The following is a 111,854-nucleotide window of genomic DNA, read 5'->3' as shown; positions in this document are numbered from 1 at the left end:
CGTGCCGGCCAGCTGTCCGACGCCCCCCAGCACCACCACCAGAAACGAGTCGATGATATAGCCCTGCCCCAGTTCCGGCCCGACGTTGCCCAGCTGCGACAGCGCCACGCCGCCCAGCCCGGCGATGCCGGAGCCTAACCCGAAGGCCAGCATATCCACCCGCCCGGTCGGCACGCCGCAGCAGGCGGCCATCGCGCGGTTTTGCGTCACCGCGCGCACGTTCATGCCCAGACGGGTTTTGTTCAGCAGCAGCCAGGTAAGCAGCAGCACCAGCGCGACAAACACGATTACCGCGATGCGGTTCCACGGCAGCACCAGATTCGGCAGCAGCTGAATACCGCCGGACAGCCAGGCCGGGTTGGCGACCTCGACGTTCTGCGCGCCGAACAGCAGCCGCACCAGCTGGATCAGCACCAGGCTGATGCCCCAGGTCGCCAGCAGCGTTTCCAGCGGCCGGCCGTACAGATGACGGATCACCGTACGTTCGAGCAGCATGCCGATGCCGGCGGTCACGGCGAACGCCGCCGGCAGCGCCGCCAGCGGATAGAACGCCAGCCACTGCGGCGCCAACTGCTGGAACGCCCCCTGCACCAGATAGGCCGCGTAGGCGCCGAGCATCAGCATTTCGCCGTGGGCCATATTGATCACCCCGAGCAGGCCGTAGGTGATCGCCAGCCCGAGCGCCGCCAGCAGCAGGATCGACCCCAGCGACAGGCCGGTAAACGCCTGGCCGAGCAGATCGCCGATCATCAGCCGGTGCGTGACGCGGGTCAGGCTCTGCTGGGCGGCGGCGCGTACGGCGGCGTCCGGTTCGCCGTCTGCGGCGCTCAGCGCCTGCAGCCGCGCCTGGGTCTGCGGATCGCCCGATTCGCCCAGCAGCTGCACCGCCTGCAGACGCACCTGCGGATCGGCGTCGCTCAGCTGCAGGTTGGCCAGCGCGATGCGCAGCGCGTCGCGCACCGCCTCATCCGGCTCCTGCGCCAGCCGTTGTTTCAGCAGCGGCCGCTGGTCGCGCTGCGCGTCACGCTGCAGCGTCTGCGCCGCCTGCAGCCGCGCCGCCTTATCGCCGCTCACCAGCTGCTGCGCCGCCAGCGCGTTGGCGACCAGGATGCGCAGCCGGTTGTTCAGCCGCACTTTTTTCGGCGTTCCCTGCGGCGCGGCGTCGCCCTCCAGCGGCGTCCAGCCGCCGTTCTGCCGGGTAAATGCGCGCCCGGCGGCGTCCAGCGCCAGGTTTTCCTGTTTCAGCGCCTGCAGCAGCGGCAGACGTGCGGCGTCGGGCGCGCTCGCCCAGCTCTGCAGTAATTTGGCCTGCTGGCTGCGGCCGGCGGCGGCGAAATCACCGGCCGATCCTGCCTGCGCCCACAGCGGCAGGCAGCACAACAGCCAGAGAAATGGCCGCAGTCGGGATAAACATAAAGATTGCATCATGCTGCCTCTCTGTCGGGGCCGGCTACGCCCGGCCCCCGTCGTGGTTACTCCGTCAGCGGGCGCGGCGGGCCGCGCGCCGCACGCTTAGTTGCCCCCTTTCACCGGCTGGTCAGGCTTTTTATCGTTGCCGGCGATATACGGGCTCCACGGCTGCGCCCGCAGCGGCTGTTCGCTCTGCCACACCACGTTGAACTGGCCGTTGTCCTCAATTTCGCCAATCATCACCGGCTTGTGCAGGTGGTGGTTGACGGCGTCCATCGTCAGCGTAAAGCCCGACGGCGCGGCGAACTGCTGGCCGGCCATCGCGGCGCGCACTTTATCGACGTCGGTCGTGCCGGCCTTCTCCACCGCCTGCGCCCACATATGGATGCCGACATAGGTCGCCTCCATCGGGTCGTTGGTCACCGCGCTGGCGCTGTTCGGCAGGTTGTGCGCCTTGGCGTAGGCGCGCCACTCGGCGACGAACTTCTGGTTGGTCGGATTATCCAGCGACTGGAAGTAGTTCCACGCCGCCAGGTTGCCGACCAGCGGTTTGGTATCGATGCCGCGCAGCTCCTCCTCCCCGACCGAGAAGGCGATCACCGGCACGTCGGTGGCCTTGATGCCCTGATTGGCCAGCTCTTTATAGAACGGCACGTTGGAGTCGCCGTTGATGGTGGAGATCACCGCCGTATTACCGCCGGCGGAGAATTTCTTGATATTGGCGACGATGGTCTGATAGTCGCTGTAGCCGAACGGCGTGTAGACTTCGGCGATATCCTTGTCCTGTACGCCTTTGCTATGTAAAAAGGCGCGCAGGATCTTGTTGGTGGTGCGCGGGTAGACGTAGTCGGTGCCCAGCAGGAAGAAGCGTTTGGCGCCGCCGCCGTCTTCGCTCATCAGGTACTCCACCGCTGGAATCGCCTGCTGGTTCGGCGCCGCGCCGGTATAGAACACGTTCGGCGACATCTCTTCCCCCTCATACTGCACCGGATAGAACAGCAGGCCGTTCAGCTCCTCAAACACCGGCAGCACCGATTTGCGCGATACCGAAGTCCAGCAGCCAAACACCACCGCCGCCTTGTCCTGCGTCAGCAGCTGGCGCGCCTTCTCGGCGAACAGCGGCCAGTTGGAGGCCGGATCGACCACCACCGGCTCCAGTTTTTTCCCCAGCACCCCGCCCTTGGCGTTGATATCGTCAATGGTCATCAGCGCCACGTCCTTCAGCGGCGTTTCCGAAATGGCCATGGTGCCGGACAGCGAATGCAGAATGCCGACCTTGATGGTGTCGGCGGCCTGGACGCTCCACGCCAGCCCGATGCCGAGCAGACCGGCGGACAGGGCGCAGGCTTTGATAAAATGACGGTGTGACATAGTTCGACTCCTGGTGAAAGTGATCAAGACGCGGGCCCCTGCTGTAAGCGCGCCTGATGCAGGCGGTGCAGGGTTATTTTTCGTACTTCGGCCTTACTGACGGCTATGTGATCGCTGAGCAGCGTTTGTGCCTCCTCGGTGTGACGTTGCAAAATCGCCCGCAGAATCGCGGCGTGTTCGTGATAGGTCGCATCGACCCGTTGCTCCTGGGTGAAGTCCAGCCGGCGGATAATGCGGATCTTCTCGGTGACGTCGCGGTGGATCCGCGCCATCTCGCCGTTGCCGGCGGCGGCCACCAGCGCCATATGAAACTGTTCGTCGTGCTGCGAAACGCTCTGGCCGTCCTCCAGCCGCGGCGCCTCAATCCAGAAATGCGTCAGCGCCGCCAGCGCCGGCGGCGTCTCGCCCGCCGGGCGGGCGCACAGGCGTTTCAGCGCCTCCCGCTCCAGCACGATGCGCAGGTCGTACAGCTGTTCGAAATAGTCGAAGTCGAACGGCCGCACCTGCCAGCCGCTGCGAAAATGCACGTCCACGTAGCCTTCGCGCTCCAGCCGGAACAGCGCCTGACGCACCGGCGTGCGGCTGGCCGCCATGCGCCCGGCGATCTCGCTTTCGCTGAAGCGGTCGCCCGGCAGCAGGCGGAAATCAAAAATATCGTCCTTCAGCTGCTGGTAGATGCGCTCCGCCAGCCCCTCCGGCCGCGCCTTATGGCGGTTGTTGGTCAGTTGCATCGTTATCTCCTCAGCCGGCGCGCTCCAGCCACAGCAAGGCGTCCCCCGGCCCGACCGGCCGCCCCGGCTGACAGCCGATGCGCTTGATCACCCCGGCGCGCGGCGCGGTGACCGCCAGCTCCATCTTCATCGCCTCCACCACGATCAGCGGCTGACCGGCGGCCACCGTCTGGCCCGGCTCCACCAGCACCTTCCACACATTGCCGTTCAGGTCGGCGCTGACCAGCTCGCCATCCACCTCTTCAGGGGCGACCGGCGGCAGCAGCTGCGCCTCCGGCTCGTTCTCCTGCGTCTGCCAGCGCGCCACCTCACCGGCGAACGCCTGCTGCTGCCGACTGCGGAAGGCGTCGATGTCGTCAGCGTTCTCCGTCAGGAAGCGGCGATACTCGGCAAAGTCGAACTCGCTGTGCTCAATGCGGATCGTCATGCGGCCGGCGCGGAACGCCTCGCGCTGCGTCTCCAGCTCCTGCTCGCTGACCGGATAGAAACGCACCTGATCGAAAAAGCGCAGCAGCCACGGTTCGCCGGCGCTGAACTGCGGATTGGTGAGGAATTTGTTCCAGATCGGCAGCGTGCGGCCGACCAGCTGATAGCCCCCTGGCGAATCCATGCCGTAGATGCACATATACATGCCGCCGATGCCGACGGTGCCTTCAGCGGTGTGGGTGCGCGCCGGGTTGTATTTCGAACTGAGCAGGCGGTGGCGCGGATCCAGCGGCACCGCACAGGGCGCGCCGAGATACACATCGCCGAGGCCGAGAATCAGGTAGCTGGCGTCAAACAGGATGTCGCGCACCTGCTCACGCCGCTCCAACCCGTTGATACGCTGAATAAAATCGACGTTGTTCGGCAGCCACGGCGCATCGGCGCGCACGGTTTGCCGGTAGCGCTCCACCGCGTCCAGCGTCGCGCCGTCTTCAAAGGCCATCGGCAGATGGACAATGCGCGTCGGCACCTTCAGATTGCTGACGTCCTCCAGCGAGCGTTCGCGCGCCAGCAGTTGCGACAGCAGATCCTGCTGCGCGATGGTGCGGCTGTCGTAACGGATCTGCAGCGAGCGCACGCCGGGCGCCAGCTCCTCAACGCCGGCAATCGGCTGCGCCCGCAGCGACTGCATCAGCAGGTGAATACGCAGGCGCGACGCCAGATCCAGCACGTTGTCGCCGTACTCCATCAGCAGGTAGCCGTCGCCCGCCTGGCGATAGGTCACCGCCGGCAGGCCGTGATCCGCCTCAAGGCGCGCCAGCACCGCGGCCGACACCGTTCCCGCCGGCGCCAGCGACGGCGGCGGCAGCGTGATGGCCTTCACCGCCGCCAGCGCCTCGATGCTGCCGAGCTGCGCCTGCTCCAGCGACTGCGCCTGTTTAAAGCTGATGGGATGAAAACGGATGCGGTCGCCCGGCTTCACCTGCCCCACTTTCCACAGCTCCGCGCGGGCGATAGTCACCGGGCAGACAAAGCCGCCGAGGCTCGGCCCGTCGCGGGTCAGGATCACCGGGAAATCGCCGGTAAAGTTAATCGCGCCGATGGCGTATTCGCAGTCGTGCACGTTGGACGGGTGCAGGCCGGCCTCGCCGCCGTCCTGACGCGCCCAGGCCGGTTTCGGCCCGGACAGGCGCACCCCCAGCCGGTTGGAGTTGTAATGCACCTGCCATTCGCTGGCGAAGAAGGTGTCGATGGACGCCTCGGTGAAGAAGTCCGGCGCCCCGTGCGGGCCGTACAGCACGCCGATATGCCAGACGTCGCCGTACTGCGGGATCAGGCTGGGGTCCAGCGCCTGCGGCGCGGCGACCGGCGCCGGGGTGGTGCTGGCGGGCAGCTGCGGCTGGGCGACGGACAGCATATCCGCCACCCGCAACGTGCGGCCGGCGTGGCCGCCGAACTGCCCGAGCGCGAAGGTGGAGCGGCTGCCCAGATAGAGAGGCACGTCGATGCCGTTGCGCACCGCCAGATAGGTGCGGCAACCCTGGGCGGCGCGGCCGAGCGTCAGCACCTGACCGGCGCGCACCGCAACCGGCCGCCAGTAGTCCAGCGGCGCATCGTCCAGCGTCGCCGGGCAGTCCGCGCCGGTCAGCGCGATGGTGGCGTCGCAGTGGAAGCGCAGCGTCGGCCCCTGCAGGGTAAACTCCAGCCCGGCGGCGCTCGGGTGGTTGCCGACGATGCGGTTCGCCAGCCGGAAGGCGAAATCATCCATCGGCCCGGACGGCGGCACGCCGATATCCCAGTAGCCGAGGCGGCCGGGATAGTCCTGCACGCTGCTGTAGGTGCCGGGCTGCAGCACCTCGATGCAGTGCGGCCGATAGGCAAAGTCGTCCAGCAGGCCGGTCCAGACCTCGCCGTCGCGGAAGGTGCGGGTCGCCACCACCTGACGCAGATAGTCCAGATTGGTGGCGATGCCGTGCAGCCGCGTGGCGTCCAGCGCCTGCTGCATCTTCGCCAGCGCCTCGGCACGGTCCTCGCCGTAGACAATCAGCTTGGCGAGCAGCGGGTCGTAAAAGGCGGAGACTTCGCTGCCGCTGCTGACCCAGCCGTCGACGCGCACCTCCGGCGGAAACGCCACTTCGGTCAGCACGCCGGGGCTGGGCTGGAAGTTCTTCAGCGGATCTTCCGCATAAATGCGCGCCTCGATCGCCGCGCCGCGCGGCGCGCGCTGCAGCGCCGTCCAGTCCAGCGCATCGCCCGCCGCCACCTGCAGCATGCACTCAATCAGATCCAGGCCGGTTACCTGCTCCGTCACCGGATGCTCCACCTGCAGGCGGGTGTTCACCTCCAGGAAATAGAACTCATCGCGGACGGCGTCGTAGATAAACTCCACCGTTCCGGCGCTGCGGTAGCCGACCGACTCCCCCAGCGCCACCGCCGCCTGATGCAGCGCCTGACGGGTGGCGGCCGGCAGGTGCGGCGCGGGCGTCTCCTCCACCACCTTCTGATTGCGGCGCTGCAGCGAACAGTCGCGTTCCCCCAGCGCCGCTACCCGGCCCTGTCCGTCGCCGAAAATCTGCACTTCAACGTGGCGCGCCCGGTCGATAAAGCGTTCCAGAAACGCGCCGGCGTCGCGGAAGAACTGCTCCCCCAGACGCTTGACGCCGTCATAGGCCGCACGCAGCGCCGCTTCGTTATCACAGCGCGTCAGGCCGATCCCGCCGCCGCCGGCGGTGCTTTTCAGCATCACCGGATAGCCGATGCGCGCCGCCGCGCTGACCGCCTCCTCCACGTCCGCCAGCAGGCCGGTGCCCGGCGTCATCGGCACCCCGGCCGCCGCCGCCAGTTCCCGCGCCCGGTGCTTGAGGCCGAACTCGCGGATTTGCTGCGCCGTCGGGCCGATAAACGCCACGCCGGCGGCGGCGCAGGCGTCGGCGAACTCGGCGCTCTCCGACAGGAAGCCGTAGCCGGGATAAATCGCCTGCGCGCCGGTTTGCGCCGCCGCCGCCAGAATTTTGTCGATGCGCAGATAGCTGTCGGCGGCCTTGTCGCCCCCCAGCGCGACCGCATGGTCCGCCTCGCTCACGTGCGGCGCATGACGGTCAGCGTCAGAATAGACCGCCACGCTGGTTACGCCCAGACGCTTCAGCGTGCGGATTGCACGGCAGGCGATTTCGCCGCGGTTGGCGATCAATACGGTGGTAAACATGATTAAGCCTCCTTCTCTACGCTGGCGCGGTAGGCGCGCCAGCCGCCAAATGCGCTGATATCCGTCGCCCCCGCCAGCGCCCAGGGTTCGCAGATAAAGCCTTTCACCCGCCGGCCGTCCGCCAGCAGCAGCGTGCCGATGCCTAGCGGCGGCGGCACTTCGGCGACAAACTCGCCAAAGCGCGCCAGCGGGATATCCCACAGCTCGACCTCGATCGCCGCGCCGCCGTCGGCTTTCACCAGCCCTGGCTTCGGCGGCTGGGTATCGGCCAGCGCGTACAGCCGGTAGCACGGCGCGGTGGTGGTGCGCTCCGCCAGTACCGCCCGCCGCTGCGTCAGCTGCGCGTTGAGCGGCATACCGCTCAGGTGCGCGCCCACCACGGCGACGCGCACGTGCTGCGACGAAGGCGTCAGCGGCGGCTGCGCAGGCAGCGCCCGCCCGGTAGCGCCGAGCGACAGCCCCAGCCGCTGCTGCCAGCGCTGACCAAATGCCGCCAGCGCGCGGTCGTGCCAGGCCGGTGCGATCAGCGTGATGCCGGCGGGCAGGCCGTCGTCGCGCAGCGCGGCCGGCAGCGCCAGCGCGCTGAGGTCGGCCAGATTGGTGAAGTTGGTGTAGGTGCCGAACTGTGAATTGAACAGCACCGGTTCCTGCGCCATTTCCGCCAGCGTGCGGATCGTCGGCGAGGTCGGCACCACCAGCGCGTCAAACGGCGCCAGCAGCCGGTTGATCTGCCGCGTCAGCTCGGCGCGCAGGTATTCCGCGCGGTAGGCGTCGCAGGCGCTGTAGTTCAGCCCGTTGCCGACGATAGCGCGCACCACCGGGTCCATCGCCTCGGGGTTATCGCTAAGCATGCCCGCCACCGCAACGGTGCGTTCCGCCACCCACGGCCCCTCATACAGCTGCTGCGCCAGCTGGCGGAACGGGGTGAAGTCGATCGTTTCCAACTGCGCGCCGCCCTCCCGCAGCTGCGCCAGCGCCGTCTGAAACGCCTGCTCCGCCTGCTGGTCGCCGCAGAACGACAGCGTATCCGGCACCGCAAAGCGCGGCGCGGCCGGCAGATCCGCCGGCGTCATCTGCGGATGGGTACGTGAATAGGCGTCGTCGGCGTCATAGCCGCCGGCCAGTTCGGCGACGCAGGCGGCATCGGCCACCGTCAGCGCAAAGATCGAGACGCTGTCATTCAGGCGGCAGGCCGGCACCACGCCGCGGCCCGACAGCCAGCCCTTGGTCGGTTTTAAACCGACGATATGGTTAAAGCCCGCCGGTACCCGGCCGGAGCCGGCGGTATCGGTGCCGAGCGCAAACGGCGTCAGCCCGCGCGCCACCACCGACGCCGAGCCGGAGCTGGAGCCGCCGCTGACGTACTGCGGGTTGAAACTGTTTGCCACCGCGCCATACGGCGAGCGGGTGCCCACCAGGCCGGTGGCGAACTGGTCGAGATTGGTTTTACCGATGACGATGGCGCCGGCGGCGCGCAGCCTGGCGACCACCGTGGCGTCCTCGTCGGCCTGATAGGCGAACGCCGGGCAGGCGGCGGTGGTGGGCCAGCCGCCGACGTCAATATTGTCCTTGACCGAAAACGGCACGCCGAACAGCGGCAGGCGGCTGAGGTCCCCCGCCACCGCCGCCAGACGCTGCGCCAGCTGCTGATACTGCGCTTCACACTGCCGCGCGTCGGGCAGATAGATCCAGGCGGTGTCGTTGCGATCGAGGGTGGCCAAAAGTTGAGAAAGCGTGGCGGCGACGCAGGCGATGCGCTCCGCCGCCGGCTGCGTCTGGTAGTAGCGCTGCCACTCGCTGAGGGTGAATCCGTGTTGCTTAACGGGCTGGGTCATCGGCTGAATTCCATCTAGTACACAAGATTGGATCCAGCACAGCAACGCCCGTGCCAGTTTTTTATTTGACTGATTTTAAATGATTAATGATCGATTACCCACCGGCAGTGCAAAAAACGCGCACCAGCGGCGCGCAGACGCTGAACAAAAAAGGTGCAGAGAACGCTTATCTTTCTGGTATTCATGCATTGGCTGAGCGTTATCCACCGATTTATGCCGTCCACTTCAGCGCGCTATTTATTAATTAAAAAAGCATTTTTAATTTAACACCCTCGATTACCAGCGCACGGATAAATAGCAACAGCATGTCTCCCGTTTAATTCATCCAATTAAAATATAAAAAATAAAAGTATCAGTTGAAATATAAATAGTTAACAGAAAAGTACGAAAATCATCATTATATTCAGCTTTGCTTACCCCCACCATTTATTCAGCACCTGCTTCACTGCTATAGTAACCAAACACTTAAATCAGCGACGGTCAGCAGGAATAATTATTCCACAGGAAAAATAATATAAAATAAGGATATCAATCATGGCGAAGCATAACATTATCATTACCCGGCTCTGGCAAACGGATAACTCAACGGTGAGCAAGTATGAGATCACCGGCAGCTCTATTAAAGGATATTTCTTGGAAAGACCCGGGCCGGATACTCAGACGCCCAACCAACGGAAAAGAATTCCCGAGGGAAACTATTCACTAAAATGGCACAACAGCCATATCCCTACGGTCAGGCCTTATAACCCGGTGCCGCTGCTGTTTAATGCGATCGTGCCGGAATCCCGCAAAATATTAATCCACAACGGCAACTATCCGCGCGATACCGACGGATGCCTGCTGATCGGCACCTCCCGCGGGGTGGACTTTGTCGGCAGCAGCGTCAGAAAACTTATCGAGCTGAAAAATTTCATCACCAGCAAGGGCATAAATAACTTCAGCGTGACGATCAAGTCTTGCTATTCTGCTGCCTGCCATAACCAGGAGGGATTATGATTAAAGCACTGATGCTCACCCTGCTGCTGTCGCTCAGCGTGCAGCCGGCGCTGGCCAACCCGCAGACCTTCAACGGCGTGCTGCAGGCCTACTGGCTGCCGATCTGGCATAACGACGTCAATCAGCCGCAGCTGACCTACCGCTTCTTCCCGGATGCCGCATCGGCCGCCAAGGGGAAGGTGATCAACCTGCGCCATCCCGCGCTTGACCTCAAACGACTGCAGCAGGACCACCCGGAGTTTGTCGCCCAGCGCCAGGGGCACGTGGAGTATTACGGTACGCTGAAGGTTGACGAGTCCACCGCGTATAACGAGTGCGGCCTGGACTTTTATGAGGCGCAGCAGGCCGTTTTCACGCCGCAAGCGCCGCAGCCTTTCGATATTGAACAGCTGGAAAAGCAAAGCGGCTGCCAGTCCTACCCTTGGCTGCTCAGCTATCAGCTGAAAGAAAACGCCGCCGCCGTCGTGCTCAGAGCGGCGCCCGATAGCAACGCCGAAGCCGTCGCCCAGCTTTCCGGCGACCGGCCGCTGGTGCAAATCCGGCAGGTCAACGCCGACTGGCTGCAGGTCGCGGTCTATGACGCCGCCAACCAGCCGCCGATGGGCAACACCCGCGGCTACATTGAACTGCGCCATCTGCAACCGCTCAACTAGTACGCCGCAAAAAAAAGCGCCTCCCGCAGGAGGCGCCTGTTAACCCGGCTATCCGCCGCGCGTTATTCGCCGCGCACCCGCTGCGCCAGTCCCTTCAGGAAGTAACGCAGCATCTGGTCGCCGCACGGGCGGTAGTTTTTGGTGCCCGGCTTGCGGAACAGCGCGCTCAGCTCCGGCTTGGAGATGCGGAAGTCCACCGCGGTGAAGATCTGGAACAGGTCGACGTCCTTCAGTTCAAACGCCACGCGCAGCTTCTTCAGCACCAGGTTATTGGTGATCGGCAGCTCCAGCGGCGGCGCAGGAAACTTATCGTCCTTGCCGCGTTTGAAGTACACCAGGCCGTTGAGGAAATGCCCCATCACCTCATCCGGGCACTTCTGGAAGCCCGGTTCGCCTTCCTTGATGATGTAAGCGCCCATCGCCGCGACGTCAACGTCGAAATCGTCCAGTTTGGCGATTTCCGCCATTTTTACGTCGTTGATTTTCAGCATGTAACGCACGCTGCGCAGGACGTCATTGTTAATCATGGCATTGCCTTTATGCGGGGGAAGCGGATGACGTGCGGCGGGTAAGCACTGCCGCACGTCAGAATCAAGTGCGGCAGTATAGGGACAGGCGCGCGGTTTCTCAATCGATTTGGCGTTTCGCCTGATACAGCGGGATATCTTCGCCGATAATATATTTATTGCGCAGCAGCGAGGAGATTTTATCCATCGTCATCACCACCGCCACCAGCACCAGGGTGATAAACATCACCACGTCCCAGTTCCACAGCCGCATATTCTCCGCGTACACCAGGCCGATGCCGCCGGCGCCGACAAAGCCGAGCACCGCCGCCGAGCGGGTGTTGGACTCAATCTGGTACAGGCTCAGCGCCAGGAAGGTGGGGAAAGACTGGGTGAAGATGCCGAAACGGTGCTTCTGCAGGCCGTTGGCCCCCACCGCCGTCAGCCCGCGCCCCGGCGACTTCTCCACCGCCTCGTGCCCTTCGGCATACAGTTTGCCCAGCAGCCCGACGTCCTGCATCACGATCGCCAGCACCCCGGCCAGCGGCCCCATGCCTACCGCGCGAACAAAGATCAGCCCCCAGATCGCCATATCGATGCCGCGCAGCACGTCCAGCAGCCGGCGCACCACGGCGGCAAGCGGCCGCAGCAGCGGCGTGGCCATCACGTTGCGCGCGGCAAAGAACGACAGCGGCAGCGCGATCAGCGACGCGGTAAGCGTGCCGGCGAACACAATGCCCAGGGTGATAAAGATCTGCTGGAAGTAGTAGCCGAACGGCCAGTTGAGAAAATCATGCCAGACGAACATGCGCATAAAGTAGCGGCCAAGCTGCTGGCAGCCGGTGAGCAGCTGCGGCCAGGCGATGCCGAAGAAGTGGAAAAACAGCAGGTAGTACAGCACAAAGGCCGCGCCGATCAGCGCCAGGGTGCGCAAATAGCGCCGCTGCTGGCTGAATATTTCCCGGTGCTGCTGGCGCAGCGTGTGCAGCCGTTCTGCACTTACCGTTTGTTCGAACATTATTTTCCGCCCTCCACCACGCGTTGACGCAGTTTGCCGGAGCTGTAATCCAGCAGCGACACCACCACGATAATCAGCAGCAGCGTCATGCTGACCTGATCGTAACGGTCCAGTTTGATATTGGTCATCAGCTCCTGACCGATGCCGCCCGCCCCCACCAGCCCAAGAATGGTCGACTGACGGAAGTTGATCTCCAGCCGCATAAAGCTGTAGGACATAAACACCGGCTTCACCTGCGGCCACAGGCCGAAGCGCATCCGCTGCAGCGGCGTGGCGCCGCAGGCGGCCAGGCCGCGCACCGGCTTCGACGACGCGGTTTCCAGCGCCTCATAGAACAGCTTGGTCAGGCTGCCGACGGTGTGCAGCGCCAGCGCCAGAAAACCGGGGATCGCCCCGATGCCGAACGCCATCACGAACATCACCGCCCAGGCCAGCTCCGGCATGGTGCGCAGAAAGGCCACCAGCGTGCGGATGGCAAAGCGCAGCCACGCCGGGCTGTGGGTATTGTTTGCCGCCAGAAACGCCAACACGCCCGCCACCAGCACCGAGCACAGGGTCGCCGCCAGCGCCAGCTGCAGGGTCTCCCACAGCAGCGGCAGCTGGATATGCAGCCGGTAGCCCCAGTACGCCAGCGACCCTTCGGTATGGCCGTCGGCAAACAGCAGCCGCCAGTGCAGCACCGGCACGGTTTCCGCCAGATAATCGAAGAAGTTGGGCAACGACACCCAGACGGTATGCAAATTGAACTCGGCCAGCGTGCCGGCGCCGAGATACAGCCCCGCCAGCAGCAGCGACCAAAGCAGCGTTTCACGCTTCTGCTTGCTGCGGATCCGCTGGTAATAATGCGTAAAATCGGTATTCAACGTGGAGGTCCATCCGTCATCAACAACACGATCGCCCGGCGCGCGATCGGCGCCGGACGGTGGGAGAAGATCAGCGCTCGCCTTTCGCCAGCGCGCGTTTGAGGTCGATCACCGGCTGATACTCCGCCAGCGTGGTGTCTTCGATATGCTGCTTGCCGCCCAGCGCCTTCACAAAGCAGGCGTGATCCTCTTTATCCAGCTTCTTGATGGCGGCGACCAGTTTGGTTTTGAACTCCGCCGGCAGCGCGCTGCGCACCAGGATCGGACCGTTCGGGATCAGCGGCGACTGCCAGATAATGCGGATCTTCTTCATCAGATCCGGCTGGTCCATGCGGATCAGGCGGGTAAAGGCGCCGCTGGTATAGCCGCTGTTGTAGTCGCCGATCATCGAGGTCCAGGTCACCGCGCCGTCAAACTGGCCGTTCACCACGCCGAGAATGTCCTGCTCGTGGCCGCCGGAGAAGGTCACGTTGGAGAAGTAACCGTTATATTTGTTGTCCGCGTTGCCGCCGAACTGCTTTTTAAAGTCGTGGTCCGGCATCAGGAAGCCGGAAGTGGAGTCCGGATCGGCAAAGCCAAAGGATTTCCCCTTCAGATCCTCCAGCTTCTTATACGGGCTGTCGGCCTTGACGATCACCACCGAGTGGTAACCGCGCGAGTTATCAGCGTCATCCACCGCGATCCCCACCAGATCCACCGCCTGCGGATCCTTGATATGCACCGAGGCGAACGACGCCGGCGACATGCTCAGCACCATATCGATCTTGCCGCCAAGCAGCCCCTGGATCACGCCGGAATAGTCGGAGGAGTTGCGCAGTTTGGTGTCCACGCCCAGCTCTTTATCAAAAAACTGCTTCACGCACTGGTTATCGCCGATCTGCTGGGTGGCGTTCTGCCCGCCGAGAATGCCCATATTCAGCTCTTTGGGCGCATCCGCCGCCGCCGCGCTGCCGGCCATCAGTACGCCGCTGATCAGCGCGCTCAGAATCGCTATTTTTTTCATCATCTCATGCCCTGTGTGTGTAAAAATCACGGTAAAAACGTACCCGCCGCTCTCCGGCGATCAATGGATCTGGCTCGCTTCCTCGCCGTACAGCTGGTGCAGAATCTGCTCATCGAGCTGCGACGGATGGCCGTCAAAAATAATTTTTCCCTGAGCGATGCCGATCACTCGCCCGCAGTACTCTTGCACCAGTTCGACCGAGTGCAGGTTGACCATTACCGCGATGCCGTCTTCGCTCACTTTGTGCAGCGCGTCCATGATGCGCCGGGTGTTTTTCGGATCCAGCGACGCCACCGGCTCATCCGCCAGCAGGATCTGCGGGTTCTGCATCAGTGCGCGACAGATCGCCACGCGCTGCATCTGGCCGCCGGACAGGTTTTCCGCCCGCTGCAGGGCGTGCGGCAGCATATTGAGCCACTGCAGCAGCTCGATAGCGCGCGCCCGGTCGGCATCGTCGAAGATCTTGAAGAACGATTTCAGCGTCGAGGTGTGGCTGAGCCGTCCCAGCAGCACGTTGGTGATCACGTCCAGCCGCGGCACCAGGCAAAAATCCTGGAAAATCATGCCGCAGCGGGCGCGCCAGCTGCGCATCTCTCGCGCCGACAGCTGGGCGATATCCTGCGCCGCACCCTGCGGGTCGATATGCAGCATCTCGCCGCAGCTGGAAGGAATGGTGCCGTTCAGGGTATGCAGCAGGGTCGATTTACCGGCGCCGGAGCGGCCGATCACCGCCACAAACTCACCGGCGTGCAGAGAAAAGTTGATATCGTCCAGCACACGCTGCTGCGCCTTATAGGCTTTGCCCAATCCTTTCACTTCCAGAACTTTGCGACGCGTACGGGTCTGCACGGGCGGGAAGTCGCTCGGTGCCAGTTTTAATAGTGCCTGAGCCATATGCCGTATCTCATTAGGTTGGCGATGGGTGATGGGCACCTATTTAGGGATAAATTTATGACACTGGGATGATGGTTTGATGGCGGGGAGGTGACGGCGGTGTGATATCTCGCCCGGCCGGCCGGGCGAAAAACGGCGCGCTCAGCGGAAGTGGATCACCCCCTTGATCAGCGCGCGGTTGTTGATAACGTCGCGCTCATAGCGCTCGGCCAGAGTATCAAAGGCAAAGTGGTGCGACAGCATCATCCCGGCGCTGATTTTGCCCGCCGCCATCAGCCGGCCGACTTTGGCGAAGTCTTCATGCGTCGCGTTGCGGCTGCCCATCAGGGTGGTCTCTTTTTTGTGAAATTCCGGGTCGTCGATGCTGAACTCCCCTTTAAACAGCCCGACGAACACGATGCTGCCGCCGTGGCGAATCAGGTTGACGCAGTGATTCATCGCCAGCCGGTTGCCGGTGGCGTCGATCACCTTGGCCGCCAGCATGCCGGAAAACTGTGCGCGCAGCGCGGCGTCGAAACCGGCGTCCGCCGGGTCCAGCGTCGCCACCTCCAGCACCTGCGCCGCATGGGCGCGGCGTTCCGCGCTGGTATCGGCCACCACCACCTGCGCGCCGTCGGCGCGGGCGATCGCCGCCACGCCCAGCCCGATCGGCCCGGCGCCGACCACCAGCAGTTGATCGCCCGGCGTCACCGCCGCGCGCCGCACCGCATGGGCGCTGATGGCGAACGGTTCAATCAGCGCGGCGCTTTCCGGCGCCAGATCGTCAACCGCCAGCAGGTTGCTGACCGGCACGCTGAGGTATTCACAAAAACCGCCGTCCTGATGCACGCCGATCACCGAAATATTTTCGCAGCAGTTGCCGCGGCCGCTCTGGCAGGCGGCGCAGCCGCCGCAGAACAGGTAAGGCATCACCGCCACCCGCTGCCCGACCCGCCAGCCGGCGACGCCGTCGCCCAGGCCGACGATATGGCCGCAGATTTCATGGCCCAGTACCCGCGGGTAGGCGAAAAATGGCTGATTGCCCGCCCAGGCGTGAATATCGGTGCCGCAGATGCCGACGGTATGTATCTGCAACAGCGCCTCGCCCGCTGCGGCGGTCGGCACCGGTCGCTGTTGATAAACCAGCTGCTTCGGCTGCTGACAAATCAGTGTGTTCATTGTGCTCATGATGATTCCTCCCGTGATCTGGCGTTTGTTATTCAATAAAAAACGCCCGCGTCGCGCTTTTCCCCTGTCGAAGTGTGATTCATCGCCAAATAAACCGTTTTAAATTGGTTTTAAATGCCAGAAAAAACCGCAGAGGGACGTGATGAGCAGAACGCAAAACCTGCGGCAGACGGTGATCAATCAGATGATTGACGGCATGATTCAGGGGCACCTGAGCTCACCGCTGCCCTCCCAGGCCGCACTGGCCGAGATGTACAATATCAGCCGCACCACGGTGCGCCACGCGCTGGCGCACTTCCAGCAGAGCGGCGTGCTGGCGCCGCAGGACGGCGGCTACGCCATCGTGCGCCTGCCGCAGCAGGAGGAGGGGTTCGACTGCCGCGAGCAGTCGCCGGTTGCGCAGAGTGAGCGCTTCGAGCAGGCGTTCTTTCAGCTGATTAACCAGCAGCAGCTGCGCGCCGGCGACAGTTTCAGCGAGCTGCAGCTGGCGCGTCAGATGAACGTCAGCCCGGTGGTGGTGCGGGAGTTTTTGCTGCGCCTGAGCCGCTACCGGCTGCTCGACAACGTCAAACGCGGGCAGTGGTGCCTGAAAACCTTCGACCGCCAGTATGCCGAACAGCTGTTCGAACTGCGCCAGATCCTGGAAACCCATGCGCTGTCGCGCTTTCTCAACCTGCCGGCCGGCGACGCGCGCTGGCTGCAGGCCAGGGAGCTGCTGCGCCGCCACCGGGAGCTGCGCGACACCATCAGCCAGCACTACCGGCAGTTTTCCGCGCTGGACAGCGACTTCCATCGCCTGATCCTCTCCGCCGCCAATAACCCGTTTTTCAACCAGTCGCTGGAGATTATCTCGGTGATTTTCCACTTCCACTATCAGTGGGACGCCCGCGATCTCAAGCAGCGCAATATCATCGCCATCGAGGAGCATATGGCGATCCTCAGCGCGCTGATCTGCCGCAACGACCAGCAGGCCACCCACGCGCTGCACCGCCATCTCGACAGCGCCAAACAGTCGATGATTCGCTCCCTCGCCCGCCCCGCCTCCTGACGCCCATCCGGTAATAAAAAACCGATAAAAAACGGGAAAAGCCTATCTGCCGCACGGAACCCGCACGCCCCGGATTCGGCGGCGAAACGCGCCATTTAGGCTGATTAACGGCCAACGCTGGCCTTCCCTGCATCCCGGGCTATCCCCCAACGATAAATATTATTAACGTGGAATTCTGGAGACAATGATGGAAAAAACGCATACCGCCCCCCGCCCGACGGCCGCCGAGCCGGACGCGGCCGACACGATCGTTCCTATGCCTCCCGACGGCGCGCTGGTGCGCTCCGCACGCCTTAAAAAAATTCAGACCACCGCGATGCTGCTGCTGTTTTTAGCCGCCATCATCAACTTTCTCGACCGCAGTTCGCTGTCGGTCGCCAACTCCACCATCCGCGATGAGATGGGGCTGAGCGGCACGGAAATCGGCCTGCTGCTGTCTGCCTTTTCGCTGGCCTACGGCCTCGCCCAGCTGCCCTGCGGCCCGCTGCTGGACCGCAAGGGGCCGCGTATTATGCTGGGCCTCGGCATGTTCGTCTGGTCGCTGTTCCAGACGCTGTCGGGCATGATCCAGAACTTTACCCAGTTTATCTGGGTGCGCATCGGGCTGGGCATCGGCGAAGCGCCGATGAACCCGTGCGGCGTCAAGGTGATCAATGACTGGTTCAATATCAAACAGCGCGGTATGCCGATGGGCATTTTCAACGCCGCCTCCACCATTGGCCTGGCGATCAGCCCGCCGATCCTGACCGCCATGATGCTGGTGTTCGGCTGGCGCGGCATGTTTATCACCATCGGCCTGCTGGGCATCGCCCTGTCCATCGGCTGGTACCTGCTGTACCGCAACCGGCAGGACGTCGATCTCAGCACCCAGGAGCAGAGCTACCTCAACGCCGGCAGCGTCAGCGCCCGCCGCGAGCCGATGAGCTTTAAGGAGTGGCGCGCGCTGTTCAGAAACCGCACCATGTGGGGCATGATGATCGGCTTTAGCGGCATCAACTACACCGCCTGGCTGTATCTCGCCTGGCTGCCCGGCTACCTGCAGACCACCTACCATCTGGATCTGAAAAGCACCGGGCTGCTGGCCGCCATTCCGTTTCTGTTCGGCGCCGCCGGCATGCTGTCCAATGGCTATGTCACCGATTTTCTGGTCAGACGCGGCATGGAGCCGGTTAAAAGCCGCAAGCTGTGCATCGTCTCCGGCATGCTGCTGTCCGCCGCCTTTACCTCGGTGGTGGCGCAGGCCACCACCACCAGCAGCGCGGTGACGCTGATCGGCATGGCGCTGTTCTGCATCCACTTCGCCGGCACCTCCTGCTGGGGGCTGATCCACGTGTCGGTCACCCCGCGCATGACCGCCTCGGTGGGCAGCATCCAGAACTTCGCCAGCTTTATCTTCGCCTCGTTTGCGCCGGTAGTGACCGGCTGGATCCTCGATACCACCCACTCGTTCAGCCTGGCGCTGACCCTGTGCTCCTGCTTTACCCTGATCGGCGCGCTCTCCTACCTGCTGGTGGTGAAACGCCCCATCACCGACGCCCGCTGATATTGCCGGCGGCGCGCCTCTGCGCCGCCCTGCTGCACAGAAGGAAAGCGTTACATTGCCGGCGTTGCGTTCCCGCCGCGCTGCGCTAGGGTTAAGCCATTACTTCACAACAGGAGCGCATCATGAAAATCGGATTTGCCGGGCTGGGCGGTATGGGCCGCGCCATGGCCCATAATCTGCTGCAGGCCGGTTACCCGCTGACGGTGTGGAACCGTTCGCCGCAGGCGGCGCAACCGCTGGTCGACGCCGGCGCACAGCTGGCGGCGCAGCCCGCCGATCTGGCCGGGGTCGATATCTTGTTCACCATGCTGGCCAACGACGCGGCGCTGGAGCAGGTGGTGGTGACCAGCGGCCTGCTGGCGCAGATGCAGCCCGGCGCGGCGCACGTCAATATGGCGACCATTTCCGTGGCGCTGGCGCAGCGGCTGGCGGCGCTGCATCAGCAGCACGGCGTCGGCTATCTGGCGGCGCCGGTGCTCGGCCGCCCTGATGTCGCCGCCGCCGGCCGGCTCAATATTCTGGCCGCCGGCGACCCGGCGCTGCTGGCGCGGGTGCAGCCGCTGCTCGACGTGCTGGGGCAGCGCACCTGGTCGTTCGGCGAGCGGCCGGAGCAGGCCAATATCGTTAAAATCGCCGCCAACTTCACGCTGGCGAGCGCCATTGAGGCGATGGCGGAAGGCAGCGCGCTGGTGCGCAACCACGGCGTGTCCGGCGCGGATTACCTGCAGATGCTGACCGGCACCCTGTTTGCGGCCCCCGCCTATCAGGGCTACGGTGCGCTGATCGCCGCGGAGAACTATCAGCCGGCGGGTTTTAAACTGACGCTGGGGATGAAAGACGTGGGGCTGGCGCTGGAGGCCGGCGGCAACAGCCATACGCCGCTGCCGTTCGCCAGCGTGCTGAAAGATAATTTTCTGGATGCGATCGCCCACGGCGAGGGCGATCTGGACTGGGCGGCGCTGGCCAACGTGGCGGCGCGTCGCGGCGGTCTGTAAGGCAAAACGGAGCGCCGGGCGGCGCTCCGTTTTAGATCAGAACTGAATCTCCGCCGCGGGTACGGCGCGGATCGGCACGCCGAAACTTTCCATACTCGACAGCGCCGCATTGTGGTGATTGCGGATCCATGCGCCGCTGGCGTGCGCTTTGTCATGGCTGGTATGCGCATCCGCCGCCAACACGACCGGATAGCCGTGGCCGGCCGCGCGGCGCGTGGTGCTGTCTACGCAGTACTCCGTGGAGTAGCCGCAAATCACCAGCTGCGTTACGCCATGCTGCTCCAGCAGCGCCTGCAGGTTGGTGCGCAGGAATGAATCCGGCGTGGTTTTTTCCACCCGCAGATCCGTGTCCGTCACCTGCAGGCGCGGCTCAATCTGCCAGCCGTCGCTGCCGTGCGCCAGTTCCTGGTCGGCGGTCTGGTGCTGGACAAAAATCACCGGCACGCCGGACTGGCGCGCCCGCGCGCTCAGCTGGTTAATACGCTCAATCACCGCGTCGGCATCCGCCGGCGGTGGTACAAACAGTCCCTTCTGCACATCAATAATCAACAACGCTGATTGCATAATGCTTCGCCCAATAGGTGGAAAAACCGATTCACGCCAGCGGCTGACGCGGCCGGAAGATGTGGTCCACGCCCTGCTCACGCAGCCGGCTGACCAGCTCATGGCCGCCGTTCGGCGTCGCCTGCGCCAGCTCGCGCTCGCCGGCGAACACCGGGCTGGCCCACAGCAGATTGACCGGGTCGCCCTGCTGCGGCGGCAGCGTCAGGTACTGCTGGTGCGGATAAAACGACGACGACAGCAAGTAGCCTTCATAGCCCTGCGGCGCCACTTCCGACGCCAGCGTATGCCCTTCACCGAACCAGGTGATCTGCGCCCAGGGCACGTGCGCCACGCCGGCCAGCGCGCTGGCCATCTGCACCGCGTTCTCTTCGTTCATGTACTGACCGTCGATGGCGATCCCCATCTCAATACGCCGGTACAGGGACGCATCGTCGTTAAACAGAATCTCCATCCACGGCATCGGCCGGATGCTGACGCCCATGGTGAGGAAATAGTAGATGCCGTCGCGCTCGTGCTGAGTGATCGCCATCGGCGGCCACTTGCCCTGATCGATGGCGTAATACTTCACCGACGGGCCGAAATGCTGTTCGTAGCGCGCCATATACTCGCTCTGCATTTTCGGCCACGGGTTGCCCTCTTCACGCTGCCAGCGCCGCCAGAACTGACGGGTGGCCTCGGCCTGCGCATATTGCGTGTTGGTGGAGGCGGAACCCAGCGGATAGGCCAGCGGGCTTTCTTTGATGCAGCTGGCCGAATAGCACACCGAATGGTCGATATACAGGCTCCAGCCGGGGATCACCGCCAGCAGTTGGCCGTAATACCACAGCGCCGCGCCGTCGTCGCTTTCGTTCCAGATAACCTGCAGGCCGTCCGGCTGCAGCGGCGCTTCGCCCTCCAGGTTACGGCAAAACTCGGCGGCCAGCATCGGCGGCTGTCCCATCTCCAGCGCGGCGCGGTCTTCCTGCAGCGGCGCGGCCGCCAGATTGCGCAGCCAGCAGGCGCGCACCTGAAAACGCTCGCTGAAGGCGTCGGCAGGATAAATATAAAAATAGGCAGCCCGGTGATCTTGCTGAACCACCGCCGTCAGCGTCTGGTTATCATTACTGACTTCAGCAAGTACATATGACTCGTTCATATCACCTCAATAGGGGTCACGGCGCAGCATAGGCTCGCTGCGCACTGTCCAAAATCGTCAAAGCTGACGCTTCAACCATAAAGGATACAAAAGGATTTTTGCTTTTCGCCAGTGTAAAACGCATTCCGGCGCACAATCACGCGTAAAAGTCTCAAAAATTCAGCGAGTACGCGAATTTTTCCGCTATTTTCGCTGCGGCGGATTTCAACGTATAGTGAGACCAGTGTAACTCAGGAGACGGAAATGATAACAATCAGGGAGCGTATTGCGGCGGATAATCCGCAGCTGGTGGCGATCTGGCAGCGTTCGGTGCGCGCCACCCATCACTTTATCGGGGAACAACAGCTGACGGAGCTGCAGCCGCTGGTCGAGCAGTATCTGCCGGCGCTCGAGGTCTGGGTGGCGGAGATCGCCGGGCAGGCCGCCGGCTTTATCGCGCTGGATGACAATAAGGTGGAGATGCTGTTTATCGACGCCGGACAGCGCGGCAAAGGCCTCGGCAGCGCGCTGCTGGACCACGTACAGGCGCGCCGCGACGGGCTGGTGCTGGATGTCAATGAGCAAAACCCGCAGGCGGTCGGTTTCTACCAGCGCTACGGCTTTGTGGTGACCGGGCGTTCGCCGCGGGACGGCCAGGGCAACCCCTACCCGCTGCTGCATATGGCGCTTTCCCCGCGCTAACGGCGCAGGGCGGGGTCAGACCGGGTTGCCCACCTGGCTCAGACGCGGCCAGAGCATCATCAGGGTGTCCACCAGGCGCAGCAGCTCTGCGCGGCTCGCCCCTTCGCGCGCCTGCACCGACATGCCTTCAATGGTGCACATCACATACTTCGCCAGCAGCGCGGTATCGGTCTTCGCCAACAGCTCCCCCTGCTGTACCTTACGGTCGAAGCAGGCCTTCAGGCTGGCTTCCTGCGCATGGTGCTTGCGCAGCAGCAGCTGCGCCACCTCGTCCGATGACGAAGAAAGCGCGGCGGAGGCGCAGACCATAAAGCAGCCGGACGGCGTTTCCGGGTCGGTAAACACTTCGGCAGAAGAACGCACATAGGCGTCGATGATTTCGGCGATCGGCAGCGGCTGTTCCAGCAGCTGATTGGTGCAGGTGGTGTACTTGCTCAGGTAACGCTCCACCGCCGCGCGGAACATCCCTTCTTTATTGCCGAATTCGGCATACAGCGTCGGCGCTTTGGCGCCGGTCACCTCAACCAGATCGGACAGCGAGGTGGCGTCATAGCCGTGACGCCAGAACAGCTCCAGTGCGCGGTCGAGTGCCAGGTCGCGATCAAACTGTTTCGGTCTGCCGCGGGTTTTCTTCGCAGCAACCTCTTCTTTGATAGTCATAATCCCTCTCATCTTGCGCGCCGCGTCAGCGCCGCCAAATTAAATTAACGCTCATTATAAAAAAATATTGCGGCGACGTCGAGAAGCGACTAACATTTAGTTATCGAACGTTATCTATATACCGCCGTTCACATCAACGTTGTTGTTAATACGCCCTTATAAAAGCACAATCAATTGAAATAACTAAAATAATTTCCTGTGATAGCGATACCCGCCCGGTTGCCAACGGCGGGATGACTGCGCTGTCGCAGTCTGTCGTTGCGATAAAAAACCGCGCCGGCGGCGATGACCGAGCGCCCCGAACGGCAATTTACCACGCCGCACGCGCTGAACCGCAGCGAGGTCAACGGCACCAGAGGTCGCCAGCGCCAGGGAAAACCTTTTTATAACAATATATTGAAGAATTTTATGCCGCACCACGCCGGCCGCCGGAAATACGGCCGCAACAATTTAATTAATGAACATTAAAAAAATGCTTGCAAAGTGACCTGGGTCACACTAACATTAAATTATCGATCGTTAATTAATTTAACGCTCAGCGAAACAACAACCATATTCAACTTATGATAGGAAAGAAGATTATGAAAAGCCTGAAAATGACCATCGCCGCCGTTGCCCTTGCCACCGTATCATTCGGCAGCTTTGCCGCTGAACTGGTAGACAGCCAGCCGGCAAATATGCAGAAAGTCGGCGTAGTTAACGCCGGTGGCGCAACCAACCTGACCAGCCTGGAAAACAAACTGGCGGCAGAAGCCGATAAAGCCGGGGCTAAATCCTTCCAGATCACCTCGACGACCGGTAACAACAAAATGCACGGCACCGCGATTATCTATAACTAATCGTCAGAGTCTGAGATGCAAAGAGGCGGCGTAAGCCGCCTTTTGCGTTGCTGCGGGAAGGTACGGCCTTACAGCGGCTTCAGCATATAGATAGGACAGCCGTGGTGGCCGGTGTCGCCGCGCCGCTCGCTGAGCAGCGTAAAGCCCAGCGACTGATACAGCCCGAGCGCTTCTTTCAGCTGTTCGGTAGTTTCCAGATAGCAGTAGCGGTACCCAGCCGCCCGCGCCGTACGCATCGCCTGCACCACCATATAGCGCGCCATCCCCAGCCCGCGGATTTCCGGTTTGAAGAACAGTTTCTGCAGCTCGCAGTAATCCGCCTCTTCGCCGGCCAGCGGCGCAATGCCTGCGCCCCCCACCACTTGCCCCTGCAGCTCCACCACCCAGTAATGGCCGCCGCTGCGGCGGTAAACCTCCGTCAGCCGATCCAGATCCGGATCGTGCAGGCTGACGCCCTCCATGGTGTCCATGCCGTATTCACGAAAACAGTCGCGGATCACCTGCGCCATCGCCGCATCGTCTGCGGCGCAGATTGGCCGCACCCGCAGCTGCGCCTGCCGCTGCTTGCGCGCGCCGGCCAGCGCGCCGCTGAACTTGCGCATCATCGCCACCGTCGCCGCCCGCTCATCATCATCCAGCTGCGCCAGCGCCTCCTGCATAAAGTTATCGGCGTCGCTGTCGATCAGCGCCAGGGTGCGTTTCCCCTGTTTGGTCAGGCGGTGCAGGCTGTGGCGTTTATCATGCGGGTGCTCCACCGTCTCAATCATCTCCGCGCTGACCAGCGAGCGCAGCGCCCGGCTGGCGCTGGCCTTATCGATACACAGTTTGGCGGCCAGCTCCATCACCCCCAGCGGCTGCGCCTTGATTTCAATCATCAGGTGAATCTGCAGCGGCGAAAAGCGCGAACCGTTGCTCTGCTTGTTCAACATCCCCAGTTCACGCACCAGACGGCGCGACAGCGCCCTGAATTCCCGGATCTCCATCGTATTTTCTTCCCCAGACACGTTTATTGCAGCGTAAATTTAGTTGATAGTGTTACCTAATTCACTTCAACATAACGCATAACCATAAATAGGTGAAGGGATTTATTTCATTCATAAACGTTATTCCAGCGATTAACGCCCCGCCGCTTCTGCTAGAATGCGCGCGTTGAAAGCCGGCAACCGCCGGATTTTCCGACATTTATTATTGGCAAAGTTGCCGTATCTTTATCATCAAGGAGAGATTTCATTTACATGAAAAAATCACTCGTACTGGGTTCTCTTGCCCTTTCCGTCACGCTGTTGACCGGCTGCGCAACGGAATCGTCCCGTTCGCTGGAAGTGCCGAAAGTCGCATCCTACCAGAGCCAATACCAAGGCCCGCGCAGCCCGATCGCCGTCGGTAAGTTTGATAACCGTTCCAGCTATATGAACGGCATCTTCTCCGATGGCGTCGATCGCCTGGGCAATCAGTCGAAAACCATTCTGATCACTCACCTGCAGCAGACCGGCCGTTTTAACGTGCTCGATCGCGCCAATATGGATGAACTGAAGACCGAAGCCGGCCTGAAAGGACAAAAACAGACGCTGAAAGGCGCCAACTACGTAATCACCGGCGACGTAACCGAATTTGGTCGCAAGGAAGTGGGCGACCACCAGCTGTGGGGCATTCTCGGCCGGGGTAAATCGCAGGTTGCGTACGCCAAGGTAAACCTGAATGTTGTTAACGTTCAGACTTCCGAAGTGGTTTACTCCACCCAGGGCGCCGGCGAATACAGCCTGTCGAACCGTGAGATCATCGGTTTTGGCGGCACCGCCAGCTACGATTCAACCCTGAACGGCAAGGTGCTGGATTTAGCGGTACGCGAAGCGGTAAATAATTTGGTGACGGCGATTGAAAACGGCGCATGGCGCCCAACCCACTAACGGATTAGTACAAAATCATGACCATAAAAAATATAAGCGGGGTGCTGCTGGCGGCAACCCTGCTGGCCGGCTGCGCTGCGCCAAAAACGCTGTACAATTGGGATAATTATCAGACTACAGTTTATCAGTACTATCAACAGGATGGCGTTAGTTCTGAGCAGCAAATTACCGCATTAAATCAGACCATTGAAACCTCGCGCGCCAAAAATAAAGCGGTGCCGCCCGGTTTGCATGCGCAGCTGGGCCTGCTGTATGCCAAAAGCGGCCGCCCGGATCAGGCTTTCGCCGAATTCAATACGGAAAAACGTCTGTTCCCGGAGTCCGCCCAGTTTATGGATTTCCTGATGGCCAAGGATAAAGGGAGTTTTAAATGAAACGGATACTCGGTTTAATTGCCGCGACGGCGGTGCTGCTGCTAAGCGGCTGCGCCAAGAAAGCGCCGTATGACTATACGGCGTTTCACGAAAGCAAACCAAAATCGATTCTGGTGCCGCCGCCGGTCAACCTGTCGCCGGACGTCAAGGCCAGCCACAGCGTGCTGTCCACCGCCACCCTGCCGCTGGCCGAAGCCGGCTATTACGTCTTCCCGGTCGCGGTCGTTGAAGAAACCTTCCAGCAAAACGGTCTGAGCAACGCCAACGATATCCGCACCGTCAGTCTGCCGAAGCTGCATCAGATCTTCGGCGCCGACGCGGTGCTGTATCTGGATATTGCGCAGTACGGCACCAGCTATAAGGTGATCGACAGCGAAACTCGCGTGACCGTGAAAGCACGCCTGCTCGACCTGCGTTCCGGCAAGCTGCTGTGGTCTGGCGGCGCAACGGCCTCCAGCAGCGAAAACAACAATAACAACGGCGGCGGTCTGCTCAGTATGGTGATCAGCGCGGCCATCTCGCAAATCGCCAATACGCTCAGCGACAAAGGCTATGATATCGGCGCTATCGCCAATACCCGCCTGCTGTCCGCCGGTCGTGACGGCGCCATCCTGTATGGGCCGCGCTCGCCGCATTACGCCAGCCAGCGTTAACCTGATACGGGCAGCCGCGTGCGGCTGCCCATTCTTTTAAGCCGGCATCAGGCCAATAAAGGTGGTTTTCTTGCGCGGGCCGGTCATCAGCGTCTCCAGCCGTTCCACACACTGCAGATAGTGCGGCGTTTGCTTATGCGCATCCACCGCCTGCTGGTCGCGGTAGGCCTCGTAAATATAGAAACGCGTCGGAATGGTTTCATCCTGCAACACGTCAAAACGCAGATTGCCCGGCTCGGCGATCGCCCCCAGATGGTTGGCGCGAAACACCTCGATAAATTCCTCCACCTTATCCGGCTTTACATTGATTTCCACCAGCGTGACGTGCATAACGGCTCCTTAAAGTGCGCGGGGTGATTCCCCAATCCTAGGCGTCCGCGCCGCAATTGCCGCCGCGCCGCGCCGATTTTGCAGCGCACCTCACAGTTCTGTCAGCGCGCCCCCGCCTGCGCCCCCGCGCCGGCCGCCAACGCCATCTATAGTTAAGATCTGGCGGGCGAAGAGTGTGAATTATGCGCAACTTGTTGATGGCATTAGACGCAGGGACCGGCAGCATCCGGGCGGTGATTTTCGATCTGGCGGGCCAACAAATCGCTTACGGACAGGCGGAGTGGCGCCATCTGGCGCTGCCGGACGTGCCCGGCTCCATGGAGTTCGATCTGACCGATAACTGGCGGCTCACCTGCCGCTGTATTCAGCAGGCGCTTGAACGCGCCGACGCCGGGCCGGGCGATATCCGCGCCGTCGCCTGCTGCTCAATGCGCGAGGGCATCGTCCTGTACGACCGCAACGGCGACGCCATCTGGGCCTGCGCCAACGTCGACGCCCGCGCCAGCCGCGAGGTGAGCGAGCTGAAAGAGCTGCATAACCATCAGTTTGAGCAGGAAGTCTACAGCTACTCCGGCCAGACGCTGGCGCTGAGCGCCATGCCGCGCCTGCTGTGGCTGGCGCACCATCGCCCGGATATCTACCGCCGGGCGGCGACGATGACCATGATCAGCGACTGGCTGGCCAACCGGCTCAGCGGCGAACTGGCGGTGGATCCCTCCAACGCCGGCACCACCGGCATGCTGGATCTGACCCGCCGCGACTGGCGGCCGGCGCTGCTGGATATGGCCGGCCTGCGCGCCGACCTGCTGTCGCCGGTCAAAGAGACCGGCAGCCTGCTGGGGCGCGTCACCGACACGGCCGCGCGGCAATGCGGCCTGGCGGCCGGCACGCCGGTGGTGATGGGCGGCGGCGACGTGCAGCTCGGCTGTCTGGGGCTGGGCGTGGTGCAGGCCGGACAGACCGCGGTGCTGGGCGGCACCTTCTGGCAGCAGATCGTCAATCTGCCGCAGCCGCAGACCGATCCGGCGATGAATATCCGCATTAACCCGCACGTGATCCCCGGTATGGCGCAGGCCGAAGCGATCAGCTTCTTCACCGGCCTGACCATGCGCTGGTTCCGCGACGCCTTCTGCGCCGAGGAAAAGCTGCTGGCCGAGCGGCTGGGGGTCGACGCCTATACGCTGCTGGAAGAGATGGCGGCGCGGGTGCCCCCCGGCGCCTACGGCGTGATGCCGATCTTTTCCGACGCCATGCATTTTAAAAGCTGGTATCACGCGGCGCCCTCCTTTATCAATATGTCGCTGGATCCGCAGCGCTGTAACAAGCAGACGCTGTTCCGTGCGCTGGAGGAGAACGCGGCGATCGTCGCCGCCTGCAATCTGGCGCAGATCGCACAGTTTTCCGGCGTTCAGCCGCCGGCGCTGGTGTTTGCCGGCGGCGGCGCGAAAGGCAAGCTATGGAGCCAGATCCTCAGCGACGTCACCGGGCTGCCGGTGCGGGTGCCGGTGGTGAAAGAGGCCACCGCGCTGGGCTGCGCCATCGCCGCCGGCGTCGGCGCCGGGCTGTTTGACGACCTGGCGGCCACCGGCGAACGTCTGGTGCGCTGGGAGTGCCAGTATCAACCCAACGAGGCGCATCATGCGCTCTATCAGCAGCAAACGGAGAACTGGCGGGAAGTATATGCCGACCAGCTGACGCTGGTGGACCACGGCCTGACAACCTCGCTGTGGAAAGCGCCGGGGCTGTAGCGCCCGGCGCTGCCGCCCGCTATTCGCGCGGCGCGGCCGCCAGGCGCAGATCGCTGCGCCGGCAGCACAGCGGATACAGCAGCCCGGTCACCACCAGGCTGATCACCCAGGAGATATCCGCGCCGGGCACCAGCTGCGAGTATGGCCCGCTGAAAAAGGCGTTTTCCATAAAGGGCAGCTGCACCACGATGCCGGCGAAGTACACCGCCAGCACCCGCCCGTTCAGCAGGCCGTAACGGCCGCCGTCGGCGCGGAAAATCGCCTCGATATCGTAGCGCTGCCGGCTGATCAGATAAAAATCGATCAGGTTAATCATGCACCACGGGATCAGCACCGCGATCAGCGCCAGGATCAGATTGATAAAGAAGCTGACGAAATTGGCCGACGCCGCCAGCGCCACCAGCACCGACCCCGCCAGCACCAGCGTGGAAAACAGCACCCGCACCCGGGCGTCGGGCTGCCAGCGCGGCATAAAGGTCTGCACCGCGGTGATCAGCGACAGCACCGCGCCGTAGAGATTCATGCCGTTATGGCAGATGATATTGACCAGGAACAGCACCATCAGCACCGGCCCCAGCCAGCCGGTAGCCTGGCGCACCGCCGCCATCGCCTCGACGTTGCCGCCCACCAGATTGACCGCCAGCATGCCGAACAGAAACGCCAGAATGGTGCCGCTGCAGGCCCCCAGCCAGGTATAGAGGAACGGCCGCCGGATCCCCACCTCGGCGGGCAGGTAGCGGGAATAGTCCGAGGTATACGGCGAGAAACTGATCTGCCAGACCGCGCCGATGCAAAACGTCGCAAACCAGCCGCTGAACGAAAAGCGTCCGCGCAGCCAGAAATCGCCGGGCAGCGGCTGCGTCAGCATCACCACCATGCCAATCAGCAGCGCCGCGCCCATAATCCAGGCGCCCAGCTTGTTGATTTTATGGATAAAGCGGTAGCCCACCACGCCGATGGCGGTCGCCAGCAGCGCCCCCAGCACCGTGGCGTACGGGATCGGCAGCGCCGGCAGCACATTGTTGATCACCTTGCCGGACAGGGTAATGTTCGAGATAAAGAAGCCGAGGTAAATCACCGTGGTAAAGGCGATCACCAGCAGCGAGCCGTAGCGGCCGAACTGGGCGCGGCTCTGCACCATCTGCGGGATGCCCACCTGCGGCCCCTGCGCCGAGGTCAGCGCCAGAAAGACGCCGCCGAACAGATGCCCGGCGATAATCGCCGTCATCGCCGACAGAATATTCAGCCCGAACGTATGGGTGGCGATGGCGCCGGTCACCACCGCCAGCGGCGCGATATTGGTGCAGAACCACAGGGTGAACAGGCTTTTTACCTCGCCGTGACGCTCCGAGGCCGGCACGTAATCGATGGATTTATCCTCGATCAGGCTGTTTGGTTGTGTTTGAGAACGCATGACATCCTCCGGTTTACACCGTTATCGTTTTTATCGGGTAGAGGGTAAGGCAGCCCCTCCCGGGAGTCGGGAGGGGAAGCGGGCGGCTAGCGCATCACGAAGGGGTCGTCGATGGGCGCATCGCTGGTGCGTAACCAGACGGTTTTGCTGGTGGTGTACTCCAGCGCCGCCTCCATGCCGCCTTCGCGGCCGAAGCCGGACTGGCCGTAACCGCCGAACGGCGCCAGCGGCGAGACCGCGCGGTAGGTATTGAGCCACACCACGCCGGCGCGCAGCTGGCGGGTCACCCGGTGGGCGCGGGTCAGGTTCTGCGTAAACACGCCGGCCGCCAGCCCGTACTCCGTGGCGTTGGCCAGGGCGATCGCCTCGGCTTCATCGCGGAAGCTCAGCACCGACAGCACCGGGCCGAACAGCTCCCGCGTGACGCTCTCCGCCTGCGGGCAGCCGCTGCAGTCCAGGATGGTCGGCGGGTAGTAAAAGCCGGGACCGTCGATGGGCGCCGACGCGGTCAGCCGCCGGGCGCCCTGCGCCAGCGAGCGTTCGACCACCTGTTCAATCAGCGCCTTCTGCCGCGCGGTGCACAGCGGGCCGAACTGAGTTTCCGGCTGCTGCGGACAGCCGATGACGATCTCGCGCACCTTCGCCACCAGCCGCTCCAGCAGCGCCTCCTTGACACTCTCCGCCACCAGCAGGCGCGAGCCGGCGACGCAGCTCTGGCCGGAGGCCGAGAAAATCGCCGCCACCTGCGCGTTGGCGGCGCTGTCGAGGTCGGCGTCGTCAAAGACGATAAACGGCGATTTGCCGCCCAGCTCCAGCGAGGTGCTGGCCAGATTTTCGGCGCTGTTGCGCACGATATGGCGTGCGGTTTCCGCGCCGCCGGTAAAGGCGATGCGGTCCACCTTCGGGTGGCGCGTCAGCGGCGCCGCGCAGCGCTCGGCAAAGCCGGTGATCACATTGCACACCCCGGGCGGAAATCCGGCCTGATCGATCAGGCGGGCAAAGGCCAGCAGCGGCGCCGGCGCGGCCTCGGAGGCCTTCACCACCAGCGTACAGCCTGCGGCGATCGCCGGGCCAATCTTCACCGCCGACAGAAACAGCTGGCTGTTCCACGGGATCACCGCGGCAACCACCCCGACCGGTTCACGACGCACCCAGGTTTCCATATCCGGCTTGTCGATCGCCAGCACGTGCCCTTCCATTTTGTCGGCCAGCCCGGCGTAATAGCGGTAATACTCCGCCACATAGGCGATCTGCGCGCGGGTTTCGCGGATGATTTTCCCGCTGTCCAGCGTCTCCAGCCGCGCCAGCTCCGGCGCGTTGGCCTCCACCAGATCCGCCAGCTTCAGCAGCAGCTTGCCGCGCGCGCCTGCGGTCATCGCACGCCATTCGGGGCGGTGAAACGCCTGCCAGGCGGCCTCCACCGCGCGATCCACCTCCGCCTCATGCGCTTGCGCCACGCTGGCCCAGGGGGCGTTGGTGGCCGGGTTCAGCGAGTCAAAGCGCGCCGCGCCCGGCTCGAACCGCCCGTTAATATAGAGATCAAACGACTCCATCACTTCCTCCCGCCTCAGTGAAACTCAGGCATAACGTGGCGGATAAAGCGCTCCAGCGAGGCTTTTTTCCGCGCGAAGGACATTCCGCTGTCGATCCACAGGGCAAATTCCGCGTAGCCCATCTGCTCATAGTTCTTCAGCCGCGCCACCACCTCATCGGCGGTGCCGATCGCCAGGTTGTTACGCATCATTTCCGCGTTGTAATAACTGTTGGCCGCCATCTCCTCGTCGCTCAGCGGCTTGATCAACCCCTGGCTGACCGGGCGCTCATTCTTGAACCAGGCGCCGAAATAGTGGTAGAAGCGGTTAAGCTCCTGCGCCGCCTGCTGGGCGTCCGCCTCGTCTTCCGCCACATAGCCGTGCTGCAGCAGCATGATTTTCAGCGGCTGCTGCGGCGCATGTTCGCGGCAGGCGTCTTTAAAGCAGGTCACCAGCCGGACGATCTCCTCCTCACCCTGATGCAGCGGCGTCACCTGCACGTTGCAGCCGTTCTTTACCGCGAATTCGTGGCTGTTCGGGTCGCGCGCCGCCACCCAGATCGGCGGATGCGGCTGCTGCTTCGGCTGCGGCGCCGAGGTGGTTGCCGGGAAAGACCAGTACTCGCCCTGATGGGCATAATCCCCCTGCCACAGTTTCTTCACCGCCGGGATCAGCTCGCGCATCCGCTGGCCGGCGTCCCAGGCGGTCAGCCCCGGCATCAGGCGCTCGTATTCATAGCTGTAGGCGCCGCGGGCAATCCCCAGCTCCAACCGCCCGTTGGTGATCAGATCGGTCATCGCCGCTTCGCCGGCCAGCCGCACCGGGTGGTGGAACGGCGCGATCACCGTGCCGGTGCCCAGACGCGCGTGCTGAGTACGGTGGGCAATATCCACCAGGTTGATAAACGGATTGGGGGCAATGGTAAAATTCATGCCGTGGTGCTCCCCGGTCCAGATGGTGTGTACGCCGCCGCGGTCGGCGATTTCGCACAGCTCCATCATCTGTTCATAGAGCTGCTCCTGCGGCTCGTCGGGGGTAGTGCGTTCCATATGGATAAATAAAGACAGTTTCATCGCTCGCTCCCACCCAGCCTTAGCTGGCAAATCGTTTGATGGCGCCGCTGTGCTCATCGCCGTAGTAAATGCTGTAGTTGCCCACCGAGTTTTCACGCTCGAAGCGGTTAAGCAGCGACTTCAGCGCCGGATCATCCATCGGCAGCGCCGCCGCCTGAGCAAGCGGCAGCCAACGGGCCGCCTCGCCCGGCAGCACGCCGTTGCCGGCATCGCTGGGCAGCGCGCACAGGAAGACGATGTGCTGGCGGTTCGACTGACGGTCGTCATAGATGGAGTAGACAAAGCCCGGGCTGGCCGGCAGCGCCAGCTCCTGCAGCAGCGCCGTCAGGCTATCGCCGACGCTGCGCCCGGCCACCGGCCGCGACGGCAGACGGAAGCGCCCGTCCTGTCGTTTGACCATCACCACGCTGCCGTCAAACTCAATCAGCGCGCTGACCACCACTTCCGGCCCGCTGACCAGCGCCTCGGCGTTCTGCGCCGGCGTGAAGTAGGCGCCGCGGTAGTAGCCCAGACCGGCGGTGCCGCTGGAGTCAAAGGCGCTGATTTTGCCGATCAGAATCACATGATCGCCGGCGTCCACCACCTGAAAGCGTTCGCATTCGAACCAGGCGGAGCTGCCGTCCAGCAGCGGCATCCCGGCGTCGCTGCGCCGCCACGCCACCTGCGCGAAGCGGTCGTCCACCTTTTGGGCGAAAATATTCGACGTCTCTTTCTGCTGCTCGGCCAGAATATTGACGGCAAAGTGCGCGCCGTTGGTAAAGTGCGCCAGATTGGCCGAGCGCTTGTCGATATTGACCAGCAGCAGCGCCGGGTCCAGCGATACCGAGGTAAAGGAGTTGGCGGTAAAGCCGATCGGCTGTCCGTCGGCATCCAGCGCGGTGACCACCGTCACCCCGGTCATAAAGGCGCCGAAGGCGTCACGTAATTGTCTGCGTTGTTCAATGTCCATCGTTCGCTCCTGCCGTATCGTGCCGATGCGCCGGGGTTAAAAAGGCCAGCATCTCCTGATTGACCCGCGCCGCATCCGTCAGATTCACCATATGTTTCGCGTTATTAACGATTACCGCCTGCCCCTGCGGGGCCGCGTGCGCCATCTGGCGCGCCATCGCCGGGCTGGAGTTGGCGTCCAGTTCGCCGGTCAGCACCAGCACCGGGCAGCGCATCTCTCCCCAGCGGCCGGCGTAGACCGCATCGCCGGCGGCAAACGCCTGATACGCCTTGGCGTAGCCGTCGCGGCTGACCTGATTCAGCCAGCCGCTGACCCGCCGCCGCAGCGCCGCCTCCTCCTGCGTATCGCTGAACCAGCGCGCCAGCGGCGAATCCAGCTGCGCATCGCCGCGCGCCAGTTCGCCGGCGCGCTGCAGCACCGCGGCGCGCGCCTGTTCGCTGCGCCGGTAAACGCCGCTCATCACCATCGCGCGGCTGACCAGCTGCGGATGATCGATCGCCAGCCCGGCGGCGATCAGCGCTCCCATCGAGTGGCCCGCCACCGCAAAGCGCGGCTGCGGCAGAGTGCGCAGAAACGCCGCCGTCCACGCCACGTAATCCTGTAGCGACGGCGTATGCGCAAAGCCGTCGCTGCCGCCGTGCCCCGGCATATCCACCGCGATAACGTGAAAATGCGCCTGCAGGGCGTCAAGCTGCGGCTGCCAGGCGTCGGCGTTCATGCCCACGCCGTGGATCAGCAGCAGCGGCTCGCCCTCGCCCGCCTCCAGGTAGCTCGCCTGCAGGTTGAATTCAGACAGCCGCTGGGTTTTGCGCATCATGACCAAGCTCTTTCAAATCCAGATAACGGTTACCGATGCGGTGATGCGGTCTCCCCCCCAGCGCCGCCCCCAGCGCCACGACAATTTCATCGCCGGCCGGCGCATCGGCGATGGCGAACTGATAGGTCAGGTAGTGTTCGCGACTGCCTTCGTCGTTCTTCTGCATCATCGGGATCAGGATCGGCGCGTTGGCCGGCCCGCGGGTGTTATTGAACGCCAGGTAACTTTTGGCCTGCACCGCCTGGCGATAGTGGTTGCCGAAATGCAGCGTATGGATCAGCGCCGATGCGTGCTCCAGCTCGCCGTCGATACCGACTACCGCGCATTTACCGAACGCCTCCACCCGCTCGCCGCCGCCGGCCTCTTTGACAATCATCCCGGTCAGCAGCTCGCCGAGCACCGGCGCCAGTTCACGAATTTTCGGGCCGAGGTCTTCCACATAGCCCTGACCGGCCCAGGGGTTTTTGATCACCGCCGCCGCGGCGATCATCACCAGGGGTTTGCCCGCCGCTTTAGCGCCGTCGGTATACAGCGTTTCGGTGGACAGCAACGTTTTACGAATCATCGGATGCATAGGGTTCCTCAAAAAGTAAATCAAATGTTAATCAGTGGGCGATTTGCGGTATAGCATCGGGAAATACGCCATGTCAAAGCTTGGTATACCATAATATCAACCGACAAATATGGGCGGAGATTGGTACGAAAACGGTGGCGATTCAACGGCATAAATCAGAGAGGGAACGGCGGCGCGACCGCCCGGTTTTATCGCCCGCATGCCGCAGAATGCGGGCGACATGGCGGTCAAAAACCGCGCTGCGCCGCCTTTTTTGCCGGATAGGCTATAGTGGTGAGGACATTTTTTTATCGATGTGATGAATTTGTGATCTACGCCTGATTTCCTTTTTCGCCGACGCGGCGTTTGGTATACCATCAGAACAACATTGCATTGTTCAGGGAAAAGGTGCTAAGAGTAATAGCCAAGGAAGTGATACCGATGAGAGAGACCGACAGGATGACGCACACCCCACTGAAGATCGAAAACGCGCCGCTGACGCTGCGTGAACTGGCCCTTAACAACGTCCGCCGCGCGATTATCTCCGGCTACTTTGCCGCCGGCGACCGGCTGGTGGAACGCACGCTCAGCGAGGAACTGGGCGTCAGCCGCAGCGTGGTGCGCGAGGTGATCCGTTATCTGGAAGCGGAAGGACTGATTGAGATCCTGCCCAAGAAGGGGCCGATTGTGGCGATCCTCACCTGGGACATCGCCGAACAGATTTACAATATCCGCCTGCTGCTGGAGCAGGAAGCCGCGCACGACTGCGCGCTGCACGCCAAAAGCAAGGATAAGAAGCTGCTGCACGAAAAACTGCTGCAGATCGACCGCGCCTCCCGCGAACAGGACGATATCAAGCGCGTCGACGCCTCGCAGGAGTTTTATAAAACCATCTTCGACGTCGCCGGGCACGCCATCGCCTGGGAGATTGTGCAGCGTCTCAATAGCCGCATCAGCCGGCTGCGGGCGCTGACGCTGAAAACCCGTGAGCGGCAGGTGGCGGGCTACGAACGCATGACGCGCATCTTCAACGCGATTGAGAAAAACGACCCGGCGCAGGCGAAGCAGGAGGTGTTTGAGCACCTGACCGAAGCCTCCGCGCTGGCCAGGCTGATACTGCAACCACAGGAGTAACCGATGCCCGCTTACTGGATTGCCCACGTCACGGTGACGGATCCGCAACGCTATCAGGCGTATATGGCCGCCGCCCCCGAGGCGTTCCGTCAGTACAACGCGCGCTTTCTGGCGCGCGGCGAACAGGCTGAATCGCTGGAGGGCGCGCCCTTCACCAAGCACGTGCTGATAGAGTTTGACGACTACCAGAGCGCGCTGGCCTGTTACCGTTCCGAAGCCTACCAGCGGGCGAAGCAGGCGCGCGCGGGCTGCGCCGAGGTGATGATTACCATTGTGGATGGGCTGAACGTCGCGCCCGCGGCCTAGCTGCCGGCTCGGTCACTGTCGCAGGCGTTATCCATAACGTGAATATCAATAGCCAAAAATCAGAAAACAAGAAATAAGCATAGGAATTTCATCAGGTTCTATTATCCACCATGGTAAACAGTGTAACCACGGCGAAGATATTTATCTGCCGCGGCGCACTGCGTAAATTGCGATCTTGATCACTTAAAGATGCCGCCCCTCGCTGGCATTCACCCGCTGAGATGAACGCTACTATGCTGAATAATAAAGATAAGCCTGCAAATTCGCCCTGGGCCGCCGTGTTCTCCCTGACGGTGGCCTGTTTTGTGATGGTCACCACCGAGTTTTTACCCATCGGCCTGCTGACCAATATCGCCCCGTCGCTGCACGTCAGCACCGGCAACGCCGGGCTGATGGTCACCATGCCCGGCATCGTGGCCGCCGTCGCCGCGCCGCTGCTGAGCCTGGCCTCCGGGCGCCTTGACCGTCGCCTGCTGATGCTCGGACTGTCATTGTTGCTGATAGTGTCCAATCTGGTTTCCGCGCTGGCGGTCAACTTCCCGATGATGCTGCTCGGTCGGGTGCTGCTCGGCATCTGCGTCGGCGGCTTCTGGTCGTTCGCCGCCAACTACGGCCGCCATCTGGTGCCGGAGAGCAGCCAGGGCCGCGCCACTGCGCTGATCCTCAGCGGTATTTCGGTCGGCGCGGTGTGCGGCGTCCCCGCCGGCGCGCTGATTGGCGACGCCTTCGGCTGGCGCAGCGCCTTCTTTGGCAGCGCAGCGCTGGCGCTGCTGGTGCTGCTGGCGCAGCTGCGTCTGCTGACCTCGGTGCCGCCGTCGCGTGCGGTTACCGTGCGCGATCTGCTGCTGCCGCTGCGCCTGCCGCTGGCGCGTATCGGGCTGCTCGCCATCGTGCTGCTGTTTATCGGCCACTTTGCCGCCTACACCTACCTGCGTCCGCTGCTGCAACAGGTATTTGTCCTCAGCCCGTCGGCCATCTCCCTGCAGCTGCTGGCCTACGGCGCCATCGGCCTGCTGGGCACCTTCGCCGGCGAGCGGCTGGCGGAGCACAGCCTGCGCGCCACCTGTATTCTGATTGCCGTGATGCTGGCGGGGATTTTGATCGTCTCGCCGCTGCTGAGCGGCGTGGCCGGCGCCACGCTGATGGTGCTGATCTGGGGGCTGGCCTTCGGCGCGGTGCCGGTGTGCGCCACCAACTGGATGTTCGCCGCGGTGCCGCAGGCGCCGGAAGCCGGCCAGGCGCTGCTGGTGTGCGTGATCCAGATTGCGCTGGCCTCCGGCGCGCTGCTGGGCGGCGAAGTGGTGGACTGGCAGGGCGTCAGCAGCGCCATGCTGTTCGGCGGCGCGCTGATCCTGTCGGCGGCGCTGGTGTTCGGTTTATCCTTGCGTTCCGACCCGGTTGACGCTAAACAGTGTTAACCCGCATCACGGGCGCGCCGCGTCGCGCCCTGGCCTAACAGCAGGAGCAGCATGGACCATCACTTACTGGCAATCCGCGTCTTTATCCGCGTGGTGGAAACCGGCGGCTTTACCCGCGCCGCCGATACGCTGCGGATGCCGAAAGCCACCGTCAGCAAGCTGATCCGCAACCTGGAAAATCACCTGCAGACCAAGCTGCTGCAGCGCACCACCCGCAGCGTGGCGGTGACGCCGGAAGGCGAATGCTACTACCGCCGCACGGTAAAATGGCTGGCGGAGCTGGAGCAGATGGAAGGCTGCATGACCGATTCGCAAAGCTCGCCGCAGGGCGTGCTGCGCATCGACGTCGGCGGCGGCACCGCGCGCCAGCTGCTGCTGCCGGCGCTGCCGGACTTCTTCGCCCGCTACCCGCAGATCCAGGTCGACCTTGGCGTCAGCGACCGGCAAATCAACCTGATTAACGACAACGCCGACTGTGTGATCCGCAGCGGGACGCTGGCGGACTCCAGCCTGATCGCCCGGCGGCTGTTCAGCCTGAGCTGGGTGACCTGCGCCACGCCGGACTATCTGGCGCGTTACGGCACGCCGCGCCATCCTGCCGAACTGGAGCAGGGCTTCCCGCTGGCGCACTACCGACACGCGGTGAACGATCGCATCCAGCCGCTGCGCTTTGTCGAGGCCGGCCGGCAGTTTGAGATCCAGCATCGCTACCAAATCAGCGTCAACGAGGGCGGCGCCCTGCTGGCCGCGGCGCTGTCCGGATTAGGCATCGTGCAGACGCTGCGTTTTATGGCGCAGCCGCATCTGGAGCGCGGCGAACTGGTCAGCATTCTCGACGACTGGCAGCCGCCGGCGGAACCCACCTATGTGGTCTATCCCTCCAACCGCCACCTGAGCAGCAAGCTGCGGGTGTTTATCGAATGGGCGGTCGAACGCTTTGCCTGAGCGGCTTCGCCGCCGCTTACCCACCAAGCTGGCAACTAAATAGCTTATTAAGTTAATAACAAAGTAAGCTGCACAGCGACACCCTTCCCCGTATGAACCAGAACTTTCCCAATTGCCCGGCTAATAAGTTATCAGCAGAATAAGCTCTTAAGTTAAGCGGATAGCAGCTTGGCAACCTGCATAAGTTAAGGCATATTGGTGGCTATTCGTTCTGACTAACCCGTTAGATTATCAACCTGTCAAGTCACTAACTTAATAAGTTAATGACTTAATAACTTGAGAGATGGCAGCATGATTGTTTTGATTGGTTCGCAAAAAGGCGGCGTAGGGAAATCCACCAAGGCGGTAAACATCGCCGGATATCTGATTATCAAGGAAGGCAAAACGGCGATTATCGTCGACGCCGATGACCAAAAATCGATCATGACCTGGTACAACGATCGCCAGAACGTTGAGGGGCTGCCGCATATCCCGGTGGTCGCCGCCTCCGGTAAAATCAAGGAAACCCTGCTGGAGCTGGATCGCCATTACGACTATGTGATTGTCGACACCGCCGGCCGCGACAGCGCCGAACTGCGCTCCGGCCTGCTGGCCGCCGACCTGTTCCTCTCGCCGCTGCGCCCTTCGCAGATGGACCTCGACACCATCGGCTACCTGTCGGAAATGTTCTCCACCGCGCAGGAGTATAATGAGAAGGTCAAAGGCTATATTGTGCTCAATATGTGCCCGACCAATATCTTTATTAACGAGGCCAACGAGGCGGCGGAAGTGCTGAGCGAATACCCGGAGTTCAAGCTAGTGGGCAACCGCCTGTGCGACCGCAAGATTTATCGCGATGCCTGGGGCGAAGCGAAAACCATTCATGAAGCGAATAATGAAAAAGCGCAGCACGAAATCGCCAGCCTGGTCAAAGAGGTGATCCTGTGAAAAAACGTACCCCGAGCCAGCGCATGACGGAAGATGAGTTTATCAACAGCGCCACCTCGCATACGCTGCACGTACCGGCGCCGGCCGCCGAGGCCAAGCCGCAGGGGCGTAAGCGCACCTATAAGGCGCTGTCCGTCAGCCTGACCGACAGCCACGTCGAGGCCATTGATGCAATGATCGTACTGGCGGCGCGCAACGGCATCGTGCGCGTCACCCGTTCCGATATCATCAAACTGGCCATCGACGGCCTGACGGAAAAAAGCGAGAACCACCTGCTGGAACTGCTGAAAAAATCCTGACGCCGTCCGCCTCCGGCAGATACGCGCGTCTTGGCCCGATAAATTACCAGCTTAATAAGTTATTAGAATATTAGGCTGGCAGTTAAGCAGCTTCACAGCCTAAACGACATGCGCCGCCGGTCAGCGGCGCAATAAACCCATTGATAAACAATCCATTAGTGCTAAAAACCCGCCGGCAACGACAAAGGCTGAGCATCTCCCCTCTCCTGCCCGAATAACGTCAGGCGGCCCTACGGCATCAGCGGATATCCGCCAGCGCCTCCTCCATCAGGCGCGCCACGAGTGTCCGTACCGTCCCCGCCTCTCCGTCCGCCGGCGTCTGGCCCAGCACTATCCCCAAATTCCCCGGCGACGGCAGCTGACCACCGGCAATACGCAGATTATCCGGCATGCCGATGCGCGTACGTACGGTGATGCCAAGCCCCGCCTGCACCGCTGCCCAGATTCCGCTCAGGCTGTGGCTGACAAACATCACGCGCCACGGGATCCCTGCCCGGTCCAGACAGGCGGTAGCGCGGGCGCGCATCAGACAAGGGCTGGCAAACATCACCAGCGGCAGCGGTTCGCCCTGCGCCAATAGCGCGTCAATATCCAGCTCACGGTGGTAAACCCACTCCAGCTGGCAGCGGCCAAGTAGCCGACCGTCCTGCAGGGGCGTATCCGGCTGCCACATCAGCGCCATATCCAGCGTTTTTTCCGCCAGCCCGCTCAACAACGCGTGATTGCGATCTATCCGCGCGCTGATGCGCAGCCCCGGATGATGGCGTTTCAGCTGCCCGAGCATTCCCGGCATCAGCGATTCGCCAAAGTCTTCCTGCATGCCGATGCGGATTTCCCCCTGCAGCAATTCGCCCTGCAGCGCGCGCTGCGCCTCATCATTGAGCGCCAGCATCCGCCGGGCGTAACCCAGCACTATTTCGCCGTGCTGGGTCAGCGCCAAATGACGGCCATTTTTCACCACCAGGGCAACGCCGCACTGCATCTCCAACTTTTTCAACTGGGCGCTGACGGCGGAGGTGGAACGGCACAGACGCTTCGCCGCCAGCGCAAAGCTGCCGGACTCGATGCCGACGACAAAACTACGCAGTGCGTCAAGATCGAGTGCTTGAGTACGTTTTTCCATAACTATCCTGAAATACGGGATGGTGGGTTCTGTATAATTTGATTTTCGGGATAAAACTATGGCGTCAGAATGCGCTTACTGTCAATCCGGAGAGTACGCCATGACGATATCCCCCGATCGTGAAACCCTTGCCAGACTTGCCCCCAAACTGGCTGAACTGAGCAAAGAGGTGTTGTTTGATGATATATGGCGGCGCAAGGAACTTACGCCGCGCGAACGCAGTCTGGTCACGCTGGCTGCGCTAACGGCGCTGGGACGCGTGCAGCAGCTGCCGTGGCACATCAGCTTCGGCCGGCAAAACGGCCTGACCCGTCAGGAAATCGCCGAGGTGTTTACCCATCTGGCGTTTTACGCCGGCTGGCCCGCCGCGGTCTCCGCGTTCGGCTGCCTGGATGAGGAGGAAATCTGATGCCTTTTACCCGTATCACGCTGCGCCAGGGCTACAGCGATGCGCAGCTGGCGCGGCTTTCCGACATTCTGCACCGCTGCCTGACCGAAGAGTTCGCCGTGCCGCCGGACGATCGCTTCCAGGTTATTGAGACGCTGCCCGCCAATCAGCGTGTGTTCTCCCGCCATTACCTGAGCGGCGCACGCAGCGACGATTTTATGCTGTTTCAGATTATCGCCGGCAAGCCCCGTACGCGTACGCAGAAACAGAACTTCTACCGGGCGCTGAGCGAACGGCTGCAGCAGGAGCTGTCCATCAATCCGGACGATGTGATGGTGATCGTGCAAAACAATCAGCCGGATGACTGGAGCTTCAGCAACGGCGAGATCTATGCCCCGCAGGGGCGCTAAACGGTAAGACGCAGGGACGTTCCTTGCGCGGCAGGATAAGCGGAATCACGCCGGGCCGTTGCGGCCCGGCGTCGGCGTTTACTTCAGCGTGAAGCTCTGCTGCAGCGTCTGGGCGGAATCCAGACCGACAAACGCGTTGAATTTGCCCGGTTCCGCGCCCCACTTCAGGCTGGCGTTGTAGAACTTCAGATCGTTTTCATCGATCGGCATCTCGACCGTGGTCGCCTGGCCCGCCTTCAGCGTCACTTTGCGGAAGTTGCGCAGCTCTTTCACCGGCCGGCTGACCGACGCGGTTTCATCCTGCAGATACAGCTGCACCACGGTAGCGCCGTCGTAGTTACCGTTGTTTTTCAGCGTCACGCTGGCGGTGATTTTGCCGTTGCGCGCCATGGTCGGGCTGGACAGCGTGAAGTCCGACAGCGTGAAGCGGCTGTAGCTCAGGCCGTAGCCGAACGGATACAGCGGGCCATTGGGCGAGTCGAAGTAGCGCGAGGTGTACTTGCCCGGATTCTCCTTGTTAAACGGCCGCCCGGTGTTCAGATGGTTGTAGTACATCGGGATCTGGCCCACGGAGCGCGGGAAGGTCATCGGCAGCTTGCCCGACGGGTTGTAGTCGCCGAACAGCACGTCCGCCACCGCATTGCCGCCTTCGGTGCCGCTGAACCAGGTTTCCAGCATCGCATCCGCCTGTTGGCTTTCCCACTCCAGCGCCAGCGGCCGGCCGTTCATCAGCACCAGCACCAGCGGCTTACCGGTGGCCTTCAGCGCCTTGATCAGGTCGCGCTGGCTCTGCGGAATGGTGATATCGGCGCGGCTCGACGCCTCGTGCGCCATGCCCTGCGATTCGCCGACCACCGCCACCACCACGTCCGCCTGTTTGGCGGCGCTGACCGCTTCGTCAATCATCTGCTGCGGCGGCCGCGGGTCAAACACCACCGCCGGCTCGTACAGGTTCAGATAATCAATGATGCTCTTATCCTGCGTGATGTTGGCCCCTTTGGCGTAGATGATTTTCGCCTTGTCGCCCACCGCGTTTCTCATCCCCTGCAGCAGGGTCACCGACTGTTTGCTGACGCCGGCGGCCGACCAGCTGCCCATCATATCGCGCTGACTGTCGGCCATCGGCCCCACCAGCGCAATGGTGCCCTGCTTGCGCAGCGGCAGCGTCTGGTTATCGTTTTTCAGCAGCACCTGGGTGCGGCGCGCCACGTCGCGCGCCTCGGCGCGGTGCAGACGGCTTTCGGCGTTGGTGTCCTGCGGGTCGGAACCCGCCGGGCCAAGGTGTACGTACGGATCCTTGAACAGCCCCATCGCATATTTGGTGTTCAGCACGTCGCGGCAGGCGCGGTCAATATCGCTCTCCGACACCAGCCCTTCTTTCACCAGCCCCGGCAGATATTTGTCGTAATATTCATCGCTCATGCTCATATCTACGCCGGAGGTGATCGCCAGCCGCACCGCGTCACGCGGGTCCTGCGCCACGCCGTGCTTGATCAGCTCCTTAATCGCGCCGTGGTCGCTGATGGTGATGCCGCCAAAGCCCCACTGGTTGCGCAGCAGATCCTTCAGCAGCCAGGGATTGGCGGTGGCGGGAATACCGTTAATCGAATTCAGCGACACCATCACCCCGCCGCTGCCGGCGTCCACCGCCGCCCTGTACGGCGGCAGGTAGTCCTGCTGCATGCGCAGCGGGCTCATATCCACGGTGTTGTAGTCGCGTCCGCCTTCGGTCGCGCCGTACAGCGCAAAGTGCTTCACGCTGGCCATCACCGAGCCGGGTTTGGCCGGATCGCCGTTCTGGTAGGCGTCCACCATCACTTTGGCAATTTTCGACACCAGCCAGGTGTCCTCGCCGAAGCCTTCCGATACCCGTCCCCAGCGCGGGTCGCGGGTGATATCAACCATCGGCGAGAAGGTCATATTCAGGCCGTCGTCGCTGGCCTCCTGGGCGGAGACCCGGCCGCTGAGCGCGATGGCCTCCAGATCGAAACTGGCGGCCAGCCCCAGGCTGATGGGGAATACCGTGCGCTGGCCGTGCACCACGTCATAGGCGAAAAACAGCGGGATCTTCAGGCGACTGAGCTGCATCGCCTGGTCCTGCATCACGCGGATATCCGGCCGGGTGACGGTGTTGAAGATTGCACCGATCTGCCCCTTGCGGATGCCTTCGCGGATCGCCTCTTTCGGATTATCCGGCCCGACGCTGATTAAGCGCAGCTGGCCGATTTTCTCTTCCAGCGTCATCTGCTTCATCAGCTTGCTGACGAACGCATCGCGCTGCTGAACATTAATTCCTTGCGTTGCGCCGCTTTCCTGCGCAAAAACCGGACTGACCGCCAGGCCGGACACCAAACCCACTGCACAAAGCCATTTCATATTGTTATCTCAGGCAGGTTCCCGCCGCGGAACCCGGCGGGAAAGTAAACAGGTATCAGGGAGTGTGCCACACTCTTTTTCCCCGTTGAAACCGTTATGGTTACAAGCTGTTAGCCGTCGCCGCCAGATAGCGCGCCAGCCGGGCGCGGCTGTGCGCTGCTTCCTGCGTCAGAAAATCCGTCAGCAGGGCCAGCCCGTCCGGCGGCGGCGTACGTTCAGGATAGACCAAATAATAGCCGGCGCCGCTGGCGACGCTCAGCGCAAACGGCGTCACGATGCGCCGCGCCTGAATATCTTCCTCCAGCAGGCACAGGTCGCCGATCGCAATGCCCAGCCCCTGCAATGCCGCGCTCATCGCCAGATCCAGCGTGTCGAAATGCTGCGACTTGCGCGAGGGCAGCGCCGCGCCGCCGGCCGCCTTCAGCCAGCGCAGCCAGTCGCGCCGGTCGCGCGTCGGGTGCAGCAGGGTTTTCTCCGCCAGCTCCTCCAGCCGCGGCGTTGCGGAGAGATAGCCCGGCGTACAGACCGGCGTCAGCACCTCGTCAAACAGCGGGTGCGCCGTCAGCCGTTTGCCCGGCGGCGCGCCGAAGGTGACCGCCGCGTCAAACTGCTCGCCGGCAAAGTCCAGCCGGTGCGATACCGAAGCGGTCAGTTCGATATGCAGTTCCGGCCGCTCATTCTGCAGACGAATAATTCTGGGCAACAGCCAGCGCATGGCGCAGGTCGGGCATTTGATGCGCAGCGTGCCGGGCTGGGCGCCGACGCGGGCGACGGCCTCGGCCAGCTGTCCCAGCGCCTGACGCACCGGCCCAAGCAGCTGCGCGCCCTGCGGCGTCAGCGCCAGCCCGCGCGCATGGCGGCTGAACAGCGGGTAGCCAAGCTGCCGCTCCAGACCGAGGATCTGCCGGCTCACCGCCCCCTGCGTCAGGTGCAGCGCCTGCGCGGCATGGGTAAAGTTCAGCCGTTGCGCCACCGCAACAAAGGTTTTCAACACGTCGAGCGAAGGTAACGTCGTGGGCATCCGGGTCTCTCCAGCCATGAGCGAAACGCATGGCTAGCATGACAAAGTTTCTCTTGTCGCGCCATAACGGCTGTTGCTTAATCACTCAACCTACTCGCTGCCCCGGAGCCGCCATGCAGAGCGCCTGTTCACCCCGTTCCAAACTGCCGGACGTCGGCACCACCATTTTTACCGTGATCGGCCAGCTGAGCGCCGAACATCAGGCGCTGAATCTGGCGCAGGGCGCCCCCAACTTCGGCTGCGCGCCGCAGCTGATTAACGACGCCGAGCAAGCCATGCGCGCCGGTCATAACCAGTATGCACCGATGAGCGGCGTGTCCGCCCTGCGCCACGCGCTGGCGGAAAAAACGCAGCGCCTGTACGGCGCACGCTATGACGCCGAGACGGAGATCACCGTGCTGGCCAGCGCCAGCGAAGGCCTGTACGCCGCCATCAGCGCGCTGGTGCAGCGCGGCGACGAGGTGATCTATTTCGAACCGGCGTTCGACAGCTATGCCCCCATCGTGCGGCTGCAGGGCGCGCGGCCGGTGCCTGTCCGGCTGTCGTTGCAGGATCTGCGCATTGACTGGGATGAGGTGGCCGCCGCCATCAACGGCAACACGCGGATGATCATCATCAACAGCCCGCATAACCCGACCGGCGCGCTGCTCGACGAGCAGGACATCGCGCGCCTGAGCGCGCTGACGCGCAATACCGACATCGTGATCCTGTCGGACGAGGTGTATGAGCACGTGGTGTTCGACGGCGCCGCGCATCACAGTATGGCGCGCCATCCACAGCTGGCGGAGCGCAGCGTGATCGTCTCGTCGTTCGGCAAAACCTATCACGTTACCGGCTGGCGCATCGGCTACTGCCTGGCGCCGGCGGCGCTGACGTCGGAGATCCGCAAGGTGCATCAGTTTCTGGTGTTCTCCGCCGATACGCCGATGCAGTACGCCTTCGCCGCGGCGCTGGCCGATGCGCAGAGCTATCTCGGGCTGGCCGCCTTCTACCAGCAAAAGCGCGATCTGCTGGCCGCGGCGCTGCAGGGGTCACGCTTTGAGCTGCTGCCGAGCGCCGGCAGCTTCTTTATGCTGGCGCGCTTTAGCACCTTCAGCCAGGAGAGCGACAACGACTTCGCCGTGCGGCTGATCCGCGAGGCGCAGGTCGCCACTATTCCGCTGTCGGCGTTTTACAGCGACGGCAGCGATACCGGCATTATTCGCCTGAGCTTCGCCAAAGATGACCAGACGCTGCGCGAAGGCGCGCGCCGTCTGCAGACCGTATAACCGACCGTACGCCACTGAGGAAACCGCGATGCACACCACACTGAAAACACTGCTGGCCGCCGGTTGTCTGCTCGCCGCCGGCGTCAGCCAGGCCGCCGATCTGCGCTTCGGCGTCGAGGCGCTGTACCCGCCGTTCGAGTCCAAATCCGCCAGCGGCGAGCTGGAGGGGTTTGATATCGATCTCGGCAACGCGGTCTGCGCCGCCGCTAAACTGCGCTGCAGCTGGGTGGAAACCTCGTTCGACAGTCTGATCCCGGCGCTGCAGGCGCGCAAATTTGACGCGATTAACTCGGCGATGAACGTCACCGAACAGCGGAAACGGGCCATCGCCTTTACCCGGGCGATTTATCAGGTGCCCAACCGGCTGATCGCCAAAGCCGACGGCGGGCTGACGCCCGACGCCAAAGCGCTGGCCGGCAAGCGCGTCGGCGTGCTGCAGGGGTCAATTCAGGAAAACTACGCCAAGGCGCACTGGGCGCCGCAGGGCGTCGAGGTGGTCGCCTATCAGGATCAGAATCAGGTGTACCTCGACCTGAGCGCCGGACGGCTCGACGCCACGCTGATTATGGCGCCCGCCGGCCAGAGCGGTTTCCTCTCCCGGCCGGAGGGCAAGGGCTTCACCTTCGTCGGCGACGCGGTGCAGGATGAGAAGATTTTCGGCTCCGGCATCGCCTTCGGGCTGCGCAAGCAGGACAGCGCGCTGAAACAGCGGCTGGATGCGGCGATCGTACAGGTGCAGCAACAGGGCACGGTCGATAAGCTGGCGCAGAAGTATTTCGGCGACATCGACGTCGCGGTGAAATAACGCCCGCGGGCACAATCAGCGCCCGCGAAACTCGCGCCGGTAGCGTGACGGCGAGGTGTTGAGATGCTTGAGAAAATGGCGGCGCAGCGAGGTGGTGGAAGGGAAACCCACCGTTTCGGCGATATATTCAATGGAGCGATCGCTTTTTTCCAAAAAGCGCTGGGCGGCGATCAGGCGCTGGTTCAGCAGCCACTGCGCAAAGCTGTTGCCCGTCGTCTGCTGGAAGCGGCGGGTAAAACTGCGGCGGCTCATGCAGGCTTTCTCGGCGACCCGATCCAGTGACAGCGTCTGCTGCAGGTTCGCCGTCACCCACTCCAGCGCCTGCGAAAAATTATCCCCCTGACGCGTGTTCTGTACCGGCAGCGCCACATACTGCGACTGCCCGCCCTGCCGGTGCGGCACCACCACCAGCTGACGCGCCACGTGCGCCGCGGTATCCGCCCCCCAGATTTTCCTTACCAGATGCAGGCAGCAGTCGATGCTGGCGGCGGTGCCCGCCGAGGTCACCACGTCATCCTCGTCGATATACAGCACGTCCTTATCCGTCCTGACGTCGGGATAGCGCTGCTGAAAATCCGCCATCCAGCGCCAGTGCGTCGTCGCCTGACGGCGATACAGCAGCCCCGCGGCGGCCACCACAAACGCGCCCATACACAGGCCGACGATTTTGGCGCCGGCGGCGTGCGCCGCCCGCAGGGCATCCAATAATGCAGGCTCCGGCGGCCGGGCCGGGTCGTCCCAGCTCGGAACGATCACCATCTCCATTCGGCTCAGCGCCTCCAGCCCGTGATTCACCACGATGGAGAAGCCGGCATTGGTGGTGAGTTCGCCGGGCGTGGCCGTGCAGAGGGTGAGTTCACAGCGCGCCGCGCCGTCGGGGGCGCGCACCTTTTCAAACACCGCAAAGGGCACCGAAAGATGGAAAGGAATAATACCGTCAAACGCCACAATGCCGATTTTCATCCACACTCACGCCTCGTAACAAGAGCGCCGCCCGCCGGGGCGGCAGCAGGGTCGCTAGCGGCTCACCGGCAGCGACAGAATATCCTGGGTGCTGTGTATTTCAGCAAACACATCCGCCACGCCCGCCAGCGCGGCGCGCTGCAGCACCCGGTGATCCACCACACCGCCGGCGCCGTCGTCCAGATCGCGGGTTGCCGTAGCGTCCCCGGCGATCAACACGCTATAGCCGAGCGGCACCGCGTCGCGCGCGGTCGAGGAGACGCACATATGGGTCATCAGGCCGGCAACCAGCAGCGTCGTGACGCCTTGTTTTTTCAGCTGAGCATCCAGGTCGGTAGCGACAAACGCGCTGGGCGTCGCTTTCTCGATCACCGCGTCCTGCGCGGTAGGCTGCAGCTCCCGATGAAACTCGGCATACACCGACCCTGCGGCAAACAGCGGTCCCCCTTTCGCCCCGACGTGGCGGACAAAATAGACCGGCATGCGGTGCTTATGGGCAAAATCAACCAGCTTTTTGCTGTTTTCCAGCACCGCGCGGCCGTCGGGAATCACCATCTTGCCGCGGAATCCTTTGCCCGCATAATACTCATTCTGAATATCGATCACGATCAGCGCGGTTTTACCGGCGGAGAGCGCCGTGGTGGGCTGTGCGCCCGACTGCGCGCGGATAGTTTTCGTATTGACCGGCTGCGTGTCCTGCGCCATCGTGCTGCTGCCCATCATGGCGACCAGCAACGCGGCAGGGAAAAGCGTTTTCATGGTTATATCCTGTACGAGTGAGTGAGGAGGCGATTATTTCCTACCTCGCGCCCGCACAGGAGTATCCGGCATGACCAAATACGGTACTTTCGGGCCAAAAACGCACCGTGCCTCAGTGCACGACCGGCGGCGACGCATTCCCCACCGACTGCACCAGCGCGGCCATCGTTTCCGCCTGCTCGTCCAGCACCTGGCTGGCGGCGGCCACCTCAGACACCAACGCGGCGTTCTGCTGGGTGACCTGTTCGAGCTGGTTCAGCGCCTGCTGGATTTGCGACACCCCGAGCGTCTGCTCCTGGGCGGCGTGAGCGATATCGCTGACGTACTGCCGCATCTGCCCGGTATTGCCCACCGCCGCCTGCAGCGCGCTGTTTGAGTCGGCCACCCGCGCCACCCCTTCGCCGATCTGCTCCATATTCTGGCCGACCAGCGCGCGGATGCGGTTGGCCTCCTGCGTGCAGCGCTGCGACAAATTACGCACCTCGGCGGCAACCACGGCAAAGCCCCGCCCCAGCTCGCCGGCGCGGGCGGCCTCCACCGCCGCGTTCAGCGCCAGCAGGTTGGTCTGAAATGAAATATCGTCAATCGAACTGACGATATGCGCAATCTGCTCGCTGGAGGCGCGGATCGCCACCATGCTCTGGCTGGCGTCATCGGCGATGCGGCTGGCCTCCTGCACCTCATGCGTCATGGCGGTAATCAGCCGCTCCGCTTCACCGGCGTTGCTGGCGGTGTGGGCAATCGCGGTGGCGATCTGCTCCATACTCGCCGCCGTTTCCACGATCGACGCCGCCTGTTCATCGGTGCGCTGCGCCAGATCCTGATTGCCGGTGGCGATATCGCCGCTGGTGGCGCGCAGCGCCCCGGCGCCGACGTTGATCTGCTGAATAATCCGCTGGATATTGCCGATGGCCTGATTATAGGCCGCATTAAGCCGCGACAACTCATCGCTGCCCGGCACCTGCAGGCGCAGGGTAAAATCGCTTTCCATCCGCTGGATAGTGCTCAGCGTCCCCTCCAGATGGCGATGGAGGCGTCTGGCGACCACCAGGGCGATCGATACTGCGGCCGCCAGCGCCAGCGCCCCGATCAGCAAGAAGCGCTGCCAGTCGCCGCGCGCCTGCGCCGACAGCTGAGACACCGTATCCTGCAGCGCGCTGACGGCGCCGTTTTCCAGCTGGTGCAGCACGCCAATCCTCGCGGTCTGCGTGCTGAACCACTGCGTCGGGTCGACGCCGAATCCGCCGCGTTCGGCGCGGGCAAACGCGATATCGCGCAGCGTAAAGGCCGCCCGGGCCGCGGAAGCCTGTTGCGCGCTGTCCAGCGCCGCCGCCAGCGCCGGGCTGCTGAAACGCTGGGCGGCCGTCAGCCAGGCCGTCTGCCGGGCCACCACCGCGCTCAGGGCGCGATACTGGCCGTCGCCGAAGCGGTCGGCGGCAAAGACGCCGGCCAGCAGCGCCCGCTCCAGCCCGGCCTGCTCTTTCAGGTTCAGCAGGCTGTAGTAGGCCGCCAGTTCGCTCACCACCTCGCCGGACGACGACAGCTGGCTAAGCCCGCCGACAAAGCGCAGCCGATCGCTGATGGCGGCGGTGTAGACCGCCACCGCATCGGCGGCGTCAACGTTCAGCGCGCTGACCCGGGAGCGCATCGCGTCGAGCGCCTGCATGCGGCCGTTGAACGCGGTCAGCATCCGAGCGTTATCGTCCGCCGCCTGCCGATCGCCGGCCAGCGCGCGGCGAAACAGCGCCACCGCGCGGTCGGTCTGTTTACGCTGGGCCGCCAGTTCGTTGCTGAAGTTCTTCCCGCCGGACGCCAGCAGCCCCGCGCTCATGCCCCGCTCCTTCTGCAGCTCATCGATCACGCCGCCGGCGCTGCCGGCCAGCGCGATCAGCTGGCCCAGGCTGTCCATCTGCCGCTGGGTCTCAATGCGCGTGACCATGCCCGAGCCAACAAACCAGCACAGCGCCAGCAGCATCGGTAACAGCGCCACAAAGAGCTTCATCTTCATTGAAATGTGATTCATCCACGACATGGATGCTGACTCCTTTACCCATTTAACTTCATATAGAAGGGTTATCGGTGGGCAAACGGAGTTATTGACTGCAGACTGGGGGAATCTTGTCCGAGATCAAAAATAGCGCAAAGAAATGGCCGGACGCCGCAGACGGCGCCCGGTTAGCACACGGTAGGTTTAGTCGCGATCGAACACCGAACTGTGCAGCGCACGGTCCTGCTGGTGACGCTCCAGCGCCAGTTCGATCAGGGTGGTGATCAGCTGGCTGTAGCTCATGCCGCTGGCCGCCCACAGCTTCGGATACATGCTGATATTGGTAAAGCCGGGCAGCGTGTTGATTTCGTTGACGATCACCCGCTCATCTTCGGTGAGGAACACGTCGACGCGCGCCATGCCCAGACAATCCAGCGCGCGGAACGCCCGCAGCGCGACGTCGCGCACCTTATCGCTGGCCTGCTCGGAGATCGCCGCCGGCACCACCACCTGAGCGCCCTGCTCGTTAATGTATTTGGTGTCGTAGGAGTAGAATTCGTCGCTCAGCACAATTTCACCGCACAGGCTGGCCTGCGGCTGGTCGTTGCCCAGCACCGCGCACTCAATCTCACGGCCGACAATCGCCGACTCCACCAGCACCTTGTGGTCGAAGCTGAACGCCAGCGCCACCGCCTGCTCATAGCCTGCCGGGTCGCTGACCCGGCTGACGCCGACGGAAGAACCCTGGTTGGCCGGCTTGATAAACAGCGGCGACCCCAGCTGCGCGCTCAGCTGCTCAAAACTGTGCTGCGCGCGGTTGCTGCGCGTCAGGGTGACGAACGGCGCCACCTCCAGTCCGGCGTCGCGCAGCAGGCGTTTGGTGACGTCTTTATCCATGCTGACCGCCGAGCCAAGCACGCCGGCGCCGACAAACGGGATGTTCGCCATCCGCAGCAGCCCCTGCAGCGAACCGTCCTCCCCCAGCGTGCCGTGTACGATCGGGAACACCACGTCGAGCTGGCCGATAACGTTGGCGCTGTCGGCCTCAATCAGCTGGCTGCTCTCCTGCCCCGGCACCAGCGCCACGTTTTTATTCGAGTGGTTCAGAGCGATCAGCGCCGGGTTTTCCGCATGCAGCAGGTAGTTGGAGGCATCGTTAATATGCCACTGCCCCTGCTTGTCGATGCCCAGCAGCGTGACGTCAAACTTCTCTTTGTCGATGGCATCGACAATGTTTTTTGCCGACTGCAGCGAAACCTCATGCTCCGCCGATTTACCACCAAAAATTACGCCAACACGTCGTTTAGTCACGCCTGAAATCCTTCTGAAAAAGTAATGCAAACAAGTCAATTATTACAATAAACGCATTGCACAGCCGCGGCAATCGCCGTTTTGCAGAAAATTCCGAGCATTAACGCCCGCCCTTTGCTCTGCCACAGATCGCCAAACGAAATGAATATGAACCATATACACTTCATATCGTCTTTAACCTTAAGGAGCAGCACGATGGGCATTGTGAAAATCTCCGACGTCTTGCACGACGATCTGCGGCTCGCCAGCCTGACCATGACGCGCTCCATTAACGCGCAGGCCGAGTACTGGATCAAAATCGGCATGCTGGCGGAGTTCCACCCGGAACTGACCTACCCGCAGCTGGTAAAAAAAATGATGAAAGAGCAGGCGTTAACGCTGAAGGAGATGGTTGAGTGAAACAGATTGTGATTAAAACGCCGGCGGAGATCGCCAAAATGCGCCACGCCGGTTCGCTATTGGCCAAGGTGTTCGCCATGCTCGACGGCGTGATCCGCGAGGGCATCTCCACCATGGAGATCAATGACCGCGCCGAGGCCTTTATCGTCGAAGAACTCCAGTCGCGGCCGGCCAGCAAAGGACAGTATGACTTCCCTTACGTGCTGAACACCTCGATTGACGACGTGATCTGCCACGGCGTCCCCGCCGCCAGCAAAATCCTGCGCAGCGGCATGATCGTCAACGTCGATATTACGCTGGAAAACGGCGGCTATATCGCCGACTCCAGCAAGATGTACTGCATCGGCCAGACCACGCCGGTGGCCAAGCGGCTGGTGAACAACGTCTATGAATCCATGTGGGCGGGCATCCGCGCGGTGAAGCCGGGCGCAACGCTGGGGGATATCGGCCACGCCATTCAGCAGCACGCCGAACAGGCCGGCTACAGCGTGGTGCGTGAATACTGCGGCCACGGCATCGGCCGCGATATGCATGAGGAGCCGGCGGTGCTGCACTACGGCCAGCCGGGCAGCGGCATGACCCTGCAGGAAGGCATGGTGTTTACCATCGAGCCGATGATCAATCAGGGCGACCGGCGCATCAAGCAGAAAAAAGACGGCTGGACGGTGGTCACCCGCGATAAAAAGCTGTCCGCCCAGTGGGAGCATACCGTGGCGGTGACCGGCGACGGGGTGGAAATTCTGACGCTGCGCGACGAAGAGCGCGAAAACGGTTATCTCGAGTGCTATAAAGGGAGGTGATTTTTCACCGTTTGCCGCCCCGCCGGCGGCAACCTTAACCTGACAGGGAGATCGGCATGACGCACAGCGCCCGCAGTGACCAGCAGGCATTTATCAGTCAGTTGAAACAGATCGTCGGCGGCGCGCAGCTGCTGACCGATGCGCGCAGCACCGAACGCTACCGCAAGGGCTTCCGCTCCGGCGAGGGCCAGGCGCTGGCGGTGGTGTTCCCGACCCGCCTGCTGCAGCTGTGGCAGGTGCTGCAGGCATGCGTCGCGGCCGATAAGGTGGTGATTATGCAGGCCGCCAACACCGGCCTGACCGAAGGCTCCACCCCCAGCGGCGACGACTACGGGCGCGACGTGGTGATTATCAGTACGCTGCGCCTTGACCATATTCAGGTGCTCGATCAGGGCAAACAGGTGGTGGCCTTCCCCGGCAGCACCCTGAACCATCTGGAAAAACGCCTGAAGCCTTACGACCGCGAGCCGCATTCGGTGATCGGCTCCTCCTGTATCGGCGCGTCGGTGATCGGCGGCGTGTGCAACAACTCCGGCGGTTCGCTGGTCAAGCGCGGCCCGGCCTATACCGAACTGGCGCTGTACGCCCGGCTGGACGCCGACGGCCAGCTGCGCCTGGTCAACCATCTCGGCATTCAGCTGGGCGACACGCCGGAGGAGATCCTCACCCGGCTGGAACAGGGCGACTACCGGCCGGAAGACGTCGAATACGGCGAGCTGCGCGCCTCTGACAATGAGTACGCCGCGCGGGTGCGCGACGTTGACGCCGACACCCCTTCCCGCTTCAACGCCGACAAGCGTCGGCTGTATGAGGCTTCCGGCTGCGCCGGCAAGCTGGCGGTGTTCGCCGTGCGCCTCGACACCTTCGAAAAAGAGAGCCGCGAGCAGGTGTTTTACATCGGCACCAACAGCACCGCGGTGCTGACCGAACTGCGCCGCCACATGCTGAGCCGCTTTGAGAACCTGCCGGTGGCCGGCGAATATATGCACCGCGATATCTTCGACATCGCCGAAGTGTACGGCAAAGACACCTTCCTGATGATCGATAAACTCGGCACCGATCAGATGCCGCGTTTCTTCACCCTGAAGGGCAAGATGGACGCCACCTTTAACAAGCTGCCGCTGCTGCCGCACAACCTGACCGACCGGGTGATGCAGGGGCTGAGCCATCTGACCCCCAGCCATTTGCCCAAGCGCATCAAGGAATACCGCGAGCGCTTTGAGCACCACCTGCTGCTGAAAATGGCCGGCGACGGCACCGATGAAGCCTACGCCTACCTGAAGCAATACTTTGCCGAGGCGGACGGCGACTTCTTCGTCTGCAGCGCGGAGGAAGGAAAGAAAGCCTTCCTGCACCGCTTTGCCGCCGCCGGCGCCGCCGTGCGCTACCATGCGGTGCACGCCGACAAGGTGGAGGATATTCTGGCGCTGGACATCGCCCTGCGCCGTAACGACAGCGACTGGTTTGAAACCCTGCCGCCGGAGATCGACAGCCAGCTGGTGCATAAGCTCTACTACGGCCACTTTATGTGCCACGTGTTCCATCAGGACTACGTGGTGAAAAAAGGCGTCGACTGCCACCGGCTGAAACAACAGATGCTGGCGCTGCTGGACCAGCGCGGCGCGGAGTATCCCGCCGAGCACAACGTCGGCCACCTGTACCAGGCGAAACCCGACCTGCAGGCGTTTTACCGCCAGGCCGACCCGACCAACAGTTTTAACCCCGGCCTCGGCAAAACCAGCAAGCTGAAAAACTGGGGCGAGCAGCAGCCGTAGCCGCTGCTTAAGGCGGCGACGTGGTTTCCTAAGCCATCAAACCAACGTCGCCGCTCCGCCGGTAACGCCGCCTCAGGGTTGATGGCAGGATTTTATCTACTGGCTGAATAGCGTTATTAGCTATACATTCAAAGAAAATAATTAATAAAAAAACTGGGTTCATAACTAACAAAATAATCACAAAAGCCGCCTCCCCGCATAAAAAACCATTACCCCATTCGCTCAATCGCTTCCGCCTTATCATAAAAGCCCAAAAAACCTCAGCACACCTCATTTCTGCTCAAAGAGAGAACACAATCGCTGAATCACGAGGCAAACCCGATATGTTAGAAAGCGCACGCATTACGGAAAACATAGTTAAACATTAATTTCATATAAGTTCGGACAGGACGTTGCTTATATACAGGCGTGGAATTACCACACCTGTATTTATCCGCACGATAACAACAGATATTGAGGAACGGTTTAGCTGCCACACTCGAGCAGTGAAATATTCTGTATACCCATCCCATCCGGCTGATGATAAGAAAAGGACCAATCATGAGCGATGATAAACATCAAAAAAACCACGAGAATAAACGCGGAGGCAATGACGACTCCTCACTGTACACCTACCTTGGTGATGGGAAATTCAAATTTAAATCTCAGACCAAAGTCTGTTATCTGAAGCCGCTGAATGCGCTCGGTTGGTCATGGGTGATGGATCGGAACGACGGGCAAGGCGTCGCGGCCTGCTTCGCCAGCGAAGCAGAAAAACGAGCTGCGGTGGCAAAGCTTTCCGGCATGCTGCCTGCGCCGGAGTATACGGAAAAGGAGGCGCAAACGGCCTCCTCGCTGCTGGCAGAAGCCGGCGCGCTGGCACTGAACCGGGTATCCGGCGCCATGCAACTGTCGGTCGCCGGAGAAGGCGTGGCGACGCTGGCCGGAGAAGCCGCCAGCGCGCTGAGCGCCGCGCTTTCCCGAGTGGCGGCATTGCTGACAGCCAGCGTAACCGGCCCGGTGGCCGCTTCCGCCTCTGCGTTATTGTTCTCTTCCAGCGTCGGTGAAGGCAGCGATAAAGTACCAGGACGTGACGTTCCCGCGTTGTTCAGCTACCCGGCCAGCGCGATGCTGCCCAGAGAGTACCGTCTGCAGCCCGGCACTGAAACGGTCGATTTACCGGTGCGCGCCTCGCTGGCGGTGAAAAATGGACAGTTGGCGCTCAGCCTGCTGAAAACCGGCTCCGGCGAAGTTCCCAAAGCCGTCCAGGTGCTGACAGCGGTGCGGGACGAGGCCAGCGGGCTGGATAAAATCACGGTGCCGGCCGTCGCAGGAGCCCCGGCTCAGACCATTTTGATTAACCCGGCGCCCGCTAAACCAACCGCGCCGTCAAATACCGGCAATTCGTCGCCGGCGCCGGTGACGCCGGTGCACACCGGAACAACGGTGACGCCGGTAGATAACATTGCCACCACTCCCCCCGTGCCTACGCTGGACGGGTGTAGGGACTTTATCTACTGGCAGCCAAATGCAAAGGGCACCGGGGTGGAGCCGGTGTATGTGGTACTAAGCAGCCCACGTGATATGCCAGGAAAAGTTAGCGGCAATGGGCAACAAGTGGGCGACGGTTGGCTGAATAAGGCTGGTCAAGAGTTAGGGGCGCCGATTCCTAGTCAGATAGCGGACAAATTGCGCGGCCGTGAGTTTGTGAATTTTGGTGCGTTTCGTAAGGCATTCTGGACTGAGGTTGGGAAAGATCATGAGCTAAACAAACAGTTCAAGTCAGGTAATCTAGGTAATATTCAAGCAGGAAAAGCACCGGCCACCAGAGATAAAGAACAGGTCGGAGGGCGTGTTAAATATGAGTTACACCACATGAAGCCGATTAAAAACAACGGGGAAGTGTATAATGTTGACAATATTAGTGTAACGACTCCGAAACGCCATATTGAGATTCACAGAGAGGTGAAATAAGATGGGGAAAAAGAGAATTTCTGATTATACCGAGGCCGAGTTTTTGGCATTCGTGGAAAAGCTCTTCAATGTAAAAAACACAACGGAAGAAGAGGATATAAAGAACATTATCGAGTTCAAACGGCTCTGTGAACATCCATCAGGATCTGATCTTATCTATTACCCAGACGATAGCAGAGAAGATAGTCCGGAAGGGGTTGTAAAAGAGGTCAAAGAATGGCGCGCAAAAAACGGTAAACCGGGTTTCAAAAAAGGATAAGCAAGTCAGGACTCCTTTATGATTTTGGAGTAATAACATCCAGCAAACGAGGGCTGGCTGGGCTCCAATGTATAATAATACACTGATTAAGTGGTATACCATCAGTACCCAAACGCCATAATACCGATCAAAAGAACCATCATCGGCATTTTGATTATTGCTCAAAGCCCGACAAACTCACGTTTGCCGGGCTTTCTCATTGGCGGCGTTCTTCGCCCGGCGGCTTAGCGCAGTTCCAGCTGCGTCATTACCGCGGCGATATCGCCGCAGGCTTCGGACGACAGCGGCTGCAGCGGACGCGGCAGGCAGTCGATATCGCTCAGCCCGAGGATGCCGGCGGCGGCGGCCATCACGCGGATGCTGCCGTGCCGGCGGAACAGCTGCCACAGCGGCTCCAGGCGCGCAATCAGCTCGCTGACGCGCCCGCCGTCCCCAGCCCGCACGGCGTCGACAATCTGTCTGGCGCAGTGCGGGAACAGGCCGCCGCACACCGAATACCACACCTCACAGCCGCCGTTCAGCCCGCGTCCGGCAAACTCATCGCCGCTGACGCCGATAGCGACCTCTGCCGGCAATATCTCCCGCAGGCGCTGCATGCGCGCCGGCTCCAGCCGTACGCCGGGCATTTTCACCGACTGCACGCCCGGCAGGGCGGCGACGCGCGCCAGCAGCTCATCGGAAAACTCAAAGCCGGTGGTGCGCGGGTTGTTATACACGCACAGCGGCACGGAGCTATGGCGCGTCACGGTTTCATACTGCGCGAAGACTTCGTCGTCCGTCAGCGGCTGATAGCACAAGACCGGCAGCAGCAGCGCATCGGCGCCCGCCGTCTGCGCGTCGTCGGCCAGCTGCAGAATCTGCTCCGTACCGTAAGCGCCGACGCCGATCATCAGCGGAATGCCGCCGGCATGCTGCGCCGCCAGTTCAGCGACGCGTTTTTTCTGCGCGCGCGTCAGGTAGGCGAAGCTGCCGGTAGAGCCTAATACGCCCAGAGAATCAACCCCGGCCTCGGTCAGCCGGGCCAGAATATTCGCCAACCCTTGTTCGTCGATCCCCGCGGCGGTCACCGGGGTCAGCGGAAAAGCGCTCAAACCTGTAAACATCGCTTACTCCTTAAATGTGATAGTTGCCGCACCACGCATCATTGAAGATTGCAAAAGCCGCCTAAACACCTTAGTGTTACCAAAGTACTTGTCAATTATCAGGGCATCTAATGCGCGATTTCACACACGTCACCGACCCAACTTCAGCGACCGCTTCGGCCGGTGAAGTGCCGTGTGCCGCCATCGCCCCTCCTGCCCTGTCATCTGTCGTGGTAGCCGTCGTCGCTACCGTGGTTTCGCCGCCGCACGCCGTGGTTGTGCGTTAAAACCACTTTCCCGTTAATTCTCCGGACACTATTCACGCGCGCAGGCGCAGGCCATCGCGCGCGCCGGAGCCCGTAATGTTCACGACAGGTGACATCACATGCGAGTTATTTCCCAATCAGCCAATGCCGCTCTGGCTACGCTGTTCGTGCTGCTGTGGAGCAGCGGCGCCATTTTTTCCCGCTGGGGACTGGAGCACGCCTCCGCCCTGGTATTTTTATTCTTCCGCTGCGCCATCGCGCTGGCGCTGCTGACGGCAATCGGCCTGTGGCAGCGACGCCTGCTGCCCGACCCCGGCAGCCGCTGGCGCGTGGCGCTGATCGGCCTGCTGATGATCGGCGGCTATCAGATCGCCTATCTGCTGGCGCTGGAATGGGGCATCACCCCCGGCGTTCTGGCAACGCTGCTCGGCGTACAGCCGATTATCACCCAGTTCGTCACCGAACGGCGCTGCGGCGGGCTGCGCGGGCTGGGGCTGCTGCTGGCGCTCGGCGGCCTGACGCTGGTGGTGTATCAGAGCATCCGGGTGGCGCACTTCTCACCGCTCGGCATCGTCTGCGCCTTTATCGCGCTCGGCTGCATGACCCTCGGCACCCTGCTGCAAAAAGGCATGCAGCAGCCGCCGCTGGCGGTGCTGCCGCTGCAGTACGGCGTCGGGCTGCTGGTATGCGCGCTGGCGATGCCGTTTGCGCCGCTGCACGTCGCATGGCGGCCGGGCTTTATCCTGCCGCTGCTGTGGATGGCGGTGGTGATCTCCGTACTGGCCACCTTCCTGCTCTACCGGCTGATCCAGCGCGGTAATCTGGTGCAGGTCACCAGCCTGTTTTACCTGATCCCGGCAATCACCGCCCTGCTGGATTATCTGCTGCTCGGCCACCGGCTGGCGGCGCTGAGCCTGCTCGGCATGGCCGGCATCGTGCTCGGCGTGATGCTGGTGTTCCGCAGGGCGTAACACGCAAAAACCCCCTCGGCCGGACGGCGCGAGGGGGTTCATCACAGGGTTACGACGTCAGAACAGCCAGGAGCCGTAGCCCCACAGCAGCACCGTCAGCCCCAGCAGCAGCTCAAGCAGCAGGATGCCGATGGCGAAGGTGGAGCTGGAGAACAGGAAGCCTTCCTGACTGTCGATATTCAGGAAGTGCGGGATGCCGAGGTACAGCAGATAGCCGGAATAGCACAGGCCAATCACCCCGACGAACAGGCACAGCCATACCACCGGATACAGCGCCACAATGCCGCTGAGGAACATCGGCGTGGCGATATAGCCGGCAAACACCATACAGCGGTGCAGACTCGGCCGCGCCTCATAACGCCGCGCCATCCAGTGGATCACCTTGCCCATCACCGCGACGCCCGCCAGAATCAGCAGGTAGAAGGCCGCGGCGGTGTACAGCGCGGTCGGCATATCCAGCCGGATCGCGTGCCCCGCGCCGGACAGCCAGCCCAGCTGTGTGGTGCCGATAAAGGCGCACACCACCGGGATCAGCGCCATCAGCAAAACGTGGTGAGTATAGAGATGCGAGACGCTTTCGTTCTCGCGCTTGATTTCTTTGAACTCGGTGCTGGGATGCGCCAACAGCCCCCAAACATGATTGATCATGAGACACCTCCTCATCTCGCCGTCGGCCGCGCCCGGCGGGAATCACACTCCTCTGACGAACCGCGCGTCCGTATGAGGGTTGCGGCCACGGGGCTCTCCCCCTGCCATTTATTATAGTCTTTGGGTGAAAAAACGTTCGCCATCGCAGCGCAGAGAGGGTTTACTCTATCATCACGCTGTTATCCTGCCGCCCCGCTGCGGCCGGTGGGATAATCAATCCGAAAGGAAGGAGCACGCCCATGACCGCAAAACTTCGCACCCGCCAGAGCGGCCTGGCGGATATCACCTACGGCGACAACGTCCTGGTGGTCGAGCCCTGCAACCTGTACGGCTGCACCCTGGGGGATGAGGTGTTCGTCGGCCCCTTTGTCGAGATACAAAAAAACGTCACCGTCGGCGCCCGCAGCAAAATTCAGTCGCACAGCTTTCTCTGCGAATACGTGACGCTGGGGGAGGAGTGCTTTATCGGCCACGGCGTGATGTTCGCCAATGACCGCTTTCAGAGCGGCGCCCCCGACGCCGACCCGGCGAGCTGGGGCCATACGCACATCGGCAACCGGGTGTCGATCGGCTCCGGCGCCACCATTTTGCCGGTGCGCATCTGCGACGGCGCGGTGATCGGCGCCGGCGCCGTGGTCACCCGTGATATCACCCGCAAAGGCATTTACGCCGGCAACCCTGCCCGGCTACTGAGGGAGCTGCCCTGATGAATGCAGTCCGCATTGAACGCATCACCGATCTGCCCGCCGGCTATCTGGAAAACAATGACTTCACCTTTTACGTCGAATGCTATGCGCAGCCCGCCTTCGGCACGCCGGTCGAACGCTGGCCCACCCAGCCGGTGGCGCCGTATCGCAAACATTATCCGCTGGCGCCCTTTATCAACGACGAAGGGGATACCTTTCTGGCGCGGCGCGACGGCGTGGCGGTCGGCCATATCACGCTGAGTAAAAACTGGAACGACTACACCCTGATTGAAGAGGTGGCGGTCAGCCGCAGCGCGCGACGCCACGGCATCGGCAGCGCGCTGCTGGACGCCGCGCAGCAGTGGGCGCGCGAACGCGATACCGCCGGGCTGATGCTGGAAACCCAGAACAACAATCTGGCCGCCTGCCGCTGCTATCAGCGCTACGGCTTTACCCTCGGCGGCATCGACCATCTGTTGTACCGCGGCCAGCCGGATATTGCCGATCATGAAATCGCGCTATTCTGGTATCTGCCGTTCAATAACGAGGTCGGTTATTAAACGGCTATCATCGGCGCACGGTTTCACTGTGGTTTAGCCTGCGCCCGCTAACGTAAAAACCACGTTTCTTTCCATCAACCACACCGCCAACGGAGGGGGAAAAATGAGCAAGGTCGCTCCATGGTTGTTAATGACCGTATTAACCGGCTGTGCCGGCACGCCGGACGGCGGCGGTACTCCGCCGCATCCGTCACACCCTGCGGAAACCCAAGTGAATATTGACGATACCACTTCAGCCCGGCTGCAGCGCCTGCTGGCGCTGCGCCAATCAACGCCGGCGCCGGACGACGGCGCCGTTATCGACCTGTTGTCCCGGCAGTTTCTCGACGTGCCCTACGTCGCCAATATGCTGGTTGGCGACGCCGCCACGCCGGAACGGCTGACGATCGATTTTCGCGGTCTGGACTGCTTCACCTATCTGGATTACGTCGAGGCGCTGCGCCATGCCGATGATCAGGCGCAGTTTGTCCAGCGCCTGATCGCCACCCGCTACCGCAACGGCGAAGTCAGCTTCCTGACCCGCAAACACTTCTTCAGCGACTGGGCCTCTCAGCCGGCCGTCAGCGCCGACGACATCACCACCGACATCAGCCCGCACGCCGTCACGCTAAGCAAAGAGCTGAACCGCAATGCCGACGGCGGCCAGTATCTGCCGGGGCTGCCGAACGTCACGCGCCGCATCAGCTATATTCCCAGCGAATACGTTGACGCCCAGCTGCTCGGCCGGCTGCGCACCGGCGATTATATCGGCATCTACACCAATCTGGCGGGGCTGGACGTGACCCACGTCGGCATCTATATCATGACGCCGAGCGGGCCGGTGTTACGCAACGCCTCCTCCCGCAAGGAGAACCGCCGGGTCGTGGATTCGCCGTTTATCGACTACATCAGCAGCGCGCCGGGCATTGTGGTGTTGCGTCCGCGCTGAGCGGTTATATTTTATCATTCCTTGTGCTAAAGCCGGGTTTGACTTCCTGCGGCGTCTGCGGTTATCTGTTGGCTAAAACCAACTGATTTTATTGTTGTTTCAGGGAGTCATCGATGGCAATTCACCGGCGTTACGCCGTACTGGCGGCGGCCCTGACGGCCATGCTGCTGTTGGCGGGCTGCGATCGGCAGGACGATCGCCACCATATCAAGGTCGGCGTGATTAACGGCGCCGAGCAGGACGTGGCGGAGGTGGCGAAACGGGTCGCCAAAGAGAAGTATGGCCTGGAGGTCGAGCTGTTCGGCTTCAGCGGTTCCCTGCTGCCCAACGACGCCACCGATAAGGGCGAGCTGGACGCCAACGTCTTCCAGCACCGGCCGTTCCTGGCGCAGCAGAACAAGGACCGTGGCTACCACCTGACGGCGGTCGGCAACACCTTTGTTTTCCCGATTGCCGGCTACTCGAAAAAGGTTAAATCGGTCAAACAGCTGCGGGACGGCGCGGTGATCGCCATTCCCAACGATCCGACCAACCTGGGACGCGCGCTGCTGCTGCTGCAGAAAACCGGGTTGATTACGTTAAAACCCGGCAAAGGGCTGCTGCCCACCGCGCTGGATATCCGCGCCAACCCGCACAACTACCGCATTATCGAGCTGGAAGGCGCGCAGCTGCCGCAGGTGCTGGACGATCCGAGCGTCGACGTGGCGATTATCAGCACCACCTACATCAACCAGACCGGGCTGACCCCCACCAAAGACAGCATCTTTATTGAAGATAAGGATTCGCCGTACGTGAATATCGTGGTGGCGCGCGAAGACAATAAGGACGCGCCCAAAGTGCAGGAATTCCTTCACGCCTATCAGTCGGACGAAGTCGCGGCAGCGGCAGAGAAAATCTTTAACGGCGGCGCCGTTAAAGGCTGGTAAAGCACCCGCCGTCCAGGCCGCGCCGGCGCGGCCCCCTCCTGCTCTCTGCGTAAAAAACGTCGTGCCCCCTCTTGACCCTCACGCCGCGTCAGGCTTTAGTCTCTTTGCTCGCACAAGGGAGGAACACACTATGTTATTGAAAGTCGGCGAACTGGCACGCCGTTCCGGCATTACCGTTCGTACACTGCATTACTACGACAGCATTGGTTTGCTGGTCCCTTCTGCGCGCTCCGACGCCGGCTACCGGTTGTATAACCGGGCCGATATCGCCCGTCTGCATCATATCCAGGCGCTACGCCGCATGGGAGTGACGCTGGCCGAGGTCGGGGCGATTCTGGAACGTTCGGATCTGGCGCTGCCAACGGTGCTTGAGCGCCAGATTGCCATGCTGAACCAGCAACTGGCGCAAATCACCGCGCTGCGCGATCGCCTGCAGACGATGCAGCTGCAATTGACGGCGGGCGATGAGCCGGATCTGAACGACTGGCTGACAACGTTGGAGTTAATGACCATGTACGATAAATATTTCACCGCCGATGAACTGGCGCAGCTGCCGTTTTATCAGGCCGATACGCAACGCCAGCAAGAATGGGCGGTAATGGTGCAGCAAGTGCGTGAACTGATGGCTAATGGCACACCGGTCCAGGATCCGCTGGCGCAGCGCATCGCGCGCCGCTGGATGCTGACTCTGGAGCGCGACACCGCCGGCAATCCGGCGTTTCTCACGCGTCTGAACGCCATGCACGCCGATGAGCCGTCAATGCGTGAACAGACCGGCATCACGCCGGCCATGACCGACTATATCACCCGGGCATTCGCCGAAACCAAGCTGGCAATTTATCAGAAATACCTGTCCGAAGAGGAGTATGCCTATGTCCGCAAACACTATTTCGACCGCATGCAGGAGTGGCCGGCGCTGATCGCCCGCCTCCAATCGGCCCTCAACGACGGCATTGCGCCGGACAGCGCACATGCCCGGCAAGTGGCCGCCGACTGGTTGGTGCTGTTCCGCTCTTACGCCGGTGATAATCCGGCGACGCAGATGAAAATCCGCCAGGCGATGGAGCAGGAACCCACGTTGAGCGAAGGCACCTGGCTGACGCCGCCGCTGCTGGAGTATCTGCGCGAGGCGGTCGCCAATCTGATGCGCGATCGCTAGGCAACATGCACCCCGTCACCCGGCGATATCCACCAGCCGGGTGACGCCCGCCACGTTCGCGTAACACTCAAGCAGAAATGCCATGACCGCGGCAATCGCCGGCGTGTGGCGCATATCATCGTGCACCGTCAGCCAGATTTCGCGCGTCAGCGCCTGCTGCGGCGCCAGCCGTTGCAGCCCGCCGTCCTGCTGCGCCAGAAAATGCGGCAGCAGCGCCACCCCGGCGCCGCCGCGCGCCGCCGCGGCCTGCACCAGCAAATCATTGCTGCACATCACCAGCGGCCGCGCGCCGGCCTGCTCCAGCAGCCACTGCTGCTGCATTGACGACGCCATCTCCTGGTGATAACCGATAAAGCCGCGCTCGTCCTCAGGCGTGTCCGCCAGATAGTCCGCCGCCGCATACAGACCAAACTCCACCGTGCCGATTTTGCGCGCCACTACCTCACTTTCGCTGGCGCGGCTCAGCCGGACGGCGATATCCGCTTCGCCGCGCAGCAGCGAGGCATGGGCGGTGGCGGCCAGCAGGTTAAGGCGCAGCGCCGGATACTGCCGCCGCAGCGCCCCCAGACGTGGTGCAATCAGCCCTTGTGCCATCGCCGGCGGCACGCTGAGGTTTACCGTGCCGGCAACGCCCTGCCGGCCGCCGTGCGCCGCGCGATCGACGGCAAATGCCGCCAGCGTCATGCCGTCGCCCTGAGCGGCAATGCGCTTGCCGTCTTCGGTCAGCGTATAGCTGCGCGGACGGCGATCCACCAGCTTCAGCGCCAACGCCGCTTCCAGGCTGGCGATGCGTCGCGCTACCGTCGCATGATCGACCTGCAGCCGGCGGGCGGCGCCGGACAGCGATCGTTCCGCCGCAAACGTTAAAAAGTAATGCAAATCTTCCCAGTTAAACATGGGCATTTTTTCACCTTAACCTTGCATGTTTACCGAATTCTACCTGAAGCAAAGCGAGCGCAAACTGTTTTCCATCTTTTATCACCCACGGAATAACCGTTATGAACAAATCGCTGACGCTGGCCTATCTGGGCATCATCATCGCCACCTTCTTCTGGGGCACCAACTTCAATGCCGGCGCATATATCGTCGCCCATCAGCCGCCGATCACCGCCTCGCTTGAGCGCTTTGCCATCGCCACGCTGGTGATGCTGACCGTCTTCGGCCTGCGCGGCCAGCTGCGGCTGAGCACGCTGAGAAATAACTGGCCGGCGTATCTTGGACTGGGGCTGCTGGGCTTTACGCTGTTTAATCTGTGCACCTTCTTCGGCCTGCAGTCCACCACACCGGTCAACGGCGCGCTGATCCTCGCCACCACGCCGCTGTGGACGCTGGTGTTCGGCCTGATCTGGCAGCATGAAAAACTGAGCTGGCCGCGCGCCGCCGGGCTGCTGTGCGGCCTGACCGGCGTGGTTCTGGTGATCACTCAGGGCGATATACAGATTCTGCTGCGGCTCAACGTCAGCCGCGGCGACGGCATTATTTTGCTCGGCAGCCTCGCCTGGGCGCTGAATATGGTCGGCACCAGACGCTGGGTGCATAACGCCACGCCGGTTGAAACCACCAGCTACTCCATGCTGTTCGGCACGCTGGCGCTGCTGCCGCTCGCCTTTTACTTCGAAACGCCGTGGCGCAACCTCACCGATAGCGCGCTGAGCGTACACGCCGCGGTGCTGTATCTGGCGCTGTGCGGCTCGCTGCTGGCCTACCTGCTGTGGTTTAACGGTCTGGCGCAGGTCGGCGCGGTGCGCACCGCGATTTTCTTTAATCTGGCGCCGGTGTTTACCCTGCTGGTATCCACGCTGACCGGCCACGCGCCGAACGGCTGGCAGCTGGGCGGCGCGGTTTGGGTCATTCTCGGCGTGTTGCTGACGTCCGGCGTGCTGAACCCGCTGTGGCAGCGACGGGTTAACGCGGCGTCACATCTCGGCGAAGGGTAACGGGCGCCATCGCGCCGGGGAGGTAAGCGGCGGAGCGCGGACGCGCCCCGCCGATCGGGTCAGGCTTTAAAACGTGCGCGTACCGCGCCGATGGTCGACACCAGCAACAACACCACGCCGCCGGCGATAAAGCCGAACACCACGTTCAGCAGCGAAGGCACGATGCCCCGCAGGATCTGGTCCATCGTCGGCGCTACCGCAATGTGCGCCGCCCAGTCTTCAAACAGGTGATGCACCGCCGGCAGGCCGTGGGTCAGAATGCCGCCCCCCACCATAAACATGGCGATGGTGCCGACAATCGACAGCGTTTTCATCAGGTACGGCGCGGCGCTGACAATGCCGCTGCCGATGCTGCGCGCCAGCGCGCTGCTCTTACGGCTTAAATACAGCCCCAGATCGTCCAGCTTGACGATGCCGGCCACAATGCCGTACACGCCGATGGTCATCACTACGGCGATGCCGCACAGCACGATCAGCTGCTGGGTAAAGCTGGCGCCGGCCACCGTGCCCAGGGTAATGGCGATGATTTCCGCGGACAGCACGAAGTCGGTACGCACCGCGCCCTTTACCTTGCGCTTTTCATAGGCCGCGACGTCTTCATTCGGATTCAGCGCTTCACGCTGCTCCTCCTGTTCTTCCTGCTTCGGCTTGTGCGTCAGGCTGTGGAATACTTTCTCAAAGCCTTCATAGCACAGATACGCGCCGCCAATCATCAGCAGCGGCGTGATGGCCCAGGGCGCAAAGGTGCCGATCAGCAGCGCCAGCGGCACCAGAATCGCCTTGTTGATCAACGAGCCTTTCGCCACGTTCCACACCACCGGCAGTTCCCGGTCGGCCTTAACGCCGGTCACCTGCTGCGCATTCAGCGCCAGGTCGTCCCCCAATACCCCGGCGGTCTTCTTCGCCGCCATTTTGCTCATCAGCGAGACATCGTCCAACAGTGAAGCGATGTCATCAATCAGGGTCAGTAAGCTACTTCCAGCCAATGTGAGTTATCCTTTTGCTACGGAAAATAATACGCGCATCGCTCCCCCGGCATGGCCGCTGAATCATTAATGGGAGTGATGACTTACAGATAATAGCCGATAAGTCGGCGCGGTGTACGGAAAGGTAACAACAGCGCCCGCCGCCGCAGCGACGGGCGGGCGGGTTATTCGGCGTCGTTATTCGCCAGGCGGGCGTCTTTCTGCCGGCGGTAGTCGCGGGCGGCGGCGGGCACCGGCACCACTTTGCCGGTCTCAATCCAGGTGCGCAGCCGGCTGGCGTCGGCAAAGTGGGTATATTTGCCGAAGGCGTCCAGCACCACCAGCGATACCGAACGGTTGCCGATCATGGTGCGCATCGCCAGACAGTGTCCGGCCTGATTGGTAAAGCCGGTCTTGGTCAGCTGGATATTCCACTTTTTGTTGTAGACCAGATGGTTGGTATTGCGGAACGGCAGGCTGTAGTTCGGATCCTTAAAGGTCGCGGTGCTCTCGGCGGTGGTGCTCAGCTGGCCGATCAGCGGGTAGCGCTTGGTGGCCAGCAGCAGCTTGGTCAGGTCGCGGGCGGTGGAAACGTTATGGATCGACAGCCCGGTAGGTTCCACATAGCGGGTGTGCGTCATGCCCAGCGCCTTGGCCTTGGCGTTCATCGCCCGGATAAAGGCATCGTAGCCGCCCGGATAGTGGTGCGCCAGGCTGGCGGCGGCGCGGTTTTCCGACGACATCAGCGCCAGCAGCAGCATCTCTTTACGGCTGATTTCGCTGTTCAGCCGCACCCGCGAATAGACCCCCTTCATTTCCGGCGTCTGATGAATATCCACCTTCAGCATTTCATCGAGCGGCAGGTGCGCGTCCAGCGTCACCATCGCCGTCATCAGTTTGGTGATCGAGGCGATCGGCACCACTTCATCCGGGTTGCGGGCGTAAAGCACTTTATGATTTTGCATATCCACCACCATGGCGCTGCCGGAAGCCAGTTCAGGCTGTGTGGCGTGCAGCGAGGCGGTGTTTTCGCTGGCCAGCGCCTGCGGCGCCAGTCCCGCGCCGGCCTGCAGGGCCAGCAAAGTCAGTACCAAAACTCGGATTTTCACATGTATTACTCTGTTGCTGAATTGAGGGATGATAAGAAAAAACTGCCGGAAAGTATAAGGGAGGCGTCTGAAGTTGGCACCGTGATTCTTAACGCCCATTTGTGACAAATTCTGTCGGGGAAAGCCTGCGGTAAACCGCGGGTGCAGCGGCGCTCACGCCCGCGGTCTGGCCGGCTTTACAGCGCCGGCTGCGGCAACGGCTGCAGCCCCGCCGCGCCAGCTTCGGCCGGGGCGAGTATACTTGGTCTGTGATAATCATAAGATAAGGAATCACCATGACCGATCTGGCCCACTATATTACGGATTATGGTTACTGGGCGCTGTTTATCGGCTGTCTGGCCGAGGGGGAAACCATCACCATCCTCGGCGGCATTGCGGCGCACGAGGGGCTGCTGCATCTGCCCTGGGTGATGGCGGTGGTGGCGCTCGGCGGCACGCTGGGGGATCAGCTGCTGTACTTTGCCGGCCGACGCTTCGGCGGCCGGGCCATCGCCCGGCTAAAAAGCCAGCGACAGCGCATTAACCGCGCCAAACGGCTGATCGCCCGCCATCCGATGCTTTTTGTCATTGGCGTGCGCTTTATGTACGGCTTCCGGATTATTGGCCCGGTGCTGATCGGCGCCAGCCGGCTGCCGCCTTCGCGCTTTGTGCCGCTGAACATTCTCGGCGCGCTGCTGTGGTCAGCGATCTTCGTGCTGCTGGGGTATTTCGGCGGTCAGGCGCTGGAGCGCGTGATTAACGGCGTTCATAATAAACTGTTCGCCGTCCTGGTGCTGGCCGCCGTTATCGCCGCGCTGTGGCTGGCTCGCCGCTGGCGGCGCCAACGATAACCAAGAAAATAGGCAAGGCATTATTTCTGCTGCATCAGCGCCACCAGTTCGCGCGCGGCTTTCTGCAGCGGCTGGTTTTTCAGCCAGATCAGATGCATCGGCAGGCGCAGTTCATTTTTGGTGTTTTTAAACGTCAGCCGGGTCAGCCGCCCCTGCGCCAGCAGCGGCGCAATCAGCGACTGCGGGAAATTGCCCCACCCCAGCCCGGCCTCCACCATATTCAGCGCCGTCTGCAGGCTGTCGGTGCGCCAGTAGGTTTCCGCCACCCGCGGCCGCAGATCGGCCATCGGCAGATCCCGGCTGGCGACCACGATCTGACGCACGTTGACCAGATCCTCCAGAAACAGCCGCTCGCCGCCCTGCGCCAGCGCCGCATGCTGCGACGACAGCGTGGCGATCAGCGACTCGCTGCCGACAAAATGAAACTGTTCCCGAATATTGACGTTCAGCCCGCCGAACGCCAGGCAAACGCTCACCCGCCCCTGATGCAGCAGATGCAGCGCCTCGTCCTGCGGCGCGCTCAGCAGTTCAACATTCAACAGCGGATAGCGCTCGGACAGGGTTTTCACCGCCGCCAGCAGCTTTTCCGTATTGATGTCCGACGCCACGCCGATCGACAGCGTGCTCTCCAGCCCCTGGGACAGCTCGATGGCGTGAATCTGCAGCTGTTTCAGCTGATCGGCGATCTGGCGCGCGTGCGGCGCCAACGCCAGCGCCATGGCGGTCGGCGTCGGCTCGCGGTGCGAACGGTCAAACAGCTGAAAGCCCAGTTCGGCCTCCATATTGGCAATCCCCATGCTGACCGCTGAAGGCACGCGCCGCAGCGCGCGCGCGGCGGCGGAAAACGAGCCGCGCTCCAACACCGCCAGAAACAGCTCAATATTGTCGCTGGTGAAATTCATACTCATTACCTGTCAGCAAAACTGACAGCTCCTGACTTTTTCTATCAATACCATTGACGTTATCTTAGCCGCCGATACGCCGGGCGTCACCCCGGTCAGAACAATCAATCAAGAGAGGCAACATGCAAGGCGTTAAACGCAAACTGGTTTATGTCACCGCCTATGAACTTATCGGCATGACGATTTCGGCGCTCGGTCTGGCGCTGCTGTCCGGCAGCGCGCCCAGCAGCACCGGGCCGCTGGCGGTGATCATCACCACCATCGCGGTCAGCTGGAATTTTATCTATAACTGCCTGTTTGAATGGTGGGAGAGCCGTCAGGCATCGCGCACCCGTACGGTGAAACGGCGCATTCTGCACGCCGTCGGCTTTCAGCTGACGCTGGTGGTGTACCTGATTCCGCTGATTGCCTGGTGGATGGGGATTTCACTGACGCAGGCGCTGCTGCTGGATATGGCGCTGATCGTTATTATTCCGTGCTACACCTTCATCTATAACTGGGCGTTCGATAAGCTGTTCGGCCTGCCGACATCGGCGCTGCCGGCGGAAGAGTCCGCCTGAGCGGCCTGCCGTTACGCCACAATGCGTAACGGCACCAACGGTTCAGCGCGTCGTCAGCGCGCTGCGTACCGCTTCCAGCTCCTGCTTCAGTCCTCTGAGCCGCGTTTCATCCAACCCGGCGGAACACAACAGCTGCGGATAGAGGCTGTCGATGCCCTCACGCAGCTGCCGCGCCTGCGGCGTAACCCGCACGTGCACCTGCCGCTGATCTTCGCTGCTGCGCACCCGCATCACATAGCCGTGACTCTCCAGCCGCTTCAGCAACGGCGTGGTGGTGCTGGCGTCAATAAACAGCCGTTCGCTGATCTCACCGACGGTCAGCCCGTCCTGCTCCAGTAACAAAATCAACACCAAATATTGCGGATAGGTCAGCCCCATCTCATCCAGTAACGGCTGGTACACGCGGTTCAACGCCAGATTGGTCGAATACACGGCAAAGCACATCAACTTATCAAGCGTGATAGGTGATTGGTCGCCCATAATATGTCCTCTACGATCGATTTTATCGTTATAAATATCTTTTTGCTGTGTGGGATTACCCGACCATTGTATGAGAGATCCGACCTGTTGACCAGTGCCGTAATTTTGTATAAATTCAATAGATTAATGCTATTTTTCACACAAAATAATGGTGAACTATCAGATAGTGCGAATTATGAGGAGGGTTACCAAGCGGTGAGTGCGCGCGCTGTCACGTGGCAAAACCGCCGATGTTGTCCGCCGGACGTCAGGGTTCCGCGCTTTCCGGCGAGTATGCAGTCCGTTCTGGTTTACCGATAGCGCCATACCATTATCACCCCACGCCGGGAAAAGTCGGACAAATATATTTCTCTACAGCCTCCCGGAAAGCGGGAAATATATTACCCTGCTAATATTGCGGGCTAATAGTGAGAAGCTAATCACACTTCTATTTTTTCTGTTAATACTCCGATGAGTTATTTATCATCATGATAAATAATAACTTTTTAATAAAGATTAAAAAACAAACACACTTAATAACGATTTAACGCTCTTATTTTTTGCCTCGTTTAAGCAGAAAAGGTAGCATGCTTCGCCGTTATTTAATGGTTTGTGCACAAAGAATAAACAACGAGAGTGATGCCATGACTTCATTCTTATAACGGTTGCCACCGCAATCGTTTGCTTAGCTGTTGAGCGGGCTCAACAATAGACAGGAAAACAGGACGGATAATGAAATCACACACAAAATCCGCGCATGATAAACACGCGGCCAGAAGACGTTGGTTGGACTCCCATGAATCCGGTTATCACAAAAGCATGGGCAACCGGCAAATCCAGATGATCGCCATCGGCGGTTCCATCGGCACCGGCCTATTCCTCGGCACCGGCGGACGCCTTGAGCTGGCCGGCCCGGCACTGGCGCTGGTGTATCTGACGTGCGGCATCTTTTCATTCTTTATCCTGCGCGCGCTGGGCGAGCTGGTACTGCACCGCCCCTCCAGCGGCAGTTTCGTCTCCTATGCGCGTGAGTTCCTCGGCGAAAAAGCCTCTTACGTCGCCGGCTGGATGTATTTCCTCAACTGGGCGATGACCGGCATCGTCGATATCACCGCCGTCGCGCTGTATATGCACTACTGGGGCACCTTCGCCGACGTGCCGCAGTGGCTGTTCGCCCTCGGCGCGCTGGGCATCGTCGCCACCATGAATATGATCGGCGTGAAATGGTTCGCCGAAATGGAATTCTGGTTTGCACTGATCAAGGTGGCGGCCATTGCGCTGTTCCTGATCGTCGGCGTGGTGTTCCTCGGCCTGGACAAGCCGGTCGACGGCAACACCACCGGCCTGCACCTGATATCCGATAACGGCGGGCTGTTCCCGCACGGCCTGCTGCCGGCGCTGGTGCTGGTGCAGGGGGTAATCTTCGCCTTCGCCGGCATTGAGCTGATCGGCACCGCCGCCGGCGAATGCAAAGACCCGGAAAAAATGCTGCCGAAGGCGATAAACAGCGTGATCTGGCGTATCGCCCTGTTCTATGTCGGCTCCGTGGTGCTGCTGGTGCTGCTGTTGCCGTGGAACGCCTATCAGGCCGGCCAAAGCCCGTTCGTCACCTTCTTCAGCAAGCTCGGCGTGCCCTACGTCGGCACCATCATGAATATCGTGGTGCTGACCGCCGCGCTGTCGAGCCTGAACTCCGGCCTGTACTCCACCGGCCGCATTCTGCGTTCGCTGTCGATGGGCGGCTCTGCGCCGAAGTTTATGGCCAAAATGAGCAGCCAGCAGGTGCCGTACGCCGGCATTCTGGTGACCTGCGGCATTTACGTGCTCGGCGTCATCCTCAACTATCTGGTGCCGTCGCGGGTATTTGAAATCGTGCTGAACATCGCTTCTCTGGGCATTATTTGCTCCTGGGTGTTTATCATCGTCTGCCAGATGCGCCTGCGCGTCGCGATCAAAGAAGGCAAGGCCAAACCGGTCAGCTTCAAAATGCCGGGCGCGCCGTTCACCTCCTGGCTGACGCTGCTGTTTTTAGCGGTGGTAGTGGTGATGATGGCCTTCGACTACCCGAACGGCACCTGGACCGTCGCCACCATTCCGGTGCTGGCCATCCTGCTGCTGCTCGGCTGGTTCGGCCTGCGCAAGCGCGCCGCAGAGGTGCGGCTGGAGCAGCAGGCTCATGAACAGCAATCCCTGAAATAACGCTTATCTCCCCGGGGGCGACATTCGTCCCCGTTGTTCCCTTCCCGCGCGCTGAGCCGCCACACAACTCCCCTCGCTTATTTCCTGCCGCCCGTTGGCGTAATTTGACCTGCCCCGGCCATTTCCGGCGGGCTAGCGCAGTTAATGATGTCAACACGCCCAGTGCGGCGTTCAACAAGCGAGGAAATACCTATGATTTCTCTGCCGGACTACGCAGATTTGCAGACCTATAGCGGTGATGAAACGGCGGTCATGATTGAAAACCACTACCATCATGGCCTGTTTACCCGCGACGATAACGATCTCTCCAGCCCGGATAACGGCGCCACCGTATTACACGACGGCAAAAAGCGTCGCTGGAAGCGCAATATCAACAACGGCGATTACCATATCGACTGGTGGTATGAGCCAGGTGATGCGGACGACTATGCGTTAACCATCAACCGCGCCAATGATTTCCTGCAGGTAAGAGAAGATGAATGGGGATCGGTGCCAATTCCCACCACCCCGGCCGGCATTACCCTGATCGGGCCGGGCGGCGTGCGCGTCTGTAAAACCACCGCCAATTTAAAACTGTGGAAAAACTCTATCGACTTTAAGGGCACCATCCTTGATTTCCGCAACCCGACTCTGGATGAGGATAAAGACGACATCGAGTGCGTACGCGTACGTTACTGCCTGGGGGCGCCGGCGATTTATAATCTGCGCATCGTCGGCACCCGCGACCCGGAAAAGAAACTGAGCGGCCTGTGCGTCTATACCGACGCCCCAAATGTTTATGGCAAGCCCGCCGCACAGTTGCTGGTACAGAACGTCTGGATCAGCAACCTGCATAAGGGCATTGTGTTCGGCAACAACTCCTATATCCAAAGCTGGCACAGCGTTATGGTCACCAGCTGCAACTGGCCGATCTGGTCGCAGAGCGCCAGCAACGCCGGCGAAAAAATCGTGTTCTACAAGTGCCTGTTCGGCATCAGTAAAAACTACTATCAGGGCGTGCATACCCTGTTCTTCCGCGATTGCTCCTTTGATTACAGCGGCTTTAATAACGAAACCGATCAGTTGGCCAATAAAGACGATGGCCTGTTCGATCTGCGGGGCGGCACGCTGAACTTTAAAGACTGCCACTTTGAATGGGGCAATGAGTATTCGCGCAACTACCGCCCGGTATTTACCAGCAGCAACGGCGCCAAAGTGAAGATCAAGGACAGCGTCTGGCACAGCGTGAAAACCAGTCTGAAAGACACCAAAAAGGATGGAGATGGCCGGGTCGTTGTCGGCCAGCCCTATCAATATGTCGACTATTTCTTCTTTGACAAATCGGAGAAAAAAACCGGCAGGTGCTATATCGACGGCTTCGATCTGATCAATGCCGATATCAAGAAAGCCTGGTCGAATGGCCATATTGAGATGAAGAACATCGGCGCGCCGGGGCATATTAATATGTGGCGCATAATGTACCTCGGCGATGAAGTGAACCACCTGCCGGAACCGACCTGGAAAGAGGCCGGCGCGCTGCGTCTCAACAATGTGTACGCCGCCAGCGGCACGCGCATCTCGCAGACCGAAAGCTCGGATCTGGCATTGACGCTGCAAAACGGCGTGATTACCGCCACCACCAAAACGGCAGGCGACAAGGCGAAGCAGATTGCGCTTTACTTGCCGATCGCCAAAGACGATCTGGTGCTGTGGCGCTGCACGCTGGACAACCTGCAGGGGGTCGGCGAACAACTGGACGTCGCGATCAATACCTACTGGGGCCGCTACGAGCTGCAGGGCGATGCCGGCGCCGTCACCATTCAGGAGAAAACCTGTCAGTGGGGCCGCCCCGGCAAGCTCATGGCCGGCGCACCGCTTACCCTGACCGCGGATCGCATTACCGCGGTGGAAGCCGATGAAACACTGCCGCTGCCGGAGGGCTACGCCAACTATGCGCGTATCCTGATCACCCTGAAAGGCTTCGCCGGCAGCGCCGCCAGCCCGGCCTCGGTGGATATCAGTCAATTGCTGTGCCAGCGGATCAATATTGTTTCCCGCAACCCCAACAAGTCCTGGTAATCGCCGTCTCCGCCGCCCCGCCGGGGCGGCATTTCGCACGTATTGATTCCCGACAGCGCATAAAGCCCGCTATGTTGTGGCTATCGGCCACTTTCCTGCGAGCGCAACCGTGGATATTCAACGCTACCTGCAACACATCGCCTTTGACGCCACGCCGCGTGTGGATCTGGACACGCTGCAACGTCTGCACCACCGCCATATGCTGGCGGTGCCGTTTGAAAACCTGAGTATTATTTACCATGAGGGCATCGATCTGCGCGAGCAGGCGCTGTTCGACAAAGTGGTCAACCGCCGGCGCGGCGGCTTCTGCTATGAGCTGAACCGGCTGTTCGCCGCACTGCTGCAGCAGCTCGGTTTTACGGTGGCGGCGGTTTCCGGCGAAGTGCGCGCCCGTGACGGCAGCTTCGGCCCGCCGTATGACCATCAGGCGCTGATTGTCACGCTGGATCAGCCCTATCTGGTGGACGTCGGCTTCGGCGACGCCTTTCTGACGCCGCTGACCCTCGATGATACGCCGCAGCCGCAGGCCAGCGGCACCTTTTATCTGGAACGGGACGGCGACTATTTCTACCTGCAGCGGCGCAATGGCGATCGCACCTCCCATGCCAAAACGCTGTACCGCTTTACGCTGCAGCCGCGCGCCTTCGAGGAGTTCGACGCCATGTGCCACTACCACAGCCATTCGCCACAGTCGGGCTTTACCCAGCGGCTCGTCTGCTCCCGCCCCACCGCCGACGGGCGGATTACGCTGAGCGACAACAAACTGATTATTACCGCCGACCATCGGCGCACGGAAAGCACGCTGCACGATGAACAGCAGCGACGTGCGGCGCTGCTGCGTTACTTCGCCATTAGTCTATAGCCGCCGCGCAGGCGGCAATCGCCTGCGCTATCTCGCCGGAGCTCTTCAACGCCCGCACCTGGGCAAACAGATCGCCGGCCTCGGCGTACTCCTTACGCAGGTAGCCCAGCCACTGTTTGATGCGCGCCACGTGGTACAGGCCGGTATCGCCCTGCTTTTCCAGATGCGCATATTTTTGCAGCAGCCGCACCACCTGCGGCCAGGGCATCGGCGGCTCATTATATTTCACCACCCGGCTCAGGTTGGGAACGTTCAGCGCGCCGCGCCCCAGCATTACCGCATCGCAGCCGGTGATATCCATACAGCGGCGGGCGCTGGCGTAATCCCAGATTTCACCGTTGGCAATCACCGGAATGCGCAGGCGGCGACGGATCTCGCCGATGGCCTGCCAGTTGATGCGTTCGGCTTTGTAACCGTCCTCTTTGGTGCGGCCATGCACCACCAGCTCACTGGCGCCGGCCTGCTGCACCGCATCGGCGATCTCGAGGCTGTGCTGCGGCGAATCCCAGCCCAGGCGCACTTTCACCGTCACCGGCAGTTCGGCCGGCACCGCGGCGCGCATTGCCTGAGCGCCCCGGTAGATCAGTTCCGGGTCTTTCAGCAGCGTCGCGCCGCCGCCGCTGCCGTTGACGGTTTTCGACGGGCAGCCGCAGTTGAGATCGACGCCGTAGGAACCCAGCTCCACCGCGCGGGCGGCGTTTTCCGCCAGCCACTGCGGATGCTGCCCCAGCAGCTGGATGCGCACCCGCGTGCCGGAGGGCGTGCGGCTGGCGTGACGCAGTTCCGGGCACAGACGGTAAAACGACTTGGCCGGCAGCAGTTGGTCAACCACGCGCAAAAACTCGGTGATGCACAGATCGTAATCGTTCACTTCGGTCAGCAGTTCACGCACCAACGAGTCGAGAACGCCTTCCATCGGCGCCAGTAAAACGCGCATTATTCAACCACCCTGCAAAAAAAGACCAGCCATGATACGAGCGCCGCCCGCCGCAGACAAGACGCGGCCGGCACAAAAAAGCCGCCGATAAACGGCGGCCTGATGCATGCTGCGGGCGTTTACTCCGCCGGTCTGCTGCGACGCGGACGACGGGCCGGCGCGCCGCTGCGCGGTTTGCCTTCACCCTGCGGACGGGCGCGCTGGGCGCCGTTGCCGCGGTTGTCACGCTGGCCGCCGCCGTTGGCCGCGCGTTGGCCGCCGCCGTTACCGTTGCCGCGCCCAGGGTTGCCGTTGCCACGGCCGCCGCGCTGCTGGCGGCCATTGATGATCGGCTCAGCCTTGATGGTCGGATCCGGCTCATAGCCCGGCAGGGCGATGCGCGGAATCTCGCGCTTCAGCAGGCGTTCAATATCACGCAGCAGCTTGTGTTCATCGATACATACCAGCGAGATCGCTTCGCCGGTGCGTTCCGCCCGGCCGGTACGGCCGATACGGTGCACGTAGTCTTCCGGCACGTTCGGCAGTTCATAGTTCACCACGTGCGGCAGCTGGTCGATATCCAGACCACGCGCCGCGATATCGGTCGCCACCAGTACGCGGATGCGGCCGTCTTTAAAATCGGCCAGCGCCCGGGTACGCGCGCCCTGGCTTTTGTTGCCGTGGATCGCGGCGGCGGTGATGCCGTCTTTATTCAGCTGTTCGGCCAGATGGTTGGCGCCGTGTTTGGTGCGGGTAAACACCAGCACCTGACGCCAGTCGCCTTCGCCGATCATCTGCGACAGCAGTTCCCGCTTACGCTTCTTGTCTACAAAGTGCACGTGCTGCGTCACCTGCTCGGAAGCGGTATTGCGGCGCGCCACTTCCACCGACGCCGGGTTGTGCAGCAGTTTGCCGGCCAGCGCCTTGATATCGTCGGAGAAGGTGGCGGAGAACAGCAGGTTCTGACGCTTCGCCGGCAGCTTGGCCAGCACGCGGCGAATATCGTGGATAAAGCCCATATCCAGCATGCGGTCGGCTTCGTCCAGCACCAGGATTTCCACGTTGGACAGATCGACGGCGTTCTGATGCTCCAGATCCAGCAGACGGCCCGGGGTGGCGATCAGAATATCCACCCCGCCGCGCAGTTTCATCATCTGCGGGTTGATGCTGACGCCGCCGAACACCACCAGCGAACGCAGGCGCAGGTGCTGGCTGTAGGCGCTGACGTTCTCGCCGATCTGCGCCGCCAGCTCACGGGTCGGGGTCAGGATCAGCGCGCGCACTGGGCGGCGGCCTTTCACCGGGCTCGGTTTGCTGCTCAGCAGCTGCAATACCGGCAGGGTAAAGCCGGCGGTTTTGCCGGTGCCGGTCTGGGCGCTGGCCATCAGGTCGCGCCCTTCCAGCACCACCGGGATCGCCTGACGTTGAATCGGCGTAGGTTCGCGATAGCCCTGTTCTTCAACGGCACGCAGGATTTCGGCATTCAAGCCGAGGGTTTCAAATGACATAGTAGAGAAAAGCTCCAGCTCCTCCCTAACCTAAACAAATGTTCGGTGCAGTTTCACGGGAGGATGATCAGACGGGGCATAGGGACAGCGGCATTATCGCTCGCATATCCCCGGCATACCACGAGGGATTGGCACAAACTGCAAGTGCACCAGGTCGGCGATTGTAACAGATGTCGAACAAGAAAAGGTAAATTTCGCCAGGCAGCGCACATTATGCCGCTAAATGGCGGTTCAACACGAAAAAATCCGCTGCGCTTTCCGCTTGCATTTTGTCTGCTCAGGTCTAAAGTTAATCAAATGATTGATTAACTTTTGCGAGTAGCGCGTCTATGCCTTCTGCAGGAAATCATCACCCGCGCGGCGAGCAGGCGCGGCAACAGCTGATTGCCGCGGCGGTCGAAGTCTTCGGCGAATACGGCCTGGAAGGCGCCACCACCCGCGTCATCGCCCAGCGCGCCGGGCAGAATATCGCCGCCATCACCTACTACTTTAATTCCAAAGAAGGCTTGTACCTGGCGGTTGCCCAGTGGATTGCCGACTTTATTCAGCAGACCTTTCAGCCGCTGGCGGACGAAATTGACCGCCTGTGGCTGCTGCCGGCCGAACAGCGCCGTCCCGAGCTGTATCTGCAGCATCTGAAACGCGGCCTGTTGGCCTTCAGCGAGCTGATGACCCAGACCCATACGCTTAACCTCAGCAAAATCATGTCGCGCGAGCAGCTCTCCCCCACCGACGCCTACCCGCTGATTCACCAGCAGGTGGTGGCGCCGCTGCACGGCAAGCTGAGCCGGCTGCTGGCCGCCTATACCGGCCTGGAGGACGGTTCCACCAAGGTGATTTTGCACACCCATGCGCTGCTCGGCGAAGTGCTGTCGTTCCGCGTGGCGCGGGAAACCATCCGCCGACAGGCCGGCTGGCGACAGATTGGCGCACAAGAGGCCAAGCAGGTCGCCGCCGTACTGGCGGAACATATTGATTTACTGGTTAACGGCCTGCGCCAGCGTTACGGCGGCGGCCCCGACGTCTTACCGTTATAGGCAGGGAGAGATATGAATAAGCAACGCGTTGGTCTGGTGGCGATCGTGGCGATAGCGATCGCCGCCGTGGCGGCCGGTATCTGGTATTACGAACAGCGACAGGCAAAGCCGCTGACCCTCTACGGCAATGTTGATATCCGCACCGTGAATCTGGGGTTCCGCGTCAGCGGCCGCCTGGCTTCGCTGACGGTTGACGAAGGGGATACCGTCAAACCGGGCCAGCTGCTCGGCAAGCTCGACGACGGCCCGTATCAGAACGCCCTGCTGCAGGCGCAGGCCAACGTCGACAGCGCGCAGGCCAAGCTGGCGCTGCTGCAGGCCGGCTACCGCGATGAAGAGATCGCCCAGGTGCGCTCCGAAGTGGCGCAAAAGCTGGCGGCCTTCAACTATGCCAACAGCTTTTTACAGCGTCAGCAAGGACTATGGGCGAACAAGGCCACCTCCGCCGATGCGCTGGAGGACGCGCGCACCGCCCGCAACCAGGCGCAGGCCAATCTGCAGGCGGCAAGGGATAAACTGTCGCAATACCGCAGCGGCAACCGCCCGCAGGAAATCGAACAGGCCAAGGCGGCGCTGGCGCAGGCCACCGCCGCGCTGGCCCAGTCCAGGCTCGACCAGCAGGACACCCGGCTCATCACGCCGTCGGCGGGCACCATTCTGACCCGCGCGGTGGAGCCGGGCACCATGCTGAGCGCCAGCAGCACGGTATTTACCCTGTCGCTGACCCAGCCGGTCTGGGTGCGCGCCTACGTCAGTGAAGCCGATCTGGGCAAGGCGGTGCCGGGCAGCGAAATGACGCTGTACACCGACAGCCGGCCCGGCAAGCCGTACCACGGCAAGGTGGGCTTTGTCTCGCCGACCGCCGAATTCACGCCGAAAAGCGTGGAGACCACCGATCTTCGCACCGATCTGGTGTATCGCCTGCGGGTGATCGTCAGCGACCCGGATGACGCGCTGCGCCAGGGCATGCCGGTCACCCTGCATTTTTCTCAACCTTAGGGAAAAATGATGGAACAGGGCCACACCATTGATCTTGAAGGCTTGGAGAAACGCTTTCCCGATCTGGAGAAACCGGCGGTCGCCAGCCTGACCACCCAACTGCGCAGCGGCGCGGTCACCGGGCTGGTCGGCCCGGACGGCGCGGGGAAAACCACCCTGCTGCGCATGCTGGCCGGGCTGCTGCGGCCGAGCGCCGGCACGCTGCGGGTCGCCGGTCTGGATCCGATCGCCGACGATCGTAAGCTGCACGCCATTCTGGGCTATATGCCGCAGAAGTTCGGCCTGTATGAAGATCTGACCGTCATGGAAAACCTGACGCTGTATGCCGATCTGCGCGGCGTCACCGGCGAGGCGCGTCGCGCCACCTTCCAGCGCCTGCTGGAATTTACCGATCTCACCCGCTTCACCGGCCGGCTGGCCGGCAAGCTGTCCGGCGGGATGAAGCAGAAGCTGGGGCTGGCCTGTACGCTGATCGGCGAGCCGCAGGTGCTGCTGCTGGACGAGCCGGGCGTCGGGGTCGACCCCATTTCGCGGCGCGAGCTGTGGCGCATGGTGCACGAGCTGGCCAACGACGGCATGCTGATCCTGTGGAGCACCTCCTACCTCGACGAAGCCGAACAGTGCCGCGAAGTGCTGCTGATGAATGAAGGCCAGCTGCTGTTCAGCGGCGCGCCGCAGGAACTGACCCGGCGCATGGCGGGGCGCAGCATCCTGCTGGCGGCGCCGTCCGGCAGCCACCGCGCGCTGCTGCAGCAGGCGATCTGTCTGCCGACGGTGACCGACGGCGTGATCCAGGGCAAATACCTGCGGCTGATCCTGAAGCCGGACGCCGATCATCAGCAGGTGCTGCAGGATCTCCAGATTCCCGACGTCGAGCTGCGCGAGGCGGAGCCGCGCTTTGAGGATGCGTTTATCGATCTGCTCGGCGGCGGGCCGAACAGCAAATCCGCGCTGGCGGCGATCATGCCGACCGTCAGCGGCGACGGCGCGGAAACCGTGATTGAAGCGCAGAACCTGACGAAAAAGTTCGGCGACTTCGCCGCCACCGACCACGTGGATTTTCAGGTGAAGCGCGGCGAGATTTTCGGCCTGCTCGGCCCCAACGGCGCCGGCAAATCCACCACCTTCAAGATGATGTGCGGGCTGCTGGTGCCGAGCGACGGCAAGGCGCTGGTGCTGGGGATGGATCTGAAAACCAGCTCCGGCAAGGCGCGTCAGCATCTGGGCTATATGGCGCAGAAGTTTTCGCTGTACGGCAACCTGACGGTGGCGCAGAACCTCAAATTTTTCTCCGGCGTCTACGGCCTGAGCGGCAAAAAACAGCGGCAGAAAATGGCGGAAATGTCCGCCGCCTTTAACTTCGGGCCGATTATCAACCAGGCGCCGGACGCGCTGCCGCTCGGCTTCAAGCAGCGGCTGGCGCTGGCCTGCGCGCTGATGCACGAGCCGGATATTCTGTTTCTGGACGAGCCCACCTCCGGCGTCGATCCGCTGACGCGGCGCGAATTCTGGCTGCATATCAACGGCATGGTGGACAAGGGCGTTACGGTGATGGTCACCACCCACTTTATGGACGAGGCGGAATACTGCGATCGCATCGGGCTGGTTTACCGCGGCAAAATCATCGCCGCCGGCACGCCGGATGATTTGAAGCAGCAGGTCGCCAGCGAGCAAAACCCTAACCCGTCGATGGAACAGGCGTTTATCGAACTGGTGCAGGGCTACGACCGGGAGGAGCAGTGATGAACGATAATCCGGCGATCGGCAACGACAGCGCCTTCTCCTGGCGCCGGGTGCGCGCGCTGTGCCTGAAGGAGACGCGGCAGATCCTGCGCGATCCCAGCAGCTGGCTGATCGCCTTTCTGATCCCGCTGCTGCTGCTGTTTATCTTCGGCTACGGCATCAACCTGGATTCCAGCAAGCTGCGGCTCGGCATTCTGGTGGAGCAGCAAAGCGAAGAGGCGCGCGATCTGGTCAACGCCTTTGCCGGATCGCCCTATATCGATCCGACCATCAGCGATAACCGCCAGGCGCTGATCGGCAAGATGCAGGCCGGCGAGATCCGCGGCCTGGTGGTGATCCCGGTCGATTTCGCCCGGCGTATGGCGCGGCCGTACGACAGCGCGCCGATCCAGGTGATCACCGACGGCAGCGAGCCGAACACCGCCAACTTCGTACAGGGCTATACCCAGGGCGTCTGGCAAATCTGGCAGCAGCAGCGCGCCGAGGATGGCGGACGCAATGACAGGCCGCTGATCGAGGTGCAGATGCGCTACTGGTTCAACCCGGCGGCCATCAGCCAGCACTTTATCATTCCCGGCGCCATTACCATCATCATGACGGTGATCGGCGCCATTCTCACCTCGCTGGTGGTGGCGCGCGAGTGGGAGCGCGGCACCATGGAGGCGCTGCTGTCGACGCAGGTGACGCGCAGCGAGCTGCTGCTCTCCAAGCTGCTGCCCTACTATGTCCTCGGCATGCTCGCCATGCTGCTGTGTATGGTGGTGGCGGTGTGGGTGTTCGGCGTGCCCTATCGCGGTTCGCTGCTGCTGCTGTTTGTCATCAGCAGCCTGTTCCTTATCAGTACGCTGGGCATGGGGCTGCTGATCTCCACCATCGCGCGTAATCAGTTCAACGCCGCGATGGTGGCGCTGAACGCCGCCTTTCTGCCGTCCATCATGCTGTCCGGCTTTATCTTCCAGATCGACAGCATGCCGGCGGTGGTGCGCGCCGTCACCTATATCATTCCCGCGCGCTATTTCGTCAGCACGCTGAAAACGCTGTTTCTGGCGGGCAACATCGGCAGCATGCTGCTGATCAACCTGCTGTTTTTAATCGCCTCCGCCGTGCTGTTTATCGGGCTGACCGCCTGGAAAACCCAGCGACGTCTGGACTAGGAGCCTTCGATGTTTCATCGCCTATGGACGCTGATTGTCAAAGAGATGCAGTCGCTGCTGCGCGACCCGCAAACCCGCGCCATTCTGGTGCTGCCGGTTATCCTGCAGGTGCTGCTGTTTCCGTTTGCCGCCACGCTGGAGGTGACCAACGCCACCATCGCGGTGTACAGCGAAGATAACGGCCAGGCCTCGGTGGAACTGACCCAGCGTTTCGCCAAGGCCAAGGCCTTCACCCACGTGCTGATGCTGCGCAGCCCGCAGGAGATCCGCCACGCCATCGACAACCAGCAGGCGCTGCTGCTGATCCGTTTTCCGGCGCAGTTCTCACGCGATATCGCCAACGGCAACAGCGCGCCGCTGCAGCTGATCCTCGACGGCCGCAACTCCAACAGCGCGCAGATCGCCGCCAACTATGTGCAGCAGATCGTGCAGAACTATCAGCAGGAGCTGCTGGACGGAAGGCAGAAACCCAACAACAGCGAGCTGGTGGTGCGCAACTGGTACAACACCAACCTCGACTACAAATGGTTTGTCGTGCCGTCGCTGATTGCGATGATCACCACCATCGGCGTGATGATTGTCACCTCGCTGTCGGTGGCGCGGGAACGGGAACAGGGCACGCTGGAGCAGCTGCTGGTTTCACCGCTCACCACCTGGCAGATCTTTATCGGCAAGGCGGTGCCGGCGCTGATCGTCGCCACCTTTCAGGCCTCGATCGTGCTGCTGATCGGCATTTTTCTCTACCAGATCCCGTTCGCCGGTTCGCTGCTGCTGTTCTATTTCACCATGCTGGTGTACGGCCTGTCGCTGGTGGGATTCGGGCTGCTGATTTCGGCGCTGTGCGCCACCCAGCAGCAGGCGTTTATCGGCGTGTTTGTGTTTATGATGCCGGCCATTCTGCTGTCCGGCTACGTGTCGCCGGTGGAGAATATGCCGGTCTGGCTGCAGAACCTGACCTGGGCTAACCCGATCCGCCACTTTACCGATATCACCAAACAGATTTACCTGAAGGATGCCAGCTTTGACATTATCTGGGGCAGCCTGTGGCCGCTGCTGGTGATTACCGTCACCACCGGCAGCGCCGCCTACGCCATGTTCCGGCGGAAAATCGCCTGACAAACGCGCCGTTTTACCTGTCGCCCGGCATAAAAAAAGGCCCTGTCGACAGGGCCTTGTTATCTATTGCGCGCTTAGCGGCGGTTGCCGAAGATGCGCAGCAGCATCAGGAACAGGTTGATAAAGTCCAGATACAGCGTCAGCGCCCCGACGATGGCGTATTTGCGGAAGCTGTCTTTATCGTCGGCGTTCAGCTGTTCGCCCATCGCCTTCAGCTTCTGGGTGTCGTAGGCCGTCAGCCCGACAAACACCACCACGCCGATATAGGTAATCGCCCACATCAGCGCGCTGCTCTTCAGCCAGATGTTCACCAGCGACGCCAGCACAATGCCGATCAGCGCCATAAACAGCATGCTGCCGAAGCCGCTGAGATCGCGCTTGGTGGTGTAACCGTACAGGCTCATCGCGCCGAACATACCGGCGGTCACCACAAAGGTGCTGGCGATCGAGGTATAGGTATAGGCGATAAAGATGCTCGACAGCGTCAACCCGGTCAGCGCCGAATAGAGCATAAACAGTGACGTCGCCACCGCGCCGCTCAGCCGGTTCACCATGCCGGAGATCACGAAGACCAGCGCCAGCTGGGCGATAATCAGGCCAAAGAAGGTAATCTGGCTGGAGAAGATAAAGTTGAGAATCGCCGGCGTGTTGGCCGCATACCAGGAAACGAAGGCGGTCAGCAGCAGGCCGCAGGTCATCCAGCCGTATACCTGCGCCATATAGGCCTGAATGCCGCTGCCGGCGCGTTCGACGATAGAACCATTGGAGCGTGGATATCGGTCCATGACGGTTACCTTTTACTTGTGGAACAACTGTTACGGGGGCCATTCCCCCACCTGTAATAAGCGTATCACAGAATATCGGCGGCGGCGGTGAGCAAAAGTATGGATTTATTGCCGCCGTTTACCGTTGATTTACCAACGTTTTGCCGCCTGCTGGTCGCTGTCGCGCGCCTCGACCCAGCGCTCGCCCTGCTCGGTGGCCTCACGCTTCCAGAACGGCGCGCGGGTTTTCAGGTAGTCCATAATAAATTCGGCGGCCTCAAAGGCCATGCTGCGGTGGGCGCTGGTGACGCCGACAAACACGATCTCGTCGCCGGGGAACATCTCGCCGATGCGGTGGATCACGCTGACGCGCTGCAGCGGCCAGCGCTCGCGCGCCGTCGCGACGATCTCCGCCAGCGCCTTTTCGGTCATGCCGGGATAATGCTCCAGCGTCAGAGCGCTGACGTTATCCCCCAGGTTGTGATTACGCACCTTGCCGGTAAAGGTCACCACCGCGCCGTCATCGTCACACTGCGCTAGCCAGGCATACTCCTCGCCGACGTTAAATAACGCGCGCTGCACGCGAATACGACTGTTGTCCACCGTCAGCCTCCGGTTACCGGCGGGAAGAACGCCACTTCATCGCCGGCGCTCAGCGGGTGTTCCGCCGCCACCAGCGACTGGTTCACCGCCATCAGCAAGTTGTCGGCCGCCAGCGCCAGCGCCCAGCGGTCGCCGCGCTGACACAGCGCCTGACGCAGCGCCTCGACGCTGGCGAACTCCGCCGGCAGACGCAGGCGGTCCGTGCCGACCAGCTCCCGCACCTGGGCAAAAAACAGGATATCAATCATGATTCAGCCTCAAAATCGCCGGATTTGCCGCCGCTTTTCGCCAGCAGGCGCACCGGACCAATCACCATATCTTTCTGCACCGCCTTGCACATATCGTAGATGGTCAGCGCCGCGACCGACGCCGCGGTCAGCGCTTCCATCTCGACGCCGGTTTTGCCGGTCAGGCGGCAGCAGGTTTCAATGCGCACCCGGTTGTGCTGCGGCTGCGCCTGCAGATTGACCTCCACCTTGCTGAGCATCAGCGGGTGGCACAGCGGGATCAGCTCCCAGGTGCGTTTGGCCGCCTGAATGCCGGCGATGCGCGCGGTCGCGAACACGTCCCCTTTGTGATGACGGCCTTCGACGATCATCGCCAGCGTCGCCGCCTGCATCTCGACAAAGGCTTCGGCGCGCGCCTCGCGCACCGTTTCCGCCTTGGCGGAGACGTCCACCATATGGGCTTCGCCGGCGGCGTTAATGTGGGTTAACTGACTCATAGCATTACTTCTTTAAGTGGGGTTGGAAATTGCAGGGACGGTTACGCGCGTCCAGCTGCGATTCAATAATGCGCTCCCAGGCGGTGCGGCAGGCGCGGGTGGAGCCCGGCATGGCGAAAATCACCGTCTGGTTGGCGATGCCGGCCAGCGCGCGCGACTGAATGGTGGCGGTGCCGATCTCTTCATAAGACACCATGCGGAACAGTTCGCCGAAGCCTTCCACCTGGCGATCAAACAGCGGCGTCAGCGCCTCCGGCGTGTTGTCGCGCGCGGTAAAACCGGTGCCGCCGGTGATCAGCACCGCCTGCACCGCATCGCTGGCGATCCAGGCCGAAACCTGCGCGCGGATCTGGTAAATATTGTCGTTGACCAGCGCGCGTTCCACCACCTGATGCCCGGCCTCCTGCGCCGCCTGCTGCAGGTAGTCGCCGGAGGTATCCTCCGCGATGCTGCGGCTGTCGGAAACGGTCAGAACGGCGACGCGCGCCGCAATAAATTCACTGCTGGCATGACTCATGGATGAGACTCCCTGAAGGTAAGGCCGGACTCAGCCGCCGATAAACGACAGATTCTGCGTAATGCCGCTGTCGCCCTGGTGCAGAAAATGCGTCTGCTTCTTACTGAGCAGACCGCTCTGGATACGCTGCTTCAGTCCCTCCAGCTGGCGATCTTCCGCCAGCAGGTCGCGCAGCGGGATGCCCTGTTCGCCGAACAGGCACAGGTGCAGGTTGCCGATGGCGGAAACGCGCAGCCGGTTGCAGCTGGCGCAGAAATCCTTCTCATACGGCATAATCAGGCCGATTTCCCCCTGATAGTCCGCATGGCGGAACACCTGCGCCGGGCCGTCGCTGCGGCCGCGCGGCTGGCGCTGCCAGCCCTGCTGCTCAAGCTGCCGGCGGATCACCTCGCCGGAAACGTGACGCTGGCGGAACAGTTCGCCGCCCTCGCCGGTTTCCATCAGCTCAATAAAGCGCAGTTGAATCGGCCGCGGTTTAATCCAGGCCAGGAAGGCGTCCAGCTGCTGATGATTGACGTCGCGCATCAGCACCGCGTTCACCTTCACCTTGTCGTAACCGGCGTCGAAGGCGGCGTCGATACCCGCCATTACCTGGCGGAATTTATCCTGGCCGGTGATGGCGTGAAACTGGCGCGCATCCAGGCTGTCGACGCTGACGTTGATCGCGGTCAGGCCGGCGTCGCGCCAGCGCGCCACGTCGCGCGCCATACGATAACCGTTGGTGGTCACCGCCAGCTGACGGATCGCCGGGTTTTCCCGTACGGCGGCAATGATTTCGCAGAAGTCGCGGCGCAGCGAAGGCTCGCCGCCGGTCAGGCGCACTTTTTCAGTACCCAGCTCGGCAAACGCGCGGCTGACGCGGCGGATTTCATCCAGCGACAGGAAGGTTTTGGGACTGACGCTCGGCTGATAGCCGTCCGGCAGGCAATAGGTGCAACGAAAGTTGCACACGTCGGTGATCGACAGGCGCAGGTAATAGAACTTGCGCTCAAAAGCATCGGTAAGTTGGGGCACCATAACACCTTTCCAAATACGGGAGATGCGGACATTTCTATCGCGCACCCTGGTGGCTGACTTCGCCACGGCCCGGGCGCCATATCGCCAAGCGACGTAGGCACAGGGGCTAGGAGTTGTGGTCTCAGCGCAGGTTGCCGCAGCAACCGCAGTGAAACCGTGGTTTTCAGCAAAATTCTAGCGCTAAACGACGCGAATAGCCAACGCGTCTTTTCGCTATGTAATTGTGTATATAGCGTTTTTAGTCGATTGGCCGCTGAACGCCTATCATAACCGCCGCTCCGCCAGGGGAATTGACTAAAATCACCCGAATCACACTCTTTTTCGCCTTTTTCACTCAAATCCGCTACTTTATGCCGATTATCTGTCCGTGATAGACCCGACATAATGCGAGTTGCAGTGAGGCGGCAAAGGGAGGATCCCGATGCGCTGACGCCGGGCGCTGATGCGGCTGGCTGAACGCCGCCAACACGCCTGTAGCTTGAAGTATGACGGGGATAAAAATTGATATCGCCCGCCGCGTCCGCACGACGCCGGGTATAAGGAATATTATGCGTAATCGTACCCTGGCCGATCTGGACCGCGTCGTCGCATTAGGCGGCGGCCACGGCCTTGGCCGCGTGATGTCATCGCTTTCTTCTCTGGGTTCACGCCTGACCGGCATCGTCACCACCACCGATAACGGCGGTTCCACCGGCCGTATCCGCCGCTCGGAAGGCGGCATCGCCTGGGGCGATACCCGCAACTGCCTTAACCAGCTGATTACCGAGCCCAGCGTTGCTTCCGCGATGTTCGAATACCGCTTCAGCGGCAACGGCGAGCTGGCCGGCCACAATCTGGGCAATCTGATGCTGAAGGCGCTGGATCACCTCAGCGTACGCCCGCTGGAGGCGATCAACCTGATCCGCAGCCTGCTAAAGGTGGACGCGGCGCTGATCCCGATGTCGGAGCAGCCGGTGGATCTGATGGCGCACGATCACGAAGGCAACCACGTTTACGGCGAGGTTAACGTCGATCAGCTGACCGCAATGCCGCAGGAGCTGATGCTGTCGCCGCACGTCAACGCCACCCGCGAAGCCCTTGACGCCATCGCGCAGGCGGATCTGATTCTGATTGGTCCGGGCAGTTTTCTGACCAGCCTGATGCCGCTGCTGCTGCTTGACGATCTGGCGCGCGCCCTGCGCCGCAGCAGCGCCAGCATGATCTACATCGACAACCTGGGTAAGGAGCTGAGCGTAGCCGCCGCCTCGCTGTCGCTGCGCGACAAGCTGGCGCTGATGGAGGAAAAAATCGGCCGCGTCATGGTCGACGCGCTGATCGTCGGCCCGCAGACCGATACGCAGTCGGTGCCGGACCGTCTGGTGATCCAGCAAAATCTGGAAGCCAGCGATATTCCTTACCGCCACGACCGTCAGCTGCTGCGCCAGGCGATCGACCAGGCGCTGAGCCAGCTGGCGGCCCGCCGCTAGCGGTTCAGGTCAGTGATTTACGCAAGCTTTAAGTATGACGGGTAGTTACCCTAAATAATTAAAGTTGCAGGAAGGCGGCAAGGGAAGGAATCCCGATGAGCTGACTCCGGTCAGTGATTCGGGTGACTGAGCGCGGCCAGCGCACCTGCAGCCTCAAGTATGACGGGTAGATACCCTAAATAATTAAAGTTGCAGGAAGGCGGCAAGGGAAGGAATCCCGATGAGCTAACTCCGGTCAGTGATTCGGGTGACTGAGCGCAGCCAACGCACCTGCAGCCTCAAGTATGACGGGTAGATACCCTAAATAATTAAAGTTGCAGGAAGGCGGCAAGGGAAGGAATCCCGATGAGCTGACTCCGGTCAGTGATTCGGGTGACTGAGCGCAGCCAACGCACCTGCAGCTTTAAGTATGACGGGTATACCAAGGGTTATTGCTCAGCATCTGTATATACAGCTCCTCCACCTGCGTGCGCGCCCACGGCGTGCGGCGCAAAAACTTCAGGCTGGATTTGATACTGGGATCGTTGCTGAAGCAGTTAATGCGGATACGGTCGGCCAGCTCTTCCCAGCCGTAGTATTCCACCAGTTTGTTCAGCAGCTGCTCCAGCGTAATGCCGTGCAGCGGATCTTTGGGATTGTATGCGCTCATAGCGGTTGCTCGATATCTGTCGCCGGTCTGTGGGCCGCACACCATAATCAGCTTTGCCGGGCGCGACAAGGATTTTCAGCGCCGGCCGCTGCGGGCCGGCGCTGACTGCATCAGGAGATGGCGATAAACTGCTCGCGCAGCTGGTGGATCTCATCGCGCAGCGCCGCCGCCTGTTCAAACTCCAGATTTTGCGCGTGGGTGTACATCTGCGCTTCCAGATCGCGAATTTTCTGCTCCAGCGCTTTCGGCGTCAGCGTCTGATACTGCGCCGCGCTCTCCGCCGCCTTGCCCTTCCCTTTGCCCTTACCGCGCGGTGACGGCTGGCCCAGCTGCAGAATATCGGCGATCTTCTTGTTCAACCCCTGCGGCACGATGCCGTTGGCTTCGTTATACGCCTGCTGTTTGGCGCGACGCCGTTCGGTTTCGCCAATCGCCTTGGCCATCGAGTCGGTGATCTTGTCGCCGTACAGAATCGCCTTGCCGTTCAGGTTACGGGCGGCGCGGCCAATGGTCTGAATCAGCGAGCGTTCGGAGCGCAGGAAGCCCTCTTTATCCGCGTCCAGAATCGCCACCAGCGACACTTCCGGCATATCCAGCCCTTCCCGCAGCAGGTTGATGCCGACCAGCACGTCAAACTCGCCCAGGCGCAGATCGCGGATGATCTCCACCCGCTCGACGGTATCGATATCCGAGTGCAGATAGCGCACCCGCTCGCCGTGCTCTTCCAGATATTCGGTCAGATCTTCCGCCATGCGTTTGGTCAGCGTCGTCACCAGCACCCGCTCATTGATCGCCACGCGCTTGCGGATCTCGGACAAGAGATCGTCGACCTGCGTCGCCACCGGCCGCACCTCAACCACCGGATCCAGCAGGCCGGTCGGGCGCACTACCTGATCGATCACCTCGCCGCCGGATTTCTCCAGCTCATATTTGCCCGGCGTGGCCGAGACGTAGATCGACTGCGGCGCCTGCGCCTCAAACTCCTCAAAGCGCATCGGCCGGTTATCCAGCGCCGACGGCAGACGAAAACCGTACTCCACCAGGGTTTCCTTACGCGAGCGGTCGCCCTTGAACATCGCGCCGATCTGCGGCACGGTGACGTGCGATTCGTCCACCACCAGCAGGCCGTCGGCCGGCAGGTAGTCGAACAGCGTTGGCGGCGGCTCGCCCGGCTGGCGGCCGGAGAGGTAGCGCGAGTAGTTTTCAATGCCCGAGCAGTAGCCCAGCTCGTTCATCATCTCCAGATCGAACTGGGTGCGCTGCGACAGCCGCTGCTCTTCCAGCAGCTTGTTGTTGGCCAGCAGCACCTTGCGCCGCTCCGCCAGATCCGTGCGGATCTCCTCCATCGCCTGCAGGATGCGCTCGCGCGGCGTTACGTAGTGCGACTTCGGATAGATGGTGAAACGCGGCACCACCCGATCCACCTGGCCGGTGAGCGGGTCAAACAGCGACAGGCGCTCCACCTCATCGTCAAACAGCTCGACGCGCAGCGCCAGCTCGTCGGATTCCGCCGGGAAGATGTCGATCACCTCGCCGCGCACCCGGAAGGTGGCGCGCTGGAAGGCCTGATCGTTGCGCGTATACTGCAGCTCGGCCAGCCGGCGCAGGATCGAACGCTGGTCGATCAGCATGCCCTGGGTCAGGTGCAGCATCATCTTGAGATACAGATCCGGATCGCCCAGGCCGTAGATCGCCGACACCGAGGCCACCACCACCACGTCGCGCCGCTCCAGCAGCGCCTTGGTGGCGGAAAGACGCATCTGCTCGATATGTTCGTTCACCGAGGCGTCTTTTTCGATAAAGGTGTCGGAGCTGGGCACGTAGGCTTCCGGCTGGTAATAGTCGTAGTAAGAGACAAAATACTCCACCGCATTCTCCGGGAAGAACGCTTTCATCTCACCGTACAGCTGCGCCGCCAGCGTTTTGTTCGGCGCCAGCACCATCGTCGGCCGGTTGAGATCGGCAATCACGTTGGCGATGGTGAAGGTTTTCCCCGAACCGGTCACCCCCAGCAGCGTCTGGTGCGCCAGCCCGTCCTCCAGCCCCTCTTCCAGCTTGCGGATCGCTTCCGGCTGATCGCCGGCCGGTTTGAAGTCTGAATGCAGTTTGAATAATTTACTCATAGATACCCAAAGTCATTGGCGTTGCGGCAAGAAGACAGAGACGAGCGGCGTCGGCACATCGGGTTGCGCGTGGCTAACGGTGCAGAGCGCCGCGTCGGCACGCCGGGCAGCCAATAAGTATGGAAAGCCGCGGCGTTTTTCGCCAGCCCCTATGATACTGGATATAAAACCAGCTTCAAGCGGATTCGTGGCATTGCCGCCGGGGAGATTCGGGACGTTGCACCGTTAAGGTTACGCTTCGGTGACATTTTTATTGTCAATAACAGATTTATCCCCAGATCGCGCGACAAATTAACTTCTTGATAGCAGAGTGTCGAAAAATCATACATACGACATTAACCGCTTACACAACGTCTTGATTTTAGTTAATTAGTTGATATAAAAGAGAATTAACAAAAAGACGAGAATCCGGACAATGCGAACAGAAGCCGCGTCCTCTCTCGCTTCCCGCCGCTTTTCTAAATCTAATACACAAGGTTATCCACAGGAATAGTGGATAACTCACACCACCCCGCCAGCCACGGGAGTTACAGAAAAAACACTTTTTGCCCTTGAAACGATCCCAAATCGCTTTTTTAGTTATTTTTTGACACTTTTATTGCTTTGTTTATACCTATAAAGACTAACAGCCCCCATTGCCAATCCCGCATTCGGCCGGATCGCCGACTGACGCCGCCGATACCCCCATCGCTATTGCACCATTAGGTTTCGCCGCGGCACCGCCGTAGTGCAAAAAACGTCCATTTTAACTTTTGTCGCCATTTTACCCAGTCTGCACAGGCCAGACGCAGCGCAGCCAAAGCTTAACATGACGATAACAATCACGCGTTTTTCACGTCGGACGATAATATTGGCCCGGGAGTTGCTATCAGGAATAACCGCCGGGCCGACAAAAAAGGCGGGCATCAGACGGCGGCCGCGCTCGACAGCGCGCCGGGCGGCAATAACAGCACACGAGAACGCTGAAAAACGCCCTTTCCGCCGGACTCCGGTATCATTTTGCCGCGTTTCGGGCGGCATTGGGTTCTGAACGTTAAAACACTCGGGAAAGCAAGCGTCAGTCGCGCGGGGCAATGCCATACCCTTGCCCCGATGGCATGAGTGAACAACCGACCGGTAAGGAGAATGCCGTATGTTGAGCCTGCGTTCAGTCAATCAGTTTTATGGGCCGAGCCACACGCTGTGGGATATCAATCTGGAGCTGCCGCGCGGCCAGTGCACCGCCCTGCTGGGGCGCAAGGGCGTCGGTAAAACCACGCTGCTGAACTGTATTGTCGGCCATCTGCCGGTGGTCAGCGGCAGTATGACCTGGCAGCGCGCCGATGAAGCGCCGAAAAACCTGCTGCCGCAGGCGGTGGAGCAGCGTGCGGCGCTGGGCATCGCCTATGTGCCGCAGGGGCGGCAGATCTTCTCGCAACTCAGCGTCGAGGAGAATCTGCAGGTGGCGCTGCTGGCCGGCAGGCCGTCGCAGCAGCGTATCCCGCCGCTGATTTACCAGCTGTTTCCCACGCTGGCGGCCATGCGCCTGCGGCGCGCCGGCGATTTGTCCGTCGGGGAGCAGCAGCAGCTGGCGATCTCACGCGCGCTGGTGCGCGAGCCGGAGCTGCTGATTCTGGATGAGCCGACCGCCGGCATGCGTCCGTCGATCGTCAGTGAAATCGGCGCCGCCGTACAGCGGCTGAACCGGGAATGGGGAATGACCATTTTGCTGGTGGAGCACCGCCTGACGCTGATACGCCGCCTGGCCGACCGTTTTTGCCTGCTGGATCAGGGGCGCAACGTCGCGAACGGCACGCTGGCGCAGCTGGATGACGCCCTGATTGACGCCTACCTGACGGTATGATGCGATGGCGCGGGCGTATGGCCCGCCGCCGTTTACAGTAATGACAGATCCAGATAATGCCCCAGCGGCTGCTGCGTAATCTCCGCCAGGTGCGGGATCTCCCCCAGCAGCGGCGCCGGCAGCAGGCGGCTCAGCGTTGCCAGATACTCCGGGTGGCGCCTGCCCGGCGGCGCGATATCGTTGGCGATCCAGCCGGCCAGCGGCAGCCCCGCCTGACGCACGGCCTGCGCGGTCAACAGCGCATGGTTGATGCAGCCGAGCTTCATGCCCACCACCAGAATCACCGGCAGCTGCTCATCCGTCACCCAGTCGGCAAAGCTCTGCGTCGCCGACAGCGGCGTAAACCAGCCGCCCGCGCCCTCCACCAGCAGCCAGTCGGCGCAGTGCTCCAGCCGCCGCAGCCCGGACGACATCACCGTAAACTCAATCGGCTGCTGCAGATCGGCGCTGACGATATGCGGCGACGTCGGCTCGGCAAAGGTGTAAGGGTTCACTTCATCATAGGCGAGCGCCACGCCGCTGTGGCGCTGCAACGCCAGCGCATCCTCGTTGCGCAGCCCCTGCGGCGTCATCTCACTGCCGGAGGCCACCGGCTTATATCCGGCGCTGCGAAAGCCCGCCAGGTTCGCCGCCTGCAGCAGCGCGCTGCTGGCGATAGTCTTGCCCACTTCGGTGTCGGTGCCGGTGACAAACCAACGCTTAATCACAATAAATCACTCCATAAACCACATGATAACTGAGCGGAAATTCGCCGTGCTGGCGCGGATAGGCCGCCTGCAGCGCCGCCAGGCGGCGACGCGACAGCAACCCGGCATCGCGCCCCTGATGCAGGTGCGTGGCGCCGATGCCCTTTAATGAGCGCATCAGCGTCATCACGTCCGGGTAATGCAGCGTCTGCCAGCACGGGTCCAGGCGATAACGGTAGGCCGCGCAGGCGGCCTCAATCTGCGCGAGCGGCAGGAAATCATTCACATGGCGCTCGCCGTCAACCTGCTGCCAGGCATCGCCCAGCTGATGCAGCGACCCCTGCGCCAGGGTGGAAAACAGCACCAGTCCGCCGGGGCGCGTGACGCGGCGCAGCTCCGCCAGCCCGCACGCCAAATCGCTGCACCACTGCACCGCCAGGCTGCTGAAGCTGAGATCGACCGCCGCATCCGGCAGCGGGATATGTTCGATATCCCCCAGCAGATAGTGCTGCGCCGCCTGCTGACTGCGGGCGTACGCCAGCATGCCCGGCGCCAGGTCCAGCGCCGTCACCTCTTTGCCCAGTTCCCGCCAGCGGCGGCTGAAGTAGCCGGTGCCGCATCCGGCGTCCAGCACCTGCCGCGCCGGATGGCCGACGCCGCTCCCCAGTAAGCGCTCGCCAACCTCCCGCTGCAGCACCGCCGCGCCGTCGTAGCTGCCCGCCGCGCGGCTGAAGGCGGAGGCCACCGCCTGTTTATTGACCGTGTTACGCGCTGATGGCATGCAGTACCTCCAGCAGTCGATCGATATCCTGTTCCTGATGCGCCGCGGTCAGCGTAATACGCAGCCGCGCCCCGCCCGGCGGCACCGTCGGCGGACGAATGGCGCTGACCCACAGGCCCTGCTCGCGCAGCCGCTGCGCCAGATCCAACGCCCGCTGGTTGTCCCCCACCAGCAGCGGCTGAATGGCGGTCTGCGAAGCGCTCAGCGTCAGCGGCAGGCCGGCCACGCCGCGGCGGAAACGCGCAATATGCTGCTGCAGCCGGCTGCGCAGCGCATCACCCTGCTGCACGCAGCGCAGCGCCGCCTGCAGCGCGCAGGCCTGCGCCGGCGGCATCGCGGTGCTGTAAATCAGGTGGCGGGCGAACTGCAGCAGATACTCGGCCAGCGGCTCGTCGCACACAATGGCCGCGCCGCTGACGCCGAACGCCTTGCCGAAGGTCACCACCAGCGCCTCCGGCCGCACGCCCTGCTGCCAGCAGCTGCCGCGCCCCTGCTCACCGTGGACGCCGATGCCGTGCGCATCGTCCACCATCAGCCAGGCGCCGGCCTGGCGGCTCAGCTGCTGCAGCTGCGCCAGCGGCGCGCTGTCGCCATCCATGCTGAACACGCCTTCGGTCACCACCAGCTGTTGCCCGCCGCAGGGTTTCGCCAGCAAATCCGCCAGCGCCGCCGGCTGGTTATGGCGGAAACGCCGCAGCTGCGCCGGTGAGTGAGCGGCCGCTTCCAACAGCGAGGCATGGCTGAGCTTATCGGCCAGAATGCGGTCGTCCGCCTGCATCAGCGCCGCCAGCAACGCCTGATTGGCGGCGTAGCCGGAGATAAACAGCAGCGCGCGCGGATAGCCGAGCCACTGCGCCAGCTGCTGCTCCAGCTGCTGGTGCGCCTCGCTAAAGCCGGTTACGTGGCCGGAGCCGCCGCTGCCGACGCCATACTGCCGCGCCCCCTGCTGCCAGGCATCGATCACCGCCGGGTGCTGGCTCAGCCCCAGATAGTCATTGCCGGAGAAGTTGAGATAGCGCTGCTGCTGCAGCTGAATATGGCGGCCATTGCCGCCCCGGTTTACCTGGCGCGATCGATAAGCGGCGCTCGCGCGCCGCTCGGTTAACGCCTGTTCAATACGTTGCTGCCAGCTCATTCAGGGCGCCGCGTTGTAAAACTCGGCGTTATCGGCCGTCAGCAACTGCTGCGCCAGCACCTGCTGCTGCTGGTTGTCGCCGTGCTCGGTAGCGGTCTGCTCCGGGTTCAGCCCCAGTTTACGGAACAGCAGCAAATCCTTGTCTTCTTCCGGGTTCGGCGTGGTCAGCAGCTTGCAACCGTAGAAAATCGAGTTGGCGCCGGCCATAAAGCACATCGCCTGCGTCTGCTCATTCATCTGCTCGCGGCCGGCGGACAGACGTACGTAAGAAGCCGGCATCATAATGCGCGCCACCGCGATGGTGCGGATAAAGTCGAACGGGTCGACATCCTCGTTATCCGCCAGCGGCGTGCCCTTGACCTTGACCAGCATATTGATCGGCACGCTCTCCGGCGGCTTCGGCAGGTTGGCCAGCTGCACCAGCAGGCCGGCGCGGTCACGCACCGTCTCCCCCAGGCCGACGATGCCGCCGGAGCATACTTTAATGCCGGCGTCGCGCACGTTGTCCAGCGTATCCAGACGCTCCTGATAGCTGCGGGTGGTGATGATGTTGCCGTAGAATTCCGGTGAGGTGTCCAGATTGTGGTTGTAGTAGTCCAGCCCCGCCTCCGCCAGCCGTCCGGCCTGGGATTCATCCAGCGTGCCCAGCGTCATGCAGGTTTCCAGCCCCATCGCCTTCACGCCCTGCACCATCTGCTGCAGATACGGCATATCGCGCTCGTGCGGGTTTTTCCACGCCGCGCCCATGCAGAAACGCGTGGAGCCGGCGGCTTTCGCCTTGCGCGCCGAATCCAGCACCTGCTCCACCTGCATCAGGCGCTCCGCTTCCAGCCCGGTTTTATACCGCGAGCTTTGCGGGCAGTATTTACAATCTTCCGGGCAGGCGCCGGTCTTAATCGACAACAGCGTACTGACCTGCACCTGGCGCGGGTCAAAATGGCGGCGGTGTACGGTTTGCGCTTCAAACAACAGCTCAAGCAGCGGCTTATCAAACAGGGCCTGGGCTTGCCCCACTGTCCAGTAAATACGGTCGGCCATTACGGCGTCTCCAAAACGAAAAAAGTGTCGTCAGTTTAGATATTGTGGATATACTGTCAACCATTCTGTAATTGATTTGGTTTACAACTTATGTCCTTGTCTCCCGCCGATCTCGACTTCGATCAGCGCCACATCTGGCACCCTTACACCTCGATGAGCCACCCGCTGCCCTGCTATCCGGTAGAGGCGGCGTCCGGCGTGGAACTGCAGCTGGCGGACGGCCGCAAACTGGTGGACGGCATGTCCTCCTGGTGGGCGGCGATCCACGGTTATAACCACCCGCAGCTGAACCAGGCCGCTACCCGGCAGCTGGAGAAAATGTCGCATGTGATGTTCGGCGGCATCACCCATCCGGCGGCCGTCGCGCTGTGCCGTAAACTGGTGGAGATGACGCCGTCCGCGCTAGAGTGCGTGTTTTTGGCCGATTCCGGCTCGGTAGCGGTGGAAGTGTCGCTGAAGATGGCGCTGCAGTATTGGCAGGCGCGCGGTGAAAAGCGCCAGCGGATCCTGACGCTGCGCCACGGCTATCACGGCGATACCTTTGGCGCGATGTCGGTGTGCGACCCGGATAACTCCATGCACAGTCTGTATCAGGGCTACCTGACGCCGCATCTGTTTGCCGCCGCGCCGCAGTGCCGCTTCGGCGACGAGTGGGATGAACAGGATATCGCCCCCTTCGCCGCACTGCTTGAACAGCACGCCGGCGAGGTGGCCGCGGTGATCCTGGAGCCGGTGGTGCAGGGCGCCGGCGGCATGCGCATTTATCATCCGCACTATCTGCGCCGGGTGCGGGAACTGTGCGACCGTCACGATGTGCTGCTGATCGCCGATGAAATCGCCACCGGCTTTGGCCGCACCGGCAAGCTGTTCGCCTGCGAGCACGCCGGCATTACGCCGGATATTCTGTGCCTGGGCAAGGCGCTGACCGGCGGCTATATGACGCTGTCCGCCACGCTGACCACCCGCCACGTGGCGGAAACCATCAGCAACGGCGCCGCCGGCTGCTTTATGCACGGCCCGACCTTTATGGGTAACCCGCTGGCCTGCGCGGTGGCCCACGCCAGCCTGACGCTGCTGACGGAAAACCACTGGCAGCAGCAGGTAGCAGCGATTGAAAAGCAGCTGCAACAGCAGCTGCTGCCGCTGACGGCCGCATCTAACGTGGCGGACGTGCGCGTGCTGGGCGCCATTGGCGTGGTGGAGATGAAACAGGCGGTGGATGTGGCGCAGGTGCAGCGGGAGTTTGTGGAACGCGGGGTGTGGATCCGGCCGTTCGGCAAGCTGGTGTATCTGATGCCGCCGTATATTATCCGCCCCGAGCAGCTCAGCCGCCTGACCGACGCCATCGCGGCCATTGCGGACTGAGTATTACCAGTGCTGGTCCAGATAGCGGGCCAGCCAGACCAGCACGCCAATCCACAGCAGAATAATCATCGCCATGGCGAAGCGACCGCGCGGGTTATCGATACGCTGCTGCGCCTTCTGCCGCAGCTCGTCCATCAGCGGCTTCGGGATCAGACGCACCGCCAGCATAATGCCCAGCGGCACCAGAATCACATCGTCCAGATAGCCCAGCACCGGGATAAAATCGGGGATCAGATCGATCGGCGAGACCGCATAGCCGGCCACCAGCAGCGCAATCAGCTTGGCGTACCACGGGGTGCGGCGATCGCGCGCCGCCAGCCACAGCGCCACAATATCGCGCTTGATGCCTTTGGCCCAACGGCGCAGCCAGCCAAACCACGGCGTACGTTTTTTCAGTGAAATCATGATGGCGTCATTACAGGATGGACAGCCTTACGGTCTGTTAAGGGTTTCGCCCGCACGAGCCGGCGTGATGTTCCCCTGCCGGCGGGCGCTAAATTCAGCGTTTAACTCTATGCACAATCCGCCAGACGCGCAACTGCCAATGTCGCCAAAAAGTTAAATCGTTGTTATCGCCGCAGACTATCAGCGCCACGCCGGGCTTGTGCCGAGGCGGCAAAACGATCTAGTTTGAAGCTTCGCTTTTATTCGCCAACAGGAAACCAGCATGACTTTTCGTTTATACAGCAATGATCTGCAGGACGGCGCCGCCATGCCGGAGGCGCAGGTATTTAACGGTATGGGCTATCAGGGGGAAAACCTGTCGCCGCATCTGGCGTGGAGCGGCGCGCCGGCGGGCAGCAAGAGTTTCGTCGTAACCCTGTTCGACCCCGATGCGCCAACCGGCTCCGGCTGGTGGCACTGGGTGGTGGCCAATATTCCGGCCGACGTCAGCGAACTGCCGACCGGCGCCGGCTCCGGCCGTCCGGGGCTGCCCGCCGGCGCGCTGCAGACCCGTACCGACTTCGGCAAGGCCGGCTACGGCGGCGCGGCGCCGCCGCAGGGGGAAAGCCACCGCTACCAGTTCACCGTCCACGCGCTGGACGTAGAGCATATTGAGGTCGACGCGGACGCCAGCGGCGCGATGGTCGGCTTCAACGTGCATTTCCACAGCCTGGGCAGCGCCAGCCTGACGGTGCTCTACCGCTGACAGCGACAGCGCGGAGCGCGGCAGATGCGCTCCGTGATTTGACGGACGGCTTCTTTCTTAAAGCCTGGTTAATGGTTACCAGGCATTGTTAACCAGAACGGATGCCAATGGCTTGCTCAAGTGACGGCATTATCAGTACAACCAGCGCCCCACCTTGGCGGATTCAATCAGCATGTTAACGGTAAATGCGGGAGCTTCTGGCAGGTCTTTTTCACGCCTGAACAAATTTTTGAACAAGGTGCTTATCGGCGGATCAGGGTAATAGGTTTCGATATTGAACCCAGCTTTATCTACGGAGAACTCCTCAAAAAACTCCTCCATCAGCTCTTCCGCATCAGACCATTCCATTCCTATGTCAGTATCAATATCAGAATCCGGCGTTATTACAGGCTGCCGGCCAATAATAACTGCACCATAGTGCTTTCTGACAAGGGCAATAACACGTTCTTCAAGCGCCTCGGCTACCATAAGCGATCCTCTACACGCACGATTTTATTGTAGGTGATAACGCTCTCAGCACTGATTCTGGAGACATCATAGGCAAGGATAAGCCAGCCAACGACCGGTACCGTCCGGCCAACGAAAGTACCAATGTTCGCCACCATCTTTCGCCTTACTCTTTCTACGACGGGGTTTCCTATAAATGTTGGCAACCGTATCCCAAAGGGGAACTTGGCGTTACCAAAGACCTTGCGTGAAGCCACGCTGGCAAGAGACGTTCCCTCTTTGGCGTCGGCAGGTTTTTGCCTGGTCGGTAATACAGCCATACCCGAGACAATCGCGGCTACCGCCCCAACATCAGCGACACCAAGCTGTTGCATGGTTTTATCGACAAAGATCCAGAAGAACAGTTCACCGGCGCTGAGCCGTTCCATGCCTGCATAAAAGTATGTCCCACCTAACTTTTCAACGGTATCCATACCTATTCCCTCAACTAAACCTGCTCACAACATAACCAATGGTGTTAGGGTTTTCAATGCATCGATATGGGGGTTAGGTGAAGTCGTGAAGTAACATTTCATTGGGTTTGATAATGCCGCATTGCTTCTCATTTTAAGTGGCGCGGTTTTTCATTATTGGGCGGCGTGCTATACGGGTATTGCCATACTTTCCCCGACTCATGGATAAAAACATATTTATCTTCGACAAACACCGATAGCGGCGTTATCCCTGCTCGGCCTCTGCACTATGCCGGCGGCAATCATTGCCCTGCTGTGCATCACATGCGGCAAAAAGCCAAAAATTAATCCCGGCCGGAGCCGGGATCATTAAACAGCCGATAAAGGGCATCTTCAGCAATACGAAAAATCGTCACGCCCCTGCGGCAGGCTTACTTCGCCAGCACGCTGACCCACATCGGGCCTTTGCCTACCGGGTAACGCGCCAGATCCTTCAGGCTGCCGTCCGCCTGAATCTCATGCACTGCCAGATGGTCGGATTTTTGACCGACGGAGAGGACAAAGCGGCCGCCGTGGTCAATGTTGAAGCCGCGCGGCTGCTGCTCGGTCGGATAGTGGCCGATAACGCTCAGCGTGCTGCCGTCTGCCGACACCGCGAAGGCGCTCAGGATGCTGGCGGTACGGTCGCTGATATACAGGAAACGGCCGTCCGGCGTGAGGTGGATATCCGCCGCCCAGCAGGTGCCGTCAAAGTCCGCCGGCATCGCGTTGATGGTCTGCACCGTGGCGTAGCGCTTGCCGCCGTCTTCAATCGCCAGCACGTCCACCGTGCTGTTCAGCTCGTTCACCAGATAGGCGTAGCGTTGGTTGGCGTGGAACGCCATATGACGCGGGCCGGCGCCGGCGGCGGTCGCCACGCTCTGCTGGCTGTGCGGCGTCAGCTTCCCTTCCAGGCTCAGGTCAAACAGGCGCACGCGGTCTTCTTTCAGGCACGGCACCAGCAGCAGCTGGTTGGTCGGGTCGATATTGGCGGAGTGCGGCGCGGTCAGGCCATCCAACTGCTGCAGCGGCGCGGTGACCACGCCGTCGTGGCCGATCGGGCTGATGGTGGCGTTGTTGCCGCTGTAGGACACGGCGAACAGATAGCGCCCCTGCAAATCGGTGGAGAGGTGCGTCGGGCTGCCCGGCAGCGGCGCCATGCCCGCTTCCTGCAGCGTGCCGTCGTGCTCAATGCGGTAGCTCACCACGCCAAACGCCGGGCGCACGCCCACATAAAGGTGGGTGCGGTCCGGGTGGATCGCCATCGGCTGTACCTGCCCCGGCACGTCGACGGTTTGCAGCAGCGCCAGCGCGCCGGCGTCATCCAGCTGCCAGACGTGGATCTGCTGGCTTTCCGGGCTGGCGACATAAACGATTTGCTTCATGTTGACTCCTTACGAGAAAAAGAGAAACCGGTTTCATCTCAATCGGTTTTCTCTAGCTTACCTGACAAATACCACATAACAAGCCTGACGAATCAGCAAATTCCCTGTGGTTTTATCCGTTGCTGATCGGGTGTACTATCGGATTAATTTCCATACTAATTATTAGAGACAGCCATGAACTACCGCGTTATCGCCCTCGATCTGGACGGCACCCTGCTGGACACTCAAAAACGTATCTTGCCGCAGTCGCTGGAAGCGCTTGCGGCGGCGCGCGCCGCCGGCGTCAAAGTGGTGGTGGTGACCGGCCGCCATCACGTCGCCATTCATCCGTTTTATCAGGCGCTGGAGCTGGACACGCCGGCCATCTGCTGTAACGGCACCTATCTGTACGATTTCCAACGGCAAACGGTGCTGGCGGCCGATCCGCTGCCGAAAGAGCAGGCCAAACAGGTGCTGCAGATGCTTAAACAGAGCGGGATCCACGGCCTGATGTATGTGGACGATGCGATGCTGTATCAGGAGCCGAGCGGCCACGTCACCCGCACCCTGGCCTGGGCGGAAAAACTGCCGCCGGCGCAGCGCCCGACGCTGCTGCAGGTCGACAGCCTGACTCAGGCCGCCGACGACGCGCGTTCAATCTGGAAATTCGCCACCTCGCATGCCGATACTGCGGTGCTGCGCGAGTTCGCCGAAACGGTGGAAAAAGAGCTGGGGCTGGCCTGTGAATGGTCGTGGCACGATCAGGTGGATATCGCCAAACACGGCAACAGCAAGGGCAAACGCCTGCGCCAATGGGTGGAATCTCAGGGGCTGACGATGGATCAGGTGGTGGCCTTCGGCGATAACTATAACGACCTGAGCATGCTGGAGGCGGTTGGCCTCGGCGTGGCGATGGGCAATGCCGATGAGGCGATCAAACAGCGCGCCGATCTGACCATTGCCGATCACCTGCAGCCCGGCATCGCCGAAGTGATCCGCAGCCGCGTGCTGGCCTGAGCGCACATCTTCCCTCTCCGGGCGGAGAGGGATTAACGCGCCTCGCGGCTAATCGACACGCTTTTTACCTGCGCATACAGCCACTGGCCCGGCTTAATCGCCAGTTCGTCGCGCGCCCACGGCGTAATACGCGCCCACAGCACGCTGTCGCCGACCGCCAGCTTCACCTCAATCTGCCCGCCGACCTCCAGGCACTCCATCACTTTAGCCGGCAGGATATTGCGGATGCTGCTGTTGTGCGGCGCCTGCAGCACCAGCGACACATCGGCGGCGTTAATGCGGATGCGCAGCCGCGTGCCGACCGGCGCATCGACCGCGCTGACCCACAGCCGCTGGTCCCCCAGCCGCAGCGCGCTCATCGCATAACGCTCGTGGTGTTCGAGCACGCTGACGTTCAGCACGCTGCTTTGATCTTCCCGCTGCAGCCACGGCCGCAGCGCGTTGCTGGCCCATACCGCCTCCAGATCGCCGCAGGCCAGCACCTGACCGCGATCCAGCACCATCACCTGGCCGGCCAGCCGCAGGATCTCATCCATACTGTGGCTGACGTACAGAATCGGGATATTGACGTCCTGCGCCAGCCGCTCCAGATACGGCAGCAGCTCGCGCTTGCGCGGCAGATCGAGCGACGCCAGCGGTTCATCCATCAGCAGCAGTTCCGGCGCGGTCAGCAGCGCGCGGCCGATCGCCACCCGCTGTTTCTCGCCGCCGGAGAGCGTCAGCGGCAGGCGGTTCAGCAGCGCGCCGATGCCCAGCAGTTCGACGATATTGTCAAACTGCGGGCGCATCGACGCCGCCATGCCGTACTGCAGATTGCCGCGCACCCGGTAGTGCGGGAACAGGCGCGCGTCCTGAAACACATAGCCGATACGGCGTTTTTCCGGCGGCAGGCACAGGCCGCGCTCGCCGTCCACCAGCGTGCGCCCGTTCAGCACGATGCGCCCGCTGTCCGGCCGGGTCAGGCCGCCGATCGCGTTGATCAGCGAGGTTTTCCCCGCGCCGGACAGGCCGAAAATCGCCGTGATGCCCTGCGCCGGCAGGCTCTCTTTGACCCGCAGCTGCAGATCGCCGAGCCGCTGGCTGAAGTCCAGTTCTAACATTCAGCCCCCATCCGCTTGCGGCCCCAGCGGGCCAGCCACTCGGACGCCATCAGCGAACACAGCGACAGCACGATGGCGATCACGCACAGACGCGCGGCGGCGGCTTCTGCCCCCGGCGTTTCAATCAGGGTGTACATCGCCAGCGGAATGGTGCGCGTCTCGCCGGGAATATTGGAGACAAAGGTGATAGTGGCGCCAAATTCCCCCAGCGAACGGGCAAAGGCCAGCACCACGCCGACGATCACCCCCGGCAGCGACAGCGGCAGAGTAATGGTGAAAAATACCCGCCACGGGCCGGCGCCCAGCGTGCGCGCCGCCTGCTCCAGACGCTGGTCCACCGCCTCCAGCGCCAGGCGGATCGCCCGCACCATCAGCGGAAACGCCACCACCGCCGACGCCAGGGCCGCGCCGCGCCAGCTGAAACTAAAGCTGAAGCCGAACCAGTCATACAGCCATTCGCCGATAACCCCGCGCCGCCCCATGGCGATCAGCAGCAGGTAGCCCACCACCACCGGCGGCAGCACCAGCGGCAGATGGATAATGCTGTCCAACAGCGACTTACCGGGAAAGCGGCAGCGCACCAGGATCCAGGCGGTCAGAATGCCCAGCGGCAGACTGCACGCCACCGCCAGCGCGGAGACCTTCAGGCTCAGTTCAACCGCCTGCCACTCATACTCGCTCAGAATCATTGCCGTGGGGAAAATCCGTAACGTTTAAACACCGCCGCCGCCTGCGGGCTTTTCAGGTAGGTATAAAACGCGCTGACCGTCGGGCTGTTATGGTCTTTGACGATCGCCATCGGGTACTCCACCGGCTTGTGGCTGTCCGCCGGGAACACGCCGACCACCTTCACTTTGTCGCTGGCCAGCGCATCAGAGCCGTAGACGATGCCCAGCGGCGTCTCCTGTCGCTCCACCAGCGCCATTGCGCTGCGCACGTTGTTGGCGCGCGCCAGTTTCGGCGCCAGCTGCGACCAGGCTTTCAGGTTCTGCAGCGCCTCTTTGGCGTAAATGCCGGCCGGCACATGGTCCGGATCGCCGACCGCCAGGCGCTCGCCATTGAGCAGCTGCTGCCAGTCGGTCTGCGGCGTGATCGCCACCTTATCCAGTTTGCTGTCTTTGGCGGCAATCAGCACCAGATCGTTGTCCAGCAGCGTATAGCGGCTGTCTTTGACCATCTGCTGTTTGTCGATGGCGTAGTCCATCCACTGTTGGTCGGCGGAAATAAACAGATCGGCCGGCGCGCCCTGCTCAATCTGCCGCGCCAGCGTCGAGGAAGAGGCGAAAGAGGAGACCACCTGCACGTCTTTACCCTGCTGGTACTGCGTGGCAATCTCCTGCAGCGCGTTGGTCAGCGACGCCGCGGCGAAGACGGTGATTTTGTCCGCCGCCGACGCCTGCATCACCAGGCCGGATGCCAATACCGCGCCGCCCAGCCACCGAGTCCATTGCTGTTTCATTGTTGCTTATCTCCCCCGTCTCAGGACGGATTGCTTTCGTTATATAGAAAATAATATAACGATAGGCTGCGGCTTGTCATGCGCTTTGTCGCCTGCTTCTGCGGCGTTCGCCAAGAGATATCGGCCATCAGGGAAAAAACTTGAGATCCCCGCCACGCGTCGCGCGGCAGGGATAAGGAAGGGAGAATCAGCTGCGTTTTTCTTTCGCCGGACCGGCTTTGGAGAAGATATTGAATACTTCCGCCAAACCATAAATCAGGCCGAGGATCACCGCCATCACCACGGGAACCATAACTACAGCGAATACTAAACTTTTCAATAATTCCAACATGTTCGCCTCACTTGTACTGCCTTACTGAACAATGGCCGAAAACGGCTTGCTGGCCCTCTTGCGGCTATCAGTTTGCACCAAAGAAAATTCACGTTAAAAACAGGGTTATTGTAGCGGCTGAAGTCGCTATGTCCTCAGCCAAACGTGCTGAAATATTCGGCTATGCTACATCAACACGGGAAAAAATAATGCGATATTTGGCGCATTGTCGTCAGATCGGTGACAATGGCGCATCATATATCGCGCCAGCGCCGCCTCTGTGCCCATCGCCGGAAGCCCGCGCCGCGGCGGATAGCCACTTTTTGCAGCCTACGGAACGTACCATGCAGGCCGAAATACTTCTGACCTTAAAACTACAGCAAAAACTGTTTGCCGACCCGCGCCGCATCGCCCTGCTCAAGCAGGTGGCCCACACCGGCTCCATCAGCCAGGGCGCCAAACTGGCGGGCATCAGCTATAAAAGCGCCTGGGATGCCATTAATGAGATGAATCAGCTGGCGGAACAGACCGTGGTGGAGCGCGCTACCGGCGGCAAGGGCGGCGGCGGCGCGCAGCTGACCCACTACGGACAGCGGCTGATCCAGCTGTACGATCTGCTGGGACAGATTCAGCAGAAAGCCTTCGACGTACTGCAGGAGGACCGGCTGCCGCTCGACAGCCTGCTGGCGGCCATCTCGCGTTTTTCGCTGCAAACTAGCGCCCGCAACCAGTTTTTCGCCACGGTGACAGAACGCGAACGGCAGCAGGTACAGCAGCATATTCAGCTGCTGCTGGCCGACGGGCAAACCCGGCTGACCGCCGCCGTCACCGAACAGAGCGCCGACCGCCTGCAGCTGGCGCCGGGCAAAGAGGTGCTGGCGCTGATTAAGGCGCCCTGGGTCACGCTCAGCACCGACGCCGCCGACAGCGACGCGGCGGATAACGTCCTGCCCGGCCGGGTTGCCCATATACAGCCCGGCGAGGCGCACAGCGAAGTGCTGGTCACCCTCGCCAGCGGAGAAACCCTGTGCGCGACGCTGGACAATCAGCGGCTGCAACGGCTGAACCTGCAGCCGGCGATGCCGGTTAACGCCCTGTTCAATGCCGATCGGGTGATTATCGCTACGCTGTGCTGAATGCAATGTGTCGTTGCATTTTTGTCAATTGACATCCGTCGGCGATGCGCTTATTTCTAAACCAAATAGTTGCAAAAAAAGGAATAAGTGATGTCGTCATTGCGCATTTCGCAAGGTTCGTTTCGTTTAAGCGATACCCGCACCCTGTCGCTGGAGACGCTGGCGATCCACGCCGGAGACAGCTGGGCGTTCGTCGGCGCCAACGGCAGCGGCAAATCGGCGCTGGCCCGCGCGCTGGCCGATGAGCTGACGCTGCTGAGCGGCGAACGCCACGGCGACTTTCAGCAGGTGGTGCGCCTCTCTTTCGAACAACTGCAGAAAATGCTGAGCGATGAGTGGCAGCGCAACAATACCGACCTGCTCAGCCCCGACGAAGACGATACCGGCCGCACCGCCGCCGAAATTATCCAGGAAGAGCATCCGCACCCGGCGCGCTGCGCGCAGCTGGCGGCGCAGTTCGGCATCAGCGCGCTGCTTGAGCGCCGCTTTAAATATCTCTCCACCGGCGAAACCCGTAAAACGCTGCTGTGCCGCGCCCTGATGGGGCAGCCGGACCTGCTGATTCTGGATGAACCCTTTGACGGGCTGGACGTCGCTTCGCGCGCCCAGTTGGCCGAGCTGCTGGCCCAGCTGGCGCAGCAGGGCTATACGCTGGTGCTGGTGTTAAACCGCTTTGACGAAATCCCCGACTTTGTTCAGCAGGTCGGCGTGCTGGCCGACTGCACGCTGGCCAGCCAGGGGCCGCGCCAACAGGTGATGGCCGAAGCGCTGGTGGCGCAGCTGGCGCACAGTGAAAACCTCGCAGGTCTGGCGCTGCCGGCCAGCGAGGATCCGCAGCAGCAGTCCGCCCTGCCGGCGGATCGGCCGCGGATCGTGCTGCGCGACGGCGTGGTCAGCTATAACGATCGCGCCATCATCGATCGGCTCAGCTGGCAGGTGGATCCCGGCCAGCATTGGCAGATCGTCGGCCCGAACGGCGCCGGTAAATCCACGCTGCTCAGCCTGATCACCGGCGATCATCCGCAGGGCTACAGTAACGATCTGACGCTGTTCGGCCGGCGGCGCGGCAGCGGTGAAACCATCTGGGACATCAAGCGCCATATCGGCTACGTCAGCAGCAGCCTGCATCTGGAATACCGCGTCAGCAGCAGCGTACGCAACGTGATCATTTCCGGTTTCTTTGACTCGATCGGCATCTATCAGGCGGTGTCCGATCGTCAGCGCCAGCTGAGCGAACAGTGGCTGCAGCTGCTGGGCCTGGACGGCGCACGGGGCGAGACGCCGTTCCACAGCCTCTCCTGGGGGCAGCAGCGTCTGGCGCTGATCGCCCGCGCGCTGGTGAAGCACCCGGCGCTGCTGATCCTGGATGAGCCGCTGCAGGGGCTGGATCCGCTCAACCGCCAGCTGGTGCGCCGTTTTATCGATGTATTGATCGGTGAGGGCGCCACGCAGCTGCTGTTTGTCTCGCACCACGCGGAAGACGCGCCGCAGTGTATTACCCACCGCCTGAGCTTTGTCCCTGCCGGCGACGGCTACCGTTATCAGCAAGAGCAGCTACACTGATCTATCAGGCGGGGTTCGCTCCGCCTGCTTCCTTCTGTACGGCAATAAGGCCGCCCGACGCATATTTTTACTGACTGCACCGACCTTTACCGGTATTAGCTTGTGTTACTATCCGCCTTACCCCATTTAGCCGGCCATATATAACAGGTTGACGGAGCAATGGCGGTCTTTGAAAGCGGGTGTCGCATATTTATGTTAAAGGGATAATCGTTATGTGGGGCGTACTGTCAACTGCACTATTTTTCTTGCCGTTTAACCGGCTGATCGCCTGGTTGATGCTGGCGGCATCGGCCGGTATGGGCATCTATCATCAAATCATTACGCCACTGGGCGCGGCGTGTCTGGCCGTTATCGCCCTGGCCGCCGGGTTGCGCCATCACTACCGCGCCAATGCCGGACTGTCCGCCACGCTGGAAGCCCTGCTGGTCGCCAGCTGCGTGGCGCTGTTTTTCCATCTGCTGCCCGGCATCAATAATCAGATTATGGTAGACAACAGCAAGGCCGGGCCGCTCAGCGCGCCCTATACGCTGCGCTACAACTTTGATAAGGCGCTGCTGCCGTTTCTGCTGTTTGCCTGTCTGCCGACGCTGTTCAACAGCGGCAAAGCGGCGAAAAGCGTCGGTGCGCTGGCCTGGCTGCTGCTGATTGTCTGCGTGCCGCTGCTGCTGCTGCTGGCGGTGGCGCTGGGCGGCCTGAAGCTGGAAAGCCACTTCCCGAGCTGGATACTGCCTTTCATGATGGCCAACCTGTTCTTTGTATCGCTGGCGGAAGAAGCGCTGTTCCGCGGCTACCTGCAACAGCGGCTGACCCAATGGCTGGGGGCCTACCCGGCGCTGGTGATTGCCGCCCTGCTGTTTGGCGCGGCGCACTTCCCCGCCGGCATGCTGATGATGGTGTTTGCCACGCTGACCGGCCTGCTGTACGGCCTGGCCTGGATGTGGAGCGGGCGCCTGTGGGTGCCGATCGCGCTGCACTTTGGCCTGAATATGACCCATCTGCTGTTCTTTACCTATCCGTTTTACCAGCATCCTTAATCCCCGCCGCCGGCAGCGCTTGCCTGCCGGCGGATCACAGGGATGAAAACGCTACCACTCAGCCAATTGATCCATACGCAAACAGCGCGCCCACAGCCCTACAGCACCCGCCGGTAAAGATTCCTAGTTTAATGTAAACGATTCCATTATTCGCGTCAGATCACCTTTTCCTTCCCGCAGACGTGCTATATTTCTGCCATTATTTAGCTGAAGGTAGCCATTGAATACCGTATTACGCCAATGTAACCGCTACCATTCAGTATGAAAATTCCGAAGGAATGACTATGACGGACTTTAATCCTATCGATCACCCCCACCGCCGCTTTAATCCGCTGACCGGCCAGTGGGTGCTGGTTTCGCCTCACCGCGCCAAGCGTCCCTGGCAGGGTCAGCAGGAAGCGCCGGCGCAGGAAAGCCTGCCGCAGCACGATCCCGACTGCTTCCTGTGTCCCGGCAATACCCGCGTGACCGGCGACCAGAACCCGGATTATTCCGGCACCTATGTGTTTACCAACGACTTTGCCGCGCTGATGAGCGATACGCCGCAGGCGCCGGAAAGCGACGACCCGCTGATGCGCTGCCAAAGCGCGCGCGGCACCAGCCGGGTGATCTGTTTTTCGCCGGACCACAGCAAAACCCTGCCGCAGCTCAGCCTGCCGGCGCTGGAGCGGGTGGTGGCGGCCTGGCAGCAGCAGACCGCCGAACTCGGCCGTGACTACCCCTGGGTGCAGGTGTTTGAAAATAAAGGCGCGGCCATGGGCTGCTCCAACCCTCACCCCCACGGGCAGGTATGGGCCAACAGCTTTCTGCCGAACGAGGCCGAGCGCGAAGATCGGCTGCAGCGCGACTATTATCAGCAGCACGGCCGCGCCATGCTGCTGGATTACGTCCGCCGCGAACAGCAGGACGGCAGCCGCACAGTGGTGGAAACCGAACACTGGCTGGCGGTCGTGCCCTATTGGGCGGCCTGGCC

General features: G+C 61.8%; 111 protein-coding genes and 1 riboswitch (2 of these 112 only partly in view). Of the genes, 53 read left to right on the top strand and 58 right to left on the bottom strand.

What is annotated here, in order from left to right; genetic code table 11:
* From urtB to atzF, 5 genes are all read right to left on the bottom strand, one after another.
* Positions 1-1,425: the 5' portion of an urea ABC transporter permease subunit UrtB gene (gene urtB, locus I6G83_RS13695; protein WP_015671490.1), read on the bottom strand. It extends 156 nt beyond the left edge of the window; 1,425 of the gene's 1,581 nt are visible here — the first part of the coding sequence; its start codon is at positions 1,423-1,425; its stop codon lies off the left edge, out of view.
* Between the two features lie 87 nt (positions 1,426-1,512).
* Positions 1,513-2,781 (bottom strand): urea ABC transporter substrate-binding protein, encoded by a 1,269-nt coding sequence (gene urtA / locus I6G83_RS13690; RefSeq protein ID WP_015671489.1) that lies wholly within the window; start codon positions 2,779-2,781, stop codon positions 1,513-1,515.
* Positions 2,782-2,804: 23 nt separating this feature from the next.
* Positions 2,805-3,512, bottom strand: coding sequence for a GntR family transcriptional regulator (locus I6G83_RS13685; RefSeq protein WP_054307231.1), 708 nt, complete (start codon positions 3,510-3,512; stop codon positions 2,805-2,807).
* 10 nt (positions 3,513-3,522) lie between these two features.
* The gene (uca, locus tag I6G83_RS13680; protein WP_062779018.1) at positions 3,523-7,143 is read right to left on the bottom strand and encodes an urea carboxylase; all 3,621 of its coding nucleotides are present in this window, start codon (positions 7,141-7,143) and stop codon (positions 3,523-3,525) included.
* A 2-nt stretch (positions 7,144-7,145) separates the two neighbouring features.
* Positions 7,146-8,978: an allophanate hydrolase gene (atzF, locus tag I6G83_RS13675; RefSeq protein WP_054307465.1), complete on the bottom strand. Its 1,833-nt coding sequence runs from the start codon at positions 8,976-8,978 to the stop codon at positions 7,146-7,148.
* Between the two features lie 86 nt (positions 8,979-9,064).
* Between atzF and I6G83_RS13670 the strand changes: the two genes are divergently transcribed.
* From I6G83_RS13670 to I6G83_RS13660, 3 genes are all read left to right on the top strand, one after another.
* A complete protein-coding gene (locus tag I6G83_RS13670) occupies positions 9,065-9,226 on the top strand; it encodes a hypothetical protein (protein WP_156484016.1) in 162 nt (53 codons plus the stop codon).
* 286 nt (positions 9,227-9,512) lie between these two features.
* Positions 9,513-9,974 (top strand): DUF5675 family protein, encoded by a 462-nt coding sequence (locus I6G83_RS13665; protein WP_054307464.1) that lies wholly within the window; start codon positions 9,513-9,515, stop codon positions 9,972-9,974.
* Complete coding sequence (locus I6G83_RS13660; RefSeq protein ID WP_054307463.1) at positions 9,971-10,627, top strand: SH3 domain-containing protein; 657 nt, start codon at positions 9,971-9,973, stop codon at positions 10,625-10,627. Before I6G83_RS13665 ends, I6G83_RS13660 begins: the two co-directional genes overlap by 4 nt.
* 62 nt (positions 10,628-10,689) lie before the next feature.
* Here the strand turns inward: I6G83_RS13660 and I6G83_RS13655 are convergent, their stop codons facing one another.
* From I6G83_RS13655 to I6G83_RS13630, 6 genes are all read right to left on the bottom strand, one after another.
* Positions 10,690-11,154 carry a YehS family protein gene (locus I6G83_RS13655; protein ID WP_015671483.1) on the bottom strand — a complete coding sequence of 155 codons (465 nt, stop codon included), beginning with the start codon at positions 11,152-11,154 and terminating at the stop codon, positions 10,690-10,692.
* A gap of 100 nt (positions 11,155-11,254) precedes the next feature.
* Entirely contained in the window at positions 11,255-12,151 is an 897-nt protein-coding gene (gene phnE / locus I6G83_RS13650; protein ID WP_054307462.1) for a phosphonate ABC transporter, permease protein PhnE, read from the bottom strand.
* A complete protein-coding gene (gene phnE, locus I6G83_RS13645) occupies positions 12,151-13,014 on the bottom strand; it encodes a phosphonate ABC transporter, permease protein PhnE (RefSeq protein WP_054307461.1) in 864 nt (287 codons plus the stop codon). The genes phnE (I6G83_RS13650) and phnE (I6G83_RS13645) overlap by 1 nt, the downstream gene beginning before the upstream one ends.
* Before the next feature lie 70 nt (positions 13,015-13,084).
* Positions 13,085-14,017 carry a phosphonate ABC transporter substrate-binding protein gene (gene phnD, locus I6G83_RS13640; protein WP_054307466.1) on the bottom strand — a complete coding sequence of 311 codons (933 nt, stop codon included), beginning with the start codon at positions 14,015-14,017 and terminating at the stop codon, positions 13,085-13,087.
* Between the two features lie 60 nt (positions 14,018-14,077).
* Complete coding sequence (gene phnC / locus I6G83_RS13635; protein WP_054307460.1) at positions 14,078-14,911, bottom strand: phosphonate ABC transporter ATP-binding protein; 834 nt, start codon at positions 14,909-14,911, stop codon at positions 14,078-14,080.
* A 141-nt stretch (positions 14,912-15,052) separates the two neighbouring features.
* Entirely contained in the window at positions 15,053-16,078 is a 1,026-nt protein-coding gene (locus I6G83_RS13630) for a zinc-binding alcohol dehydrogenase family protein (RefSeq protein ID WP_054307513.1), read from the bottom strand.
* A gap of 142 nt (positions 16,079-16,220) precedes the next feature.
* On the opposite strand from I6G83_RS13630, the gene I6G83_RS13625 reads away from it, so the two are divergent.
* The 3 genes from I6G83_RS13625 to I6G83_RS13615 all read left to right on the top strand — a co-directional run bounded on the left by I6G83_RS13625 (position 16,221) and on the right by I6G83_RS13615 (position 19,664).
* A complete protein-coding gene (locus I6G83_RS13625) occupies positions 16,221-17,126 on the top strand; it encodes a GntR family transcriptional regulator (protein WP_054307514.1) in 906 nt (301 codons plus the stop codon).
* A 187-nt stretch (positions 17,127-17,313) separates the two neighbouring features.
* Positions 17,314-18,669, top strand: coding sequence for an MFS transporter (locus tag I6G83_RS13620; protein WP_054307515.1), 1,356 nt, complete (start codon positions 17,314-17,316; stop codon positions 18,667-18,669).
* Positions 18,670-18,791: 122 nt separating this feature from the next.
* Positions 18,792-19,664, top strand: a complete 873-nt coding sequence (locus I6G83_RS13615) for an NAD(P)-dependent oxidoreductase (protein WP_015671475.1) — start codon at positions 18,792-18,794, stop codon at positions 19,662-19,664.
* Positions 19,665-19,700: 36 nt separating this feature from the next.
* Here I6G83_RS13615 and I6G83_RS13610 read toward each other — a convergent pair whose 3' ends face one another.
* Both I6G83_RS13610 and I6G83_RS13605 read right to left on the bottom strand, forming a co-directional pair.
* Positions 19,701-20,228 carry a cysteine hydrolase family protein gene (locus I6G83_RS13610; RefSeq protein ID WP_054307516.1) on the bottom strand — a complete coding sequence of 176 codons (528 nt, stop codon included), beginning with the start codon at positions 20,226-20,228 and terminating at the stop codon, positions 19,701-19,703.
* Between the two features lie 31 nt (positions 20,229-20,259).
* The gene (locus I6G83_RS13605) at positions 20,260-21,363 is read right to left on the bottom strand and encodes a suppressor of fused domain protein (RefSeq protein WP_061324653.1); all 1,104 of its coding nucleotides are present in this window, start codon (positions 21,361-21,363) and stop codon (positions 20,260-20,262) included.
* Positions 21,364-21,606: 243 nt separating this feature from the next.
* On the opposite strand from I6G83_RS13605, the gene I6G83_RS13600 reads away from it, so the two are divergent.
* Positions 21,607-22,044: an acetyltransferase gene (locus I6G83_RS13600; RefSeq protein ID WP_015671473.1), complete on the top strand. Its 438-nt coding sequence runs from the start codon at positions 21,607-21,609 to the stop codon at positions 22,042-22,044.
* A gap of 15 nt (positions 22,045-22,059) precedes the next feature.
* On the opposite strand, the gene I6G83_RS13595 is transcribed toward I6G83_RS13600, so the two are convergent.
* The gene (locus I6G83_RS13595; protein ID WP_054307389.1) at positions 22,060-22,704 is read right to left on the bottom strand and encodes a TetR/AcrR family transcriptional regulator; all 645 of its coding nucleotides are present in this window, start codon (positions 22,702-22,704) and stop codon (positions 22,060-22,062) included.
* A gap of 581 nt (positions 22,705-23,285) precedes the next feature.
* Here I6G83_RS13595 and bhsA point away from each other — a divergent pair.
* Complete coding sequence (gene bhsA, locus I6G83_RS13590; protein ID WP_054307387.1) at positions 23,286-23,543, top strand: multiple stress resistance protein BhsA; 258 nt, start codon at positions 23,286-23,288, stop codon at positions 23,541-23,543.
* A 68-nt stretch (positions 23,544-23,611) separates the two neighbouring features.
* On the opposite strand, the gene I6G83_RS13585 is transcribed toward bhsA, so the two are convergent.
* Positions 23,612-24,526: a bifunctional helix-turn-helix transcriptional regulator/GNAT family N-acetyltransferase gene (locus I6G83_RS13585; RefSeq protein ID WP_054307386.1), complete on the bottom strand. Its 915-nt coding sequence runs from the start codon at positions 24,524-24,526 to the stop codon at positions 23,612-23,614.
* 252 nt (positions 24,527-24,778) lie between these two features.
* Here I6G83_RS13585 and I6G83_RS13580 point away from each other — a divergent pair, with 252 nt between their 5' ends.
* From I6G83_RS13580 to I6G83_RS13570, 3 genes are read left to right on the top strand one after another with little or no spacing between them, the layout of a single operon-like run.
* Complete coding sequence (locus tag I6G83_RS13580) at positions 24,779-25,450, top strand: CsgG/HfaB family protein (protein WP_054307385.1); 672 nt, start codon at positions 24,779-24,781, stop codon at positions 25,448-25,450.
* A gap of 14 nt (positions 25,451-25,464) precedes the next feature.
* Entirely contained in the window at positions 25,465-25,824 is a 360-nt protein-coding gene (locus I6G83_RS13575) for a DUF4810 domain-containing protein (protein WP_171020787.1), read from the top strand.
* Positions 25,821-26,477: a DUF799 domain-containing protein gene (locus I6G83_RS13570; RefSeq protein WP_054307383.1), complete on the top strand. Its 657-nt coding sequence runs from the start codon at positions 25,821-25,823 to the stop codon at positions 26,475-26,477. The genes I6G83_RS13575 and I6G83_RS13570 overlap by 4 nt, the downstream gene beginning before the upstream one ends.
* Before the next feature lie 36 nt (positions 26,478-26,513).
* Here the strand turns inward: I6G83_RS13570 and lsrG are convergent, their stop codons facing one another.
* Entirely contained in the window at positions 26,514-26,807 is a 294-nt protein-coding gene (gene lsrG, locus I6G83_RS13565; protein WP_015671469.1) for a (4S)-4-hydroxy-5-phosphonooxypentane-2,3-dione isomerase, read from the bottom strand.
* Between the two features lie 182 nt (positions 26,808-26,989).
* On the opposite strand from lsrG, the gene lsrK reads away from it, so the two are divergent.
* Complete coding sequence (lsrK, locus tag I6G83_RS13560) at positions 26,990-28,555, top strand: autoinducer-2 kinase (protein ID WP_054307382.1); 1,566 nt, start codon at positions 26,990-26,992, stop codon at positions 28,553-28,555.
* A gap of 19 nt (positions 28,556-28,574) precedes the next feature.
* On the opposite strand, the gene I6G83_RS13555 is transcribed toward lsrK, so the two are convergent.
* From I6G83_RS13555 to I6G83_RS13530, 6 genes are all read right to left on the bottom strand, one after another.
* Complete coding sequence (locus tag I6G83_RS13555) at positions 28,575-29,969, bottom strand: purine-cytosine permease family protein (RefSeq protein ID WP_015671467.1); 1,395 nt, start codon at positions 29,967-29,969, stop codon at positions 28,575-28,577.
* A gap of 86 nt (positions 29,970-30,055) precedes the next feature.
* The gene (locus I6G83_RS13550) at positions 30,056-31,522 is read right to left on the bottom strand and encodes an aldehyde dehydrogenase (protein WP_054307381.1); all 1,467 of its coding nucleotides are present in this window, start codon (positions 31,520-31,522) and stop codon (positions 30,056-30,058) included.
* Between the two features lie 14 nt (positions 31,523-31,536).
* Positions 31,537-32,574: an LLM class flavin-dependent oxidoreductase gene (locus I6G83_RS13545; protein ID WP_054307380.1), complete on the bottom strand. Its 1,038-nt coding sequence runs from the start codon at positions 32,572-32,574 to the stop codon at positions 31,537-31,539.
* A 19-nt stretch (positions 32,575-32,593) separates the two neighbouring features.
* Complete coding sequence (locus I6G83_RS13540) at positions 32,594-33,523, bottom strand: flavin reductase family protein (protein WP_054307379.1); 930 nt, start codon at positions 33,521-33,523, stop codon at positions 32,594-32,596.
* Entirely contained in the window at positions 33,513-34,340 is an 828-nt protein-coding gene (locus tag I6G83_RS13535; RefSeq protein ID WP_054307378.1) for an alpha/beta fold hydrolase, read from the bottom strand. The genes I6G83_RS13540 and I6G83_RS13535 overlap by 11 nt, the downstream gene beginning before the upstream one ends.
* On the bottom strand, positions 34,312-34,914 hold the full coding sequence (locus I6G83_RS13530; RefSeq protein ID WP_015671462.1) for an amino acid synthesis family protein: 603 nt from the start codon (positions 34,912-34,914) through the stop codon (positions 34,312-34,314). Before I6G83_RS13530 ends, I6G83_RS13535 begins: the two co-directional genes overlap by 29 nt.
* 438 nt (positions 34,915-35,352) lie before the next feature.
* Between I6G83_RS13530 and I6G83_RS13525 the strand changes: the two genes are divergently transcribed.
* From I6G83_RS13525 to I6G83_RS13500, 6 genes are all read left to right on the top strand, one after another.
* A complete protein-coding gene (locus I6G83_RS13525; RefSeq protein WP_041411737.1) occupies positions 35,353-36,027 on the top strand; it encodes a GntR family transcriptional regulator in 675 nt (224 codons plus the stop codon).
* 3 nt (positions 36,028-36,030) lie between these two features.
* Entirely contained in the window at positions 36,031-36,333 is a 303-nt protein-coding gene (locus I6G83_RS13520; protein WP_054307377.1) for a DUF1330 domain-containing protein, read from the top strand.
* A gap of 233 nt (positions 36,334-36,566) precedes the next feature.
* A complete protein-coding gene (locus I6G83_RS13515; RefSeq protein ID WP_054307376.1) occupies positions 36,567-37,751 on the top strand; it encodes an MFS transporter in 1,185 nt (394 codons plus the stop codon).
* A gap of 51 nt (positions 37,752-37,802) precedes the next feature.
* A complete protein-coding gene (locus tag I6G83_RS13510; RefSeq protein WP_061324664.1) occupies positions 37,803-38,696 on the top strand; it encodes a LysR family transcriptional regulator in 894 nt (297 codons plus the stop codon).
* A 291-nt stretch (positions 38,697-38,987) separates the two neighbouring features.
* Positions 38,988-39,623, top strand: coding sequence for an AAA family ATPase (locus I6G83_RS13505; RefSeq protein ID WP_015671457.1), 636 nt, complete (start codon positions 38,988-38,990; stop codon positions 39,621-39,623).
* On the top strand, positions 39,620-39,922 hold the full coding sequence (locus I6G83_RS13500; RefSeq protein ID WP_054307563.1) for a hypothetical protein: 303 nt from the start codon (positions 39,620-39,622) through the stop codon (positions 39,920-39,922). Before I6G83_RS13505 ends, I6G83_RS13500 begins: the two co-directional genes overlap by 4 nt.
* A gap of 238 nt (positions 39,923-40,160) precedes the next feature.
* On the opposite strand, the gene I6G83_RS13495 is transcribed toward I6G83_RS13500, so the two are convergent.
* Entirely contained in the window at positions 40,161-41,045 is an 885-nt protein-coding gene (locus tag I6G83_RS13495; RefSeq protein ID WP_054307562.1) for a LysR substrate-binding domain-containing protein, read from the bottom strand.
* Positions 41,046-41,145: 100 nt separating this feature from the next.
* Between I6G83_RS13495 and I6G83_RS13490 the strand changes: the two genes are divergently transcribed.
* Positions 41,146-41,454, top strand: coding sequence for a carboxymuconolactone decarboxylase family protein (locus tag I6G83_RS13490; RefSeq protein WP_054307561.1), 309 nt, complete (start codon positions 41,146-41,148; stop codon positions 41,452-41,454).
* Positions 41,454-41,843, top strand: coding sequence for a tautomerase family protein (locus I6G83_RS13485; protein ID WP_054307560.1), 390 nt, complete (start codon positions 41,454-41,456; stop codon positions 41,841-41,843). The genes I6G83_RS13490 and I6G83_RS13485 overlap by 1 nt, the downstream gene beginning before the upstream one ends.
* Before the next feature lie 78 nt (positions 41,844-41,921).
* Here I6G83_RS13485 and bglX read toward each other — a convergent pair whose 3' ends face one another.
* Both bglX and I6G83_RS13475 read right to left on the bottom strand, forming a co-directional pair.
* Complete coding sequence (bglX, locus tag I6G83_RS13480; protein ID WP_054307559.1) at positions 41,922-44,219, bottom strand: beta-glucosidase BglX; 2,298 nt, start codon at positions 44,217-44,219, stop codon at positions 41,922-41,924.
* Positions 44,220-44,319: 100 nt separating this feature from the next.
* Positions 44,320-45,240, bottom strand: coding sequence for a LysR substrate-binding domain-containing protein (locus I6G83_RS13475; protein WP_054307558.1), 921 nt, complete (start codon positions 45,238-45,240; stop codon positions 44,320-44,322).
* A 113-nt stretch (positions 45,241-45,353) separates the two neighbouring features.
* Between I6G83_RS13475 and I6G83_RS13470 the strand changes: the two genes are divergently transcribed.
* Together I6G83_RS13470 and I6G83_RS13465 are read left to right on the top strand one after the other, a co-directional pair.
* The gene (locus I6G83_RS13470) at positions 45,354-46,508 is read left to right on the top strand and encodes a methionine aminotransferase (RefSeq protein WP_054307557.1); all 1,155 of its coding nucleotides are present in this window, start codon (positions 45,354-45,356) and stop codon (positions 46,506-46,508) included.
* Between the two features lie 28 nt (positions 46,509-46,536).
* Positions 46,537-47,313 (top strand): ABC transporter substrate-binding protein, encoded by a 777-nt coding sequence (locus tag I6G83_RS13465; RefSeq protein WP_054307556.1) that lies wholly within the window; start codon positions 46,537-46,539, stop codon positions 47,311-47,313.
* Between the two features lie 15 nt (positions 47,314-47,328).
* Here the strand turns inward: I6G83_RS13465 and I6G83_RS13460 are convergent, their stop codons facing one another.
* From I6G83_RS13460 to ddlA, 4 genes are all read right to left on the bottom strand, one after another.
* Positions 47,329-48,276, bottom strand: a complete 948-nt coding sequence (locus I6G83_RS13460; protein WP_054307555.1) for a GlxA family transcriptional regulator — start codon at positions 48,274-48,276, stop codon at positions 47,329-47,331.
* A gap of 54 nt (positions 48,277-48,330) precedes the next feature.
* Positions 48,331-49,035 (bottom strand): cysteine hydrolase family protein, encoded by a 705-nt coding sequence (locus tag I6G83_RS13455; RefSeq protein ID WP_054307554.1) that lies wholly within the window; start codon positions 49,033-49,035, stop codon positions 48,331-48,333.
* Positions 49,036-49,147: 112 nt separating this feature from the next.
* Complete coding sequence (locus tag I6G83_RS13450; protein WP_054307553.1) at positions 49,148-51,067, bottom strand: methyl-accepting chemotaxis protein; 1,920 nt, start codon at positions 51,065-51,067, stop codon at positions 49,148-49,150.
* A 159-nt stretch (positions 51,068-51,226) separates the two neighbouring features.
* Positions 51,227-52,333, bottom strand: coding sequence for a D-alanine--D-alanine ligase (gene ddlA, locus I6G83_RS13445; protein WP_015671442.1), 1,107 nt, complete (start codon positions 52,331-52,333; stop codon positions 51,227-51,229).
* A 195-nt stretch (positions 52,334-52,528) separates the two neighbouring features.
* Here ddlA and I6G83_RS13440 point away from each other — a divergent pair, with 195 nt between their 5' ends.
* From I6G83_RS13440 to I6G83_RS13420, 5 genes are all read left to right on the top strand, one after another.
* Positions 52,529-52,732, top strand: coding sequence for a ParD-like family protein (locus tag I6G83_RS13440; protein WP_054307552.1), 204 nt, complete (start codon positions 52,529-52,531; stop codon positions 52,730-52,732).
* Complete coding sequence (map, locus tag I6G83_RS13435; RefSeq protein ID WP_054307551.1) at positions 52,729-53,532, top strand: type I methionyl aminopeptidase; 804 nt, start codon at positions 52,729-52,731, stop codon at positions 53,530-53,532. The genes I6G83_RS13440 and map overlap by 4 nt, the downstream gene beginning before the upstream one ends.
* A 56-nt stretch (positions 53,533-53,588) precedes the next feature.
* On the top strand, positions 53,589-55,307 hold the full coding sequence (dld, locus tag I6G83_RS13430) for a D-lactate dehydrogenase (protein WP_054307550.1): 1,719 nt from the start codon (positions 53,589-53,591) through the stop codon (positions 55,305-55,307).
* Positions 55,308-55,847: 540 nt separating this feature from the next.
* Positions 55,848-57,260, top strand: coding sequence for an S-type pyocin domain-containing protein (locus I6G83_RS13425; RefSeq protein ID WP_054307549.1), 1,413 nt, complete (start codon positions 55,848-55,850; stop codon positions 57,258-57,260).
* A 1-nt stretch (position 57,261) separates the two neighbouring features.
* Positions 57,262-57,519, top strand: a complete 258-nt coding sequence (locus I6G83_RS13420) for a bacteriocin immunity protein (protein WP_054307548.1) — start codon at positions 57,262-57,264, stop codon at positions 57,517-57,519.
* Positions 57,520-57,743: 224 nt separating this feature from the next.
* On the opposite strand, the gene I6G83_RS13415 is transcribed toward I6G83_RS13420, so the two are convergent.
* A complete protein-coding gene (locus I6G83_RS13415; protein WP_054307881.1) occupies positions 57,744-58,622 on the bottom strand; it encodes a dihydrodipicolinate synthase family protein in 879 nt (292 codons plus the stop codon).
* Between the two features lie 364 nt (positions 58,623-58,986).
* Here I6G83_RS13415 and I6G83_RS13410 point away from each other — a divergent pair, with 364 nt between their 5' ends.
* Positions 58,987-59,838 (top strand): DMT family transporter, encoded by an 852-nt coding sequence (locus I6G83_RS13410; protein WP_054307880.1) that lies wholly within the window; start codon positions 58,987-58,989, stop codon positions 59,836-59,838.
* Between the two features lie 57 nt (positions 59,839-59,895).
* On the opposite strand, the gene I6G83_RS13405 is transcribed toward I6G83_RS13410, so the two are convergent.
* Complete coding sequence (locus tag I6G83_RS13405; protein WP_072186192.1) at positions 59,896-60,486, bottom strand: Yip1 family protein; 591 nt, start codon at positions 60,484-60,486, stop codon at positions 59,896-59,898.
* Between the two features lie 239 nt (positions 60,487-60,725).
* Here I6G83_RS13405 and I6G83_RS13400 point away from each other — a divergent pair, with 239 nt between their 5' ends.
* The 5 genes from I6G83_RS13400 (at position 60,726) to I6G83_RS13380 (ending at position 64,745) form a co-directional block, all read left to right on the top strand.
* Positions 60,726-61,193, top strand: coding sequence for an acyltransferase (locus I6G83_RS13400; protein WP_054307879.1), 468 nt, complete (start codon positions 60,726-60,728; stop codon positions 61,191-61,193).
* Positions 61,193-61,732, top strand: a complete 540-nt coding sequence (locus I6G83_RS13395) for a GNAT family N-acetyltransferase (protein ID WP_054307878.1) — start codon at positions 61,193-61,195, stop codon at positions 61,730-61,732. Before I6G83_RS13400 ends, I6G83_RS13395 begins: the two co-directional genes overlap by 1 nt.
* Before the next feature lie 103 nt (positions 61,733-61,835).
* Positions 61,836-62,660, top strand: coding sequence for a DUF1460 domain-containing protein (locus I6G83_RS13390; protein ID WP_062779021.1), 825 nt, complete (start codon positions 61,836-61,838; stop codon positions 62,658-62,660).
* A 113-nt stretch (positions 62,661-62,773) separates the two neighbouring features.
* Entirely contained in the window at positions 62,774-63,586 is an 813-nt protein-coding gene (locus I6G83_RS13385; RefSeq protein WP_054307876.1) for a MetQ/NlpA family lipoprotein, read from the top strand.
* A 130-nt stretch (positions 63,587-63,716) separates the two neighbouring features.
* Positions 63,717-64,745, top strand: coding sequence for a MerR family transcriptional regulator (locus I6G83_RS13380; RefSeq protein WP_054305975.1), 1,029 nt, complete (start codon positions 63,717-63,719; stop codon positions 64,743-64,745).
* A gap of 15 nt (positions 64,746-64,760) precedes the next feature.
* On the opposite strand, the gene I6G83_RS13375 is transcribed toward I6G83_RS13380, so the two are convergent.
* Positions 64,761-65,648: a LysR family transcriptional regulator gene (locus I6G83_RS13375; protein ID WP_232238915.1), complete on the bottom strand. Its 888-nt coding sequence runs from the start codon at positions 65,646-65,648 to the stop codon at positions 64,761-64,763.
* A 95-nt stretch (positions 65,649-65,743) separates the two neighbouring features.
* On the opposite strand from I6G83_RS13375, the gene I6G83_RS13370 reads away from it, so the two are divergent.
* Positions 65,744-66,682: a DMT family transporter gene (locus I6G83_RS13370; protein ID WP_054305973.1), complete on the top strand. Its 939-nt coding sequence runs from the start codon at positions 65,744-65,746 to the stop codon at positions 66,680-66,682.
* 59 nt (positions 66,683-66,741) lie between these two features.
* Here the strand turns inward: I6G83_RS13370 and I6G83_RS13365 are convergent, their stop codons facing one another.
* Positions 66,742-67,668: a DUF808 domain-containing protein gene (locus tag I6G83_RS13365; protein ID WP_054305972.1), complete on the bottom strand. Its 927-nt coding sequence runs from the start codon at positions 67,666-67,668 to the stop codon at positions 66,742-66,744.
* 164 nt (positions 67,669-67,832) lie between these two features.
* On the bottom strand, positions 67,833-68,702 hold the full coding sequence (gene pbpG / locus I6G83_RS13360; protein WP_408015229.1) for a D-alanyl-D-alanine endopeptidase: 870 nt from the start codon (positions 68,700-68,702) through the stop codon (positions 67,833-67,835).
* A 329-nt stretch (positions 68,703-69,031) separates the two neighbouring features.
* Here pbpG and I6G83_RS13355 point away from each other — a divergent pair, with 329 nt between their 5' ends.
* Positions 69,032-69,586: a DedA family protein gene (locus I6G83_RS13355; RefSeq protein WP_054305971.1), complete on the top strand. Its 555-nt coding sequence runs from the start codon at positions 69,032-69,034 to the stop codon at positions 69,584-69,586.
* Between the two features lie 20 nt (positions 69,587-69,606).
* Here I6G83_RS13355 and I6G83_RS13350 read toward each other — a convergent pair whose 3' ends face one another.
* Complete coding sequence (locus I6G83_RS13350) at positions 69,607-70,488, bottom strand: LysR family transcriptional regulator (RefSeq protein WP_054305970.1); 882 nt, start codon at positions 70,486-70,488, stop codon at positions 69,607-69,609.
* 122 nt (positions 70,489-70,610) lie between these two features.
* Here I6G83_RS13350 and I6G83_RS13345 point away from each other — a divergent pair, with 122 nt between their 5' ends.
* Positions 70,611-71,048, top strand: coding sequence for a PACE efflux transporter (locus I6G83_RS13345; RefSeq protein WP_054305969.1), 438 nt, complete (start codon positions 70,611-70,613; stop codon positions 71,046-71,048).
* Between the two features lie 42 nt (positions 71,049-71,090).
* Here I6G83_RS13345 and I6G83_RS13340 read toward each other — a convergent pair whose 3' ends face one another.
* Entirely contained in the window at positions 71,091-71,528 is a 438-nt protein-coding gene (locus tag I6G83_RS13340; RefSeq protein ID WP_054305968.1) for a MarR family winged helix-turn-helix transcriptional regulator, read from the bottom strand.
* Between the two features lie 711 nt (positions 71,529-72,239).
* On the opposite strand from I6G83_RS13340, the gene ansP reads away from it, so the two are divergent.
* The 3 genes from ansP to I6G83_RS13325 all read left to right on the top strand — a co-directional run bounded on the left by ansP (position 72,240) and on the right by I6G83_RS13325 (position 76,626).
* Positions 72,240-73,706, top strand: coding sequence for an L-asparagine permease (gene ansP / locus I6G83_RS13335; protein WP_054305967.1), 1,467 nt, complete (start codon positions 72,240-72,242; stop codon positions 73,704-73,706).
* A gap of 192 nt (positions 73,707-73,898) precedes the next feature.
* Complete coding sequence (locus I6G83_RS13330) at positions 73,899-75,764, top strand: hypothetical protein (protein WP_054305966.1); 1,866 nt, start codon at positions 73,899-73,901, stop codon at positions 75,762-75,764.
* A 109-nt stretch (positions 75,765-75,873) separates the two neighbouring features.
* Complete coding sequence (locus I6G83_RS13325) at positions 75,874-76,626, top strand: arylamine N-acetyltransferase family protein (protein WP_054305965.1); 753 nt, start codon at positions 75,874-75,876, stop codon at positions 76,624-76,626.
* On the opposite strand, the gene dusC is transcribed toward I6G83_RS13325, so the two are convergent.
* Both dusC and rhlE read right to left on the bottom strand, forming a co-directional pair.
* The gene (dusC, locus tag I6G83_RS13320) at positions 76,616-77,563 is read right to left on the bottom strand and encodes a tRNA dihydrouridine(16) synthase DusC (RefSeq protein ID WP_054305964.1); all 948 of its coding nucleotides are present in this window, start codon (positions 77,561-77,563) and stop codon (positions 76,616-76,618) included. The two genes, I6G83_RS13325 and dusC, sit on opposite strands and share 11 nt — an antisense overlap.
* Positions 77,564-77,682: 119 nt before the next feature.
* Positions 77,683-79,050 (bottom strand): ATP-dependent RNA helicase RhlE, encoded by a 1,368-nt coding sequence (rhlE, locus tag I6G83_RS13315; RefSeq protein WP_015671418.1) that lies wholly within the window; start codon positions 79,048-79,050, stop codon positions 77,683-77,685.
* Positions 79,051-79,379: 329 nt separating this feature from the next.
* On the opposite strand from rhlE, the gene cecR reads away from it, so the two are divergent.
* The 5 genes from cecR to I6G83_RS13290 are packed head-to-tail and all read left to right on the top strand — an operon-like array spanning position 79,380 to position 85,099.
* Positions 79,380-80,087 (top strand): transcriptional regulator CecR, encoded by a 708-nt coding sequence (gene cecR / locus I6G83_RS13310; RefSeq protein ID WP_054305963.1) that lies wholly within the window; start codon positions 79,380-79,382, stop codon positions 80,085-80,087.
* A 12-nt stretch (positions 80,088-80,099) separates the two neighbouring features.
* Entirely contained in the window at positions 80,100-81,086 is a 987-nt protein-coding gene (hlyD, locus tag I6G83_RS13305; RefSeq protein WP_054305962.1) for a secretion protein HlyD, read from the top strand.
* Between the two features lie 9 nt (positions 81,087-81,095).
* Positions 81,096-82,829: an ATP-binding cassette domain-containing protein gene (locus I6G83_RS13300; RefSeq protein WP_054305961.1), complete on the top strand. Its 1,734-nt coding sequence runs from the start codon at positions 81,096-81,098 to the stop codon at positions 82,827-82,829.
* On the top strand, positions 82,829-83,983 hold the full coding sequence (locus I6G83_RS13295; RefSeq protein ID WP_054305960.1) for an ABC transporter permease: 1,155 nt from the start codon (positions 82,829-82,831) through the stop codon (positions 83,981-83,983). Before I6G83_RS13300 ends, I6G83_RS13295 begins: the two co-directional genes overlap by 1 nt.
* Before the next feature lie 9 nt (positions 83,984-83,992).
* Positions 83,993-85,099 carry an ABC transporter permease gene (locus tag I6G83_RS13290; RefSeq protein ID WP_054305959.1) on the top strand — a complete coding sequence of 369 codons (1,107 nt, stop codon included), beginning with the start codon at positions 83,993-83,995 and terminating at the stop codon, positions 85,097-85,099.
* A gap of 74 nt (positions 85,100-85,173) precedes the next feature.
* On the opposite strand, the gene I6G83_RS13285 is transcribed toward I6G83_RS13290, so the two are convergent.
* The 6 genes from I6G83_RS13285 to moaA all read right to left on the bottom strand — a co-directional run bounded on the left by I6G83_RS13285 (position 85,174) and on the right by moaA (position 88,724).
* Positions 85,174-85,884: a Bax inhibitor-1/YccA family protein gene (locus I6G83_RS13285; RefSeq protein WP_015671410.1), complete on the bottom strand. Its 711-nt coding sequence runs from the start codon at positions 85,882-85,884 to the stop codon at positions 85,174-85,176.
* 129 nt (positions 85,885-86,013) lie between these two features.
* On the bottom strand, positions 86,014-86,466 hold the full coding sequence (gene moaE / locus I6G83_RS13280; protein ID WP_054305958.1) for a molybdopterin synthase catalytic subunit MoaE: 453 nt from the start codon (positions 86,464-86,466) through the stop codon (positions 86,014-86,016).
* 2 nt (positions 86,467-86,468) lie between these two features.
* Positions 86,469-86,714 carry a molybdopterin synthase sulfur carrier subunit gene (gene moaD, locus I6G83_RS13275; protein ID WP_054305957.1) on the bottom strand — a complete coding sequence of 82 codons (246 nt, stop codon included), beginning with the start codon at positions 86,712-86,714 and terminating at the stop codon, positions 86,469-86,471.
* Entirely contained in the window at positions 86,711-87,190 is a 480-nt protein-coding gene (gene moaC, locus I6G83_RS13270; RefSeq protein WP_015671407.1) for a cyclic pyranopterin monophosphate synthase MoaC, read from the bottom strand. The genes moaD and moaC overlap by 4 nt, the downstream gene beginning before the upstream one ends.
* Positions 87,191-87,194: 4 nt before the next feature.
* Positions 87,195-87,707 (bottom strand): molybdenum cofactor biosynthesis protein B, encoded by a 513-nt coding sequence (moaB, locus tag I6G83_RS13265; RefSeq protein ID WP_054305956.1) that lies wholly within the window; start codon positions 87,705-87,707, stop codon positions 87,195-87,197.
* Positions 87,708-87,737: 30 nt separating this feature from the next.
* A complete protein-coding gene (gene moaA, locus I6G83_RS13260; protein WP_015671405.1) occupies positions 87,738-88,724 on the bottom strand; it encodes a GTP 3',8-cyclase MoaA in 987 nt (328 codons plus the stop codon).
* Positions 88,711-88,849: riboswitch (molybdenum cofactor riboswitch) on the bottom strand. (Overlaps the previous gene by 14 nt.)
* Positions 88,850-89,272: 423 nt before the next feature.
* Between moaA and yvcK the strand changes: the two genes are divergently transcribed.
* On the top strand, positions 89,273-90,190 hold the full coding sequence (yvcK, locus tag I6G83_RS13255) for a uridine diphosphate-N-acetylglucosamine-binding protein YvcK (RefSeq protein ID WP_015671404.1): 918 nt from the start codon (positions 89,273-89,275) through the stop codon (positions 90,188-90,190).
* A 403-nt stretch (positions 90,191-90,593) separates the two neighbouring features.
* On the opposite strand, the gene I6G83_RS13250 is transcribed toward yvcK, so the two are convergent.
* A complete protein-coding gene (locus tag I6G83_RS13250; protein WP_015671403.1) occupies positions 90,594-90,839 on the bottom strand; it encodes a VF530 family protein in 246 nt (81 codons plus the stop codon).
* Between the two features lie 110 nt (positions 90,840-90,949).
* Positions 90,950-92,962 carry an excinuclease ABC subunit UvrB gene (gene uvrB / locus I6G83_RS13245; RefSeq protein ID WP_054307676.1) on the bottom strand — a complete coding sequence of 671 codons (2,013 nt, stop codon included), beginning with the start codon at positions 92,960-92,962 and terminating at the stop codon, positions 90,950-90,952.
* A gap of 1,132 nt (positions 92,963-94,094) precedes the next feature.
* Between uvrB and I6G83_RS13240 the strand changes: the two genes are divergently transcribed.
* Entirely contained in the window at positions 94,095-94,805 is a 711-nt protein-coding gene (locus tag I6G83_RS13240) for an ABC transporter ATP-binding protein (protein WP_015671401.1), read from the top strand.
* A gap of 32 nt (positions 94,806-94,837) precedes the next feature.
* Here I6G83_RS13240 and bioD read toward each other — a convergent pair whose 3' ends face one another.
* From bioD to bioB, 4 genes are read right to left on the bottom strand one after another with little or no spacing between them, the layout of a single operon-like run.
* A complete protein-coding gene (gene bioD / locus I6G83_RS13235) occupies positions 94,838-95,512 on the bottom strand; it encodes a dethiobiotin synthase (protein ID WP_054307677.1) in 675 nt (224 codons plus the stop codon).
* Positions 95,505-96,272, bottom strand: coding sequence for a malonyl-ACP O-methyltransferase BioC (bioC, locus tag I6G83_RS13230; RefSeq protein ID WP_054307678.1), 768 nt, complete (start codon positions 96,270-96,272; stop codon positions 95,505-95,507). The genes bioD and bioC overlap by 8 nt, the downstream gene beginning before the upstream one ends.
* Complete coding sequence (gene bioF, locus I6G83_RS13225) at positions 96,256-97,407, bottom strand: 8-amino-7-oxononanoate synthase (RefSeq protein ID WP_054307679.1); 1,152 nt, start codon at positions 97,405-97,407, stop codon at positions 96,256-96,258. Before bioF ends, bioC begins: the two co-directional genes overlap by 17 nt.
* Positions 97,408-98,445: a biotin synthase BioB gene (gene bioB / locus I6G83_RS13220; RefSeq protein WP_054307680.1), complete on the bottom strand. Its 1,038-nt coding sequence runs from the start codon at positions 98,443-98,445 to the stop codon at positions 97,408-97,410.
* Between the two features lie 90 nt (positions 98,446-98,535).
* Between bioB and bioA the strand changes: the two genes are divergently transcribed.
* Positions 98,536-99,810 carry an adenosylmethionine--8-amino-7-oxononanoate transaminase gene (gene bioA, locus I6G83_RS13215; RefSeq protein ID WP_054307681.1) on the top strand — a complete coding sequence of 425 codons (1,275 nt, stop codon included), beginning with the start codon at positions 98,536-98,538 and terminating at the stop codon, positions 99,808-99,810.
* Positions 99,811-99,813: 3 nt separating this feature from the next.
* Here the strand turns inward: bioA and I6G83_RS23680 are convergent, their stop codons facing one another.
* A complete protein-coding gene (locus I6G83_RS23680) occupies positions 99,814-100,215 on the bottom strand; it encodes a YkvA family protein (protein WP_015671395.1) in 402 nt (133 codons plus the stop codon).
* 262 nt (positions 100,216-100,477) lie between these two features.
* Here I6G83_RS23680 and I6G83_RS13205 point away from each other — a divergent pair, with 262 nt between their 5' ends.
* Positions 100,478-100,960, top strand: a complete 483-nt coding sequence (locus tag I6G83_RS13205; RefSeq protein ID WP_015671394.1) for a kinase inhibitor — start codon at positions 100,478-100,480, stop codon at positions 100,958-100,960.
* 132 nt (positions 100,961-101,092) lie between these two features.
* Here the strand turns inward: I6G83_RS13205 and I6G83_RS13200 are convergent, their stop codons facing one another.
* The 3 genes from I6G83_RS13200 to pgl all read right to left on the bottom strand — a co-directional run bounded on the left by I6G83_RS13200 (position 101,093) and on the right by pgl (position 103,283).
* Positions 101,093-101,428 (bottom strand): DUF1493 family protein, encoded by a 336-nt coding sequence (locus tag I6G83_RS13200; protein ID WP_054307682.1) that lies wholly within the window; start codon positions 101,426-101,428, stop codon positions 101,093-101,095.
* Positions 101,422-101,880: an STM2901 family protein gene (locus tag I6G83_RS13195; protein WP_054307683.1), complete on the bottom strand. Its 459-nt coding sequence runs from the start codon at positions 101,878-101,880 to the stop codon at positions 101,422-101,424. The genes I6G83_RS13200 and I6G83_RS13195 overlap by 7 nt, the downstream gene beginning before the upstream one ends.
* Before the next feature lie 410 nt (positions 101,881-102,290).
* Entirely contained in the window at positions 102,291-103,283 is a 993-nt protein-coding gene (pgl, locus tag I6G83_RS13190) for a 6-phosphogluconolactonase (RefSeq protein WP_015671391.1), read from the bottom strand.
* A 174-nt stretch (positions 103,284-103,457) separates the two neighbouring features.
* Here pgl and I6G83_RS13185 point away from each other — a divergent pair, with 174 nt between their 5' ends.
* Positions 103,458-104,279 (top strand): pyridoxal phosphatase, encoded by an 822-nt coding sequence (locus tag I6G83_RS13185; protein ID WP_054307071.1) that lies wholly within the window; start codon positions 103,458-103,460, stop codon positions 104,277-104,279.
* A gap of 32 nt (positions 104,280-104,311) precedes the next feature.
* On the opposite strand, the gene modC is transcribed toward I6G83_RS13185, so the two are convergent.
* From modC to I6G83_RS13165, 4 genes are all read right to left on the bottom strand, one after another.
* The gene (modC, locus tag I6G83_RS13180; RefSeq protein ID WP_054307072.1) at positions 104,312-105,379 is read right to left on the bottom strand and encodes a molybdenum ABC transporter ATP-binding protein ModC; all 1,068 of its coding nucleotides are present in this window, start codon (positions 105,377-105,379) and stop codon (positions 104,312-104,314) included.
* A complete protein-coding gene (gene modB / locus I6G83_RS13175) occupies positions 105,373-106,068 on the bottom strand; it encodes a molybdate ABC transporter permease subunit (protein ID WP_054307073.1) in 696 nt (231 codons plus the stop codon). The genes modC and modB overlap by 7 nt, the downstream gene beginning before the upstream one ends.
* Entirely contained in the window at positions 106,065-106,838 is a 774-nt protein-coding gene (gene modA / locus I6G83_RS13170; RefSeq protein ID WP_054307074.1) for a molybdate ABC transporter substrate-binding protein, read from the bottom strand. The genes modB and modA overlap by 4 nt, the downstream gene beginning before the upstream one ends.
* Before the next feature lie 187 nt (positions 106,839-107,025).
* Positions 107,026-107,169 carry an AcrZ family multidrug efflux pump-associated protein gene (locus I6G83_RS13165; RefSeq protein ID WP_071889351.1) on the bottom strand — a complete coding sequence of 48 codons (144 nt, stop codon included), beginning with the start codon at positions 107,167-107,169 and terminating at the stop codon, positions 107,026-107,028.
* A 323-nt stretch (positions 107,170-107,492) separates the two neighbouring features.
* On the opposite strand from I6G83_RS13165, the gene modE reads away from it, so the two are divergent.
* From modE to galT, 4 genes are all read left to right on the top strand, one after another.
* On the top strand, positions 107,493-108,284 hold the full coding sequence (gene modE / locus I6G83_RS13160) for a molybdenum-dependent transcriptional regulator (RefSeq protein WP_054307075.1): 792 nt from the start codon (positions 107,493-107,495) through the stop codon (positions 108,282-108,284).
* Positions 108,285-108,374: 90 nt separating this feature from the next.
* On the top strand, positions 108,375-109,847 hold the full coding sequence (gene modF, locus I6G83_RS13155) for a molybdate ABC transporter ATP-binding protein ModF (RefSeq protein ID WP_054307076.1): 1,473 nt from the start codon (positions 108,375-108,377) through the stop codon (positions 109,845-109,847).
* 212 nt (positions 109,848-110,059) lie between these two features.
* Positions 110,060-110,881: a CPBP family intramembrane glutamic endopeptidase gene (locus tag I6G83_RS13150; RefSeq protein ID WP_054307077.1), complete on the top strand. Its 822-nt coding sequence runs from the start codon at positions 110,060-110,062 to the stop codon at positions 110,879-110,881.
* 284 nt (positions 110,882-111,165) lie between these two features.
* A protein-coding gene (gene galT / locus I6G83_RS13145) for a galactose-1-phosphate uridylyltransferase (protein WP_054307078.1) crosses the window boundary here: on the top strand, positions 111,166-111,854 show its 5' portion. The gene runs 361 nt beyond the window's last position; the window shows 689 of its 1,050 coding nt (coding positions 1-689); it begins with the start codon at positions 111,166-111,168; its stop codon lies beyond the right edge, outside the window.

It is taken from the genome of Serratia rubidaea (assembly GCF_016026735.1).
GTDB classification, from domain to species: Bacteria; Pseudomonadota; Gammaproteobacteria; order Enterobacterales; family Enterobacteriaceae; genus Serratia_B; species Serratia_B rubidaea.
Note: the sequence above shows the minus strand (reverse complement) of the source record. Positions and strands in the feature narration are given on the sequence as shown.

Coding starts and splice junctions, on each gene's coding strand:
- I6G83_RS13655 (WP_015671483.1), bottom strand. CDS start 11,154: ATGATTAACAATGACGTCCTGCGCAGCGTGCGTTACATGCTGAAAATC.
- lsrK (WP_054307382.1), top strand. CDS start 26,990: ATGCGCAACTTGTTGATGGCATTAGACGCAGGGACCGGCAGCATCCGG.
- I6G83_RS13505 (WP_015671457.1), top strand. CDS start 38,988: ATGATTGTTTTGATTGGTTCGCAAAAAGGCGGCGTAGGGAAATCCACC.
- I6G83_RS13345 (WP_054305969.1), top strand. CDS start 70,611: ATGCAAGGCGTTAAACGCAAACTGGTTTATGTCACCGCCTATGAACTT.
- I6G83_RS13550 (WP_054307381.1), bottom strand. CDS start 31,522: ATGGAGTCGTTTGATCTCTATATTAACGGGCGGTTCGAGCCGGGCGCG.
- I6G83_RS13465 (WP_054307556.1), top strand. CDS start 46,537: ATGCACACCACACTGAAAACACTGCTGGCCGCCGGTTGTCTGCTCGCC.
- I6G83_RS13580 (WP_054307385.1), top strand. CDS start 24,779: ATGAAAAAATCACTCGTACTGGGTTCTCTTGCCCTTTCCGTCACGCTG.
- uca (WP_062779018.1), bottom strand. CDS start 7,143: ATGTTTACCACCGTATTGATCGCCAACCGCGGCGAAATCGCCTGCCGT.
- I6G83_RS13600 (WP_015671473.1), top strand. CDS start 21,607: ATGATAACAATCAGGGAGCGTATTGCGGCGGATAATCCGCAGCTGGTG.
- bioC (WP_054307678.1), bottom strand. CDS start 96,272: ATGCCATCAGCGCGTAACACGGTCAATAAACAGGCGGTGGCCTCCGCC.
- I6G83_RS13665 (WP_054307464.1), top strand. CDS start 9,513: ATGGCGAAGCATAACATTATCATTACCCGGCTCTGGCAAACGGATAAC.
- I6G83_RS13630 (WP_054307513.1), bottom strand. CDS start 16,078: ATGAGCACAATGAACACACTGATTTGTCAGCAGCCGAAGCAGCTGGTT.
- I6G83_RS13185 (WP_054307071.1), top strand. CDS start 103,458: ATGAACTACCGCGTTATCGCCCTCGATCTGGACGGCACCCTGCTGGAC.
- I6G83_RS13165 (WP_071889351.1), bottom strand. CDS start 107,169: ATGTTGGAATTATTGAAAAGTTTAGTATTCGCTGTAGTTATGGTTCCC.
- I6G83_RS13250 (WP_015671403.1), bottom strand. CDS start 90,839: ATGAGCGCATACAATCCCAAAGATCCGCTGCACGGCATTACGCTGGAG.
- I6G83_RS13350 (WP_054305970.1), bottom strand. CDS start 70,488: ATGAATTTCACCAGCGACAATATTGAGCTGTTTCTGGCGGTGTTGGAG.
- I6G83_RS13470 (WP_054307557.1), top strand. CDS start 45,354: ATGCAGAGCGCCTGTTCACCCCGTTCCAAACTGCCGGACGTCGGCACC.
- dld (WP_054307550.1), top strand. CDS start 53,589: ATGACGCACAGCGCCCGCAGTGACCAGCAGGCATTTATCAGTCAGTTG.
- I6G83_RS13415 (WP_054307881.1), bottom strand. CDS start 58,622: ATGTTTACAGGTTTGAGCGCTTTTCCGCTGACCCCGGTGACCGCCGCG.
- I6G83_RS13625 (WP_054307514.1), top strand. CDS start 16,221: ATGAGCAGAACGCAAAACCTGCGGCAGACGGTGATCAATCAGATGATT.
- bioA (WP_054307681.1), top strand. CDS start 98,536: ATGTCCTTGTCTCCCGCCGATCTCGACTTCGATCAGCGCCACATCTGG.
- urtA (WP_015671489.1), bottom strand. CDS start 2,781: ATGTCACACCGTCATTTTATCAAAGCCTGCGCCCTGTCCGCCGGTCTG.
- I6G83_RS13370 (WP_054305973.1), top strand. CDS start 65,744: ATGAACAAATCGCTGACGCTGGCCTATCTGGGCATCATCATCGCCACC.
- I6G83_RS13425 (WP_054307549.1), top strand. CDS start 55,848: ATGAGCGATGATAAACATCAAAAAAACCACGAGAATAAACGCGGAGGC.
- hlyD (WP_054305962.1), top strand. CDS start 80,100: ATGAATAAGCAACGCGTTGGTCTGGTGGCGATCGTGGCGATAGCGATC.
- yvcK (WP_015671404.1), top strand. CDS start 89,273: ATGCGTAATCGTACCCTGGCCGATCTGGACCGCGTCGTCGCATTAGGC.
- moaA (WP_015671405.1), bottom strand. CDS start 88,724: ATGGTGCCCCAACTTACCGATGCTTTTGAGCGCAAGTTCTATTACCTG.
- I6G83_RS13420 (WP_054307548.1), top strand. CDS start 57,262: ATGGGGAAAAAGAGAATTTCTGATTATACCGAGGCCGAGTTTTTGGCA.
- I6G83_RS13150 (WP_054307077.1), top strand. CDS start 110,060: ATGTGGGGCGTACTGTCAACTGCACTATTTTTCTTGCCGTTTAACCGG.
- I6G83_RS13595 (WP_054307389.1), bottom strand. CDS start 22,704: ATGACTATCAAAGAAGAGGTTGCTGCGAAGAAAACCCGCGGCAGACCG.
- I6G83_RS13375 (WP_232238915.1), bottom strand. CDS start 65,648: ATGCCCATGTTTAACTGGGAAGATTTGCATTACTTTTTAACGTTTGCG.
- I6G83_RS13395 (WP_054307878.1), top strand. CDS start 61,193: ATGAATGCAGTCCGCATTGAACGCATCACCGATCTGCCCGCCGGCTAT.
- I6G83_RS13510 (WP_061324664.1), top strand. CDS start 37,803: ATGGACCATCACTTACTGGCAATCCGCGTCTTTATCCGCGTGGTGGAA.
- I6G83_RS13340 (WP_054305968.1), bottom strand. CDS start 71,528: ATGGGCGACCAATCACCTATCACGCTTGATAAGTTGATGTGCTTTGCC.
- I6G83_RS13545 (WP_054307380.1), bottom strand. CDS start 32,574: ATGAAACTGTCTTTATTTATCCATATGGAACGCACTACCCCCGACGAG.
- I6G83_RS13195 (WP_054307683.1), bottom strand. CDS start 101,880: ATGGATACCGTTGAAAAGTTAGGTGGGACATACTTTTATGCAGGCATG.
- dusC (WP_054305964.1), bottom strand. CDS start 77,563: ATGCGCGTTTTACTGGCGCCGATGGAAGGCGTTCTCGACTCGTTGGTG.
- I6G83_RS13440 (WP_054307552.1), top strand. CDS start 52,529: ATGGGCATTGTGAAAATCTCCGACGTCTTGCACGACGATCTGCGGCTC.
- I6G83_RS13390 (WP_062779021.1), top strand. CDS start 61,836: ATGAGCAAGGTCGCTCCATGGTTGTTAATGACCGTATTAACCGGCTGT.
- bhsA (WP_054307387.1), top strand. CDS start 23,286: ATGAAAAGCCTGAAAATGACCATCGCCGCCGTTGCCCTTGCCACCGTA.
- moaC (WP_015671407.1), bottom strand. CDS start 87,190: ATGAGTCAGTTAACCCACATTAACGCCGCCGGCGAAGCCCATATGGTG.
- I6G83_RS13455 (WP_054307554.1), bottom strand. CDS start 49,035: ATGAAAACGCTTTTCCCTGCCGCGTTGCTGGTCGCCATGATGGGCAGC.
- I6G83_RS13240 (WP_015671401.1), top strand. CDS start 94,095: ATGTTGAGCCTGCGTTCAGTCAATCAGTTTTATGGGCCGAGCCACACG.
- I6G83_RS13385 (WP_054307876.1), top strand. CDS start 62,774: ATGGCAATTCACCGGCGTTACGCCGTACTGGCGGCGGCCCTGACGGCC.
- modB (WP_054307073.1), bottom strand. CDS start 106,068: ATGATTCTGAGCGAGTATGAGTGGCAGGCGGTTGAACTGAGCCTGAAG.
- bioF (WP_054307679.1), bottom strand. CDS start 97,407: ATGAGCTGGCAGCAACGTATTGAACAGGCGTTAACCGAGCGGCGCGCG.
- I6G83_RS13620 (WP_054307515.1), top strand. CDS start 17,314: ATGGAAAAAACGCATACCGCCCCCCGCCCGACGGCCGCCGAGCCGGAC.
- bioB (WP_054307680.1), bottom strand. CDS start 98,445: ATGGCCGACCGTATTTACTGGACAGTGGGGCAAGCCCAGGCCCTGTTT.
- I6G83_RS13495 (WP_054307562.1), bottom strand. CDS start 41,045: ATGGAAAAACGTACTCAAGCACTCGATCTTGACGCACTGCGTAGTTTT.
- I6G83_RS13555 (WP_015671467.1), bottom strand. CDS start 29,969: ATGCGTTCTCAAACACAACCAAACAGCCTGATCGAGGATAAATCCATC.
- I6G83_RS13355 (WP_054305971.1), top strand. CDS start 69,032: ATGACCGATCTGGCCCACTATATTACGGATTATGGTTACTGGGCGCTG.
- atzF (WP_054307465.1), bottom strand. CDS start 8,978: ATGACCCAGCCCGTTAAGCAACACGGATTCACCCTCAGCGAGTGGCAG.
- I6G83_RS13285 (WP_015671410.1), bottom strand. CDS start 85,884: ATGGACCGATATCCACGCTCCAATGGTTCTATCGTCGAACGCGCCGGC.
- moaD (WP_054305957.1), bottom strand. CDS start 86,714: ATGATTGATATCCTGTTTTTTGCCCAGGTGCGGGAGCTGGTCGGCACG.
- bglX (WP_054307559.1), bottom strand. CDS start 44,219: ATGAAATGGCTTTGTGCAGTGGGTTTGGTGTCCGGCCTGGCGGTCAGT.
- I6G83_RS13490 (WP_054307561.1), top strand. CDS start 41,146: ATGACGATATCCCCCGATCGTGAAACCCTTGCCAGACTTGCCCCCAAA.
- phnE (WP_054307462.1), bottom strand. CDS start 12,151: ATGTTCGAACAAACGGTAAGTGCAGAACGGCTGCACACGCTGCGCCAG.
- ansP (WP_054305967.1), top strand. CDS start 72,240: ATGAAATCACACACAAAATCCGCGCATGATAAACACGCGGCCAGAAGA.
- I6G83_RS13405 (WP_072186192.1), bottom strand. CDS start 60,486: ATGATCAATCATGTTTGGGGGCTGTTGGCGCATCCCAGCACCGAGTTC.
- I6G83_RS13605 (WP_061324653.1), bottom strand. CDS start 21,363: ATGAACGAGTCATATGTACTTGCTGAAGTCAGTAATGATAACCAGACG.
- I6G83_RS13205 (WP_015671394.1), top strand. CDS start 100,478: ATGACTTTTCGTTTATACAGCAATGATCTGCAGGACGGCGCCGCCATG.
- I6G83_RS13540 (WP_054307379.1), bottom strand. CDS start 33,523: ATGGACATTGAACAACGCAGACAATTACGTGACGCCTTCGGCGCCTTT.
- I6G83_RS13670 (WP_156484016.1), top strand. CDS start 9,065: ATGATCGATTACCCACCGGCAGTGCAAAAAACGCGCACCAGCGGCGCG.
- modA (WP_054307074.1), bottom strand. CDS start 106,838: ATGAAACAGCAATGGACTCGGTGGCTGGGCGGCGCGGTATTGGCATCC.
- I6G83_RS13460 (WP_054307555.1), bottom strand. CDS start 48,276: ATGAAAATCGGCATTGTGGCGTTTGACGGTATTATTCCTTTCCATCTT.
- I6G83_RS13450 (WP_054307553.1), bottom strand. CDS start 51,067: ATGTCGTGGATGAATCACATTTCAATGAAGATGAAGCTCTTTGTGGCG.
- I6G83_RS13410 (WP_054307880.1), top strand. CDS start 58,987: ATGCGAGTTATTTCCCAATCAGCCAATGCCGCTCTGGCTACGCTGTTC.
- I6G83_RS13290 (WP_054305959.1), top strand. CDS start 83,993: ATGTTTCATCGCCTATGGACGCTGATTGTCAAAGAGATGCAGTCGCTG.
- I6G83_RS13610 (WP_054307516.1), bottom strand. CDS start 20,228: ATGCAATCAGCGTTGTTGATTATTGATGTGCAGAAGGGACTGTTTGTA.
- I6G83_RS13585 (WP_054307386.1), bottom strand. CDS start 24,526: ATGGAGATCCGGGAATTCAGGGCGCTGTCGCGCCGTCTGGTGCGTGAA.
- uvrB (WP_054307676.1), bottom strand. CDS start 92,962: ATGAGTAAATTATTCAAACTGCATTCAGACTTCAAACCGGCCGGCGAT.
- cecR (WP_054305963.1), top strand. CDS start 79,380: ATGCCTTCTGCAGGAAATCATCACCCGCGCGGCGAGCAGGCGCGGCAA.
- I6G83_RS13295 (WP_054305960.1), top strand. CDS start 82,829: ATGAACGATAATCCGGCGATCGGCAACGACAGCGCCTTCTCCTGGCGC.
- I6G83_RS13300 (WP_054305961.1), top strand. CDS start 81,096: ATGGAACAGGGCCACACCATTGATCTTGAAGGCTTGGAGAAACGCTTT.
- I6G83_RS13615 (WP_015671475.1), top strand. CDS start 18,792: ATGAAAATCGGATTTGCCGGGCTGGGCGGTATGGGCCGCGCCATGGCC.
- I6G83_RS13330 (WP_054305966.1), top strand. CDS start 73,899: ATGATTTCTCTGCCGGACTACGCAGATTTGCAGACCTATAGCGGTGAT.
- I6G83_RS13685 (WP_054307231.1), bottom strand. CDS start 3,512: ATGCAACTGACCAACAACCGCCATAAGGCGCGGCCGGAGGGGCTGGCG.
- I6G83_RS13660 (WP_054307463.1), top strand. CDS start 9,971: ATGATTAAAGCACTGATGCTCACCCTGCTGCTGTCGCTCAGCGTGCAG.
- phnD (WP_054307466.1), bottom strand. CDS start 14,017: ATGAAAAAAATAGCGATTCTGAGCGCGCTGATCAGCGGCGTACTGATG.
- modF (WP_054307076.1), top strand. CDS start 108,375: ATGTCGTCATTGCGCATTTCGCAAGGTTCGTTTCGTTTAAGCGATACC.
- I6G83_RS13475 (WP_054307558.1), bottom strand. CDS start 45,240: ATGCCCACGACGTTACCTTCGCTCGACGTGTTGAAAACCTTTGTTGCG.
- I6G83_RS13515 (WP_054307376.1), top strand. CDS start 36,567: ATGCTGAATAATAAAGATAAGCCTGCAAATTCGCCCTGGGCCGCCGTG.
- I6G83_RS13200 (WP_054307682.1), bottom strand. CDS start 101,428: ATGGTAGCCGAGGCGCTTGAAGAACGTGTTATTGCCCTTGTCAGAAAG.
- pgl (WP_015671391.1), bottom strand. CDS start 103,283: ATGAAGCAAATCGTTTATGTCGCCAGCCCGGAAAGCCAGCAGATCCAC.
- I6G83_RS13520 (WP_054307377.1), top strand. CDS start 36,031: ATGCCCGCTTACTGGATTGCCCACGTCACGGTGACGGATCCGCAACGC.
- I6G83_RS13530 (WP_015671462.1), bottom strand. CDS start 34,914: ATGCATCCGATGATTCGTAAAACGTTGCTGTCCACCGAAACGCTGTAT.
- I6G83_RS13380 (WP_054305975.1), top strand. CDS start 63,717: ATGTTATTGAAAGTCGGCGAACTGGCACGCCGTTCCGGCATTACCGTT.
- modE (WP_054307075.1), top strand. CDS start 107,493: ATGCAGGCCGAAATACTTCTGACCTTAAAACTACAGCAAAAACTGTTT.
- I6G83_RS13400 (WP_054307879.1), top strand. CDS start 60,726: ATGACCGCAAAACTTCGCACCCGCCAGAGCGGCCTGGCGGATATCACC.
- modC (WP_054307072.1), bottom strand. CDS start 105,379: ATGTTAGAACTGGACTTCAGCCAGCGGCTCGGCGATCTGCAGCTGCGG.
- I6G83_RS13485 (WP_054307560.1), top strand. CDS start 41,454: ATGCCTTTTACCCGTATCACGCTGCGCCAGGGCTACAGCGATGCGCAG.
- moaB (WP_054305956.1), bottom strand. CDS start 87,707: ATGAGTCATGCCAGCAGTGAATTTATTGCGGCGCGCGTCGCCGTTCTG.
- phnC (WP_054307460.1), bottom strand. CDS start 14,911: ATGGCTCAGGCACTATTAAAACTGGCACCGAGCGACTTCCCGCCCGTG.
- I6G83_RS13535 (WP_054307378.1), bottom strand. CDS start 34,340: ATGATGCGCAAAACCCAGCGGCTGTCTGAATTCAACCTGCAGGCGAGC.
- rhlE (WP_015671418.1), bottom strand. CDS start 79,050: ATGTCATTTGAAACCCTCGGCTTGAATGCCGAAATCCTGCGTGCCGTT.
- I6G83_RS23680 (WP_015671395.1), bottom strand. CDS start 100,215: ATGATTTCACTGAAAAAACGTACGCCGTGGTTTGGCTGGCTGCGCCGT.
- I6G83_RS13525 (WP_041411737.1), top strand. CDS start 35,353: ATGACGCACACCCCACTGAAGATCGAAAACGCGCCGCTGACGCTGCGT.
- lsrG (WP_015671469.1), bottom strand. CDS start 26,807: ATGCACGTCACGCTGGTGGAAATCAATGTAAAGCCGGATAAGGTGGAG.
- I6G83_RS13570 (WP_054307383.1), top strand. CDS start 25,821: ATGAAACGGATACTCGGTTTAATTGCCGCGACGGCGGTGCTGCTGCTA.